Origin of the sequence: Paenibacillus sp. FSL H8-0260, from assembly GCF_045040625.1 — a bacterium.
Classification (GTDB): domain Bacteria; phylum Bacillota; class Bacilli; order Paenibacillales; family Paenibacillaceae; genus Paenibacillus_AQ; species Paenibacillus_AQ odorifer.
Genome location: NZ_CP150298.1, coordinates 4,843,645 through 4,958,987, shown reverse-complemented (window position 1 = coordinate 4,958,987; position 115,343 = coordinate 4,843,645). Strand labels below are relative to the sequence as shown.

The 115,343-nt window shown below is 44.3% G+C and carries 110 protein-coding genes and 1 other annotated feature (2 of these 111 only partly in view); of the genes, 89 read left to right on the top strand and 21 right to left on the bottom strand.

The features are described from left to right. The 6 genes from MHI51_RS22165 to MHI51_RS22140 all read left to right on the top strand — a co-directional run. Positions 1 to 908, top strand: partial view of a sensor histidine kinase gene (locus MHI51_RS22165; RefSeq protein ID WP_076278166.1) — the 3' portion only. 946 nt of this gene lie to the left of the window's left edge; 908 of the gene's 1,854 nt are visible here — the last part of the coding sequence; the start codon falls outside the window, past its left edge; the stop codon is at positions 906 to 908. Continuing rightward, positions 886 to 1,677, top strand: coding sequence for a response regulator (locus MHI51_RS22160; protein ID WP_076278167.1), 792 nt, complete (start codon positions 886 to 888; stop codon positions 1,675 to 1,677). The genes MHI51_RS22165 and MHI51_RS22160 overlap by 23 nt, the downstream gene beginning before the upstream one ends. Before the next feature lie 406 nt (positions 1,678 to 2,083). Next, a complete protein-coding gene (locus MHI51_RS22155; RefSeq protein ID WP_341003404.1) occupies positions 2,084 to 2,341 on the top strand; it encodes a hypothetical protein in 258 nt (85 codons plus the stop codon). Between the two features lie 253 nt (positions 2,342 to 2,594). Continuing rightward, on the top strand, positions 2,595 to 3,572 hold the full coding sequence (locus MHI51_RS22150) for a sugar ABC transporter permease (protein ID WP_235219484.1): 978 nt from the start codon (positions 2,595 to 2,597) through the stop codon (positions 3,570 to 3,572). A 15-nt stretch (positions 3,573 to 3,587) separates the two neighbouring features. Continuing rightward, positions 3,588 to 4,550, top strand: coding sequence for a carbohydrate ABC transporter permease (locus MHI51_RS22145; protein WP_235219483.1), 963 nt, complete (start codon positions 3,588 to 3,590; stop codon positions 4,548 to 4,550). 94 nt (positions 4,551 to 4,644) lie between these two features. Further along, a complete protein-coding gene (locus MHI51_RS22140) occupies positions 4,645 to 6,243 on the top strand; it encodes an ABC transporter substrate-binding protein (protein WP_076278168.1) in 1,599 nt (532 codons plus the stop codon). A gap of 73 nt (positions 6,244 to 6,316) precedes the next feature. Here MHI51_RS22140 and MHI51_RS22135 read toward each other — a convergent pair whose 3' ends face one another. The 3 genes from MHI51_RS22135 to MHI51_RS22125 are packed head-to-tail and all read right to left on the bottom strand — an operon-like array spanning position 6,317 to position 10,645. Further along, positions 6,317 to 7,600, bottom strand: a complete 1,284-nt coding sequence (locus MHI51_RS22135) for an ABC transporter substrate-binding protein (RefSeq protein ID WP_076220841.1) — start codon at positions 7,598 to 7,600, stop codon at positions 6,317 to 6,319. Between the two features lie 18 nt (positions 7,601 to 7,618). Further along, entirely contained in the window at positions 7,619 to 8,863 is a 1,245-nt protein-coding gene (locus MHI51_RS22130; protein ID WP_076277683.1) for a response regulator, read from the bottom strand. Between the two features lie 12 nt (positions 8,864 to 8,875). Then, positions 8,876 to 10,645 (bottom strand): sensor histidine kinase, encoded by a 1,770-nt coding sequence (locus MHI51_RS22125; protein ID WP_076277682.1) that lies wholly within the window; start codon positions 10,643 to 10,645, stop codon positions 8,876 to 8,878. A gap of 346 nt (positions 10,646 to 10,991) precedes the next feature. On the opposite strand from MHI51_RS22125, the gene MHI51_RS22120 reads away from it, so the two are divergent. From MHI51_RS22120 to MHI51_RS22085, 8 genes are all read left to right on the top strand, one after another. Continuing rightward, entirely contained in the window at positions 10,992 to 13,241 is a 2,250-nt protein-coding gene (locus tag MHI51_RS22120; RefSeq protein WP_405173262.1) for a stalk domain-containing protein, read from the top strand. Between the two features lie 220 nt (positions 13,242 to 13,461). Then, on the top strand, positions 13,462 to 13,923 hold the full coding sequence (locus tag MHI51_RS22115) for a Fur family transcriptional regulator (RefSeq protein WP_036682896.1): 462 nt from the start codon (positions 13,462 to 13,464) through the stop codon (positions 13,921 to 13,923). A gap of 2 nt (positions 13,924 to 13,925) precedes the next feature. Beyond that, positions 13,926 to 14,189, top strand: coding sequence for a membrane protein insertion efficiency factor YidD (yidD, locus tag MHI51_RS22110; RefSeq protein ID WP_036682893.1), 264 nt, complete (start codon positions 13,926 to 13,928; stop codon positions 14,187 to 14,189). Between the two features lie 40 nt (positions 14,190 to 14,229). Then, positions 14,230 to 14,490 (top strand) — a binding site (T-box leader). A gap of 47 nt (positions 14,491 to 14,537) precedes the next feature. Further along, the gene (gene metG, locus MHI51_RS22105) at positions 14,538 to 16,550 is read left to right on the top strand and encodes a methionine--tRNA ligase (RefSeq protein ID WP_405173261.1); all 2,013 of its coding nucleotides are present in this window, start codon (positions 14,538 to 14,540) and stop codon (positions 16,548 to 16,550) included. A 203-nt stretch (positions 16,551 to 16,753) separates the two neighbouring features. Then, positions 16,754 to 17,752, top strand: a complete 999-nt coding sequence (locus MHI51_RS22100; RefSeq protein ID WP_076220976.1) for a metal ABC transporter solute-binding protein, Zn/Mn family — start codon at positions 16,754 to 16,756, stop codon at positions 17,750 to 17,752. A 34-nt stretch (positions 17,753 to 17,786) separates the two neighbouring features. Further along, positions 17,787 to 18,536 carry a metal ABC transporter ATP-binding protein gene (locus MHI51_RS22095; RefSeq protein ID WP_036682888.1) on the top strand — a complete coding sequence of 250 codons (750 nt, stop codon included), beginning with the start codon at positions 17,787 to 17,789 and terminating at the stop codon, positions 18,534 to 18,536. Positions 18,537 to 18,870: 334 nt separating this feature from the next. Then, the gene (locus MHI51_RS22090) at positions 18,871 to 19,674 is read left to right on the top strand and encodes a metal ABC transporter permease (RefSeq protein WP_036682884.1); all 804 of its coding nucleotides are present in this window, start codon (positions 18,871 to 18,873) and stop codon (positions 19,672 to 19,674) included. Positions 19,675 to 19,810: 136 nt separating this feature from the next. Next, positions 19,811 to 20,524, top strand: a complete 714-nt coding sequence (locus MHI51_RS22085) for a cytochrome c biogenesis CcdA family protein (protein ID WP_076220439.1) — start codon at positions 19,811 to 19,813, stop codon at positions 20,522 to 20,524. Here the strand turns inward: MHI51_RS22085 and splB are convergent. Further along, on the bottom strand, positions 20,521 to 21,597 hold the full coding sequence (splB, locus tag MHI51_RS22080) for a spore photoproduct lyase (protein ID WP_076220440.1): 1,077 nt from the start codon (positions 21,595 to 21,597) through the stop codon (positions 20,521 to 20,523). The genes MHI51_RS22085 and splB overlap by 4 nt on opposite strands. A 193-nt stretch (positions 21,598 to 21,790) precedes the next feature. On the opposite strand from splB, the gene mntR reads away from it, so the two are divergent. From mntR to MHI51_RS22065, 3 genes are all read left to right on the top strand, one after another. Next, the gene (mntR, locus tag MHI51_RS22075; protein ID WP_036682880.1) at positions 21,791 to 22,216 is read left to right on the top strand and encodes a transcriptional regulator MntR; all 426 of its coding nucleotides are present in this window, start codon (positions 21,791 to 21,793) and stop codon (positions 22,214 to 22,216) included. Positions 22,217 to 22,479: 263 nt separating this feature from the next. Further along, positions 22,480 to 24,168, top strand: coding sequence for a family 10 glycosylhydrolase (locus MHI51_RS22070; protein WP_405173260.1), 1,689 nt, complete (start codon positions 22,480 to 22,482; stop codon positions 24,166 to 24,168). A gap of 88 nt (positions 24,169 to 24,256) precedes the next feature. After that, positions 24,257 to 25,186: a patatin-like phospholipase family protein gene (locus MHI51_RS22065; RefSeq protein WP_076277677.1), complete on the top strand. Its 930-nt coding sequence runs from the start codon at positions 24,257 to 24,259 to the stop codon at positions 25,184 to 25,186. 87 nt (positions 25,187 to 25,273) lie between these two features. On the opposite strand, the gene MHI51_RS22060 is transcribed toward MHI51_RS22065, so the two are convergent. Both MHI51_RS22060 and MHI51_RS22055 read right to left on the bottom strand, forming a co-directional pair. Further along, positions 25,274 to 25,612 (bottom strand): hypothetical protein, encoded by a 339-nt coding sequence (locus MHI51_RS22060; RefSeq protein WP_076220017.1) that lies wholly within the window; start codon positions 25,610 to 25,612, stop codon positions 25,274 to 25,276. A 7-nt stretch (positions 25,613 to 25,619) separates the two neighbouring features. Continuing rightward, a complete protein-coding gene (locus tag MHI51_RS22055) occupies positions 25,620 to 26,567 on the bottom strand; it encodes a DUF1385 domain-containing protein (protein WP_094901946.1) in 948 nt (315 codons plus the stop codon). 207 nt (positions 26,568 to 26,774) lie between these two features. On the opposite strand from MHI51_RS22055, the gene MHI51_RS22050 reads away from it, so the two are divergent. The 5 genes from MHI51_RS22050 to MHI51_RS22030 all read left to right on the top strand — a co-directional run bounded on the left by MHI51_RS22050 (position 26,775) and on the right by MHI51_RS22030 (position 31,158). Further along, positions 26,775 to 27,266: a YqhR family membrane protein gene (locus MHI51_RS22050; RefSeq protein WP_036682865.1), complete on the top strand. Its 492-nt coding sequence runs from the start codon at positions 26,775 to 26,777 to the stop codon at positions 27,264 to 27,266. 74 nt (positions 27,267 to 27,340) lie between these two features. Continuing rightward, complete coding sequence (locus tag MHI51_RS22045; RefSeq protein WP_036682862.1) at positions 27,341 to 28,411, top strand: Xaa-Pro peptidase family protein; 1,071 nt, start codon at positions 27,341 to 27,343, stop codon at positions 28,409 to 28,411. A 46-nt stretch (positions 28,412 to 28,457) separates the two neighbouring features. Further along, positions 28,458 to 29,015: an elongation factor P gene (efp, locus tag MHI51_RS22040; RefSeq protein ID WP_038572538.1), complete on the top strand. Its 558-nt coding sequence runs from the start codon at positions 28,458 to 28,460 to the stop codon at positions 29,013 to 29,015. 147 nt (positions 29,016 to 29,162) lie between these two features. Continuing rightward, entirely contained in the window at positions 29,163 to 29,711 is a 549-nt protein-coding gene (locus tag MHI51_RS22035) for a dihydrofolate reductase family protein (RefSeq protein WP_076220016.1), read from the top strand. Positions 29,712 to 29,904: 193 nt separating this feature from the next. Further along, positions 29,905 to 31,158: an aspartate kinase gene (locus MHI51_RS22030; RefSeq protein ID WP_036682855.1), complete on the top strand. Its 1,254-nt coding sequence runs from the start codon at positions 29,905 to 29,907 to the stop codon at positions 31,156 to 31,158. Positions 31,159 to 31,292: 134 nt separating this feature from the next. Here MHI51_RS22030 and MHI51_RS22025 read toward each other — a convergent pair whose 3' ends face one another. Then, positions 31,293 to 32,159: a YitT family protein gene (locus tag MHI51_RS22025; RefSeq protein ID WP_081382367.1), complete on the bottom strand. Its 867-nt coding sequence runs from the start codon at positions 32,157 to 32,159 to the stop codon at positions 31,293 to 31,295. Positions 32,160 to 32,461: 302 nt separating this feature from the next. On the opposite strand from MHI51_RS22025, the gene MHI51_RS22020 reads away from it, so the two are divergent. From MHI51_RS22020 to MHI51_RS21885, 28 genes are all read left to right on the top strand, one after another. Continuing rightward, a complete protein-coding gene (locus MHI51_RS22020; protein ID WP_371915730.1) occupies positions 32,462 to 32,725 on the top strand; it encodes a YqhV family protein in 264 nt (87 codons plus the stop codon). A gap of 82 nt (positions 32,726 to 32,807) precedes the next feature. Next, a complete protein-coding gene (spoIIIAA, locus tag MHI51_RS22015; RefSeq protein WP_076220015.1) occupies positions 32,808 to 33,809 on the top strand; it encodes a stage III sporulation protein AA in 1,002 nt (333 codons plus the stop codon). Next, entirely contained in the window at positions 33,802 to 34,320 is a 519-nt protein-coding gene (gene spoIIIAB / locus MHI51_RS22010; RefSeq protein WP_076104383.1) for a stage III sporulation protein SpoIIIAB, read from the top strand. The genes spoIIIAA and spoIIIAB overlap by 8 nt, the downstream gene beginning before the upstream one ends. A gap of 13 nt (positions 34,321 to 34,333) precedes the next feature. Continuing rightward, a complete protein-coding gene (spoIIIAC, locus tag MHI51_RS22005) occupies positions 34,334 to 34,537 on the top strand; it encodes a stage III sporulation protein AC (protein WP_036682849.1) in 204 nt (67 codons plus the stop codon). A 7-nt stretch (positions 34,538 to 34,544) separates the two neighbouring features. Next, the gene (gene spoIIIAD / locus MHI51_RS22000) at positions 34,545 to 34,934 is read left to right on the top strand and encodes a stage III sporulation protein AD (RefSeq protein ID WP_036682847.1); all 390 of its coding nucleotides are present in this window, start codon (positions 34,545 to 34,547) and stop codon (positions 34,932 to 34,934) included. A 44-nt stretch (positions 34,935 to 34,978) separates the two neighbouring features. Beyond that, positions 34,979 to 36,211 (top strand): stage III sporulation protein AE, encoded by a 1,233-nt coding sequence (spoIIIAE, locus tag MHI51_RS21995; RefSeq protein WP_076218779.1) that lies wholly within the window; start codon positions 34,979 to 34,981, stop codon positions 36,209 to 36,211. A 27-nt stretch (positions 36,212 to 36,238) separates the two neighbouring features. After that, positions 36,239 to 37,015, top strand: a complete 777-nt coding sequence (gene spoIIIAF, locus MHI51_RS21990) for a stage III sporulation protein AF (protein ID WP_405173259.1) — start codon at positions 36,239 to 36,241, stop codon at positions 37,013 to 37,015. 42 nt (positions 37,016 to 37,057) lie between these two features. Continuing rightward, positions 37,058 to 37,702: a stage III sporulation protein AG gene (gene spoIIIAG / locus MHI51_RS21985; protein ID WP_175617305.1), complete on the top strand. Its 645-nt coding sequence runs from the start codon at positions 37,058 to 37,060 to the stop codon at positions 37,700 to 37,702. A gap of 67 nt (positions 37,703 to 37,769) precedes the next feature. Further along, a complete protein-coding gene (locus tag MHI51_RS21980) occupies positions 37,770 to 38,687 on the top strand; it encodes a SpoIIIAH-like family protein (protein ID WP_076277675.1) in 918 nt (305 codons plus the stop codon). A gap of 147 nt (positions 38,688 to 38,834) precedes the next feature. Then, positions 38,835 to 39,344 carry an acetyl-CoA carboxylase biotin carboxyl carrier protein gene (gene accB / locus MHI51_RS21975; RefSeq protein ID WP_076098642.1) on the top strand — a complete coding sequence of 170 codons (510 nt, stop codon included), beginning with the start codon at positions 38,835 to 38,837 and terminating at the stop codon, positions 39,342 to 39,344. Between the two features lie 54 nt (positions 39,345 to 39,398). Beyond that, on the top strand, positions 39,399 to 40,742 hold the full coding sequence (gene accC, locus MHI51_RS21970; RefSeq protein ID WP_076129648.1) for an acetyl-CoA carboxylase biotin carboxylase subunit: 1,344 nt from the start codon (positions 39,399 to 39,401) through the stop codon (positions 40,740 to 40,742). A 115-nt stretch (positions 40,743 to 40,857) separates the two neighbouring features. Further along, positions 40,858 to 41,274, top strand: coding sequence for an Asp23/Gls24 family envelope stress response protein (locus MHI51_RS21965; protein ID WP_076129649.1), 417 nt, complete (start codon positions 40,858 to 40,860; stop codon positions 41,272 to 41,274). A 74-nt stretch (positions 41,275 to 41,348) separates the two neighbouring features. Further along, positions 41,349 to 41,888, top strand: coding sequence for an alkaline shock response membrane anchor protein AmaP (amaP, locus tag MHI51_RS21960; protein WP_036682827.1), 540 nt, complete (start codon positions 41,349 to 41,351; stop codon positions 41,886 to 41,888). Between the two features lie 15 nt (positions 41,889 to 41,903). Continuing rightward, positions 41,904 to 42,137: a DUF2273 domain-containing protein gene (locus MHI51_RS21955; protein WP_036682825.1), complete on the top strand. Its 234-nt coding sequence runs from the start codon at positions 41,904 to 41,906 to the stop codon at positions 42,135 to 42,137. A 257-nt stretch (positions 42,138 to 42,394) separates the two neighbouring features. Continuing rightward, positions 42,395 to 42,847 carry a transcription antitermination factor NusB gene (gene nusB, locus MHI51_RS21950; protein ID WP_036682824.1) on the top strand — a complete coding sequence of 151 codons (453 nt, stop codon included), beginning with the start codon at positions 42,395 to 42,397 and terminating at the stop codon, positions 42,845 to 42,847. A 42-nt stretch (positions 42,848 to 42,889) separates the two neighbouring features. Next, on the top strand, positions 42,890 to 43,747 hold the full coding sequence (folD, locus tag MHI51_RS21945) for a bifunctional methylenetetrahydrofolate dehydrogenase/methenyltetrahydrofolate cyclohydrolase FolD (protein WP_036682821.1): 858 nt from the start codon (positions 42,890 to 42,892) through the stop codon (positions 43,745 to 43,747). Positions 43,748 to 43,758: 11 nt separating this feature from the next. Beyond that, complete coding sequence (gene xseA, locus MHI51_RS21940) at positions 43,759 to 45,138, top strand: exodeoxyribonuclease VII large subunit (RefSeq protein WP_036682820.1); 1,380 nt, start codon at positions 43,759 to 43,761, stop codon at positions 45,136 to 45,138. Beyond that, complete coding sequence (xseB, locus tag MHI51_RS21935; protein ID WP_036682818.1) at positions 45,116 to 45,373, top strand: exodeoxyribonuclease VII small subunit; 258 nt, start codon at positions 45,116 to 45,118, stop codon at positions 45,371 to 45,373. The genes xseA and xseB overlap by 23 nt, the downstream gene beginning before the upstream one ends. Continuing rightward, the gene (locus MHI51_RS21930) at positions 45,360 to 46,307 is read left to right on the top strand and encodes a polyprenyl synthetase family protein (protein WP_051491261.1); all 948 of its coding nucleotides are present in this window, start codon (positions 45,360 to 45,362) and stop codon (positions 46,305 to 46,307) included. Before xseB ends, MHI51_RS21930 begins: the two co-directional genes overlap by 14 nt. A gap of 99 nt (positions 46,308 to 46,406) precedes the next feature. Further along, positions 46,407 to 48,311 carry a 1-deoxy-D-xylulose-5-phosphate synthase gene (dxs, locus tag MHI51_RS21925; protein ID WP_036682816.1) on the top strand — a complete coding sequence of 635 codons (1,905 nt, stop codon included), beginning with the start codon at positions 46,407 to 46,409 and terminating at the stop codon, positions 48,309 to 48,311. Between the two features lie 45 nt (positions 48,312 to 48,356). Then, a complete protein-coding gene (locus tag MHI51_RS21920; RefSeq protein WP_076277672.1) occupies positions 48,357 to 49,259 on the top strand; it encodes a TlyA family RNA methyltransferase in 903 nt (300 codons plus the stop codon). 331 nt (positions 49,260 to 49,590) lie between these two features. Continuing rightward, entirely contained in the window at positions 49,591 to 50,064 is a 474-nt protein-coding gene (locus tag MHI51_RS21915; RefSeq protein ID WP_256719078.1) for a hypothetical protein, read from the top strand. A 31-nt stretch (positions 50,065 to 50,095) separates the two neighbouring features. Further along, positions 50,096 to 50,545 (top strand): transcriptional regulator AhrC/ArgR, encoded by a 450-nt coding sequence (gene ahrC / locus MHI51_RS21910; protein ID WP_036682813.1) that lies wholly within the window; start codon positions 50,096 to 50,098, stop codon positions 50,543 to 50,545. Between the two features lie 43 nt (positions 50,546 to 50,588). Beyond that, the gene (gene recN / locus MHI51_RS21905; RefSeq protein WP_076129654.1) at positions 50,589 to 52,316 is read left to right on the top strand and encodes a DNA repair protein RecN; all 1,728 of its coding nucleotides are present in this window, start codon (positions 50,589 to 50,591) and stop codon (positions 52,314 to 52,316) included. 138 nt (positions 52,317 to 52,454) lie between these two features. Next, a complete protein-coding gene (gene spoIVB, locus MHI51_RS21900; RefSeq protein ID WP_081383394.1) occupies positions 52,455 to 53,567 on the top strand; it encodes a SpoIVB peptidase in 1,113 nt (370 codons plus the stop codon). Positions 53,568 to 53,764: 197 nt separating this feature from the next. After that, entirely contained in the window at positions 53,765 to 54,580 is an 816-nt protein-coding gene (gene spo0A, locus MHI51_RS21895) for a sporulation transcription factor Spo0A (protein ID WP_036682806.1), read from the top strand. Positions 54,581 to 55,299: 719 nt separating this feature from the next. Further along, complete coding sequence (locus MHI51_RS21890; protein ID WP_076141570.1) at positions 55,300 to 56,460, top strand: YrpD family protein; 1,161 nt, start codon at positions 55,300 to 55,302, stop codon at positions 56,458 to 56,460. A 60-nt stretch (positions 56,461 to 56,520) separates the two neighbouring features. Beyond that, complete coding sequence (locus MHI51_RS21885; RefSeq protein WP_076141569.1) at positions 56,521 to 56,964, top strand: stalk domain-containing protein; 444 nt, start codon at positions 56,521 to 56,523, stop codon at positions 56,962 to 56,964. 365 nt (positions 56,965 to 57,329) lie between these two features. Here the strand turns inward: MHI51_RS21885 and MHI51_RS21880 are convergent, their stop codons facing one another. From MHI51_RS21880 to MHI51_RS21870, 3 genes are all read right to left on the bottom strand, one after another. Beyond that, complete coding sequence (locus tag MHI51_RS21880; protein WP_405173258.1) at positions 57,330 to 58,184, bottom strand: IS3 family transposase; 855 nt, start codon at positions 58,182 to 58,184, stop codon at positions 57,330 to 57,332. 20 nt (positions 58,185 to 58,204) lie between these two features. After that, positions 58,205 to 58,894 carry a helix-turn-helix domain-containing protein gene (locus MHI51_RS21875; RefSeq protein ID WP_405173257.1) on the bottom strand — a complete coding sequence of 230 codons (690 nt, stop codon included), beginning with the start codon at positions 58,892 to 58,894 and terminating at the stop codon, positions 58,205 to 58,207. A 123-nt stretch (positions 58,895 to 59,017) separates the two neighbouring features. Then, complete coding sequence (locus MHI51_RS21870; RefSeq protein WP_076277669.1) at positions 59,018 to 60,760, bottom strand: ABC-F family ATP-binding cassette domain-containing protein; 1,743 nt, start codon at positions 60,758 to 60,760, stop codon at positions 59,018 to 59,020. A 382-nt stretch (positions 60,761 to 61,142) separates the two neighbouring features. Here MHI51_RS21870 and MHI51_RS21865 point away from each other — a divergent pair, with 382 nt between their 5' ends. The 8 genes from MHI51_RS21865 (at position 61,143) to MHI51_RS21830 (ending at position 68,590) form a co-directional block, all read left to right on the top strand. Next, positions 61,143 to 61,616, top strand: coding sequence for a hypothetical protein (locus MHI51_RS21865; protein WP_076277668.1), 474 nt, complete (start codon positions 61,143 to 61,145; stop codon positions 61,614 to 61,616). Positions 61,617 to 61,938: 322 nt separating this feature from the next. Next, positions 61,939 to 62,715 carry an RNA ligase family protein gene (locus tag MHI51_RS21860; RefSeq protein WP_342410003.1) on the top strand — a complete coding sequence of 259 codons (777 nt, stop codon included), beginning with the start codon at positions 61,939 to 61,941 and terminating at the stop codon, positions 62,713 to 62,715. A 407-nt stretch (positions 62,716 to 63,122) separates the two neighbouring features. Beyond that, positions 63,123 to 63,899: an ABC transporter ATP-binding protein gene (locus MHI51_RS21855; protein ID WP_405173256.1), complete on the top strand. Its 777-nt coding sequence runs from the start codon at positions 63,123 to 63,125 to the stop codon at positions 63,897 to 63,899. Positions 63,900 to 63,942: 43 nt separating this feature from the next. Continuing rightward, positions 63,943 to 64,953: an aliphatic sulfonate ABC transporter substrate-binding protein gene (locus MHI51_RS21850; protein WP_405173255.1), complete on the top strand. Its 1,011-nt coding sequence runs from the start codon at positions 63,943 to 63,945 to the stop codon at positions 64,951 to 64,953. A gap of 37 nt (positions 64,954 to 64,990) precedes the next feature. After that, positions 64,991 to 65,842, top strand: a complete 852-nt coding sequence (locus MHI51_RS21845; protein ID WP_076129473.1) for an ABC transporter permease — start codon at positions 64,991 to 64,993, stop codon at positions 65,840 to 65,842. Next, positions 65,839 to 66,651 carry an ABC transporter permease gene (locus MHI51_RS21840; RefSeq protein WP_076129474.1) on the top strand — a complete coding sequence of 271 codons (813 nt, stop codon included), beginning with the start codon at positions 65,839 to 65,841 and terminating at the stop codon, positions 66,649 to 66,651. The genes MHI51_RS21845 and MHI51_RS21840 overlap by 4 nt, the downstream gene beginning before the upstream one ends. Positions 66,652 to 66,682: 31 nt before the next feature. Beyond that, on the top strand, positions 66,683 to 68,041 hold the full coding sequence (locus tag MHI51_RS21835; protein ID WP_076277666.1) for an LLM class flavin-dependent oxidoreductase: 1,359 nt from the start codon (positions 66,683 to 66,685) through the stop codon (positions 68,039 to 68,041). A gap of 258 nt (positions 68,042 to 68,299) precedes the next feature. Further along, positions 68,300 to 68,590: a MazG nucleotide pyrophosphohydrolase domain-containing protein gene (locus MHI51_RS21830; protein WP_076220766.1), complete on the top strand. Its 291-nt coding sequence runs from the start codon at positions 68,300 to 68,302 to the stop codon at positions 68,588 to 68,590. 77 nt (positions 68,591 to 68,667) lie between these two features. On the opposite strand, the gene MHI51_RS21825 is transcribed toward MHI51_RS21830, so the two are convergent. Continuing rightward, complete coding sequence (locus MHI51_RS21825) at positions 68,668 to 69,417, bottom strand: SDR family NAD(P)-dependent oxidoreductase (RefSeq protein ID WP_076129478.1); 750 nt, start codon at positions 69,415 to 69,417, stop codon at positions 68,668 to 68,670. Positions 69,418 to 69,581: 164 nt separating this feature from the next. Here MHI51_RS21825 and MHI51_RS21820 point away from each other — a divergent pair, with 164 nt between their 5' ends. The 4 genes from MHI51_RS21820 to MHI51_RS21805 all read left to right on the top strand — a co-directional run bounded on the left by MHI51_RS21820 (position 69,582) and on the right by MHI51_RS21805 (position 79,185). Continuing rightward, the gene (locus tag MHI51_RS21820; RefSeq protein ID WP_076220765.1) at positions 69,582 to 70,499 is read left to right on the top strand and encodes a LysR family transcriptional regulator; all 918 of its coding nucleotides are present in this window, start codon (positions 69,582 to 69,584) and stop codon (positions 70,497 to 70,499) included. A gap of 117 nt (positions 70,500 to 70,616) precedes the next feature. Then, the gene (locus MHI51_RS21815; protein WP_405173254.1) at positions 70,617 to 77,084 is read left to right on the top strand and encodes an S-layer homology domain-containing protein; all 6,468 of its coding nucleotides are present in this window, start codon (positions 70,617 to 70,619) and stop codon (positions 77,082 to 77,084) included. A 1,010-nt stretch (positions 77,085 to 78,094) separates the two neighbouring features. After that, complete coding sequence (locus MHI51_RS21810; RefSeq protein WP_036676012.1) at positions 78,095 to 78,754, top strand: helix-turn-helix domain-containing protein; 660 nt, start codon at positions 78,095 to 78,097, stop codon at positions 78,752 to 78,754. A 122-nt stretch (positions 78,755 to 78,876) separates the two neighbouring features. Then, positions 78,877 to 79,185 (top strand): hypothetical protein, encoded by a 309-nt coding sequence (locus MHI51_RS21805; RefSeq protein ID WP_036676014.1) that lies wholly within the window; start codon positions 78,877 to 78,879, stop codon positions 79,183 to 79,185. A 181-nt stretch (positions 79,186 to 79,366) separates the two neighbouring features. Here the strand turns inward: MHI51_RS21805 and sda are convergent, their stop codons facing one another. From sda to MHI51_RS21780, 5 genes are all read right to left on the bottom strand, one after another. Then, entirely contained in the window at positions 79,367 to 79,540 is a 174-nt protein-coding gene (sda, locus tag MHI51_RS21800; RefSeq protein ID WP_081383395.1) for a sporulation histidine kinase inhibitor Sda, read from the bottom strand. A 220-nt stretch (positions 79,541 to 79,760) separates the two neighbouring features. Beyond that, complete coding sequence (locus MHI51_RS21795; protein ID WP_036676016.1) at positions 79,761 to 80,096, bottom strand: LytTR family DNA-binding domain-containing protein; 336 nt, start codon at positions 80,094 to 80,096, stop codon at positions 79,761 to 79,763. A 21-nt stretch (positions 80,097 to 80,117) separates the two neighbouring features. Continuing rightward, complete coding sequence (locus tag MHI51_RS21790) at positions 80,118 to 80,237, bottom strand: cyclic lactone autoinducer peptide (protein WP_139329854.1); 120 nt, start codon at positions 80,235 to 80,237, stop codon at positions 80,118 to 80,120. Then, on the bottom strand, positions 80,234 to 80,761 hold the full coding sequence (locus tag MHI51_RS21785; RefSeq protein ID WP_179087046.1) for an accessory gene regulator B family protein: 528 nt from the start codon (positions 80,759 to 80,761) through the stop codon (positions 80,234 to 80,236). Before MHI51_RS21785 ends, MHI51_RS21790 begins: the two co-directional genes overlap by 4 nt. Then, positions 80,742 to 81,407: a hypothetical protein gene (locus MHI51_RS21780; protein ID WP_179087045.1), complete on the bottom strand. Its 666-nt coding sequence runs from the start codon at positions 81,405 to 81,407 to the stop codon at positions 80,742 to 80,744. Before MHI51_RS21780 ends, MHI51_RS21785 begins: the two co-directional genes overlap by 20 nt. Before the next feature lie 137 nt (positions 81,408 to 81,544). Between MHI51_RS21780 and MHI51_RS21775 the strand changes: the two genes are divergently transcribed. Continuing rightward, positions 81,545 to 82,063 carry a DinB family protein gene (locus tag MHI51_RS21775; protein ID WP_076277663.1) on the top strand — a complete coding sequence of 173 codons (519 nt, stop codon included), beginning with the start codon at positions 81,545 to 81,547 and terminating at the stop codon, positions 82,061 to 82,063. Positions 82,064 to 82,127: 64 nt separating this feature from the next. Here the strand turns inward: MHI51_RS21775 and MHI51_RS21770 are convergent, their stop codons facing one another. Further along, the gene (locus tag MHI51_RS21770) at positions 82,128 to 82,697 is read right to left on the bottom strand and encodes a thymidine kinase (protein WP_036676019.1); all 570 of its coding nucleotides are present in this window, start codon (positions 82,695 to 82,697) and stop codon (positions 82,128 to 82,130) included. 135 nt (positions 82,698 to 82,832) lie between these two features. On the opposite strand from MHI51_RS21770, the gene MHI51_RS21765 reads away from it, so the two are divergent. The 3 genes from MHI51_RS21765 to MHI51_RS21755 are packed head-to-tail and all read left to right on the top strand — an operon-like array spanning position 82,833 to position 86,648. Then, positions 82,833 to 83,063 carry a hypothetical protein gene (locus tag MHI51_RS21765; protein ID WP_036676022.1) on the top strand — a complete coding sequence of 77 codons (231 nt, stop codon included), beginning with the start codon at positions 82,833 to 82,835 and terminating at the stop codon, positions 83,061 to 83,063. Between the two features lie 17 nt (positions 83,064 to 83,080). Then, positions 83,081 to 84,814 carry an ABC transporter ATP-binding protein gene (locus tag MHI51_RS21760; protein ID WP_076184143.1) on the top strand — a complete coding sequence of 578 codons (1,734 nt, stop codon included), beginning with the start codon at positions 83,081 to 83,083 and terminating at the stop codon, positions 84,812 to 84,814. Next, a complete protein-coding gene (locus MHI51_RS21755; RefSeq protein ID WP_405173253.1) occupies positions 84,795 to 86,648 on the top strand; it encodes an ABC transporter ATP-binding protein in 1,854 nt (617 codons plus the stop codon). Before MHI51_RS21760 ends, MHI51_RS21755 begins: the two co-directional genes overlap by 20 nt. 242 nt (positions 86,649 to 86,890) lie before the next feature. Here MHI51_RS21755 and MHI51_RS21750 read toward each other — a convergent pair whose 3' ends face one another. Beyond that, the gene (locus tag MHI51_RS21750; protein ID WP_076129486.1) at positions 86,891 to 87,196 is read right to left on the bottom strand and encodes a DUF2627 domain-containing protein; all 306 of its coding nucleotides are present in this window, start codon (positions 87,194 to 87,196) and stop codon (positions 86,891 to 86,893) included. Positions 87,197 to 87,363: 167 nt separating this feature from the next. Between MHI51_RS21750 and lpdA the strand changes: the two genes are divergently transcribed. From lpdA to lipB, 5 genes are all read left to right on the top strand, one after another. After that, a complete protein-coding gene (lpdA, locus tag MHI51_RS21745) occupies positions 87,364 to 88,785 on the top strand; it encodes a dihydrolipoyl dehydrogenase (RefSeq protein ID WP_076219293.1) in 1,422 nt (473 codons plus the stop codon). Positions 88,786 to 88,926: 141 nt separating this feature from the next. Next, positions 88,927 to 89,958 carry a thiamine pyrophosphate-dependent dehydrogenase E1 component subunit alpha gene (locus MHI51_RS21740; protein ID WP_076184133.1) on the top strand — a complete coding sequence of 344 codons (1,032 nt, stop codon included), beginning with the start codon at positions 88,927 to 88,929 and terminating at the stop codon, positions 89,956 to 89,958. Between the two features lie 3 nt (positions 89,959 to 89,961). Continuing rightward, positions 89,962 to 90,948, top strand: coding sequence for an alpha-ketoacid dehydrogenase subunit beta (locus MHI51_RS21735; protein ID WP_036676034.1), 987 nt, complete (start codon positions 89,962 to 89,964; stop codon positions 90,946 to 90,948). A 145-nt stretch (positions 90,949 to 91,093) separates the two neighbouring features. Beyond that, positions 91,094 to 92,464, top strand: a complete 1,371-nt coding sequence (locus tag MHI51_RS21730) for a dihydrolipoamide acetyltransferase family protein (RefSeq protein WP_076184130.1) — start codon at positions 91,094 to 91,096, stop codon at positions 92,462 to 92,464. A 55-nt stretch (positions 92,465 to 92,519) separates the two neighbouring features. Beyond that, complete coding sequence (gene lipB, locus MHI51_RS21725; RefSeq protein WP_076129489.1) at positions 92,520 to 93,239, top strand: lipoyl(octanoyl) transferase LipB; 720 nt, start codon at positions 92,520 to 92,522, stop codon at positions 93,237 to 93,239. A gap of 70 nt (positions 93,240 to 93,309) precedes the next feature. On the opposite strand, the gene prli42 is transcribed toward lipB, so the two are convergent. Next, positions 93,310 to 93,411 (bottom strand): stressosome-associated protein Prli42, encoded by a 102-nt coding sequence (gene prli42, locus MHI51_RS21720; protein ID WP_094872112.1) that lies wholly within the window; start codon positions 93,409 to 93,411, stop codon positions 93,310 to 93,312. Between the two features lie 94 nt (positions 93,412 to 93,505). On the opposite strand from prli42, the gene MHI51_RS21715 reads away from it, so the two are divergent. Then, positions 93,506 to 94,633: a tripeptidase T gene (locus tag MHI51_RS21715; protein WP_076129490.1), complete on the top strand. Its 1,128-nt coding sequence runs from the start codon at positions 93,506 to 93,508 to the stop codon at positions 94,631 to 94,633. A 1,139-nt stretch (positions 94,634 to 95,772) separates the two neighbouring features. Here the strand turns inward: MHI51_RS21715 and MHI51_RS21710 are convergent. Continuing rightward, positions 95,773 to 95,946: a hypothetical protein gene (locus tag MHI51_RS21710; RefSeq protein ID WP_162636775.1), complete on the bottom strand. Its 174-nt coding sequence runs from the start codon at positions 95,944 to 95,946 to the stop codon at positions 95,773 to 95,775. A gap of 77 nt (positions 95,947 to 96,023) precedes the next feature. Here MHI51_RS21710 and MHI51_RS21705 point away from each other — a divergent pair, with 77 nt between their 5' ends. From MHI51_RS21705 to MHI51_RS21665, 9 genes are all read left to right on the top strand, one after another. Continuing rightward, positions 96,024 to 96,596 carry an NUDIX hydrolase gene (locus tag MHI51_RS21705; RefSeq protein ID WP_076276680.1) on the top strand — a complete coding sequence of 191 codons (573 nt, stop codon included), beginning with the start codon at positions 96,024 to 96,026 and terminating at the stop codon, positions 96,594 to 96,596. After that, positions 96,587 to 97,786 carry an endonuclease Q family protein gene (locus tag MHI51_RS21700; protein WP_312150532.1) on the top strand — a complete coding sequence of 400 codons (1,200 nt, stop codon included), beginning with the start codon at positions 96,587 to 96,589 and terminating at the stop codon, positions 97,784 to 97,786. The genes MHI51_RS21705 and MHI51_RS21700 overlap by 10 nt, the downstream gene beginning before the upstream one ends. Before the next feature lie 82 nt (positions 97,787 to 97,868). Continuing rightward, on the top strand, positions 97,869 to 98,519 hold the full coding sequence (spoIIM, locus tag MHI51_RS21695; RefSeq protein ID WP_036676050.1) for a stage II sporulation protein M: 651 nt from the start codon (positions 97,869 to 97,871) through the stop codon (positions 98,517 to 98,519). Between the two features lie 90 nt (positions 98,520 to 98,609). Continuing rightward, positions 98,610 to 99,074, top strand: a complete 465-nt coding sequence (locus tag MHI51_RS21690) for a Fur family transcriptional regulator (protein WP_036676051.1) — start codon at positions 98,610 to 98,612, stop codon at positions 99,072 to 99,074. Between the two features lie 163 nt (positions 99,075 to 99,237). Continuing rightward, complete coding sequence (locus MHI51_RS21685) at positions 99,238 to 99,471, top strand: DUF4227 family protein (protein ID WP_036676052.1); 234 nt, start codon at positions 99,238 to 99,240, stop codon at positions 99,469 to 99,471. A gap of 159 nt (positions 99,472 to 99,630) precedes the next feature. Continuing rightward, positions 99,631 to 100,524 (top strand): site-specific tyrosine recombinase XerD, encoded by an 894-nt coding sequence (gene xerD / locus MHI51_RS21680; RefSeq protein ID WP_076219664.1) that lies wholly within the window; start codon positions 99,631 to 99,633, stop codon positions 100,522 to 100,524. A 242-nt stretch (positions 100,525 to 100,766) separates the two neighbouring features. Continuing rightward, positions 100,767 to 101,945, top strand: coding sequence for a phosphopentomutase (gene deoB, locus MHI51_RS21675; protein WP_076129494.1), 1,179 nt, complete (start codon positions 100,767 to 100,769; stop codon positions 101,943 to 101,945). Between the two features lie 49 nt (positions 101,946 to 101,994). Beyond that, entirely contained in the window at positions 101,995 to 102,813 is an 819-nt protein-coding gene (locus MHI51_RS21670) for a purine-nucleoside phosphorylase (protein ID WP_036676055.1), read from the top strand. A gap of 161 nt (positions 102,814 to 102,974) precedes the next feature. Further along, positions 102,975 to 104,306, top strand: coding sequence for a pyrimidine-nucleoside phosphorylase (locus tag MHI51_RS21665; protein WP_036676056.1), 1,332 nt, complete (start codon positions 102,975 to 102,977; stop codon positions 104,304 to 104,306). Between the two features lie 110 nt (positions 104,307 to 104,416). Here MHI51_RS21665 and MHI51_RS21660 read toward each other — a convergent pair whose 3' ends face one another. Continuing rightward, entirely contained in the window at positions 104,417 to 105,430 is a 1,014-nt protein-coding gene (locus MHI51_RS21660; protein WP_076276684.1) for a serine hydrolase, read from the bottom strand. A 374-nt stretch (positions 105,431 to 105,804) separates the two neighbouring features. Here MHI51_RS21660 and MHI51_RS21655 point away from each other — a divergent pair, with 374 nt between their 5' ends. From MHI51_RS21655 to cheB, 8 genes are all read left to right on the top strand, one after another. After that, on the top strand, positions 105,805 to 106,941 hold the full coding sequence (locus MHI51_RS21655) for a D-alanyl-D-alanine carboxypeptidase family protein (RefSeq protein ID WP_235219379.1): 1,137 nt from the start codon (positions 105,805 to 105,807) through the stop codon (positions 106,939 to 106,941). A gap of 175 nt (positions 106,942 to 107,116) precedes the next feature. Then, the gene (gene spoIIAA, locus MHI51_RS21650) at positions 107,117 to 107,470 is read left to right on the top strand and encodes an anti-sigma F factor antagonist (RefSeq protein WP_036676057.1); all 354 of its coding nucleotides are present in this window, start codon (positions 107,117 to 107,119) and stop codon (positions 107,468 to 107,470) included. Beyond that, a complete protein-coding gene (gene spoIIAB / locus MHI51_RS21645; RefSeq protein WP_036676058.1) occupies positions 107,467 to 107,922 on the top strand; it encodes an anti-sigma F factor in 456 nt (151 codons plus the stop codon). Before spoIIAA ends, spoIIAB begins: the two co-directional genes overlap by 4 nt. 11 nt (positions 107,923 to 107,933) lie before the next feature. Further along, a complete protein-coding gene (gene sigF / locus MHI51_RS21640) occupies positions 107,934 to 108,689 on the top strand; it encodes an RNA polymerase sporulation sigma factor SigF (protein WP_036676059.1) in 756 nt (251 codons plus the stop codon). 96 nt (positions 108,690 to 108,785) lie between these two features. Beyond that, the gene (locus MHI51_RS21635) at positions 108,786 to 111,716 is read left to right on the top strand and encodes a PAS domain S-box protein (RefSeq protein WP_405173252.1); all 2,931 of its coding nucleotides are present in this window, start codon (positions 108,786 to 108,788) and stop codon (positions 111,714 to 111,716) included. 37 nt (positions 111,717 to 111,753) lie between these two features. After that, positions 111,754 to 112,416, top strand: a complete 663-nt coding sequence (locus MHI51_RS21630) for a response regulator transcription factor (RefSeq protein ID WP_076219667.1) — start codon at positions 111,754 to 111,756, stop codon at positions 112,414 to 112,416. 208 nt (positions 112,417 to 112,624) lie between these two features. Then, complete coding sequence (locus tag MHI51_RS21625; RefSeq protein ID WP_405173251.1) at positions 112,625 to 114,223, top strand: methyl-accepting chemotaxis protein; 1,599 nt, start codon at positions 112,625 to 112,627, stop codon at positions 114,221 to 114,223. 41 nt (positions 114,224 to 114,264) lie between these two features. Beyond that, a protein-coding gene (cheB, locus tag MHI51_RS21620; RefSeq protein WP_076220075.1) for a chemotaxis-specific protein-glutamate methyltransferase CheB crosses the window boundary here: on the top strand, positions 114,265 to 115,343 show its 5' portion. It continues 25 nt past the right edge of the window; the window shows 1,079 of its 1,104 coding nt (coding positions 1–1,079); it begins with the start codon at positions 114,265 to 114,267; its stop codon lies off the right edge, out of view.

The window sequence follows — 115,343 nt, the reverse complement described above, 5'->3', positions numbered from 1 at the left end:
CAGCTGTGATCTTCAATTTATTTTTTATGAACCGGATTACCGGCGGTATCGCTGTCATAGTTCGTTTTATGCGCCGGGTTGAAGACGGAGATCTGACCACTAGGGTAGAAGTTAAAGGAAATGATGAGTTAACGCTGCTTGCTAAGGGTTTTAATGATCTTATGGATAAAATCAATGGGTTGTTTAACAGAATTCATGTGGAGCAGCGTCGCAAGAATCAAGCTGAGATGCGTGTTCTGCAGGCACAGATTAAACCACATTTTTTATTCAATACATTAGAATCAATCAATGTTCTCGCTATACAGAATGAAGGCAAAAAAGTTAGTGAGATGGTCTACAGGCTGGCCAGTATTTTGCGAATTAGCATTCAGGATCGGGAAGAGATTACGCTGGATGAAGAAGTTAAACATTTGCGCAATTATTTGGATATACAAAAATTCCGCTTTGAAGATTTGTTTGAATATGAGATCGATATTCCGAGTGAATTGATGAGTTGCGGTATTCTTAAACTCACTTTACAACCGCTTGTAGAGAACAGCATTCAACATGGATTTGAGGGCATTGATTACAAAGGTCATGTTTCTGTGAAGGTTTGGGAGAAGCAGGGGGATTTGATTTTACGTATTGAAGATAATGGTATTGGTATTACACCGTCTCAGTTAGCTATTTTTCAATATATTGTGAATGATCCTGTGGAGCAAGAAGTTAAGGCTGAACGGGATAACCGGATGAATCTTGAACGCAGAGGTCTTGGTATTCGCAGTGTAGCAGATCGCATCCGCATTGAATACGGTGACAGGTACGGAATATTTATCTGTTCTAGTCCAGGTCATGGTACTATTATCCAATGTGTCATACCTAAATACGAGCAGGGGGAAGATCATTATGCTAAAAGTATTATTGGTTGATGACGAAGCCCCAATTCTGAATAATCTGAACAGGGTGTTGCCTTGGCAGGAGATGGGGATGGAGGTTGTCGGTATGGCGCGAAGCGGGATGGATGCTTTGCGTATTGCCGAGGAGAAACAGCCTGATCTTGTGTTATGTGACATCCGTATGCCAGTGATGGACGGGTTAACTTTTATCGGTAAGTTGCGGGAGATGGGATTGGATAGTGAGGTGCTGCTTCTTACCGGGTATCAGGAGTTTGATTATGCGCGGGAAGCGATTCGGCTAGGTGTTAAAGAGTATATTTGTAAGCCGATACATTATGAAGAGCTTGGGAATAAGGTACGGGAGATTGGGGCTAAGATCCGTAGTAAGCAGTTTAAGAATAAACTGTATAATAGCATTCCAATTTTTCAGGAAATCCCTGAAGGTGATGATGATTCTGGCAAAAAAACACCGGATCAGCTGATGAACCAAGCAGCTAAGTACATCACAGAACATCTCCATTCAGATATTGGGATTGAGGAAGTGGCGAATAAGATCGGGATTAGTGGCAGTTATTTCTGTCTCTTGTTTAAGAATCGTTTTGCTATGACTTTCGTGGAATACGTGACCCTACAACGAATTGAAGCTGCGAAGTTTATGCTAACTAACAGTGATAAGAGTATTACGATGATTGGCTCGGGAGTTGGCTATCAGGAGCGGCGTTATTTTACCAAGGTATTTCAGAAGCAGACAGGTATGTCGCCTAAGGAGTATCGCGACCGATGCCGGACCGAAGTGCAGTAAGGTCGGCTGCTGAGTGGTGAGGTTAGCGTCGCTGCAAGGAATGTTTGTTGCTGAGTGGTGAGGTTAGCGTCGCTCCAAGGAATGTTTGGACTTCCGGTCGCTGTTATCCTCAGATTTCTTGATTAGAAACCGCTATTAGCGGTTGAAATCCGAGGATAAAGGCGAACGCTACGCTCCTACAGTTCCAAACTTCCTTTCCGTTCCTTCTCCCTCACCCCTCTTCGTAGTAGTATAGGGGCCGTCCCACACCTGCGGATGTGGGCCTCTCTGGGAACACAAGGACTGATTGCCTAGTTAATCTAAGGCAGAAATTATCAACCAGCCCTTGGCTGTGATGAAGAGAAAAAGATTATCAACCAGCCCTTAGCTGTGATGAAGAGAATAGATTATCAACCAGCCCTTGGCTGTGATGAAGAGAAAAGATTATCAACCAGCCCTTGGCTGTGATGAAGAGAAAAAGATTATCAACCAGCCCTTGGCTGTGATGAAGAGAAAAGATTATCAACCAGCCCTTGGCTGTGATGAAGAGAAAAAGATTATCAACCAGCCCTTAGCTGTGATGAAGAGAATAGATTATCAACCAGCCCTTGGCTGTGATGAAGAGAAAAGATTATCAACCAGCCTTGGCTGTGATGAAGAGAAAAGATTATCAACCAGCCTTTAGCTGTGATAAATGCGATTAAGGTACATAAGCTATGATTAATTAAATTTTTTGCCTCTATTAGAGGCTGAAGAGATGGTTTTCCTCGATTTTCGAGGATAATCGTCTCTTTTTTTATAGAAATATAATATGTTCCCTATACTCCCATAAATTATCATATGTTTTAATTAAAGTGTAAGGAGGATACACAAAACGTTAGGCAAGCAAGAGTAATTGGGGCTTAAGAATGGGATGATGGAGAATGGGGGAACCAAAAATGAGTGTGACGAATCCTTCCGTCAGCTTGTCAGAAGTAAAGAAACCAGGCAGGGGAAGAACGCCGAATTTTCTTAGAGTAATGAAGAAATATTGGGTGTTCTATTTGATGATGTTACCTGCGATAGTGATTCTAATCATCAATAATTACATACCGATGTTAGGGACGGTAATTGCATTTAAGGATATCAATTACCAAAAAGGGATTCTGGGTAGTGATTGGGTCGGGTTAGCGAACTTCAAATATTTAATCTCGACGGAGACGGCCTGGATCATTACGAGGAATACGTTATTGTATAATACAGCGTTTATTATACTGACGCTATTTTTTTCGCTGGCTTTCGCAATTATGTTTAACGAAATGCGCAGCAGATGGCTATCGAAATTCCATCAAAGCGCTATGTTTCTCCCTTATTTTCTCTCTTGGGTCGTCGTAAGTTACTTAGTATACGGCTTTCTGAGTGCAGAGCATGGGTTCATGAACAAGACATTACTCCCGTTCTTTGGGGTAGATCCTATCGAATGGTATTCACAGTCCAAATATTGGCCTGGGATTCTAGTAATCGTGAAGATATGGAAAGAGATTGGGTATACAACGGTTATTTATATGGCCGCTATTATTGGAATAGATAATGAATATTATGAGGCTGCACTAATTGATGGAGCTTCTAAATGGAAGCAGATTCGAAAAATCACACTGCCGCTAATCAGCCCAGTTATTATAGTAATGACGCTGCTGCAGATAGGCAGGATTTTTAACGCAGACTTCGGATTATTCTTTCAGGTTACAAGAAATGCAGGAGCGTTATACTCAACGACGCAGGTTATCGACACATATGTATATCAAACCTTCCTCGCAATCGGTGATATAGGAATGTCTTCAGCCGCGGGTCTCGTTCAATCTGTTGTAGGATTTCTATTGATTTTCTTAGCGAATCTAGCAGTGCGGCGAATCAGTAAAGATGATGCTTTATTCTAAAGGGAGGTGGGAGTGTTGAGCCAGACAGAAACAGCAATAGGGTCGTCACGTCGTACAGGAAAGCGCACAAAACGGCAAAGACAACCCAATGAAATATCTAATATATCTAATTTGCTAATTAATATATTCTTTTGGATATACACAGCGATTTGTGTGGTGCCGCTGATCCTCGTAGTTATTGTATCGTTTTCGGACGAGAATTCCGTTATCCAGAACGGCTACAGCTTTTTTCCTAACAAGTGGGATATTTCTTCTTATGAATTTCTGTTAAAAGATTATTGGCAAATTATCGATGCAGCTTCCGTTTCGTTATTTGTGACTGTGGTGGGCACGATTCTGAGTCTTATCATTATGGCTATGTACGCTTACCCTATCTCACGTGGAGATTTTCCACATCGTAATTTCTTCTCATTTTTTATGTTTTTTACAATGTTGTTTAATGGGGGCCTTGTGCCTTGGTATCTGGTCTACACGCGAATGATGCATATGAAGGATACGTTATGGATTCTAATTATGCCGCTGCTGGTTTCTGCTTTCTTTGTTATCATCTTACGGACCTTTTTTGCCAATACCATACCGCCAGCTTTAATCGAATCTGCTAAGATCGATGGGGCACCAGAATTCCGGATCTTCGTTCAAATTATTTTGCCTTTGTCTATGCCAGTGTTAGCTACAGTAGGTTTGTTTCAGACCTTGGCCTATTGGAATGATTGGTACCTTAGTTTGATCTTTATCTCACCCGAAGGTCATGTCAATTTACAATACCTAATGTATAAGACGATGCTGAATGTTCAATTCCTGACAGCAAGTCCTCAGGCGATGGCTGCCTTGGCTGCACAGGGTGTAGAAATCAATATTCCAACAGAAACGGTAAGAATGGCGATGGCTGTTATTGGTATCGGACCTATCGTGTTTGTATATTCCTTCTTCCAGAAGTATTTTATTAAAGGGCTTACCGTGGGTGCTGTCAAAGGTTAAGGACGATTGTAATGGCTTAATTCGGCCGCTTTATGCTAAGGTGTGAACGGCCGATTCAGCATATATAAATATTTTGAGGGAGGTTATGGTGTATATGAAAGCTGTTAGAAAAAGCGCACTAATGACACTATTGCTAACGATGGTACTGAGTCTTAGTTTAGCAGGCTGCGGTGGGAATAACGGGAATAATGAAGCAGCTTCACCTGCTCCAAGTGAAAATGCAACCGCTACCAATGCTGCTGCTACGGATGAGCCAGCCGCGGATCCTACTGCCGAACCGGCAAAAGAATTGGAGCCTTATACCGTCAAGTTAATTTATGTCGGTGCCGTGCAAAAGGATGAAAAAGCTGTAGAAGATGAAATCAATAAGTTATTGGAACCAAAAATCAACGCCAAATTGGATATCGCACCGATCGATTGGGGTCCATGGGACAATGATGTCAATCTGAAAATTGCGAGTCAGGAAAAATTCGATATCATCTTTACAGCTCAATGGAAGAACTACGTAACGAATGCAGCTAAAGGCGCTTATCTCCCGATTAATGACGATAACGGCAAATATGGTAATCTCCTAAATGAATACGGCCAAGGGATTCTAAAAAATCTGGATCCACAATTCTTAAAGGGTTCCGCGATCAATGGTGTGAATTATGCTGTTCCTACAAATAAGGAGCTGGCTGCACAAGGTGGGGTTGTCTATCGCTCCGATATTGCGGATGAACTGGGCATCGATATGTCGAATGTGAAATCCATCCAAGATCTGGATGCAGTTCTCAAAGTAGTGAAGGAGAAAAGACCTGACCTGACTCCATTGTATTTCAAACAAGGTGAGACCTTTAACTCACAGTACATGGCACAATACGATACCCTTGGTGATGCTGCCATTCCTGGTGTTCTGCTTAAAGATTCCTCAGATACTAAGATTCAATCGATGATTGAGATGGATCGTTATAAAGAGATCATTAAACTTACTCGTGAGTATATGAAAAAAGGTTATATTAACAAAGACGCCGCAGTTGCTACGAATTCGACTCAGGATGCAATGAAGGCTGGCAATGTCTTTATGACAGTGCAATCGCTTAAACCAGGTAAAGATAGTGAGTTGGCTAATGCTACCGGCTTGGTTGGCAAGCTGAAGCAAATTGCATTCAATGATCCAACGATTTCTACAAGTGATGCTGCTGGATCTATGCTTGCAATCTCCGCTTCCTCTGGTGATCCGGCTCGGGCCATGATGGTGCTAGATATTCTGCACACAGATAAAGATATCAACAATCTGCTTGTTTTCGGTATAAAAGGTGTTCACTATGAAGTCGTAAGTGGTGATACGATCAAAGCTACAGATAAAACAGCTGATTATAATACGGCTGCAGCTTGGATGCTTGGAAGTCAATTCCTGAACCCAGTGTGGGAAAGTGAAGCTCCAGACAAATGGGAACAATTCAAAGCCTTTAACTCTAAAGGTAAAGCCTCTGTAGCGCTTGGTTTCAACTTCGATGCCTCCTCAATGAAGACTGAAATGGCTGCTTGTAAAGCTGTAATGGATGAATACGACATTAGTTTGGATACGGGTTCTGTTGATCCTGATACCGTACTGACTAAGTATGCTGATAAGCTGAAAAAGGCAGGGCTCGATAAGATTATTGCAGAGAAACAAAAACAGCTGGATGCTTTCCTGGCTGCGCAAAAATAAAGCGAAAATGAATTCAAAAAAGGCTCTCCCCGGCAGGTTAATTTAGCCGGGGAGAGCCTTTTTATGATAGTACTTAGCGGAAGGAGCTGTCTATTTGCTTTGCGGCTTGAACAGCAAGGGTCCAAGCCAGTTCAGGAGTTAGCTCGCCTTTTTCAGCTTTGGTCAAGTATTCGAGCATGCTTGTCTCCACGTCAGCGTGATGAGGGCCGTAGTAGGTCGGAATTACTGCTTTTGCTGCTGACGAAAGGGTCAGACCAAGCTCTGAATTAGGAAAATAGGGATCGTGCAGATCGTGGATCTCTGGGTCATCATAGATTTCGGGGGTGGAAGGGAAAGCCCCTTGTACCTTGAAAGAAACCAATTGCTGCGCTGGTTCGGTCAGCCATTTAATAAGAGCAAAGGATTCATCAGGATGATTACCTGTCTTTGGTAAGGTCAGAACGGAGCCTCCGCGATTAGCACTGTTTTCTGGGATTTGTGTTACATTCCATAAACCGCTGGCAGTTGGAGCACTGCTCTTGATATGACCAATCATCCAAGCCGGACAGAGCATGACTGCAAAATCTCCGTTGAGCAGGCCTGCACCCCAGCGTTGGGTATCCACTGCAATACTGGCGGACAGATTTAGCTTAAGGGCTTGAATTGAGAAGTCCCAGGCTCGTTTGACCGCTGGATTGTTGTCGAGGATCAATTCTTGTGTTGTGGGACTGTAATATTGAAGCTTGGACTGACGTAGAAGGGTGAGATAGAGGTTCTCCAAGTCATTTACAAAAGCTTTTCCTGTTCTCTCCTGTACTTTGGTGCCCGCTTCAAGGAATTGATCCCAAGTTTGGATTTCTTTAGCCACTTCTTCTGGTTTAGTAGGGAGGCCTGATAATGCGAATATATCCGTTCGATATAACATGGCATAGGGACCAATTTCCGTTGGTAATCCAAAAATAAAATCATTACCCAGCACCTCCTGCCACTTCCAATTCAGAAATTGGTCCTTCAGATTGTCAGCATCAAAAGTGTTTAGATTATAAAAATAATCAGGAAACTGTTTGAAGCGATCCAAATAGCTAATATCAATGGCAGCCACATCCGGCGAACTGTATCCAGCTGCGAATGAGGTCTGTAGCTTGGCTGGAAGCTGCGTGGAGGTGGAGGTCTGAATATGAATCTCTAGCTCGGGATGCTGGGATTGATATTGGTCAATGAGCGACTCAAGACCTGATCCAGCAGTGAGCCAGATGTTCAGCTGTATCGGGTCTTGTAAAGCGGTATCTTCCTTGGAAGGGGAGAGCTGACAACCACTTGTATTAAGTAACAAGCCAAATGTTAATAGGACAGTAATCAACTTACCATTTACATTCAAGAGAAACACACCTCTGCTTTATTTGTTGTGCTTCTGAAATTCCTGAGGAGTCATCCCCATGTATTTCTTGAAAATGAGACTGAAATACGCAGGATCCTTAAAGCCTACTAATTCGCTAACCTCATATACCTTGAGAGTAACATTTTCTAATAATTCAGTAGCTTTTTGAATACGAAGTTTGGTAAGAAAGCTAGAGAAAGGTTCCCCTACATCATCTTTAAACAATCGGCCGAGATAGGTAGGATTCATATACAGTTCGTCTGCGATCATCTTGAGGGAGAGATTTTCTTGGAGCCGGGAATTCATAACCTCAATCATCATAGAGATTACCCTGCGTGTTGCCTTTACTTGTAGTTGTTCAGCTAGCTGTGGAGAAGCCGAATGCACGGAGAGGTCTCTGAAAAAGATAACGGATGGCGTACTCTCTTTTTTGACCTGCTGACAAGCTTCCAGACTCTCATGATAGGCGGTCGCGAGTGCCCCCAATTGATAGTGAGGGTTGGAGACCCCTGCACAGAATGGCGATTTCAGAATACCCGACAGCTTATGCAGCAGCTCTTGTGTCAATACCTCATCAACGCCGTTAGGCTGCTCAAGGGGATAGAATAATAGCATGATGGCTTCCTGCTCCTCTTGAATGCCAACAACGTTGGCGTACAGCGCAAAACATTCTTCTAATATATTAACGACCGCTGCATACATGGCTTGTTCCGACCAGTTCTGGGGCATGCCCACTCCAAGATGGTTTACGGTTACGACTACAAAGGAATGAAAAGGAGGAATAAGTTGTTCTTCAAAATAGGGTAACGGGATGCCGTAAAGAAGATCAGATAAGCGTTTCTCCCGAAGGTTTTTTTCTCTCAGATGCGTTAATTGCCTTTGCTGTTTCTTCAATTGAAGACGTTCATATACGCCTGTTGCGACCTCAAGAATATGTTCTACTGAATTTGGTTTAACCAAATATTCCTTTACACCATAACGGATGGCTTGACTGGCATAGGTGAAATCCTGATAACCTGTGAGCAGCACGGTTTCAGTGTCTGGATAACATTCATGGATATGCTTTGCAAGTTCCAGCCCATCCATACCGGGCATTCGTATATCGGATATCACCAGATCAACCATATGCTCTTTTAACAGTTGCACAGCCTCTAAACCGTTCTCTGCCGAGCCAATAATGCTAAAGTTGTGATTCGCACTTCCCAGCATTTCTGACAGAGAACGGCGAACAAAACTTTCGTCGTCCACGATTAACACATTCATCGTTGTGCCCCCTTAACTTTGATCATACTGTAATGGAACAGTGACCTTCACAAATAAGCCACCCAGTTCGCTTGTTGATAGCTGTAGACCAAATTCCTGTCCGTAGATTAGCTCTATGCGATGATTTAGATTGGATAGTCCAATTCCGGTATGAAGCAGCTTCTCCGGATTAACCTCACCGCCGACTAATGCATCTGCCATACTTTCCTCGCTCATGCCGTCCCCGTTGTCTTCTACAGTTAACACCAAAGATGTTCCTTCACTATAGGCGCGTATGCGAATTAGCCATACTTCCCGAAGTGTGGGTTCAAGTCCATGAGTAATGGCATTTTCGACAAGTGGCTGAAGGGTTAATTTCATAAGCTGGCCATTCATAACCTCAGGATTTACAAAAAGATCAATCTGCAATTTGTCCTCGTAGCGCAGCTTCTGGAGAAAAATGAATCGTTCTAATTGCTTTAAATCCTCCTCAACTGTAACGAATTCGGATCCGCGGTCAATACTATAGCGAAGCAGGTCACTTAGAGCGAGTACCATTTGGGACTCATCCTGCATGCGTTTGTTGGCGAGCGACCAATAGATTGTATTCAAAGTGTTATAAAGGAAATGCGGGCGGAATTGTGCTTTGAGTGCTACGATCTGAGCTTGCTTTTCACTGATTTGTTTGCTGGATAGGTCAGCGATAGTATGATCCAGGTTTTGGAGCATCGAATTATAGCTTGAATATAGGATAGCCATTTCTTTGTTCATGGTTGTTTTTACAAAAGGTAAAGTAGTTCCCCGTTCGACATTGCTCAGTTTGGTTGCCAGATTACGAAGTGGCTTGGATAGGGTCCAAGAAAAAAAGAAAGTAAATAGTAGGGCAGCACCCATCCCCAGCAGGCCAATTAAAATAATATTCCGGCGAATCGTATTTAAATCTTTAACAGCGTCTTTAGAATCAATGTAAGCAAAAACGCTCCACTCGCTATAGTCGGAATAGGCATAGGATACGAACAGATTGCGTGAGTTTATTTTTTGTGGAATGATTCTGGCTTTATGATTGCTGAATTGTTTTAGAAGCCCGTCGTTCATATAGAGTCCAATTTCTTTTGGATCTGTGGAATAGACAATGGTGTTAAATGAATCAACAACTTGGATTTTCTCATTTTTTCCAAGGTGAAATTGGCTGACAGCGTTATGGATGACCTCGACAGGGAGAACAAGAAACAGGGTTCCTAACCGGTTTAGATCATTCCAATCATTAATTTGTCTGGCTCCCATCACCACAGGAATATTACCGTTCTGCCATACATCTACACCGAACCAGACCATTCGGCCTTTATTCTGTGCTATAGCCGGAAACCAATAGGCATCGCGGATTTCCTTTTCGCTGTCCCAGATGACCTTTAAGGAACTGCTGTTGGTATACACCTGATCATCGGACAGCCCGAGCAGCTTGAACTGGATGTCAGAGTTTATGGAACGTGTCTGTTGATCTATGTACCGAGTGATTTCCATGGCGTCTGTACGAGGTGAACGTGACAACGCTAAGTCTCCCAAGGTTTCTTGAATCAAGGGACTGAACATGATCGTAGAAGAAAGCTTATCGTTATCCTGAAGAATTGCGTCCATTTTACCTTGAAGTTGCTTTACGGATTCCAGGATATATTGGTTGGAGCGGTTTAGAACAGCTTGAGAGGAAGAACGGTAGGACAAAAAAATGGTAAATCCTACGATGGTGAAGATGATTAGAGAGAAGCCCATGATTAATTGAACGAGGATGGAGATTTTTTTGGACATGTTATCCCTCGCATGTAAAAGATATTCTTCCATACATTGTAACAAAAGCAAATGAAAGCGAATATAGGCAGACGAAAAATAAACATATTTATAGAAAAAATCTCATTTTTTTCAGGGGAAACAGCGTGGTTGTCCAACGTTATTTAATACAGCGTTAATCTTTCTTTACTTAATAATGAAACTTTTTATGGTGGTATGCGTCTAATACTATGTTTGTTATGACGATCGTGGCAAAAGCTTTTTGCCGCCCTACCGTGGGTGGCAGCATTTTGCGGGGAATATAAGAGGAGTATGAAAAAGACAGAGACCTACTTATATTTACAAATAGGAGCAGAGGAGTTATATCATGGATTTGAAAAAGTTAACGTTAGTTGCTGTTTTGGCCGTATCTCAGGCCGCCGCGGCAGTACCGGCTTTTGCTGAAGCTGTCAATAATACCCCAAGTAATACTACTGTAGTAGGAACAGTTGTTTCAGCTGCGCCGGAGGTAATGCCAGAATCTACTGATCCATTGCCGCCATTGCAGACGGAGACACCAGGAGGAGTAGTGTCACCGACACCAACTCCAATTCCTGCAGAGACAGTTGAACCTACAGCAACAATTGCACCTACAGCAACAATTGCACCTACAGCAACAATTGCACCTACAGCAACTCCGCTTCCAACTGCAACACCTGGTGTTACTACAGATACTACTACAACAACAGATGGTGCTCGTGCTGCGGTTAGCAATCAGCTTATCCTTATGATGAACAGCAACAAAATGTATCAGAACGGCCAGGAATATTTGGCTAATCAGCCTATGGCAGTGAAAAACGGCGTATCCTACGTTTCGATCCGGGCTATGGTAGAACGTGTAGGCGTGAAATACGTTTATGATTATAAAACGAAAGAAACCATTGTTACCAAGGGAAGCGACGTTATGCGCTTTAAGACCGACAGCAAGGTCTATACAGTTAATGGTGTAAAGAAGACAATGAAAGGTCCATCTTACCAATACAAGGGTACTTTCATGGTTCCATTGACATCCATAACTGGGGCACTGGGCATTCCTTATACTGTTGATAATGTACAAAAGCGAGTAATCCTTACATTAAACAACAAACCTAAAGCTTCTTTCACAGTGCCAACTGAAATTTACGCCGGCGAACCTGTGAATTTCGTAACCTCCAGTTCTTCACCAAATGGTATAGCTATTGTGAATGAAAGCTGGGGAGGTAACAAGCAGGATATCTATGATCAACCAGGATATTATGTAGTAACCTATTCCGTAATGGATGCGAATCAACAGTGGAGTGATCCTTACTCCATGACCATCACAGTGCTTAAACCTAATACACCTCCTGTTGCTAATTTCACTACAGACAAGGATTCATATAAGATGGGTGAAATGATTACTTATACCGATCTAAGTAACGATCCTGATGGTGATGAAATTACCGTAACTTGGACGAACAAGGCAGAGGCTTTCTTTACTCCGGGACCAGCGACAATTGCGGTCCAAGTAAAAGATTCACACGGCGCGATCAGAACCTTTGAGAAAACCGTTAATATTTCGGATGAAATCTTGTACAGTAAAGAAGATTTCAACAGATTATTTGCATCTCCGGGCAGTGTGTTTAGCATCGATGGATCAATGGTTCCGACTTGGCAGCAAGTAGCTTATAATCTTTCTTCCGAGCCTTATAAACTAATTCGCAGCAACAGTCCAGAAACGGTGTATACAGAAGGTGTTACTTATCGTGAGACTTCATTAGGTAAAACACGATTCTTAGTCCACCATAAGAACAACCTGAACATTAATGCGAAGGTTTATGTAATTGCTACGAATAACAATCTGTACCCAACGACGCTTACAACAGAGTATGTTGGATTTGCAGGGCCAAACACATTCCCAGAAGCAACCGGTAAAATGTCTGTAGAACGTTACTGGAAGTCAATGCTTACAAATGAACATTATAAAACGATTGTTCTGCAACCAGGGGAAAGCGTCTCAATTCTGACCGATCTTAACAAAATTGCGATGAAACCAAGTGAAATTGTTTCACTTCAAGCGGACTTATTTAGTGATTATCCAATCGATTATAACGTCATGTTGATTGATGCGAAAAAAGATCCACTGACTACACTTCCAACACTTCCAATTCTGGATCGAGACGGAGTGCATAATCGGGGAACTTACGAAGATTCTACTCGTATTATCACGGTTAGCGATGAGGTAGGGAAAGCTCCTGCAAAACTTCTGCTAGGCGATAATTACAGTGATAAGAACCTGGCTGGCGTAGACCCAATGGCAGGTACGGAAGCATCCAATGCCGGTAATTTCGGGGTATTATACAAGATCAGATTCGAAAATGTTGCACCAAACTCATTGATTACGTTTAATCCACGTGGCGGTAACTATATGGGGCCGGTTATGGTTAATAACCAAATCGTGCATATGCCAAGCGTGGGAAGTCTCTCGAATGCTGATATGAACAGTGTGGTTTATCGTAGTGGTGAGTATGGAGGTTCTGTGGAGATTTTATTCACAGCAGCTTCAGGCAGTAACTTGCCGGTCAATTTCCTCATCACTCCACTTCCAGCAAAGAAATAACAGAATAGGAATATCCCTATAAGCTCTATTGGGGAATTATCTACATTAAAAGCCCGGCTGAATATTCCGTCAAGGAATACGCAGCCGGGCTTTTGTGTAAACATAATAATTCAGAGGTTGCGTAGGGGTGCTTCATGGTGCTTCATTGACGGGGCATTTATTTTGGGGCATTATTAAGAGAGTGAAATATAAATGAACTGATCTTATGGGAGATGAGCGTATGCTGTCGACAGAACAAATATTAGAAGTCATGTCGGGGCAAGGACTGCGAATCACCGACCAACGCAAAACGCTTGCCCAGTTATTCGGCGAGAATAAGGGATATTTGTCAGCGAAGGATGTATATGAGCATATGGGCCGTAAGTATAGCGGACTTAGCTTTGATACGGTGTACCGCAATCTTCGTGTAATGGAAGAGCTTGGTGTGCTTGAACAGATTGTCTTTGAAGACGGAGTGAAGTTCAAGGGAAGCTGCAATCATCAGGATCATCACCATCATATGATCTGCCTTCAATGCCAAAAGACCTACCCGATTAATTTCTGCCCGATGAATTTAACGGATACACCCGATCAATTCCGGGTAGTCAAGCATAAATTTGAGGTGTTCGGTTATTGCAAAGAATGTGAAGAGAACCGGGAAGAAGAATTAGTTGCAGCATCAGATAAACAAAAGGGACTTTAGAAATGGTGACCCTACGCAGAACGATTCAGGCGCCTATTCGGGTGTATCGCAGGTACATTTCCCCTATTAAACCTGCAACCTGCCGCTTCTATCCAACCTGCTCTGCCTATGCCCTGGAAGCCATTGAAGTCCATGGTCCATTGAAAGGCTCATGGCTTGCAGCTAAACGGATTGCCAGATGTCATCCCTTTCATCCTGGAGGACTTGATCCTGTGCCGCCTCTACAAGATGAATCTGCTGAGAAGGATTCTGCCCCTGCGACTTGACATGGGGCCTTACCATTGGGTATATTCACAAGTAATAGTATGAATTCCGAAGAACGGATAAGTAAATCGTTACGTCCATTACAGAGAGCCGGAATATGCTGAAATCCGGTATGGAGCGTTAGATTGAATATGGTCCGGGAGGAACTGTGTTCGAGCGGGAACTGCAATTGTGGTTCACGTAAAATAACAGCGTGATCCAGCGTTAATGGACAGTTCCCGCGAGGGAACTGGCGAAGCCTGCGCTCTGTGAAGAGACAGGAAATTTGGGTGGTATCGCGTGAGTTATACTCTCGCCCCATTATGGGGGCGGGAGTTTTTTGTTTTTTAATAAGAAAGGATGATTACTGAATGAGTGAGAAAAAAACGTTTTACCTAACGACACCAATTTATTATCCAAGTGACAAGCTACATATCGGACATGCTTATTCAACCGTGGCAGGAGACGCAATGGCCCGTTACAAACGTCTGCGCGGCTACGAAGTGCGTTATCTAACCGGTACAGACGAACATGGACAAAAGATCGAGCGGAAGGCAGAGGAAGCAGGAAAGACCCCTCAGCAGTTCGTAGACGACATTGTTGTTGGTATTAAGGAGCTATGGCGTAAGCTGGACATTTCGAACGATGACTTCATCCGTACTACGGAAGAGCGTCATAAAAAAGTGGTACAGGATATTTTTGATCGGTTGCTGCAGCAAGGAGACATCTATAAAGGTGAATATGAAGGCTGGTATAGTATCCCAGATGAAACCTTTTACACAGAAACGCAATTAGTTGATATAGTGCGTGATGACAACGGTGTGATTACTGGTGCAAAAAGCCCAGATAGCGGCCACCCGGTTGAGCTGGTGAAGGAAGCAAGTTATTTCTTCCGGATGAGTAAATATGCGGATCGTTTGCTGCAATTTTACGAGGAGAATCCAGAGTTTATTTTGCCGGAATCCCGTAAGAACGAAATGATTAACAATTTCATCAAACCCGGACTGGAAGACCTTGCAGTTTCCCGTACAACCTTTGATTGGGGCGTAAAAGTTAAGGGCGACGAGAAGCATGTCGTGTACGTGTGGATTGATGCGTTGACTAACTATATTACAGCTCTGGGGTACGGTTCCGAGGATCGCAGCTTGTATGACAAGTTCTGGCCTGCGGATGTACACATCGTTGGTAAAGAAATCGTTCGTTTCCATACGATTTACTGGCCGATCATTCTGATGGCGCTTGGTGAACCCCTTCCGAAAAAGGTATTTGCCCATGGCTGGTTGCTCATGAAAGATGGAAAAATGTCGAAATCTAAAGGTAACGTAGTTGATCCTGTGACACTGATTGATCGTTATGGCTTGGATGCATTGCGTTATTACCTGCTGCGTGAGGTACCGTTTGGTTCGGATGGCACGTTCACACCGGAAAGCTTTGTAGACCGGGTTAACTATGACCTTGCCAACGACCTTGGTAACCTGTTGAACCGTACAGGGGCTATGGTTGAAAAGTATTTTGCAGGCGAGATTCCGGCATATGAAGGAAATGTAACAGCATTTGATGGTGAGCTTCAAGCTGCGGCTGAGAGTACTTATGCCAAAGTAGAAGAAGCAATGGAAAAAATGGAGTTTTCCGTGGCGCTGACAGCTATCGGAATATTCATTAGCCGCACCAACAAATATATCGATGAGACACAACCTTGGGTGCTTGCCAAAGATGAGAATAGAACCGCCGAGCTGGCTTCTGTGATGCGACATCTGGTGGAAGGTCTGCGTACCGCTTCAATCCTGCTGCAGCCGTTCTTGACACAAACACCAGCGAAGATCTGGGAACAGCTGGGTATTGAGCCTGGTGAGTTAACGACTTGGGATAGCGGTAAGACCTTTGGCCTGATTCCGGCAGGAACAAAGCTGGTGAAAGGCAATCCAATCTTTCCACGTCTGGATGTGGAGCAAGAGGTAGCTTATATTGCCGAGGCTATGGGCGCTGGTAAAGCTGCGGCTGAAGTGGCGGAAGCGGCTGCTCCTGCTGCTGCAGACTCCGAGCCAGTGGAAGAGCATAAAGAGGAAATCGGCATTGACGATTTCGCTAAAGCAGAGCTGCGGGTAGCTCAGGTTATTGCTGCAGAGCCAGTGAAAAAAGCTGACAAGCTGCTGAAGCTGCAACTGGATCTGGGTTATGAACAACGTCAAGTGGTTTCTGGTATCGCGAAATTCTATACACCGGAAGAGCTGGTGGGATGTAAAGTGATCTGTATCGTAAACCTTAAGCCGGTGAAGCTGCGTGGGGAGTTGTCCCAAGGGATGATTTTGGCGGCTTCTAAAGGTGACCAGCTAACGATCGCTACCGTGCCGGACAGCATGCCAAACGGAGCAGTAGTGAAATAAGACAATCCTGTTGTGGAAATTTTTTAATGAGGTTGCTTGAACAAGGGAATGCTCCTTCAGCCGGGTTGGTTGTGGGAGCATTCCTTTTTTATAAAGGACGATACCGTCTTTCTTCTGAGTGAGGTTTCTTTGTTGACTTATCGTAACGATTACTATTATACTACTAATAGTAAAATTTACGATTTGAGGGGTAGATCAATATAATGGCGGCAATGAAATCACGTATAAGTTTGCTCGTCCTTGCACTGGTACTTGTATTTACACTAAGTGCATGCGGACCTAAGAGCAGTGGAAGTATAGTTGAAGGGAAAGTAAATGTAGTTACAACCTTTTATCCTATTTACGAGTTTGCTAAAGAGATTGGCGGGGAAGATATCAATGCTATTAACCTGCTTCCGGTGGGTGTGGAGCCACATGATTGGACACCGCGCAGTCAAGACATTATCAACACTTCTAAGGCACAGCTATTTCTATATAACGGTGCAGGCTTAGAAGGCTGGGTTCCTAACTTTTTAAAAGGCCTTGATAGCAGCAGTAAAGTTAAGGCGGTTGAAGTAAGTCAAGGTATTGATTATATCATGACCGATGAAGATGACGGGCATGATCATGGGGCAAGTGAGGAAGAGTCTCATCAAAATGAGGACACGGATCATAACAGTAATGCCTCTGGAGACAGCCTGCATACAGATCCGCATACTTGGGTAAGTCCAAAATCAGCCATTGTCATGGCTCAGAATATTAAAGAAAGCCTTCAGTCCGTGGATCCTGAGCATAAAGAAGGTTATGAAGAGCGTTACAATAAGCTTGCGGAACGTTTGCAGGCGTTAGACAGTAAATTCAAAGAGGAGCTTGCTAAGCTGCCCAACCATAAGATCGTAGTATCGCATCAGGCTTTTTCTTACCTTGCCCGTGACTATGGATTGGATCAGCATGCGATTATGGGACTTTCGCCAGACGCTGAGCCGCGCGGACAGGATTTAGTGAAGCTTGCGAAAATGGTAAAAGATGAAGGGATTAAGTATATCTTTTTTGAAGAGCTTGTCTCCGATAAACTGGCTAAGACTCTGGCCGCCGAAGCGGGCGTTTCCACTATGGTGCTTAATCCGGTAGAGGGACTTACTGCGGAGCAAGAGAAGAAAGGCGATAATTACTTCACTCTGATGGAGAAAAATTTGCAAAATCTGATTATGGCCTTACAATAATAAGGAAAGTATAAGGGAAAGGCGGTACTTAAGCATGCAATCGGTATCCTTGGACTGCCATCAGCATATCATCGATATACAGGATCTTTCTTTTTCATATGGGGAACAGAAGGTGATATCGAATCTTAACTATAGTGTAAGAGAACGAGATTTCCTTGGTATCATTGGTTCTAATGGTGCTGGTAAAACAACATTGATGAAAATGATCGTCGGCTTGCTTCCAGCGAGCAGTGGTGAAATTAAATTATTCGGAACGCCTGTCCGCAAGTTTAAAGACTGGGAACGGATCGGGTATGTTCCGCAAAAGAATGCCTTCAACCCTTTGTTTCCAGCAACGGTGCGTGAAGTAGTTCTGTCAGGTCTATACAATAACAAGAATCTGATCCGCAGAGTATCCAAGGCTCAGCACCGTCAATGTGAGGATGCGCTTGAAGTCATGCGGATACAAGATATTGCGGAGAAAAGAGTAGGCCAGTTGTCAGGCGGTCAGCAGCAGCGTGTTTTTCTGGCTCGGGCGCTGATTAACCATCCTGACCTGCTGATTTTGGACGAACCTACGGTGGGTATTGATGCCGAATCGCAAGCGGGATTCTTTGAATTAATCACGCATATGCATGCTCATCATCATATGACCTTCCTGATGGTGTCGCATGATATCGACATGATTAAAAATTATTTAGGTCATGAGCCCGTGCAGACAAATGGTAAAATCAACTTTTACTCCCGCCACTCACATGATCTCCAGAATTGCACAGAAGAGAACCTGCAGCACACGCTCTCTTAAGTCATAATTAAACTCTGAATCGCAGCTTTCTCTGCGATTAGAGCTATACATAGTGTGTGAGTGTGGAAGTCGGGGACTCAATTCTAGTTGATCTTAATCTTTCTCGTATCTAAGCACCGCCCAGTCTGCAAGCGTGTCCCTTTAGGGACGAAAGCGATCTTTCCCCGACCTAACTATGTTCAGTAACACTAACTCCTACGCTAGTTGCACTTAACGGGTGTCCAGAGGGCAGAGCCCTTGGGGCCTCCCTTGGAAGGGAGGGTTTGGGAGGGATCGAAAAAGGTTTGAAAAAGGCTTTAAAATGGTTTGAGTTTTGTATGAAGGAGAGTTTAAGTTGGAAATACTATTTAGCGATTTTTTTCAGCGGGCGCTTGCGGGCGGACTGCTGATTGGTATAACAGCGCCGCTTATAGGCGTTTTTCTTGTGCTTAGACGATTATCCATGATCGGAGATACGCTGGCTCATGTTACTATAGCGGGGGTGGCACTCGGATTTCTAACAGGATTTTATCCGCTGGGCGCAGGTCTTATCTTTGCAGTGGTAGCGTCCTTCGCAATTGAAAAGCTTCGCAAGGCTTATAAGAGTTATGCGGAGCTGTCGATTGCCATTATAATGTCGGGCGGAGTGGCGTTAGCTTCACTCTTTTTCACCTTAGGAAAAGGGTATAATGCGGATGTAATGAGTTATTTGTTCGGCAGTATTTATACGCTCGATAACACCGATTTGATCGTTGTAGGCATAGTGACTATAGCTGTTGTAGTGGTAGTTTCGATGTTCTTTAAAGAGTTCTTTTTGCTTAGCTTTGAAGAGGATGCAGCAAGTGTAAGCGGGCTTCCGGTGAAGTTGCTTAACATGCTGATCACCATTCTGACAGCACTTGTGATTAGCACAGCCATCAAGATCGTAGGCTCGCTGTTGGTATCTGCTTTGTTGACTATTCCGGTTGCAATCAGCTTATTGCTATCCCGTAGCTTTAAATCCTCGGTCATCCTGGCGGTTATTATTTCGGAGATTGCCGTTGTAGGTGGACTAGTGGTAGCTGGAGTCTGGAATTTGGCTCCCGGTGCAACTATTGTGCTTTTGCTCATATCATTATTGGTATTAACCTTGATCGGTAAAAAGGGATTGCCAGCATAAACAGCGAATTAAGTAATCGGTATCACATTAGGCAAGCATAAACGCCTTCGGTGTCCTTGTAAGGACGATAAGCGAAAAAAAGGAGCCATAAGCAGCTCCATGAAGTGACTCGAATGCCGGAAGGAGAGCCGCTATTTTGTCTAATATCAATGCAGGAATTGCTTTAGCCGCAGGGGTGGCATCGTTTATATCGCCATGCTGTTTACCGCTGTACCCCTCTTATTTATCGTACATTACCGGGTTATCCGTTCAACAATTAAAATCAGGCAGCAACTCTAAAGAGGTTCGTATACGCACCCTGACTCATACATTGGCATTTATATTAGGTTTTTCTGCAGTTTTTTACACACTTGGTTTTGGGGCTGGATTATTCGGGCAATTCTTTAATGGCCAGCGTGATCTGATCCGGCAATTGTCGGCGATTCTAATTATTGTAATGGGTTTGTTTTTGCTTGGGATTTTTCAGCCGCAGTTTTTACTTCGTGAACGTAAGCTTGATTTAAAATGGAAACCGGCGGGTTATGTGGGCTCCTTTATTTTTGGAATTGGTTTTTCTGCGGGTTGGTCACCCTGTATCGGGCCGATTTTGACGGCAATTATTGCTCTTTCGGCAAGCGACCCGGGCACTTGGTTTACATTGATTACCGCGTATAGCATCGGATTTGCTTTGCCATTTTTTCTTTTAGCCTTTTTCCTAGGCGGAGTGAAGCGTATCCTCAAGTACTCGAATCTGCTGATGAAGATTGGCGGCATACTTATGGTATTTATGGGTGTTTTGCTGTTCACGGATCAAATGTTCAGGATCACAGTGTGGCTACAAGGAGTAACGCCGGATTGGCTGATTTTTTAGGTGAAGTAATCAATACCTGCTTCCGGAAAATGCTCGAAAATCCGCTCTGTGATAAATTCTCGCAGGGCGGTTTGCTGTTCATCCGGATAGACATATTTGTTCTGTCCCCAGCGGCCCCATTTCTTTTTGCGTTTCTCCATGTCCATTTCTAGTTTAGATTTCGGGTAACGTTTCTCAATTACAGTCTTGGCTGTTTTGGTGAATCGGTGCTGAATCATTTCAAAGGTTAGACCTTTTCCGATTTCCGGAGGAAGGGTCTTGGCTAATTTGGCCAGCAGCTCCGCATAGCCTTCCTGCCAGCCGTCATACCAAATAATTGGGGCAATGATGAAGCCCAGTGGATAGCCGGCGCGGGCAACCTTTCCAGCCGCTTCAATTCGCTCTTCAAACCGCGAGGTAGCAGGCTCGAAATTTTTGATCACATAGTCAGCATTCACGCTAAAACGAATTCTGGTATGTCCGTTATGCTGCAAATCGAGCAGAGGTTCAACATGTTGGTATTTGGTCACAAAGCGCAGGCGGCCAAGGGGCTCCGCTGCCATGAATGTGATGAGTTCTGACAGAGACCCGGTAATATGCTCCAGTCCTAACGGATCTGAGGTACAGGCTGCTTCAAAAGTCGTGATTTCAGGGCTGCGCTCCTCGATATATTTTTTGGCGGCGTCAATGATGTCTTCGGTGTTTACATATACACGAATGTAAGGCTTTGCCCCTAAAGTAGTCTGCAAATAACAATAATGGCAGTGGCCCATGCAGCCAGTTGCGATCGGAATTGCATAATCTGCGGAGGGTTTGGATTGGTCAAACTTTAAGGTTTTGCGCAGGCCGACTACAAGTGTTCTTTTGGCAATTTTATATTGCTCGACCTCTGTGTCACCCGGGAAATTCATTATACGGTTATGCGATGTAGTCATGCGATAGGGAATATTGTTAGCCTTCACCCATTCCATGATTCGTTCACCTTTCGGGTAATTTAAAGCATTCGGCTCGAAGAAAACAAGCTCCGGGACAAAAAGGGCTGTAGCTTTTCTGGTTCTCTTTACGGGAGGGGTCTCAGGTGTCACTATAGTCATGAATTCACGCTCCTTCTGAAAGATGAGTACGTTTATTATGCCTAACTGAGTCTCATTAGAAGCATGGCAATCATGGGTAACTCCTCAGCATGTTCTCTTGAAGGACTTGCCAAGGGGCGTTAGAAACATGTATCATTGTTAGAGCAAGGTTTGGCTCGGCGCCAGGTTCATTATAGAAAAGAGGTAAATTTTAATGCCAACACCCAGCATGGAGGATTATTTGGAGCGCATATATAAGCTCATTGATGAGAAAGGTTATGCGCGGGTCTCGGATATTGCCGAGGGACTGGAAGTACACCCCTCCTCTGTGACCAAGATGATCCAAAAACTGGATAAGGACGAATATCTCATCTATGAGAAATATCGTGGGCTTGTCCTAACCAACAAAGGGAAAAAAGTAGGGAAACGTCTTGTTGATCGTCATCAACTATTGGAAGAATTCCTCGGTTTGATCGGAGTACAGCAGGAATTTATCTATAATGATGTTGAAGGGATCGAGCACCACCTGAGTTGGGATTCGATTACACGTATCGAAACGTTGGTGGAGTATTTCCGCCGCGATGAAGAACGTCTGCAGACTTTATATGCTATTCACAATGAACTGGCAAGCGATTCTTGAAATGGTTTTTCCCGAAACGGATATCGTCCTTAAAGTTATGCCCAGCAAGGCTTTGGTGAGCATAAACTACTAGATGGTATAGCCGTTTCTATTTTGTTTAGTGCAACCTTTCCCAGTTTTTAGCGTCAAAACGGATAAGTCCTTTTTCTGGCTGAGACTGATACCATTCTTTTGAAGGGTGGAATCGGTACATCAACTTGGAGGATTGATCCGTTTTTTCTTTTTTTATAGGATACATATTATTTTAGATTTGGGGAGGAATTATGAATTATCGTAAATGGATGTTGGGATTGCTAGTATTAGTATTGTTTCTGCCTTTATGGTCTCCTGGGGCACGTGCGGCAGCTGTGCAGATTACCATTGAACTGGATGGCGAGGCGCTGGCAAGTGATGTGCCGCCGTATATCACAGCTTCGAATGTAACGATGGTGCCAATTAGCGTCATTAGTAAAGGGTTGAGTGCTGGAGTAGTTTGGAATCAAAGCAGTAAGACAGTTACAATCACGCAAGGAGATACAGAGATCAAGCTGACCAGTGGCCAGAAAAGTGCATTAGTTAATAATGCTTCTGTAGCCCTCGACACCTCAGTACAGATTAAGCAGGGACGGGTTATGGTGCCGCTTCGTTTTGTAAGTGAGCAATTGGGGTTACAGGTTATCTGGGATCAGGCAACCAAACATATTTCTTTGTACTCTAATACAGAGCCGCCGCAGGCTGCTGATCCGGAAACACCAGCAGTACCTACAGCGACTCCAGTCGTTACGCCAACACCTACCCCAGCCCCTACAGCGACTCCAAAACCGACCTCGCCAACAGTTCCAAGTATCCCTGGTGCGTCGGCTAACAAGGAGATGAAGGGAGCCTGGATCTCTACGGTATTTAATCTGGACTGGCCTTCAGTAGCTTCTGCAGGTAACGAAGCGAAACAAAAACAAGAATTTGATAATCTGCTGGACAAGCTAAAAGCTGTTGGTTTTAATGCTGTTTTTGTACAGGTTAGAACCTCAGCAGACAGCCTGTACCCTTCTGTTCTAGTTCCTTGGTCTAAGGTGCTGACCGGCACACAAGGAAAAAATCCGGGTTATGACCCGTTGAGCTATATGGTCAGCGCTGCACATTCACGCGGTATGCAGTTCCATGCATGGTTCAACCCATTCCGCGCGACAACGGATGCTTCTACATCTGCATTAGCTAGTAATCATGTGGCTAAGTCAAATCCGGAATGGATTGTAGACGCAGGAGGTAAAAAATACATCAATCCAGGGATCCCAGCAGCCCGCCAGCACATTATCGATACAGTGTTGGAGGTCGTCAAAGGCTATGATGTAGATGGTGTCCATTTGGATGATTATTTCTATCCTTCAGGTGTATCTTTTGCCGATGATACTGCTTATAAGACTTATAACACGAAGAACTTGTCCTCTAAGGCAGATTGGCGCCGCGATAATATTAATGAATTCGTCCGTCAATTGGGAGAACAGATTCATAAGGTGAAACCGAAGGTTTCTTATGGAATTAGTCCGTTTGGTGTATGGCGTAATATCAAAAAAGACAGCACAGGTTCGGATACCACAGCTGGAGTTACCGCTTATGACGATATGTACGCCGATGTTCGGACATGGATCAAGCAAGGCTGGATTGACTATGTCGCACCGCAAATTTATTGGAGTCTGTCCTTTAGCACTGCCCGCTACGATAAGCTAGTAGATTGGTGGGTTAAAGAGGTAGAGAATACGAATGTTAAGCTCTATATTGGGCAAGCTGCTTATAAGGTTGGAGCAAGTGACCAGAAAGCAGAATGGCAAAGTGGCGACCAAATCATCAACCAGCTTAAATATAATGAGAAATATAAAGAGGTTGCAGGCAGTATCATGTTCAGAGCAAATGACATTGTATTCCGCAATCCGTTTGGATTATCAAATTTGCTGACCTTTTATTTTCAGTCCAATTAAGATAACTGTTCTAGATAAGGAGTCATGAATGCTCCCCCGTGCTCATAGATAAGCAATAGAATCTATGGGAAACGGGGGATTTTTGTGTATGGAGATTAACGCTGTGTTTGAAGGAGGGGGAGTAAAAGGGATTTCTCTCGCTGGAGCAGTTGAAGCCACGGAAAGGGCGGGGCGAACCTTTAAAAAGGTCGCTGGAACCTCCTCAGGCGCGATTGTAGCGACTTTACTGGCTGCGGGTTATGAAGGTGAGGAAATGAGTCGGATGATCCAAGGAACTTCTTTTTCATCGTTTATGAAGCGAGCTCCCATCTATAATACGGCTTGGGTAGGTCCTGCACTGCGAGTGTTATTGAAGAAGGGATTGTATTCGGGTGAAGCCTTGGAAGCGTGGATGAGATCGCTTTTGCTTAAAAAGGGAATTATCACTTTTCGTGATCTGCCACCAGGCAAACTATCTATAATTGCTTCTGACATTACCAATGGCCGGATATTGGTCTTACCAGATGGGTTGGAGCAGTATGGAATCTCTCCTGAACATTTTGAAGTGGCTAAGGCTGTGCGTATGAGCTGCAGCATTCCTTATTTTTTTGATCCAGTGATGCTCAGGTTAAATGGACAGTCCGCTAGAGGAAAGTCTTTTATTGAGCAATTTGTATACGTCGTGGACGGAGGGTTATTAAGCAATTTTCCTTTATGGCTATTTGACGGGATGAATGAGGATAGTAAAGTGCCGGGGAAAAGAATCCCTACGGTAGGGTATCAAACAGTAGGTAAAACCGACCCGCAGCCCCACAGGATTAGGGGACCGTTCAGTATGCTGCAAGCTATGGTAAGCACCATGCTGTCTGCTCATGATGAGAAATATATTGAAGATGATAAATATGTCCGCACGGTCACCATCCCAACGCTGGGTATCGGCACGACCCAATTTAATATTACGAAGATGCAAAGCGACGAATTGTATGCCGCCGGACTGAAGGCAGGGGAAGACTTCTTTAAGGAGTGGCGCCCCAGATAACAAGCAAGCTTTAAAATATCAGAAAAAAAGCATCCCGCACGTTATTTTGAAACGTGGAGATGCTTTTTGGTGTTTGTCTTAATTTAGTTAATGGTACTTTGGAAGCTGATCATCGTTTTTCCCTTTATTTCCTTCGATGACTTGGAAGGGATAACTTTTACGTTTGCCTGGTACTGCTTGAGTCTTGCGAATCCCAGCAACCTTGGTCATGGTTTTCTGCGAAGGTTTGACTTTGATTCTAGATCCATTGCTGCTGCGAGCGTATTTCCCTGGTCCCATTTTGTAAGCATAATAGATAATCGCTAACAGTACTAAGGGGAGAATCAGCTTTGAGAGCGTATAGAAAGGCTCAGTCAAGACTCCAATCACAAAACTGAATATTGCAAGAATTACAGAAATCCAAAAAATTAAAGCATGCCTGATCATAGGACACTCATCCTTTCGCAGGATCCAATATGCCGCCTGACACACTTGCCTCCGTATATCCTCTGGCTTCAATCTCTGCATCAAGCTCACGCATACGATTGAAAGAGGCGATGGATACTTCTACCTGATCATCCTTTGGTTCTTTGGTAGTGAGCAGCTGCAGCCATAGTCCAGGGTATCCCAAGTATTTGAGACCTGGAATTTCTCTTACTGCGTTGGTACCCTTCAGAACCTCAAACGAAACACCGATTACGACAGGCAGCAGAATAATCCGTTGGATCACACGTTCCCAAAGATTATCCCAGGGTACTACGGAGTAAATAATAACGCCGAGGATAATCGTCAGCATCATAAAACTGCTTCCGCAGCGGTAATGCAGACGGCTGTATTTCTGAACGTTCTGGACAGTCAGCTCTTCGCCTGCTTCAAAGGCGCTGATGACTTTGTGTTCCGCACCGTGATACTGGAATAGCCGCTTGATCACAGGTGTTTGCGAAATCGCCCATAAATAGACCAGCAAGAGAACCATTTTAATGCCGCCTTCTATGAGGTTGTGCAGTACATAGTTATCAAATGCATTCTTGAATAAAAAATCTTCGACAAATACTGGTACAAGCGTAAAAATGAGCTTTCCGAATAAGAAGGAGAGAATACCCATTACAGCAACGCCAAAAATCATTCCGAGGCTCCAGCCTTCGTCCTTTTTCTTCGGCTTAGCTTTCTCTTTCGCCAGTTCTTCGGGTTCCAATTCATCTTCGGCATAGGATTCAGCCGAATAGTTCAAGTGCTTAGAGCCTTTGGCGCTGGCATCTATAATACTGACAAGGCCGCGAAGCAGCGGAATCTTGCGCAGTTTAGTGACCCAGCTCTTATCGCTTCTTGGCACCTCCAAAAATGTAATCTCCTGATTCTTTCGTCGCACGGCTGTTACATTAATATGCTTGCCGCCGAACATGACGCCTTCAATGACGGCTTGGCCGCCATAGCTGGGAGTTTCCTGGGACAACCAATTCACCTTCCCGTAATTAATATGATTTATATAATACATTGTAACTAATTTTTGAAGACATTACTAGTTGGATCGCCTTTTGCTGCACATACTACCTTATATGGACAAGGAGAGACAAATCGGTATTAAAAATACGGAAAGAGAGGCAATTCTATGAGCAAATCACATCAACAACAATCAGATCATACTAATATTTGGTTTTTTGCGCTCGAATTAGGTTTTTTCGCAGGTTTGATTTGGGGAGGGCTGCACTGGTTAATCTACTGGTTCAGCTTTACCAAGGTTAGTCCTGGTTATTTAGCAGAGCCGTTTTTTAAACATACTTTTCTGACGACAATGTATGGACATCTCGTGGGTTATTTGTTTTTCATCTTATTTTCAGTGATAGCCTCACTGCTATATGTGCTTATTCTGCGCAAGCTGAAGGGACCTTGGCCAGGATTGGTTTATGGTGTTTTGTGGTGGGTAGTTATATTTATTCCCGGCTCGCAAATGTTTCTTATGCAGCCGCCTTTTAAGCTGCCGTGGAACACTGTGATTAGTGAGTTCTGCCTTTTTTTACTTTGGGGGATGTTCATTGGATACACAGCGGCGATTGAGTATACCGACGAACGAAAGCGTGAGCAAGCGACTGCACTTGCCTAACGGCTCGAAAAAACTTCTCAAGGGGATATCCCTATGTTAAAATACAATGTGGCTATTTCGAGAGGAGAATGAAAATGGGTAACGAGCGCGTCTCCAAGCTGCGTAAGGTTTTGCAGGATAAAGGATTGGAAGCAATGTTGATAACCAGCGGTTATAACCGCCGCTATTTAAGTGGATTTACCGGATCGTCCGGTTATGTATTGGTGACAAGCGATGATTGTTATCTGCTAACTGACTTCAGGTACATGACACAGGCTGCGGATCAAGCGGTAGGAGTTAAGGTTGTAGAGCATGGTCCTAAATTTATTGATACAGTACGCGAGTTGCTGCCAACAGGCAGTGAGGTACGTGTTGGTTTCGAACAGGATGATGTCTCTTTCAGCGCTTATACCTCATATGCGGAAGCCCTTAAGCCGGCAGTGTTAGTTCCAGTTTCCAAAGCCGTGGAAGACCTCCGTATGTTCAAGGATGCTGAAGAGCTTGCTGTTATGCAACGTGCAGCTGATCTGGCTGATGCTACATTCAATCATATTCTGAATGTGATCAAACCAGGCATGACTGAAAGAGACGTCGATTTGGAAATGGAATTCTATATGCGTACCCACGGGGCAACTGCGTCATCGTTTGATACGATTGTTGCTTCAGGTGAACGTTCGTCCATGCCGCATGGCGTAGCAAGCAGCCGTGTAATTCAAGGTAATGAATTTATTACGCTTGATTTCGGTGCATTACTCGATGGATACTGCTCAGATGTGACTCGTACCATTGCACTCGGAGCTCCAGATCCGAAGCTGAAAGAAATCTATGATATTGTGCTGGAAGCTCAGCTACATACGTTGGCACATATCAAACCGGGTATGACTGGACGGGAATGTGATGCACTGGCACGTGATATCATCGCTAGCTACGGATATGGTGATCAATTTGGACATAGCACGGGTCATGGACTTGGAATGGAAGTTCATGAATGGCCGCGTTTGTCCAAGCTGAGTGACGATATCATGCAGCCGGGAATGGTCGTTACTGTAGAACCAGGTATCTATTTGCCGGGGATTGGCGGAGTACGTATTGAAGACGATATTGTGATCACCGAGAGCGGAATATCGCTGCTGACCCATTCGTCCAAAGAATATACAGTACTGTAAGTAAGAAAAGTAGTAGTTTAATTATCGAATTCAGGAGGGATTTTTAGTGATTTCAGTAAACGATTTTAAGACAGGCTTGACCGTAGAGGTGGACGGTGATATTTTTACCGTTCTTGATTTTCAGCACGTTAAACCAGGTAAAGGTGCAGCGTTCGTTCGCTCTAAGCTGAAAAACCTGCGCAATGGTAACACTGTTGAGCGTACTTTCCGTGCTGGTGAAACTATTGGCCGTGCTATTATTGAGAACCGTGGCGTGCAATATTTGTATGCAAGCGGATCGGAGCATGCTTTCATGGACAACGAAACTTATGACCAATTCGAATTGTCCAGCAAGCAGCTTGAATGGGAATTGAACTTCCTTAAAGAGAACATGACTGTAAACATCATCAGTTACCAAGGTGAAATCCTTGGGATTAACCTGCCTACCAGCGTAGAGCTGAAGGTTGTTGAAACTGAGCCAGGTGTGAAGGGTAATACTGCTCAAGGCGCTACTAAATCGGCCAAGCTTGAAACAGGTCATTCTGTACAAGTTCCTCTGTTCATCAATGAAGGAGATGTGCTGCTTATTGATACTCGCGAAGGTAAATATATCTCCCGCGCGTAGGAAGCATCATACTTGCCGAACTTATAACCAATCAGCCTCCCCCGTTATTACGGTGGGGGGTTTTTGGTATATAAACGAGGATGCATGAGGAACAGTATGGGTGTGGAATGTTATACTTACGAATTAAAGGATTAGAAGGAGACGCATATGAGAAAATTAATTATATCTGAGTTCATATCCCTTGATGGTGTTATGGAAAATCCACAATGGACCTTCTCATTCGGAAGTGAAGAACAGGAGCATTTCAAATTTGCTGAACTGAAAGCTGCTGACGCTCTAATGTTAGGACGGACAACCTACGAAGGTTTTGCAGAGGCTTGGCCAAATATGGTTGAGCAGACAGGTGAGTACGGTGAAATGATGAATGGATACGCCAAGTACGTAGTCTCCACAACTCTCGAAGAAACAACATGGAGCAATTCAAGCTTGATCAAGGGCGATCTTGTTCAAGAGGTGTCCAAGCTGAAGGAGCAGCCGGGGAGAGATATTCTCGTTTTTGGCAGTTGTACGCTTGCGCAGAGCCTGATGCAGCTTGGCCTTGTCGATGAATATCAGCTTCTGGTCTTCCCGATTCTGCTGGGTAGCGGTCAGCGCCTGTTCGATAACGTTGGTGAAGAGAAGACGTTGGAGCTAGTGGACTCCAAAAGATTCAGTTCTGGAGTGATGGCCCTGACTTATCGACCAGCTTCTCAATAAAAAACTGGAAGACGAGTGAAATGAGGTCAGCTAGTGTCTTGAAGCTGACCTTATCTTTTTGTTAGCTTCTGGAAAATCAATAATTTTTTAATGAAATCATTAACGCATTACGCTATTTTCGTATTATACTGGTTTAAAGCGGGAAACCGATTAGAAGCAACTACATAGACCGATATGGGGAGTGAGTGGGACTTTGTCACTTTATGTTATGAAATTCGGAGGCAGCTCCGTCGGCGACACAGAACGCATGCAACGTGTTGCCAAGCGCATCGCAGACAAGCAGGATGAGGGACATCGCTGCGTTGTAGTTGTATCTGCTATGGGGGATACAACAGATGATTTGATCGATACGGCGAAGCAATTAAACGGGCAGCCGCCTGCACGTGAAATGGATATGCTGATGACAACAGGAGAGCAGATTTCCGTTGCTCTTTTGTCCATAGCTCTTCATGGGATCGGGCGGAATGCAGTATCTTATACAGGATGGCAGGCCGGGTTCCGTACAGACGAAACCCACGGTAGAGCTCGTATCAATGATATTGATCCACACCGTGTAGTAGCTTCTTTGGAACGCGAACAGATCGTTATCGTTGCCGGTTTCCAAGGGATGACTTTGGATGGTGAGATCACTACCCTGGGCCGCGGAGGATCGGACACGACAGCTGTAGCCCTTGCGGCTGCTATTCAAGCAGATGTATGTGAGATTTATACTGACGTTGATGGTATCTATTCTACAGATCCACGCATTGTGAAAACAGCCCGCAAGCTGAACGAAATCTCATACGATGAGATGCTAGAGCTTGCCAATCTGGGAGCGGCGGTACTACATCCGCGTGCAGTGGAGTATGCTAAGCGTCATCAAGTTAAGCTGGTCGTTAGATCGAGCTTTAATCATAATGAAGGTACTGTTGTGAAGGAGGAAGCAAGCATGGAGCAAGGAGTCGTAGTTAGTGGGATTGCTTATGATAAGAATGTAGCACGTGTCAGTATTCTAGGAGTACCTGATGTACCGGGTGTACTCGCTCAAGTCTTCGGCAAGCTGGCTGAAGAAGGCGTAAACGTTGATATCATAGTACAAAGTGGTGTGCAGAATGAGCAGGCTGACTTCTCATTTACAGTTTCACTTGATGAACTGGACCGTGCGAAGGAAGTAATTAAAGAAATCCATAAAACTTTACCTTACCGTGAAGTAACGTCCGAGGATAACCTCGTTAAGGTTTCTATTGTTGGCGCGGGTATGGTTAGCCATCCTGGTGTTGCGGCTCAAATGTTTGATGTGCTCTCCCAAGAGGGCGTAAGCATTAAGATGGTCAGCACGTCTGAGATTAAGGTTTCTTGTGTAATCGAATCCGGCAATTTGCCATCGATCATTCAGGCGCTTCACACCGCTTATAATCTGGATACAACTGAGCAGGCCTTTGTTGGTGGTCCTAAGGATCGTCGTTAAGAGCCGTTCAATCAATAAAAAGGGAGATCCTACAGCTATTTAGCTACGGGGTCTCCTTTTTGGGCATCAGCAATAAATGAAAAGGAACGCTGCAGGTTTGAATGCAGCGTTCCTTTTTACATCTATATGGGTATTTATCCTAAACGTCTAAACCGGCCTAGAATTTCAACAGTCTCAAGTACATTGACGAAAGAGCTTGGATCCGTCTCAAGGATAGTCTTACGCAGCTCTGACAGCTCATAGCGGGTCGTTACGGTCATCAGCATTGTATTGCCCTCGTGACTGTAACCGCCCTCTGCGTTGACTACTGTGATGCCATGAGGCAGCTCTCTAAGACGATTCAGCATTTTATCCCGTTCCTTGGTAACAATGAAGCAGGTTAGCTTAACATGACGAATATGAATCATATCAACCACTCTGCTTTTCACAAAAATACAGAGCATAGCGTATAAGGCTGAGTCCCAGCTTTTAAAGAAGCCTAAACTCAGAATAACGATCCCATCCATTACGAAGAGTACATTCCCAATAGGAATATCCCGCTTACGTGTAATAATCGAGCCTAATATATCAAATCCTCCAGATGAACCCCCGGCACGGAGAGAAAATCCAACCCCGCCAGCAATAATTACGCCGCCAAAAATACTAGCCAAAATCGGGTCTTTGGTCACTTTTACCGCAGGAATAATTGTCATGAACCAGGTGGTAGCTAAAACGGAAAGCATGCTTAGTAAGATGTACTTTTTCCCCACTGCAATAAATCCCCAGATCAGAACAGGAAGGTTTATCGCAAAATAAATGATTGAGATGTACTTCGGATTAGTTACATACCCGATGACTGAAGCCACCCCTGCTACCCCGCCGCTTAGCAGTTGATGAGGAATTAGAAATAATCTCATCCCTGCGGCGACTAAAAAAGCTGAAAAAATAATGATTGCCGCTTCTCTTACTGGTCTGACTACGGACCGCATGCTGAGCGGTAGCCCGTAATTTCGTACGTGCATGACACAAATCCCCTCTTTTTCTTATGTCTTTTTAGTTTGCCTTTTTTTGAAAATATAAACTCACTATATTTCCAATTAAAAAGGATACCACAGATGAAGGCGTTCGTAAAAATTATTTTATCGTACTGATTATATTTATTTATGAACCCACTCACTATGAATTCTTTCACAGTCTGATCTGCAAATCTGTCATTTCTCATTGTCTAAAGTGAAAAAGCCACGCATATCCATGAGTAATAGAAAGCTAAACAAGCCTCAGATCTCTTTTGGTATGAATGAATTAGTAAAAGGAGTGGAGTAGATTGGACAAGTATGTAAGCTGGATGGCAACTCTGCGGTTGTTCTCGGGCAGTGCAGAGATTATAGCTGCGCTGATAATGCTCAGATTAAATCAGGTCGATAAGGCGCTGGCTGTCAATTCTGGACTGGCTTTGGTAGGCCCGACCATATTGATATTGACGACAGCTATTGGCCTGACTGGGATGGCACAGCAGCTGTCGTGGAGCAAATTAGGCTGGGTGGGCTGCGGTGTAGCCTTTCTCTTAATCGGGATTTTGAAAAAATGATAGATGATAGGCATATTAGGCGCGTACAAGCATAAATATGGAATAAAGCAATTAAGTAGAGGACAGCTTGGGGGTACTTTGTATGGCAGATGATTGGCTGCAATTGTTTCCTGAAAAAGTAAGAGCGCTGTTAAAGTGCCTTCCCCTTCCGCTGCTAGGAATGGTGGAGGAGATTCGTGTCCGTGAAGGTCGTCCGCTGGAAATTAACTACTCTGGTAAATATCACTTTCTAAGAGTGAATGGCAGTTTGACGCAGAGGCCTGAAGAAGCTTACAAGCCGGATCGGGAAGACACTCATCGACTGCTAGACCTGATCAGCAACCATTCGCTATATACGATGGAAGAAGAGCTGAGAAAAGGATTTATTACGATTCCCGGCGGTCATCGGATAGGACTTGCTGGCCGGACAGTACTGAGTGGCGGAGGTGTAGAGCATCTTCGTGATATCACTGGCTTTAATGTCCGTATTGCTCGTGAGGTACCTGGAATCGCAGATGGAGTGCTGCCTTATTTACTGGACAAGGGGCGGCAGCGAATGATGCACACCTTGATTCTCTCCCCTCCACAACATGGCAAGACTACCCTACTCCGCGATCTTGCAAGACAAATCTCCTTAGGGGAATTGGGCAAGCGCGAAGGGATTAGACCGGGGCTGAAGGTGGGAATTGTTGACGAACGGTCTGAAATTGCTGGCAGCCGGCGTGGTGTTCCCGCCTTTGACGTGGGTCCTCGGACAGACGTTCTTGATGGGTGTCCCAAGGCAGAAGGCATGATGATGATGATCCGGTCGCTATCGCCAGAGGTATTAATCGCGGATGAGATTGGGCGTCCTGAAGATGCCGAAGCAGTTACCGAGGCACTGCATGCCGGAATATCTGTCATTGCTTCCGCTCACGGAAAAGATGTAACAGAGTTGGCTCGTAGGCCGGGTCTTGGAGGACTGCTGGAACAAAAGATGTTCGAGAGATATGTCATACTCCATCGTTCAGAAGCAGGCCTCACGTTTCGTATTCTGGATGGCCAGAAAAGAGGAATGCTGCTTATCTCTCCCGGGGATCGACTAGGCGGTGATTTGCATGCTTAAGCTGTTCGGTGCTGTGCTCATTGTGGTGGCTGGTACGCTTGCAGGTCTCCAGTTTGCTCGTCAATATGCAGACAGGCCCAGACATATCAGAGGTTTAATAGCAGCACTACAGCGGTTGGAAACAGAGATCATGTACGGCTTCACCCCACTGCCGGAAGCCATGCGGCGGATTGGGAATCAGTCGAAGGACCCGCTGAAATCGTTGTTTGTCAAAACAGCGGAGGAGATGAGTCCTCCCTATGACAGAAGCGCCCAGGATGCCATCCAGCGGGCGATGGAAGCATATTGGAAGTCTACCGCTATGAAGGGGACAGAAAGAGAGATTCTTCGTCAGCTCAGCTGTACTCTCGGCACAAGCGATAGGTCGAATCAGAGCACTCATATCGCGTTAGCATTGCAGCAATTGAAGCAGGAGGAGTCGGTGGCCAGAGAGGATCAAGGCAAATATGAAAAGTTAAGTAAAAGCCTGGGTCTGCTGCTTGGAGTACTGATCGTCATTTTGATCTTTTAGCGAGGTGCCAGGAATGAATATTGAAGTCAATGCGATTTTTCAAATTGCCGGCATTGGCATAATTATCGCCATGATCCACACGGTGCTCAAACAGATGGGAAAAGAGGATTTCGCACATTGGGTCACCGTGATCGGGTTCGTAGTCGTGCTGTTCATGGTGATTCGGATGCTGGACGGGTTGCTGCAGGAAATAAAAACGATCTTTCTTTTTCAATAGGCGTGCTATGGAGATTATTCAAGTTGTTGGGATTGGGCTGATATCGACCATATTGATTCTCGTACTGAAGGAACAAAAACCGATGTTCGCCTTCCTTCTTGCTACTACAACAGGAATTCTAATTTTTATGTTTCTGATCGGCAAGATCGGAATGATCCTCTCTACACTGGAGCGGGTGGCTGAGTCATCGGGGATGGAAATGATTTATTTGAAGACTGTTTTCAAAATCATCGGCATTTCCTATATCGCGGAGTTCGGTGCACAGATTGTACGAGATGCCGGTCAGGAATCGATTGCTTCCAAAATAGAACTCGCCGGAAAAGTGCTAATTATGGTACTAGCTGTACCCATTATCAGCATCATTATCGAAACCGTCATGAAACTACTGCCTGCTTAAAGCAATCGTGAAGAGAGCTGAGCAACGGATCGGGAGGAGAAATTATGCAAGAGCACAGTGTTTTCCGTCCTCCAAAATTAAAAATAATACTGCTGCTGCTTCCATTCTTTTTCATTCTATGGTTTGCAGGTACAGCTCAGAGTGTGCAAGCTTCCTCAACACCAGAATCCGGCAGTTCCTCCCCGGTAGACCAGTGGGTCAAAAGCCAGGTGAATAATTTACCCAAAGATAAAGTCGAGTCGTACTGGGATCAGCTGATGAAGGATTATGGTGGTTTTTTCCCGGACGGGGCCACACCAACGCTAATGGACATGCTGCTTCCGGGAGATAAGGGGCTCAGCTTAAAGGGTGTGTTATCTGGGCTTCTAGGCTTTATGTGGCATGAGGTACTGTACAACGGAAAGCTGCTCGTGACGATTGTGATGATCAGTGTGCTCAGCATGATTCTGGAGACGCTGCAAACCGCTTTTGAGCGAAAAACGGTCAGTAAGGTCGCTTATACGCTCTGTTATATGGTGGTGCTGGTAATTGCCGTGAACAGCTTCAATATCGCTATTGGTTATGCAAAGGATGCTATCGATCGGATGATCGATTTCATGATGGCGATGATTCCACTGCTGTTCGCGCTGCTGGCTTCGATGGGGAATATCGTTACGGTCTCCGTCACCCATCCGTTAATTGTTTTTATGATTCATACGGTTGGCACCATGATCCACACCCTTGTTTTTCCGCTTCTGTTCTTCTCGGCTGTGCTGCATCTGGTCAGCGCATTGTCGGAGAAATATAAACTAACCCAGCTGGCTAATCTGCTGCGAAACATCGGTGCTGGACTGTTAGGTGTACTGCTAACTGTGTTCCTAGGTGTAATTTCCGTTCGAGGGATAACAAGCTCAGTAACGGATGGGGTCACCATTCGGGCCGCTAAATATATTACAGGGAATTTTGTTCCGGTCATCGGCAAAATGTTCGCGGATGCCACAGACACAGTAATCTCAGCTTCACTGCTGGTGAAAAATGCGATCGGGTTATCGGGTGTCATTATCATATTGTTCCTGTGTGCTTTTCCGGCAATCAAAATCCTGGTGCTTGCCCTTATCTACAATATAGCCGCCGCTGTGATGCAGCCGCTGGGAGAGACGCCGATTGTGGTCTGTCTCCAGACGATTGGAAAAAGCATGGTATACGTGTTCGCTGCTTTGGCTGCTGTTTCCTTAATGTTTTTTATGGCGGTTACGATCATGCTGACTGCGGGCAATTTGACTGTAATGATGAGGTGAAGCAACCAAACTTTTAGGAGGGAAACCATGAGCTGGTTGGGCGGTTGGCTGCGGGAGATCATCCTGGTTGTGCTGTTGGCGTCATTTGTTGAATTGCTGCTCCCAAGCAAATCCATGGAGCGTTATGCAAGATTGGTGCTAAGTCTCCTAATCCTGCTCACGATGCTCAGCCCTATCGTCTCTCTCCTGAAAGGTAATGCAATCTCCGAACTGAGTGTCGCTATGGGACAGCAAGAGAAAGAGGGCAGTTTGTTCACTGGCGGAGGGAAGGGAGACCCATCCTTGGAACAGATTTTGGCAGATGGGCAAAAGCTTGCACAAGGCCGTCAGGAACAGAGTCTGCAGCTCGCTGCCGAAGAGGTGGCGGGTCAGATGAAAGAGCAGATTATCAGTGAGACCGGCAAACGCGGGGTTAATGTCACCGTAACGCTGGGCATGGGGAAGTCTGGCGGCACTGGTAACGAAGACGTTCCTGTCATTTCCAATGTAAGGGTCTCTATGCCTCAGACAACGGCTAACTCCCCGGGTACTTCCGGAGCTTCCAGCACAGCGACTACAGCACCCATTACAATCTCTCCTGTAGCACCTGTAGAAGTTAAAATTGGCGCTAATCCGGCAGATAACGTAGAGAGTGAAGCAACATCATCAGCTGAACCTAATAAAGCAGTGAACGGAACTGTAGCTGAAGACAGCGCGTCCTCGAGTGAAATGGAGTCCATTGTAAAGCTGCTGGAACTGAAGTGGGATTTGGATCCCAAAGTCATTCAGGTGGATGGCAGCGTGGCTAGTAACGTCAAATCATGAGCTTGATGTTTCTAAGAACTATAATTTTTAGGAGGGATGGGAGTGAGCAATTGGCTGAAAAAGCTTGAGCAGTGGGCTGGGGGTGGGGCCGGAAGTCCGAAGAGAAGCCATACCTTTCGCTGGCTGATCATTCTGGGTCTGCTGGGCGCAGCGATCATGCTATTCAATTCCTTCGTCAATGTGAAGAGGATTGATAACGAGAATACAGGGCGTGAGCCGCCGGTGAATCAGTCCTCTCAAACGGCGCTGGTGCAGAGTGATCCAACCACAACGACCAATTCGTTCGACAGCATCGAACTAGCGATGGAGAACCGGATGAAGGAAATTTTGGAGAAAATCGTTGGCGTCGGTACAGTCGATATCATGGTTACAGTGGAGTCTACAGAAGAAATTGTCGTGGTGCGTAATATGAATGACTCCCAACAGCTTAGTGAAGAGACAGATGCCAGTGGGGGGAAACGTCATACGACACAATATACGAGGGATGGCGAAATCGTAACCTACTCGCAATCAGGGGACGAGACACCCATCGTGACGAAGCGAATCAAACCTCAGGTACGCGGCGTACTGGTAGTTGCCAAAGGGGCAGAGAACAAGGTTGTTCGTGGACTTGTCGAGCAGGCTATAGAAAAAGGCTTGAACGTCCCAATCCAGCGCATTTCAGTAGTACCACGCAAACAAGAGTAGCAGGAGAAAGTCAATAAGTGAGTGCTTCCGAAGCAGCCACTAGATTAAATTTTAGGAGGAATTAGGAATGAACGGCAAAAGACAAACGATATGGTTGGTTTCTATGCTTAGCTTGATGGTGGTCCTCTCTGCATACTATTTATTCACTGAAGACTCAGGTGCTTCGATTCCAAAAGACACGGCTGGCACAATGCAGGTTGATTCCCTGAAAGACACAGCAGGTGCAGCGTTGCCAACGGTTGGTGACAAAGGTGTTGTTGTGAACGAAGTTGTTAGTCAAGGCGATGTTGTTGCCGATGAAGGCGTTGTAGATAGCACTACTGGCGCCGCTACTACGGACGACAGCGCTACTGCCGCCAAAACGGATGACAGTGCTGCTACCGCTAAAACGGATGATATCACTACTACTGCTAAAACGGACGAAAGTACAACTACAGCTGCTAAGGACGATAGCAGTAAAGCTGCCGCAAATAGCAGTGACTCAGAGAAGGCAACAACCGACACTGCTGCTAAAGATGCCGCGAAAACAGATACATCTGCTAAAGATACAGCCGCAAATACAACAACCAAGACTCCAGCTAAAAATGACAAAGAAATTCTCGATGAAGTAGCTTCTCAAAGTGTATCGGCGAGCAGCATGTTCACTAACTACCTTTATGAACGTGAGCAAAAGAATCTTAAGAACCAACAAGACTTGCTTGCTTTGATTAATGACATGGACAAAACACCTGCCGATAACGCAGTCGCTCAAGAACAACTTCTTAATCTTGAAGAAAAAGAATCCAAAATTACCGGTATCGAAGAACAGCTTCAACAAAAATATGGCGAAGCGATTGTAAAGGAAGAAGCTGGAGACAGCTATAAAGTAGTCGTTCTCAGCGACAAACTGGATGTAAAGCAAGCGGTCAGCATCGTGGATCTCGTAATGAAGGAACTGAGTGTATCTCAAGATAAAATTAGTGTACAATACGTTTCTGAGCAATAATAAGCTGTACAATTAAAAGAAAAATGACGAAAGAGCTCGGGTTGCCCCGGGCTCTTTCCATTTTTACCGATTGTGATATAATACATAAAGTTATCTTGTCCGCTTAAGAAGTGGCTTCGAGAGAAAGCTGAAGGAGTGAACTGATATATGTTCAAGTTGAGCGAAATTAAGGAATTGATTAAATTGCTGGACCAGACCTCCTCTGTACATGAGTTGGAGATCGAAAGCGAAGGAATGAAGCTTGCAATTCGCAAACCGGATCGCCCTGAAGCTGATGGAACAGCAGTACAGGCGACTCCTTATGCTGCCTATCCCTTTACGCCTGCCCCGCAGCCGCAGAGCGTACCGCAAGTATCCTATCCGGTAGTAGGTGAAGTTCCTCCAGCGCAGCAGCCACAAGCAGCTGCAGAAGGCAAACTACATAAAATTGTGTCTCCAATGGTGGGGACCTTTTATAGTGCCGCTTCTCCGGAAACGCCTTCGTTTGTTAATGTTGGAGACCGTGTAAGTGAAAAATCAACGGTTTGCATTATTGAGGCGATGAAACTGATGAATGAGCTGGAAGCGGAGATTAAAGGTGAAATCGTGTCTGTACTTGCTGAGAACGGTCAGCTTGTAGAATACGGTCAACCACTATTCTTGGTTAAACCGGAATAAATACCGCAGACTACTTAAGGAGCGGAAGCTTCGCAAAACTTTGGGAGGAAACGCATGAACATTCAAAAAGTGTTGATTGCCAACCGCGGCGAAATCGCGGTCCGCATTATTAGGGCCTGCCGTGAACTGGGCATTTCCACCGTCGCGGTCTATTCAGAACCCGACCGGGATTCACTGCATGTCCGGTTGGCTGATGAAGCTTACTGCATCGGTCCGATGCCGGCCAAGGACAGCTATCTGAACTTTACAAATATTATGAGTGTAGCCACCTTAACGGAATGTGATGCCATCCATCCTGGCTATGGATTTTTAGCTGAAAATGCGGATTTTGCAGAGATTTGTGAATCTTGCAATATTATCTTCATAGGACCTTCTCCAGATGCCATAAACCGTATGGGTGACAAGGCTGTGGCGAAGGAAACCATGAAACTGGCTGGAGTTCCGATTATCCCGGGCTCAGATGGTCTTGTAGGCGATGTAGAGGAAGCTGTCATGCTGGGCCGCGATATTGGTTACCCGATCATCGTTAAGGCTACTGCAGGTGGCGGAGGTAAGGGAATACGGATTGCTGAGGACGAGGAATCTTTGGTGAAGCAGATTACTGCTGCACAACAGGAAGCACAAAAGGCGTTTGGTAACGCTGGTGTATATCTGGAGAAATTCCTAACAGGCATGAAGCATGTAGAGATTCAGATTATTGCAGATAAACATGGCAATGTAGTGCATTTAGGTGAACGGGACTGCTCCGTGCAGCGTCGTCGCCAAAAGCTGATTGAAGAGGCACCTTGTTCAGTGCTCACACCGGAAATTCGGGAAGCAATGGGTAATGCAGCAGTTCGAGCAGCACTTGCCGTGAATTATTCGGGAGCCGGAACACTTGAATTCCTGCTTGGACCGGATGGACAGTTCTACTTCATGGAGATGAATACCCGTATTCAGGTTGAACATCCAGTAACAGAAATGGTTACAGGTGTGGATTTGATTAAGGAAATGATCTCTGTAGCAGAAGGCAATCCGCTGTCATTCACTCAGGAAGATATCGTGATTAATGGCTGGTCCATTGAATGCCGTATAAATGCTGAAGATCCTGAGCGTAATTTCATGCCTTCACCAGGAAAAATCGGCTTTTATTTGCCACCAGGAGGCCTTGGCGTTCGTGTAGATAGTGCGGCGTACCCAGGATATACGATTTCCCCTTTCTATGATTCTATGATTGCAAAACTGATTGTCTGGGCTCCTACACGTCAGGAAGCGGTTGCGAAGATGAAGCGCGCCTTGGCTGAATTCGCCGTGGAAGGCATTCATACCACCATCCCTTTCCATCAGAAACTGTTGGAGCATCCTGTATTTTTGGATGGTAACTTTGACATTAAGTTTCTTGAAGAGTATGAAATTTAGGACGACTTCGGTTTGTTTGTCATAAAGTTCGTCAAATGATATAGTATGTTTAATAAGAGACGTGCTTTACGCTTGAAATCATGAACAATCTTTCTTGAAAGGTGTGAAGTCTAAAATGAGTACATTGCCGACAGAATACGAACGGACGGAAATCGGTGAAATCCAGATTGCTCCTGAAGTAATCGAGGTTATTGCAGGTCTGGCGACCGTTGAGGTTAAAGGTGTAGCAGGTATGAGCGGCGGATTCGCCGGTGGTATTGTTGAACTTCTTGGACGTAAGAATCTGTCCAAAGGAGTTAAAGTAGAGGTTGGACAACGTGAAGCTGCGGTGGATGTTTCTGTAATTATTGAATATGGCAATCGCCTTCCTGAAGTGGCTGCTGAAATTCAACGTAATGTTAAGCGCTCCATCGAGACTATGACTGGTCTGACTGTTGTGGAAGTGAATGTGCATATTCATGATGTGCAATTCAAGAACAACAACACTGTAGACAAGAACGAAGAAACAGAAACGATTCTTCGTGTGAAATAGCAGTCATCGTTCTTCCATAAACCCCCGACAGCAAAGTCGAGGGTTTACTCTAATTTAAGGAGGTTATGAGACTCGTGGCAAAAATTTTGGACAGACTTTTGCTGTTTGTCTACAGCTTAAGTATCGGAATACTATCTGTTATTGCCATCCTCCTCTTAAGCGGTGCGATTCCTAGAACTTTGGAGATTGAGAATGGACCAGCAGCTTATATTACAGCAATAATAGTAGCAGTTGTCTTGTTCCTTCTGAGCATCCGATTTTTCTACATCTCTCTGCGCCGTGATCGCGCTTCATTGCCTTCGGTCGATCAGCGTACAGAGTATGGGGATATCCAGATTTCAATGGAAACTATTGAGAATCTGAGTCTTAAGGCTGCCGGTAAAGTGAAGGGAATCAGAGATCTCAAGTCACGTATTCGTGTCTCGCAGGCTGGCCTTGAAATTACAATTCGTGCAGTAGTGGACGGTGAGCATTCATTACCGCTGCTTACGACAGAAGTACAACGTCAGGTGCATGATTTTGTGCAGGAGACAACCGGCATTCCGGTTGCTGATGTGTCTGTATATATTGCTAACCTCACGCAGTCTCCAAGCTTCAAAAGTCGAGTGGAATAGAGGTGAGTTTCCCTTATGTCTTGGAAAGAAGTATGGGAAAGTCACGGGGGTAGAATCGCCGGAGTGACTTTCGGCATTGGTCTGGGTTTGATTTATTTAATTTGCGGTTTTTGGGATATGCTGTTCTTTGCACTGGTAGTGTTCATCGGATATACGCTCGGCAAAAGAAAGGATACCGCGCAAGCGCCCCTGTTTCAATGGCAGGAGTTGGTTTCGCGATTATCCGGACGCTGGCGTCCCTTTAAGTGAACCGCGATAGTCTTTTTCCCGGAGCAGGAAACCGTAAGTTTGTGTTGTCCGTTGCCCCCGGAAGAAAGGCTTTGCGGTTTTTTTGCGACAAGGGATAGGTATATTTGCGAGCTTCCTCTGAAGGTATCTTCGCTTTGTGCAATAATCCTCACAGGATTAGGGAAAGAATGAATAAGTGTGAAGCGATATTTGGGTTGTAGACGTTGTTGCAGTACAAGTGAATATTTTAATGCGATATAAGATTTTAGGAGGAACACATGAAAAGACGTATAGCTAGAGAGATTATTGTCCAAAGCCTGTATCAGATGGAAATGAACGATGTGGAAAGCGCGGAAGCCGTAGAAATGCTGCTCGAGGAAGCTTCAGAAGAGAATGAAACCGAACGTGTAATCACGGACGAGATTCAGCTTAAACACTATGTGGTAGAGCATGTGAATGGGGTATGGGAGCACAAGGTAGCGATCGACGATATACTTGAACATTACCTGAAGGGCTGGCAAATGAGCCGTCTGTCACGTGTGGATCGTCAGATTCTACGTTTAGCAGCGTATGAAATGGTGTTCGCCAATGATGTGCCTGCGAAGGTTGCGGTGAATGAAGCGATCGATTTGGCCAAGCATTTTGGAACGGATGATTCCGGGAAGTTTGTTAACGGAGTACTCGGCAAGATGATCCAAGAGATAGATACTATTAAAGCTGACCATTCTTAATTTATAAACCATAGTAAAGTATATAAAAGGGGAGAGACTAACATGACAGCAGCAATCATCAGTGGTAAACAAGTATCCGAGGAAATTCGTATTAGCATTGCCCAAGAGGTTGCTGAACTGGCGAAACGCGGCGTAAAGCCCGGTTTGGCTGTTATTCTAGTAGGTGAAGACCCGGGATCTCAGGTTTATGTTCGCAATAAGGAGAAATCTTGTATCAGCTTAGGATTCCATTCGGAAGTGCATAAATTGGATGAATCCACTTCTCAAGAAGAACTTCTGGCACTGGTAGCAGAGCTAAACGGACGCGATGATATCGACGGAATTCTGGTTCAACTCCCATTGCCTAAGCATATCGAGGAGAAGGCTGTTATTGATGCAATCTCCGTGGAAAAGGATGTAGACGGCTTTCACCCTGTCAATGTAGGCAACCTGGTCATCGGTGCCGACAGTCTTCTTCCATGTACTCCTGCAGGAGTAATCGAACTGATCAAACGTACAGGAACAGGTATGGCAGGTAAACATGCCGTTGTAATTGGTCGTAGCAATATTGTAGGAAAGCCAGTTTCCCTCTTGTTGCAACGCGAAAATGCTACCGTAACTATGTGCCATTCCCGTACCGCTAATATGCAAGAGATTAGCCGTCAAGCGGATATTTTGGTTGTAGCGATCGGACGAGCTAATTTCATTGATGCTTCCTATGTGAAGCCGGGTGCTGTTGTCATCGATGTGGGCATGAACCGTCTGGATAACGGTAAACTCGCAGGTGATGTTGATTATGAAAGTGCAAAAGAAGTTGCCGGATACATCACGCCTGTTCCAGGCGGGGTTGGTCCGATGACTATTACAATGCTGATGAGCAACACGCTGATTGCGGCTAAACGCCGTCACGGCCTGGAATAGGGGTAAGATTCATGGCGGCAGAGCGGCAGGTTTATTCGATCAAAGAACTCAACCGTTATATCCGCATGAAGCTAGACTCGGATAATTTACTTTCGGATGTGTGGATTCGCGGAGAGATATCCAACTTTACACATCATGGCAGCGGGCATATGTATTTTACACTTAAGGACGAGAGCAGCCGCATTAAAGCGATTATGTTTGCTTCTCATAACCAGCGGCTGCCTTTTATTCCGAAGGAAGGCGCTCGGGTAATTGCCAGAGGTAATGTGACCGTCTATGAACGGGATGGGCAATATCAGTTCTACGCCACACATATGCAGCCTGATGGGATTGGCAGTTTATATCTGGCCTATGAGCAGCTGAAGAGCAAGCTTGAAAAAGAAGGCCTTTTTGCAGAAGCTCGCAAGCGTTCGTTGCCGCGGTTCCCGAAGTGTATTGGTGTGATTACTTCCCCAACAGGAGCAGCTGTACGAGATATTGTGATTACGCTTCAGCGGCGGTTTCCGCAGGTAGCTATTGTAATCTATCCTGTACTGGTGCAAGGCAAAGGCGCTGCGCCTTCGATAGTGAAGGCGATTGGTGCGCTGAACGCCATGGGTGAAGCCGACGTGCTTATCGTCGGCCGCGGCGGCGGTTCGCTGGAGGAGCTGTGGGCATTCAACGAGGAGGAAGTCGCGCGAGCGATATCGGCATCAAGGATTCCGGTCATCTCGGCCGTCGGCCACGAGACCGATTTCACGATTGCCGATTTCGCCGCCGACCTCCGCGCGGCTACGCCCACAGCGGCCGCTGAGCTGGCCGTGCCTCACGCCGGCGAGCTAGCTGCGCAGCTTCGCCAACTGCAGCAGCGGCTGCGCCAGGCGCTGCAACAACGCGCCCAGCGTGGACGCGAGCGCCACTCGGTGCTGCAGCGCTCGCTGGCGCTGGCAGGCCCGCGCCGCACGCTGATTCAGCACACGCAGCGGCTGGACATGCTGCGTGTGCGGCTCCAGCGCTCAGCGGATGCACGGCTCAGCCGTTCCCGCGAGCGCAAGGCGGTGCTGCATCACAGTCTGCAGCGGTTCCATCCGCGCGATAGTGTTGCCGCAGCACGTCAGCTCACAGACAGTCTGCGCCGTGAGTTAATGGGCGCTATGCAGGCTCGTTTGCAGGAGAAGCGATCTCGCTATGTGGCGGAGATCCGCCATTTGGATGCGCTTAGCCCGCTTAAAGTAATGTCACGAGGCTACAGCTTAGTGTATGACGAGGCGGAAGAACATTTAATCAAATCGCTGACTGAAGTACAGCTTGGCGATCTTGTGGTGATAAAGATGAATGACGGACAGCTGAACTGCCAAGTATGGGGGATGAAGGAGGATGGCAAAGACGATGACGAAGGAAGCGGAACTTGATTTTGAAGGCGCTATGGACCGACTGGAAGAAATCGTTCGTGAGCTTGAACACGGCGACGTTCCTCTGGAGAAGGCCATCGATTTATTTCAGCAGGGCATGAAGCTATCGCAGCTTTGCGGCAGCAAGCTGGAACAAGTAGAGCGTAAGATCGAAATGATTACCCAAGAGGACGGAGAACTGCGCAAAAAGCCGTTTGGTGCACGTCTGGAAGGGGACGCCGATGAATCGCTTTGAGAATGATCTGGAGGGAAGCTCCGCAAGTGAAAGCATGCGGCAGCCGCTGGAGGATTACATCGCGTCGATAAGTGATTTGCTCTCACATGAGCTTGAGACTATTCTTCCCGCAACTTGGACGGTTCCAGAAAATTTACAGCAAGCGATGAAGTATTCGCTAATGGCAGGAGGCAAACGCCTCCGGCCGCTGCTTGTGATCGCTGCTTGTGAATCACTGGGAGGCAGCCGTGAAGCAGCCTTGCCTGTTGCTGCTGCGATTGAGATGGTACATACCTACTCGTTGATTCATGATGATCTGCCTGCCATGGATAATGATGATTATCGGCGCGGCAAGCTGACGAATCATAAAGTCTTTGGTGAAGCATCGGCTATTCTTGCGGGTGATGCGCTTTTGACCCATGCTTTTTACAGTGTGGTACAAGCCTCACGTAAATTTGGCATTCCTGCTGAAAATGTTTTATCCATAGTAGAGGATCTGGCGGAAATGGCAGGTCCACGCGGCATGGTCGGCGGTCAGATTGCAGATATGGAAGGCGAGCAAGGACTAACAGATCTAGCGCAGCTGAAATATATTCATCTGCATAAAACCGGAGATTTAATTATTTTTTCGCTGTTAGCCGGCGGACGTATTGCAGGGGCAACAGAGAAGCAGCTTGAGGCTCTGCGTGATTTTGGCACTAGCATCGGACTCGCTTTTCAAATTCAGGATGATATTCTTGATTTGGTTGGTGATGAAGGCAAGCTTGGTAAAAAAACAGGCAGCGATATCAAGCAGCAGAAGGTAACCTACCCTTATTTTATTGGGTTGGAGGAATCTCGTGCTGAGGTGAAGCAGCTTACAGAAGCAGCCCGAAATGCTGTGCTGAATGGCGGTTTTTACGACAACCAGCGCCTGCTGGAAATTGCAGATTATTTAATGGCACGTGATCACTAAGTATGAACTTTCGAAGCGGCTGTATTTCGACAGCCGTTTCGTTTGTGTTATAATGGTTTTTATATATTTTACAACATCTAGGAAAGCGGGGAACTATTCGTGCTGCTTCCACAAATAAATGATCCACAACAACTGAAATCACTGTCAGTCGAAGAATTAACTACTCTTGCAGAGGAAATTCGACGATTTCTGATTGAGAAGCTTACAGCAACCGGCGGGCACCTCGGTTCTAATCTGGGGGTGGTGGAGCTCACGCTGGCCTTACATTATTGCTACAACAGTCCTCGTGACAAAATGATCTACGACGTTGGCCACCAAGCCTATGTCCACAAAATACTGACCGGCCGTCAAGATCGCTTTGATACCCTGCGCAAATATCAGGGATTGTGCGGCTTTGTTAAGCGCTCTGAAAGCGAACATGATGTATGGGAGGCTGGACATAGCAGCACCTCTTTGTCGGCAGCTATGGGGATGGCTATGGCTCGTGATCTAAAAGGCGAAGACAACAAGGTGATTGCCGTGATTGGTGACGGTGCGCTTACCGGCGGGATGGCTTTTGAAGCGCTTAACCACATCGGCCATGAGAAGCGTAAGTTGATGGTTATTTTGAACGATAATGAAATGTCGATTGCTCCGAATGTAGGGGCGATGCACAATTATTTAAGCAAAATTCGTTCGGACCGTCATTATTTGCGTGCCAAAGACGAGGTTGAAGGGCTGCTTAAGAAGATTCCGGCCATCGGTGGACGATTAGCGAAAACCGCTGAACAATTAAAAAACAGTCTTAAATATATGATGGTTCCTGGAGTATTGTTTGAAGAGCTTGGCTTTACGTATCTTGGGCCAGTGGATGGACATGATCTGGAGAAAATGATTGACACCTTCCATCAAGCAGATAACGTGGCGGGTCCTGTGCTTGTGCATGTGCTGACGACCAAAGGCAAGGGCTACAAACCGGCTGAGACTGATTTTTATAAATCGCATGCCATTTCGCCTTACAAAATTGAGTCAGGTCAGGCACTTAAAGCTGTAGGTCCTCCAATGTACACCGAAGTATTTGGCAGTACGCTGATTGAGCTGGGACGTGAAGATTCGCGTCTGATTGCAGTTACTCCTGCGATGCCAGGCGGTTCAGGTTTGTTTCCTTTTGCAAAGGAATTCCCGGATCGCATGATTGACGTGGGGATTGCAGAGCAGCATGCAGCAACCTTGTGTGCAGCTTTGGCTATGGAAGGGATGAAGCCGGTATACGCCGTGTATTCTACCTTCATGCAGCGTGCCTATGATCAGATCGTCCATGATATTTGCCGCCATAATGCCAATGTTATGTTCGCCATTGACCGTGCTGGATTTGTGGGTGCGGATGGTGAGACTCATCAGGGTGTGTACGATGTTGCTTTTATGCGCCATATCCCTAATATGGTTATGATGATGCCAAAAGACGAAAATGAGCTGCGTCATATGATGAAGACGGCACTTGAATATAATGACGGTCCAATTGCTTACCGCTATCCGCGTATTAATGGAACAGGTGTGGCAATGGACGCTGAACTGCATACCCTTCCTATAGGATCATGGGAACGACTGCGTACAGGAGAAGGATATGCTGTAGTGGCATGTGGTCCTATGGTTCAAGTGGCTGAAGAAGCCGCTGATTTGCTGAAGCGGGAAGGAATTCAGGTGGGCGTTGTGAATGCGCGTTTCCTGAAGCCGCTTGATAATTCCATGCTTCTGGATTTGGCTCATGCTGGAACCAATATGGTTGTTATTGAAGAGGCTTGCCAAGCGGGAAGTCTCGGCAGTGCGGTATTGGAGTTCTACGCGGAGCATGAAATTTATGACGCCCGTGTACATCTGATGGGTGTGCCCGACATCTTCGTGGAGCATGGCTCCATTAAAGAACAACGTCAGCAAACAGGCCTTACCGTAGAAGCGTTATGTGCACGTATCAAGTCCATGATGGCTCTAAGTGCTTATAATTACAAAACGACTTCGTCTTCCTAAGTGGAAGCCGGAAATTAGTAACCCTTGAACGATCAGGAGATGACCATGGAACACCGTAAAGAACGGATTGATGTACTGCTTGTGGAGCAAGGTTTTTATGAAAGCCGGGAGAAAGCTAAAGCTGCTATTATGGCAGGGTTGGTGCTCGCGGATGAGGAACGTATTGAAAAAGCTGGCATGAAGGTCTCGCGGGAGTCTACCCTTAAGGTTAAAGGTTCTGTGCATCCGTATGTCAGTCGTGGGGGCCTAAAGCTGGAGAAGGCTCTTCGCCAATTTAATATTGATCTTACCGGGCGGAACATGCTGGACATTGGTGCTTCCACTGGCGGCTTCACAGATTGTGCGCTTCAGAATGGTGTAAGCCATGTATACGCCATTGATGTTGGCTATAACCAGCTGGATTGGTCACTGCGGAATGATGAGCGAGTGAGCGTTATGGAGCGTACGAACTTCCGGTATATGACACCTGCAGATTTGCAGGGTCCTGTTCCGGACTTTGCCAGTATTGATGTATCTTTTATATCCTTAAAAATAATTCTCCCACCCCTCAAAGCCTTGCTGCAACGTCCAGCAGATATCGCTGCACTCATCAAGCCTCAATTTGAGGCTGGACGTGAGAAGGTTGGAAAATCAGGTGTGATTCGTGATTCCGCTGTCCATAAAGAGGTTTTGATTAATGTACTGACTATGGCTGCAGAGTTAGGATTCGGTCTCCATGGATTGACTTTTTCGCCAATTACAGGCGGGGAAGGCAATATTGAGTTTCTTGCTCATTGGAGACTGATGCCAGAAGTGGCGGAAGGCGAAGAATCATCCGTACAGCCGGCAGCTGCTGTTGCAGCAGTCATTCCAGTGGAGGACTTTCCATCCCTTGCTGATGAAGTGATTAAGCAGGCTACGGGTACTTTTAATGTGAGTTCTACTCATGGAAACTCCGCGCGCCGTTAGAGCTTTATGAACACCCCGTCAACCTCAAATGGTCAGCGGGGTGTTTTTTTTGAGCGGGAAGTCTGAAGAGTTCAACCTTGAAAATTCCTCTTCATCTGTTAAGATTGAGGGAGCAGATTTGCTCAAAGGGATTGAATTTATTAAAATAAAGACCCGGTATAAAATCCGGGTCTTTATATTTTGAATCTTTTTTTGGATTTACTGTGCTCGTTGTAATTGTAAATTGCTGAATTAGCGAATAATATCAATTATGCGGAAAGCTTATAAAAAGACAGCTTAGAAGCAGGATTTACCAGGGCTTCACGCGAATAAATCACCGAGGTGATTGATAGTGGCGGGTAGCTCTGACAAGGTCGTTATGGCGTTTATTGGGGTAGCATTATCGATTTTTATAATATATCGGATATATGTATGGCTGCAGAATTCTCCGCGTTCTTTTATGAAGGATCAAATTCCGTTCAATAAAGTGATTATTCCACATCCCTCTATTGATATACTTGAGGATGAAGGATATGAGGTCGTTGGAGGGAAATTAAAAATCCCCTTGTCTTTCAACGTAAATGGGGCGCAGATGTATAGCCGGTTATTTATAGATTATGTGGCGACAAAAGAGGAAGGATCTTTATATTTAGTTATCCTTTCCAGACCACGCAAGCCTTTGGATTTCACTGGCAGTGGCTTACGTGATACCTTGCTTCCCTACCTGCTGATCTATCCGGAATGCAGCGGCGTTCTATATGTTAATGTAGCAACAGCATCGATCCATGTCATTAAGCTTGGCAAAGACGACGGAGAATCAAACTGAGTCCATATTTTTTATATACCAGGAGGCAACAATGAAGGGACAACGACATATTAAGATTCGTGAAATTATTACACAAAAGGATATCGAGACACAGGACGAGCTTGTGGAAGCCTTGCGGGAATCAGGTTTTCAAGTTACTCAAGCCACAGTATCTCGAGATATAAAAGAGCTGTTGCTCATCAAGGTACCCATGGATGATGGAAGATATAAATATTCACTTCCAACGGATCAACGGTACAATCCCATTCAGAAGCTTAAGCGCGTTCTTGTGGATAATTTTGTGCAGATCGATTCCTCGGCTAATCTTGTGGTGATGAAATGTTTACCAGGCACGGCTAACTCTGTCGCTGCTTTAATTGATAATATTGACTGGCCGCAAATTATGGGAACCCTTTCTGGTGATGATACAATCCTTATCATTTGCCGTTTACCTGAGGACAGCAAGACCGTAATTTCACAAATCATGGGTTATATTTCTTAATTATAATTAATCAGATGCCTGTCATCTTCTCGGAGGTGCTCTAGTGTTAGAAACCTTGTCTATACGCAATCTTGCCGTCGTTGAGGCGGTAGATGTGCATTTTTATCCTGGCTTCCACGTGCTTACGGGGGAGACCGGGGCAGGTAAATCCATTATTATTGATGCGCTTGGATTGATTGTTGGAGGCCGCGGTTCTGCGGATTCCATTCGTTATGGTTGTGAAAAAGCGGAGATGGAGGCGCTCTTCAGTCTTCCCAGCGGTCATCCCGTTTGGGAGACTTTGGAGCGTCTTGGCATTGAGGCCCAGCGCGAGGAGCATCTTATTATACGACGCGAGCTTACCTCTCAAGGTAAAAGTACATCACGTGTAAATGGGCAGATGGTCAATCTTACCATGCTTCGCGAGATCGGCGAGCAGCTGGTTAATATACACGGCCAGCATGAGCACCAGAACTTGCTGAAGGCGGAACGGCATCTGGGACTGCTGGATACATACGGAGAACCGATTATTGGTCCGCTAAAGGCAGTTTTTCAGGAAAGGTATTCTGCCTTCGCGAAGGTGGAGAAAGAGCTGCGAGAGCTGCAGGAATCCAGCCAGAAGGCATACCAAATGCTTGACTTATATCGTTTTCAGCTTGAAGAAATTTCATCCGCCGGATTAAAACCGGGAGAAGATGAATTACTTACCGAAGAACGGGTCAAACTATCCCACAGTGAGAAAATGATGGATTCCGTATCGGGTGCATATGAGCTACTTTACGACAGACAAGGCTTGGAATCGATCGGTAATGTTATTTCCAGACTTGAGGATGCAGTTCGTTACGATGAGAAGGGTCTGCGAACAGTGCTCGAACAGCTGCAGTCCTCATATTACCAGCTAGAGGATGCTGCTTTTCAGCTTCGTGATTACCGGGAAAATATCGAGTTCAATCCGATGCGACTTGAAGAAATCGAGAATCGTTTGGATTTGATCACTGGACTCCGACGTAAATATGGAGAAAGTGTAGAACAGATTTTGGCTTATTATGAACAAATTCACCGGGAAACTGATTTGCTTGAGAATAAAGATGAATATCTGGAGAAACTGACGGCGAAGCGCGATTCGTTGCTGTCTGTATTAATGGAAGCAGCTACGGAATTAAGTGAAGCACGAAAGCTTTGTGCTGCTGATCTGGCCACCCAAGTGGAGGGTGAGCTCAAAGACCTTCAAATGGAAAGAACCTCGTTGCAGGTCAAATTGGACAGGCTGGAGGACCCGCGTGGAGTCGAATACAATGGTCGGCGTATTCGCCTCACAAGACAAGGGATAGACAGCGCAGAATTTATGATATCCCCTAACCCGGGCGAACCCCTGAGACCTCTTGGCAAAATTGCCTCTGGTGGTGAGCTGTCGCGTATTATGCTGGCAATGAAAAGTATTTTTGCGCGCCATGATGCAATTCCAGTTTTAATTTTTGACGAAGTGGATACTGGTGTCAGCGGCAGAGCTGCTCAGTCCATCGCAGATAAGCTGTTTAAGCTGTCCTCTACCTGTCAGGTGTTCTCCATTACTCACTTGCCGCAGGTGGCTTGTATGGCTGACCATCAGTACTTAATCCGCAAAAAGGTTGAGGATGGAAGAACCATGACTGAAGTGGAATCCCTAACGAACGATGGACGTGTAATGGAGCTGGCCCGGATGCTGGGTGGCGTAGAAATTACCGAAAAAACATTGCATCACTCGCAGGAAATGCTTAATCTGGCCGAGGCAAGTAAGGCTGCAACAAGCTAAGCGGAGCAATGATTGACAGTAATAAAAGCCTGGGGGCAAGGTTATCTTATAGGTACGCAATTGGCGACCACCTTTTTCGTCAAGCGAAAGAAGCAAAAGGGAGCGTGACAGCCATTGAAGCCTAACCTCAGGAAGTTAATGCCAGGCCTTTTATTTGCCTTCTTTCTTAGTTTATCGGGCATAACGGGAACAAATCTAAGTTCTGCTGCACCACTGCAAGGTGAACCAGCCAAGGTGACTGCACAAGGAATTCATTCCGAGCTTAAGGTGATCCCGGGAGGTCAAACGATCGGTGTGAAAGTGAAATCAGCAGGTGTTTTGGTTGTTGGTCATCATCTGATTGAAGTATCCGAGAAAACTAAGCTTTCCCCAGGAGAGGTCAGCGGTTTAGTGCCGGGTGATCTGATGATCTCCATGAATGGTGAGAAATTGGACGAGTTGTCCAAGGTGGCCAAGCTGGTGGATCGTGCTGGTAAAGCGAATAACCCCTTGACCATTGTCTTCAAACGCGGAGGTAAAGAGCATACAGCTAAGTTAAAGCCCGCGTATGACATTCATGACAAAGTGTGGCGGTTAGGCCTGTACATTCGTGATTCAGCAGCGGGTGTCGGCACATTAACTTTTTATGCTCCCGAGCAAGGTGTATATGGAGCTTTGGGACATGTGATTACAGACATGAATACCGGTACTCCAATTGTTGTAGGCAGTGGTCATATTGTTCAGTCCAGTGTCACCTCCATATCCAAAAGCCAGGATGGCGATCCGGGCGAGAAACGAGCGCATTTTTTGAAAGAAAGCCAAGTGCTTGGAAATGTGGAGAGCAATACTGACTTCGGCATCTTCGGTAAAATGAGCTCCAATCCCGAGCACAGTCTTTACAAAGAACCTATCCCCGTGGCGATGAGCGATCAAGTCAAGGAAGGTCCTGCTGAGATCCTAACTGTAGTTGATGGTCAGCAGGTGGAGCGGTTTAAGGTTGAGATCATTCATGTAGCACATCAGCAAACGCCAGCCACTAAAGGAATGGTGCTGCGGATCACCGATCCACGCCTTATTGATAAGACAGGCGGTATCGTTCAAGGTATGAGCGGAAGTCCTATCGTACAGGATGGCCGCCTCATCGGAGCCGTAACTCATGTATTTGTAAATGATCCTAAGTCCGGTTATGGGTGCTTCATCGAATGGATGCTTCAAGATTCAGGTGTGACCAAACAGGAGAATAGGTATTCATTAAATCTTAAGGCGGTTTAGCCTTAAGATTTTTTGTCGAACGATTACGAAGAACCTCGAACATTGAGATAAAATATTTAATTATAATCCAACGCAGAAAAAAAATAAAGAAAAATAATTTTCGACAGAAGGGAATTCGATCTCCATGTCGAAAACGTAAGAGACAAGAAAAAAATGTTATTTTCGAATAGCAGATATAATTAAGGAGGAAGCAGCCAGTGCAGAATATTGAAGTGTTGTTGGCCGATGATAACAGGGAATTTACGAATTTGCTTTCCGAGTACATTTCTGAGCAAGAAGATATGACCGTAACGGGTATCGCCTACAATGGTGAAGAAGTGCTTCAAATGCTTAGCGAAGCGCGTAAAATTCCCGATGTTCTTATTCTTGATATCATCATGCCGCATTTAGACGGCCTAGGTGTATTGGAACGTCTACGTGATATGGATCTGAATCCTCAACCGAAGATCATCATGCTGACTGCTTTTGGTCAGGAGAACATCACTCAAAGAGCTGTACAGCTTGGTGCATCCTATTATATTTTGAAACCGTTCGATATGGAGGTCCTGGCAAATCGTGTACGTCAGCTTGTCGGCTCTCAAGGCAGCATGAGCTCCTCCTCCAACATGTACAATTATTCGTCGACGTCCAGATCGAATGTAGTGCCGCTCTCTAAGGGCAAGAACCTCGACGCTAACATTACCTCGATCATCCATGAAATCGGTGTCCCAGCGCATATCAAGGGCTATCAGTACCTGCGTGAAGCGATCACCATGGTATATAACAATATCGAGATCCTTGGTGCGATTACGAAGACACTCTACCCAGCAATCGCTGAGAAGTTCAAAACCACGCCTTCACGCGTAGAACGCGCGATCCGCCATGCGATTGAAGTCGCTTGGACACGTGGCAACATCGACTCCATCAGCCATTTATTCGGCTACACCATTAATATCTCCAAATCTAAGCCTACTAACTCGGAATTTATTGCCATGGTAGCAGATAAGCTGCGGATTGAGCATAAGGTTAGTTGAAAGGGTTAGGGGCAGTGTGTGGTAAGGGATTGTGGGTTGCTGGAAGGTGTTTACAGACAGTATATAAAAACCGATAGACTTGTTTTGAATCCGATAAACTTTTTCCATCTCACCCGATAAACCTTTTTGGTTTATTGGGTTTTGTTTTTGTAGGAAAAGAGATGGAGGATTTGTATGGAGTTATCGGATTTGGAGTTTTTTTTAGAAGACTTTTTAGATTGTCAAAACAAGAATTTATCACGTAAGACCGTTAACTCTTATGAACAATTTTTAAAGTTAATTCTTAAAGAATCAGCATGATGTGAATAAGGAGAATTATTTAAAAATCCTGTTGAGAATATCTCACAAATAAAAACTGTAAGAGGATAGAAAAGGGGATATGTTAAGAAGAGTTTAATTGATTATTTAAGCACTGTTTCTTATAGAGGAAGCGAGATTGCGATAAAACCACTTAATGATTCAAAATATCTGCTGAGTTTTCACCCGAAGCAATCTGCAAAGTAGCTCTGATTTCACTGATTTCTTTACGATGAAATTGGGCTTTTATTATATAGCGAATTAAGAAAAAAATTTAGGATTTAATATATTGACTATTAGATAATAATATAGCGAAAATCGCATTATTATAGTCAAAAATACAAAATATTACAAGGAAATATATTCTATTTTATTTATCTGATATGACATACAATTATCTCATTCCAAAAGGAGGTAATTATATGAATTATAGTAAAAAAATATTAACTAGTCTTCTTATTTCAAGTTTTGCGGTTTTCCCTGTTTCAGCTTTTGCTGACGACACATTACCAACTTCAAGTCTGGAGTTGGCAGAGATTAATGTGGTGCATCAAGAGACTCAAAAGGTTGCCGATTATCAACTTGCTGCCGTACTACAAATTGCTAAAAATGCTGTTGAAGAAGAAAGAGATAGTAAAGTAGCTTTTGCAAAAAGTGCTGACCAAACTACTTATGATTACATTACTTTCGATGAACAATATACTTATTTTTATGAAGAGTCGGCTAATGCTGCCCCAGAATTATGGGTAGTAGATAAGACAGATACTAATGTGGAAAGTCTTCTAGCGGGAAATGTTAATGAATTTAATGAGGCTAACAGTATTAACGTCGCTCCTAGAGCTGGATTTATTGGGGATGGTGTAGGCGGTAGAATGAATGTTAATACTACTGGTAGCTATCTTATGGCACTAATGCAACTACCATTAGCGGACAGTAATATAGTGAGTCTGGATAGACCGAATCATATTGCTTTTAACTATGGTGGATTTGAATATACTACGACTGTTACCGATGGTATTGGTTCTTGGGCAGCTGACATGGGTGTGGAACTTTATAATAATTTAGGGCCAAGTGCTACGTCTTATGGATGGAAACCAGTAATAATTCTCAAGAAAAAAAATCGTCCATATGTAAGTGAGACAAATACAGGTTGGGATCAATATCAAAGCGCTACTTTCGATCCTAGCTATAATCAAGTACAAACAAAAAATGGTTATAAACCTGGCACAGCTCCATTAATGTATTTTTGGTACAATTATAATGGAAAAGTAAGAATCAAAATTGATGGAACATCTATTTGTCCAACACTCGGGGGCTATTCTCTTCAAGACACACCAAATATAACAATAATGGAATCAAATGCAAGCTGGAATATTGCCTCAATAAGCAGATGGAAACTGTTATCAACTGTTTGGTCTAAAACTGATACAGGAAAAAATAGAACGACTTTTTCTAATATCAAAGTTGACGGAACACCTATTTCTAGCAGTGCATTATCAGGCCCACTGAACGATCATTCGAATGTCACTGTCAGTGGAAATAATGTAATTACAATTGTTGTAAATAGTGACATTTACAATTAAAATAATGGACAGTAGATACTTTTGTGTCTATTGTCCATTATTATTTAAAGGAGGAATCGTATGAAGGTAGTTTTTAAAGCAATCTTACTTACATCTGTTATTACGTTAATGCTAGGAGGGACTGGCGTAAACGCTTCACGCAGCAAGCCAGTCATTTACATTAATGATGAAAAGTTAGACATTTATGCAAATGTCACTTATCTTGGAACAACTCTTGTCCCTATGCGACCCATTTTTGAAAAGTATGGAATGTCGATTGAATGGGATAATAACACAAAAACTGTGACAGCATCAAAAGATAATAAAGTTATAGTGTTAACAAATAATTCTTATGATGCATTATTAAATGGAGAAAAAGTTGTATTAAATCAAGCACCATCACTTGAACCTACGAGTAATATCTTTTATGTAAATCTGAGATTTATTTCTGAAGCATTGGGGGCAAAAGTGAATTGGGAAAAAACAGAGAATGATGCTAAGATTCACATTGATTTTGCAAAGTAGTTTTTATTTATTATCATAAATATCAAATAATAAATGCCTACCGTTGATATGGAATGGCGTTTATTATTTGCGTTATATTATAAATTTGGTAGTAATTTAAAATGATTAGTTAGAAAATATCTCCTGCTTAAAGAACGTATGCTCGGTATATAATGCATATACAAAAAAAATATTCTATAAGGGGGATGTTGGCATAGATTTCTAATGATAAGTGAACCACTGTCCGCGGCAAGAGCTATCAACAAATCAATGCAGCAAAAAGACACTGAGAATCTGAAGTGCTCCCTGTCAAGTGGACAGTGTAAAAAACAAAAATAGTTAGTTTAGATACCTCAGCTCGTAATACAAGAGCTGAGGTATCTTCGTTATGCAGCACGTCGGTATTCGTTAGGTGACAAGCCATCCAAACATTCTACGTAGCGATAATTATTGTAGTAGTGAATATATCGGCTAACCTCTGTGAGGACATCTTCATAGGTGTCATACTTTGTAAGATAATAGCTTTCTGACTTGTAGGTACCCCAAAAACGCTCAATAGGTTGGTTGTCCAAACATCGGCTCACACGAGACATGCTTTTCTTAAATCCGTACTTTACATGAAGTCGGTTATACTCATGAGACGTGTACTGGAAGCCTCTGTCGCTTTGTAGAAGAGGAGATACGCCAGGATTCTTCGCGTAAGCCCTTTTCAACGTATCCATCACGAGTTTATTGTTGTTGGAATGGCTTAATACCCATGAAACAATGGAATTATCATATACATCAATAATGGCACTCAAATAGGCTTTGCGCCCATTCTCGTACTTCAGTTCTGTCACATCTGTACACCATTTTGAATTAGGGGAATTGGCATCAAAGTTACGGTTCATTACATTTTCAGCTACATGGATCTCCGTAGCTTTCACATAACTCGCTCGTTTTCTGCGAATGACTGCTTTAAGCCCAAGAGCACACATAATTCGGTAATAACGCTTTTTGTTGTACTGCTTTTTGAGCTTTCGGTTTAATTGCGTGCGCATTTGACGGTAGCCAAGAATCCCTTTTCGCTTGTCATATCGTAGATTTACTTCTTTCGCTAACGCGCGAGTTTCAAGTTCTATGCAAGAGGTTTTCCATTTTAACCACTTGTAATAGGCAGATCGAGCAACCCCAGCTAACGCACACAACTTCGTAATTGCGTGACCTTTTTCTTTGTTCAGTTCTTGAATCGCTTGATACAAGTTTACTTGTCGAACGAGGGTTAGCGTGTATTTCGTCGCTTGATCTCTGCCAACTTTTTTGCGAAGTCATTCTCCATCTCTAGGTATTCATTTCGCGCTTCTAGCTCTTTAATCCGTAGCTTAAGACGTTCATGTTCCTCTAGTTCTTCTACAGGCTTTTTACGACCTCGATTGTCCTGAAGAGCTTCCTCACGGCCAGCTTGATATTTCCGAACCCATGCGTAAACTTGCTGATAAGATACACCGTATTTTTCAATCGCTTTCTGATAATCCAATTCATTAGCGATGGTATATTGTGCAATTTCAATACGTTCTTCGAAAGTTGTTTTACGTCCTTTGTTCATATGAGATAGTCCTTTTCCTTTATGTGTAGGTTTTAATTCTATCTCATTAGTATACTTGGTAATCCATTTGATCAAAACACTTCTACTTGAAATATGATGCTTGTTTGTCGCCTCTTCAACGGAGAAACGACCAGACAACACTTCGTTAACAGCAGCCAGTTTGAATTCCTTTGAGTATGTTTTCCATGTTCTCGATTCCTTTAACTCGTCCAAACCATCTGCTTTATATTTCCTAATCCATTCTCTAACCGTGTGCGAACTAAGACCTCGCTGTTTTGCCTCATAGTTTGGATTCGACTTGTGCTCAAGGCACAGCCGTACGACATGTAATTTTACTTCTAAAGATGCTGGACTTCTTTTAGACATTAGAAAAACTCCCGTCATTGTAGCAGTAGAAGTTTTTGTTTTTTCTACTGTCTACTATGACGGGAGCATATCAATCATCAGTGTCTTTTTTATAGACATTTTTCCACCAGAGGATTGTAATTTTTAAAGTAACTTAATCAGCTCTTCTAGCTCGTCAACCATACCTTTCGCAAGTTCAAAATTATTGTCTTTTAAAGCTAATTCTATTTTCATTTCAACTGCTTTTTTATTTTGTTCATTTTCTAAATAATCTTTATCAAAATGACTGGCATAAATCATCTTTCTGAATTTTCGCATACTCATTTTTCTAATCGTCTTCTCGTCAATGATTAGTACATAATCCATCCCATTTACTACAGAATAGAAATCATGAGAAATCATGAGAATCGCACCTTTATAGTCTTCAATGGCTTTCTCCAGTGCGATTTGTGTATAGGTGTCTAAATGGCTTGTCGGTTCATCAAGAAGCAATAAGTTTGCTTTGCTAGCAGAAACTTTTGCCAATTGCAGTATATTTTTTTCGCCACCAGATAAAGATTCTATCTTTTGAGTAAGAATTTCTCCTTCAAAGCCATAGTTTGAAAGATGTGCTCTAATCTCGTCATAAGTTGCAAACCCGGCATCGATGAAGTCTTCTAGTATGGTATTAGAATCCTTTAGCACTTCGTCTTGAAGCTGAGAAAGATAAGCCACTTTAATGTCAGCATTTATTTCAATTGAATCATGATTATTTTTAAAGATATCTCGGAGTAAAGTCGTTTTCCCGGTACCGTTTGGACCGATAAGGGCTACTTTATCTGTAGGTTTCATCTCAAAGTTAACATTTTCTAAAATCAACTCATCAAAGGAAACACTATAATTATTCACATTTAAAACAGTGATGTCATCTCCAATTTCATTGTCCACACCAAAACTGATTTTTGGTTGCTTAATATCAACGAATGGCGCTTTAATTTTTCGCGCTTCCAATCTTTCTTGAAACTTAACCCTAGCTTTTAACGCTCTCCCTCTAGATGCTTCTGAATTATAGGTTGCGATCGCTCTAAGATTATCAATAATGTTATCGTATCTCTCTATTTCTTCTTGTTCAGCGACTGCGATTTCTTGTAACTCAATTTTCGTCTGAAGTAATGAGAAGTTATACTCAATATATCGCCCATCGAACTCTTGGATCTCCATGTTTTCAAGGTGTATAATTTTGTTAAAACAATGATTTAATAGATAACGGTTATGCGTAACAACTAGCAATATTCCTTTGTGAGCATTAATCAGATTTTTAAGTGCATTTAGGTTTTCAAAATCTAAAAATACATCGGGCTCATCCATAATCATTAAGTCTGGACTAGTCAGCATTTCCTTCATCACTTGAATAAGTTTGAATTCCCCACCACTTAGGTCGGATACCCTAACATCTTTTAGCTTCAAGAGGTTGGCTAAATTTAGTTTCTTATTAATATTGCTTTCAAAATCATTTCCATCCATTAAATCAAAGGCATCTAGAGCTAATTGATACTTTTCGAGTAATGAATCAATATCTGACGATGTTTCCATTTCAGTTAGAATCGCTGTTATTTCATTTTGTATCTTAATAAATTCTTCTCCTATATATTCAAAAACGGTTGTTTCTTTAGATTTGTCTAGTTGCGAAAACTGACTTACATACCCGATTTTGCAGGTGGGGTCCATCTCTAGCTTGCCTTCGAACAAATATTTTTCTGGATCCATCAGGATATCGATCAGTGTACTTTTACCACTGCCGCTTGTTCCTATAAAAGCGCAATGTTGTGCCTCTTCAAGCGTAAATGAAATGTTTTTATATAGGTCTTTTTGCGGGAATGCGAAGGATAAGTTATCAACTTTTATCATAGTGTTACCTTTCTTAACTAAAAATAGTGACTATTATAAGATGTATTGAAGAGTACAGATTTTGAGTTTACCGTTGATAGAGTAACACTGTTTACAAGCAACTTCAATCATTTCGCATTAAAGGTATCAAAATCATCTGATAATACAATCTTACAGACTAATAAATTATGGTCATAAAACCTATAAATACCTAATGGCTACAACTCGGAATTTATTGCCTTGGTAGAAGATAAGCTGCGGAAAATATTCCATTTAATGTTACAGTGGAGTTAGTAGGATAAATCCTTTGTTTTTTTAGATACGTACATGCTTGAATTTATTAAGGAGAATCATAGCTAAGGATGTAAATAATCTAAGTGTGATATTTAATTATGGAGGGAATATGAAATTTCATTTGAGATATGTAATACTATCTTTTTGTGTATTCTTCTTTTTGTCAGGGTGTAGCTGGAATGCAATCACTGAAAAAGAATTAGATCAATTTATCGAAAGTGAAAATTTGGATTATGTATCTATACAAAAGCTAAACGACGAGGAATATTACATTTTTAGCTTGCCCTATATTTATATTTATCGTAGTGCTTCTGACTATACTAAATCTACGGCTATGATACGAGATGAGATAGCTATTGGTGGTTTAGAGAAAGGTTCAATTGGCCTTGTAATTAATAATACGCCAGTTTTAAAAGATGCTAAAACATTTTCAGTGGTGATTGACAGTAAGACTCGTGAGTATGAATATACAGGTGGAAAATATCTAATTATAAAAGATAGTAGGATTTGGAATCCGACTGCTCAATTAAAAATTATTTTCTCAAATGATAAAAACGAAACAATATTTGAATCAGATTATTAAAGAAGATTTATTGGTGTTTACTACTATTTACATATTCTTATTTTGCTGATTTTCTATTACATGAGTATCACTTGAAAATACATATAAGAACCTTCTTTGCGTATAACCTTCATGCGTAATCAACAAAGTAATTACGTAGATTATGATGATACTTATCTTCAAAGTTAAATTGGTAAACAAATAAGGAGAACTCTTTATGACAATCCCATCAGGAATAACACGTGAACACGTAATCAGTGGTAAAATATTCCTTGGCTATCTTTGTTTATGTTTATAAGAACAAGAGTCATATAAAGTGAATTTGAAAGTGGGAGAATAGTTTATGGATTTAAAGAAAATTAATTCTTTAACAAAGTACCCAAGCATTCTTACATATCATCAATTAGGTGAACGAGGTCGGTTAAATGATGTTTTAACGGAGTCAAGAGGCTTCGCAGAATTAGACGATGTTTTTGTTTGCGAAAAAGTAGATGGTGAAAATTCAAGGATCATTTTATTAAAAAATGATGATAACGAAGTTGATTATCTAATTGGTTCCAGAGAAGAATTGTTATATGCAAAAGGAGATAGAATCGGTAATCCTTATGGGAACATTGCGGAATTTCTTAAGCCGTTAGCAGAAAAAGTAATTGCAGATATCCTTCTTGAGGGTGACTGGGCATTAACCGTAATTTATCAGGAATCTTATGGAGGTAAAACTAAAGCATCCAAGAACTATTCTGACAGAAAAACTCAAGGGTATCGTGTATTTGATGTGTTCTCCTTGAATAAGGATGAATTATATAGACTTCTTGAGTTATCGCAGGAGAAAATTGCGGTGTGGCGTGATCACGGAAATCAACCATTTTATGATGAAATTGAGAAGAAGAGATTTATTGAAAGTATTGATTTGCAGTCTGCACCACTTCTTGAAACCATAAAGGGTTCCGAGTTTCCAACTTCTCTTGAGAGTACATATTCTTATTTAAAAAGATTCGAAAACACGCAAGTAGGCATCGACGCATCAGGCAAATCAGAAGGAATCATTGTTAGAACAACGGATCGTAAACAAATTAGAAAAATACGGTTTGAAGATTATGAAAGAACGTTTAGAAAGTAATAGCTGGAATTATTATCAATGCTGATACTTTCAGAATTTAGCATGAGGTTCCCTAAGCAATAGGGTTTGTGAACAGCCCCCAAAATACTGCTTATTCATTGGTCCAAAACCAATAAATATGCGGTATTTTTTTGTGCAGTTTTGAACTCCAATTAGATAAATCCCTATCGACTATAACTAATGCTATGTCCTTGCCATTCGCAAAACCTCCCCACTTCACAAAACATACACCCATTTGGCAAATAATGTTTGACATGTGAGGAATGTCACTGATAAGATGATGTAAATTAAACCTAGTTGAATAATCGGATAAGGTTCTTTAGAAGTTCTCATTATTTTTTTGCTCTTAATACCTATTAAATACATAAGTATAGTTTAGTTTAAATTTATCGGAAAGGGTGAATGGAGTGTCGGAGGAAACACTGGTTATCGAACATTTGAATAAAGTATTCGCCGCGCCTGCCGGTGATGTTATCGCATTAAGCAATATTCAGCTGAAGGTGAAAAAAGGCGAGTTGATTACGATTATAGGTCCCAGCGGCTGCGGAAAAAGTACCTTGCTAAAAATTGTGGCAGGACTGGATACGGGCTATAGCGGCACGGTTCTACTGAATGGCAAACAGATCGACGGTCCGAGTATTGAGAAGGGATTTATTTTTCAAGAACCAAGACTTTTTCCGTGGTTGACGGTGGAGCATAATATTGCAGCAAATTTATCGCTTAAAAATCCAGAGGTTCGCAAAAAAGTAGATGAATTGATTGAACTTGTACGATTAAAGGGTTTTGAGAAATCCTATCCACGTGAGCTGTCAGGCGGGATGGCCCAACGAGTATCTATTGCTAGGGCGTTGCTCCGTAATCCGGATGTATTACTGCTCGATGAACCTTTTGGCGCACTAGACGCTTTTACTAGATCACATCTGCAAGAGGTACTTCTTGATATTTGGCAGAGTAATAAGACGACTATGTTATTTGTAACTCATGATCTGGATGAAGCTGTATTCCTGGGTAAGCGGGTAGTCATTATGAATCCCCGACCTGGGCATATTCGCAATATTCTTCCCATTGATTTACCGTTTCCGCGAAAAAGATCCAGTACTTCATTCCAAGAGCTACGTCGACTGGTGCTGAGTGAGTTTGAGAAGGTTGAAGAACCGGCAATCGATGTTGGAGCTGGTATCTAGATAAAGAGAGTCCATTTTTTTATAAAAAGGGGAGAAATGATCCATGAAATTATTTCGTAATTCACTACTTGTTATGCTTGTTTTGACTGTATTTGCAACGGGTTGTGCATCGAATGAAAAGAGTGCGGGAAAGAACGAGGCCAATAAATATGAAGGTGTGACCATTAAGATTGGCGTGCAGGGCAGCGGTGGGATGTTTGGTAAGGCCCGTGAGGAAAAATGGTATGAGCAAGAATTTGATAAGCTGGGCGTAAAAGTAGAATGGACGGAATTTCAAAGTGGGCCCCCAATGACAGAGGCGATCGCTTCTAATAAGTTGGACATAGCGACTCTTGGCAACATGCCGGTGATCGCAGCCCAAGCTGCGGGCATTCCTATTAAGATTATCTCACAAGTATTAGAAGGTACGAATAACGTTGCTCTTCTTGTACCTGGTAGTAGTACTGCTCAGAAACTGGAGGATCTGAAAGGCAAGAAGATAGCTGTTACAAAAGGCAGCAATGCTTACAACTTTCTATATCGCGGTATTGAGGAATCAGGTCTTAAAGAAGCAGATTTTGAGATTATCCAGTTGCAGCCTGATGAAGCACAACCTGCATTTGAAACCGGTGGCGTTGATGCATGGGCTACATGGGATCCATATATTACTCTAAATGCATTGGCCGGTAAAGGGAAGGTTTTGACGGATGGTGAGCAATTGGGTGTCTTATCTCCTTCTTTTGTGATCTCCCGTTCAGCGTTCGCAGAGAAATATCCAGAACTAGTTACGCTTTATTTAAAAGTAACCAACAAAGCTATAGCTTGGGAGACAGATAATCGCGCTGAAGCGACTGAAAGATATGCAGCTGAGCGGAACATTCCGGCAGCGGTAATCGAAGGTACGTTTGAACGTTCCCAGATGATCAACATTCCAATTAGTGATGCTGTTGTTGAAGAATTGCAGAAGACAGCCGATTTTCAATTTAATATTAAGAACATCCGTAAAGAGATTGAAGTTTCTAAAATAACAGACAATCAATATATTGAAGCAGCACTGAAGGAACCTTTGAAGTAACGGATGAAACCACAGATGTAGAAAAGAGGTTGTTTACATGCAATTCAGTGCTGAAAAAGCTGTGATTTCGCCACTAATTCATAAGAAGAATCCAGTAAAGAAGCGCGGACTTTCCATCCAAACGACGAATGTATTGCTTGGACTTATCTTACCAATTGCTTTACTCCTGATTTGGGAGATAGCCGGAGCGATGGGAAAGTTAAATCCTATATTGCTGCCAAGGCCAAGTGAAATATGGCGGGAACTGGTTAGCTTGACCGCGTCCGGTGAGTTGGCGAAACATTTAGGCATATCCGCTTGGCGGGCACTGCTTGGTTTCTTAATTGGGGGAGGGCTTGGCTTAGCGGCTGGTTTGTGGGTAGGCTTCTCATACAAAACAGAACGTTTGCTGGATCCGTCGCTGCAAATGCTGCGCACGCTGCCCCATTTAGCAATCGCTCCACTATTTATTTTGTGGTTCGGATTCGGTGAAACCTCAAAAATATTGTTGATTGCCAAAGGTTCATTTTTCCCATTATACGTGAACACATTTCTAGGAATCCGTTCGGTGGACAACAAGTTGTTTGATGTTGGGAGAGTACTGCAATTCAGTAAATGGCAGATGGTGAGTAAGTTAATAATTCCAGCCTCACTGCCCAACATCTTTTTAGGTATCCGTTTGTCTGTGGGCATAGCTTGGCTTGGACTTGTCGTAGCGGAGATGATGGGCTCTAGCTCAGGTGTTGGCTATCTAATCAATGACGCGCGATCGTTTTCTTTGACCACAGTGGTATTTGTTGGGATCATCGTGTTTGCTGTAGTAGGTAAACTGTCAGATTCATTAGTGAAGCTGTTGGAATCGAGATTGCTAAGATGGCAGGACAGTTATAGAGGAGATAAAGGATCATGAGCAATCACCTATCCAGTAATAAAATAGAGCGTCATGATGATGGTTTAAGCTGGATTCCAAAAAAACTGCATGGTTGGATTGTACCTCTAGCTCTAGTGGTGATTTGGGAAGTGGCAGCTGCGCTCCATCTAGTCTCTGCGACGACATTGCCTGCTCCATCTACCATTATTGCGCAGTTCTTTTCTTTAATAGCTAGCGGTGAGCTGTTTCGACATCTGGGGATTAGCGCCTATCGGGCAGGGCTTGGCTTTTTATTGGGATCTGCTACTGGACTGCTGCTTGGCTTATCTACAGGACTTGGGAAGTTGGTAGAGCGTACACTGGATCCATCTTTACAGATGCTTCGAACGATTCCATTACTTGCCCTTATTCCGTTATTCATTTTGTGGTTTGGTGTAGGTGAATTTTCTAAAATACTAATGATTTCATTAGGTGCTTTTTTTCCAGTTTATCTGAACACTTTCCTAGGAATTCGTAATGTTGATATCAAGCTTGTTGAAGTATCGCGTATTTTCCAATATACAAGATGGCAGCTGCTTAGCAAAATGATTATTCCGGCTGCAATGCCTAATATTCTACTTGGTATTCGCTTATCACTTGGTGCATCGTGGCTTGTACTCGTCGTAGCGGAGATGATGGGAACAAGTGCGGGGATAGGCTATATGATTCAGGATGCCAGAGCTTATTCGCAAACAGATATAGTATTCGTTGGAATTTCAATCTTTGCAGTGATAGGAAAACTTTCGGATTCCGCAATTCGATTGCTGGAGAGAAGATGGCTGCATTGGCGTGATACATTCAAAGGTTAACGAACTCTAGAATTCGAAAGGCAGGGTCATTATGGGAACCAGAAAAGATCAGCTACATTTAGGTGCATTTATTTATTATTCAGGACATCATCATTATGGCTGGCGTCATCCGGAATCGGGAGCGGATAAGATCTTCAATTATAAATTTTATCGCGAATTGGCAAAAACCGCCGAGCGTGGGAAGTTCGATATGATGTTTTTGGCGGATTTGTTGTATGTGATGGGTGCGGATCAAGCAGCTTCGGGTATGCTGGACCCATTGACGCTGTTGTCAGCCCTTTCGACAGAAACAGAAAAACTCGGATTAACGGCTACCGTATCGACCACGTATAACGAACCTTATAATGTGGCTCGCAAATTTGCTTCTTTAGATCATATTAGTGAAGGCCGAGCGGGTTGGAATATTGTCACCTCTCAGCTTGATGTGGAAGCTTATAACTATGGGAAGCCGGAGCATCCAGAGCACGGACTTCGGTATAAAATGGCACGTGAATTTGTTGAGGTGGCAACGCTTCTCTGGGACAGCTGGGAGGATGACTCTTTAATCGTCAACCGCGAAGAGGGACAATTTGCTGACGCGAAGAAGATCAAAGAAGTGGAATACAAAGGGGAGTGGTATTCTACAAAAGGAACCCTCAATGTTCCTCGCTCACCTCAAGGGTATCCTGTACTTATTCAAGCCGGATCTTCTGGTCCAGGACAAGATTTTGCAGCTAGTTTTGGAGAGGTGATCTTTACGGCACAGCAGTCGCTTGAAGCGGCTAAGGCCTTCTATGAAAGCGTCAATTCCAAATTAGCAGATTATGGCCGTGAACGTGGTAGCTTAAAAATTATGCCGGGCTTATCTCCGATCATTGGAGCGACCGAAGAGGAAGCCCAAAGTAAATATAAAGAACTGCAGGAGTTGATTCCTCCTGCCGCTGTTGTTGGTATGTTGTCTGGCATGTTGAGGTTTGACCTGTCCGAATACCCAGTAGATGGACAGCTGCCTGAGATTCCTGATCCAGTAGAAGCATCAAATGGAATGAAAAGCCGGGTTCAGCTGATTATGGATATGGCTCGTAAGGACAAATTATCGATATTAGAATTAGGCCGCCGTTTGCTTGGTGCACGAGGACATATGCAGTTTGTTGGAACCTATGAACAATTGGCAGATTTAATGCAATTGTGGTTCGAAGAGTACGGCTGCGATGGATTTAATATTATGCCACCAGTACTGCCGGGCAACTTGGATGAATTCGTGGATCATGTTGTGCCCATCTTGCAAGCACGCGGCTTGTTCCGTACTGAGTATACGGGGAGTACCCTTCGTGAACATCTAGGATTGGAGCGTCCGGATATCCGTCATTTCCAGAATCGTAGAGTGGCTGAAGTAGGGGCTGGTAAATAAGGTGATCATCGGAGTGGATCTATTCAGATTGTACCGAGTTGGCTATTGAGGTATCACTATAGTGAGCAAAATGCAAAGAAGCGATTCTTCGATAAATGAGGAATCGCTTCTTTTTTATGGCATTGTGAGAGCGTTCTTGTCTAATAAACAGCAAAGTCTTGGAGAGTTTGTATTCTTAGATCAAAAGGATGATAATTGGTAAATACGCAGGAATAATTACTTTACATAACTTTATACCAAAAAGCGAGGCGTAAGGAAATGAATGCAGCAGAGTTTCAACAGTATGTTAAGGAGTTCAGTGAAATCAAAGGGTTTGATACCAGCACCATTGAGCAGAGAATGCTGTACTTAATGACTGAGGTTGGGGAGTTATCCAAAGAGGTTTTGTCGGTATCTTTTCATCCAGATGCGGAGCGGAAAGAAAACTTGGGATACGAGATGTACGATGTGGTGTGGAATATTTTTGATCTGGCCAATAAACTTGGTATTGATCTGGAGCAGGCGTTTAAACGTAAGCTGAAGATTAATGAACAGAGGACTTGGGAGTAGGGTGTATCTATTGAATACTTTAAAAAAATCCAAGGACCTCCCTCGAGGGAAGCCTTGGATTTTTTTCACCCTAAACTTTATTTAAATGAAGCATAACCTTCATCAGCCATTACAACACTACCGTTAATTGCACTAGCTTCTGGTAAGGAGAGCAAGTATACAGTGTCTGCAACTTGTTCAGGTAATGTTAGTTTGTTACCCATTACTTTGCTCTTCATTTGGTCAACCATTCCTTGATCTTTATATCCTTGGATAATTGGCGTATCTACAGCGCCTGGAGCAACGGCAAGCACGCGGATGCCATGAACCGAAAGTTCAAGTGCTGCGGATTTAGTCATCATAATGACCGCACCTTTGGAAGCGTGATATGCGAATGTACCTGGGGAAGCTAGGAATCCAAATACAGAAGCTGTATTGATGATCACACCTTTGATGCCGAGCTCACGCATTTTTTTACCAGCAGCGATAATCCCATGGGCTACACCATGCTGATTGACATTAATGACACTGTGATAATCCTTAAGGTCTTGGTCTAGTACAGGAGTGACGCGGCCGATCCCGGCATTGTTGAACATAACGTCAATTCTTCCATAAGTATCTACAGTTTTTTGAACCAGCGCTTCGACATCTTCATATTTGGAAACATCTGTTTTGACGAAAATTGCTTCGCCACCCTCTTTAATAATTTGTGCTACCGTTTCTTCACCTAATTGTTGATTGAAATCGGCAACGACAACTTGATCACCTTTACTTGCAAATTTAATGGCGGTTTGTTTCCCGATTCCACTGGCTCCACCTGTTATTACGGCTACTCTTTTGTCTGTCATTTGAGTTTCCTCCTCAAGAAATATAGTTATACTAGAAATGAAAGTTGATATAGTAAAAATGGTTACTTACTAACTTATTTACATTGTAACACTTGTCTAAATTAATTAAAATTTAAGTAAATTTAATAGTTATTAAGTAAAGATTAACTTAAGGGGTGATTCAAATGAATTTGGAGCAATGCGAGAATATTGTAGAAGTCGCAAAGATTGGTTCTTTAACCAAAGCAGCTCAGAATCGTCATATCACTCTATCCGCAATGAGTCAGTCCATTACCATGCTGGAGGCTGAGCTGGGAGTTACTTTGTTCATCCGTTCGCGCGGGCAAAAGGCGGTTCCCACAGCAGAAGGAAATGCCATTATTAGCAAAGCAAATGAAGTCCTGATGAAAGTAAATGAATTAAAAGAAGAAGCACAGATTTACAGCGATACGTTAAGTGGTCATTTGAAAATTGCTACGATACCTGGACCCATGCATCTGATGGTGAAGGTAATCTCTAGTTTTAAGGCAGATTTTCCAAATGTGAAAATAGAGATTTTTGAAAAAGGACCCAAAGAAATTCTGGATAATGTACTTCAGGATGAAATGGACATTGGACTTATGGTCTCACCGGAGGGAATGCCTGACACATATAAGGGGGTTAAGTTTGAACGGTTAATGGAAGGAAAAATTGTAGTTGGTGTACATCCACAGTCACCGCTAGCCCTGAATTCAATCCTTACACCGGATCAGTTAGTGGGGCAGACGTTAGTTTTATACGATGATCCTTACATTAAGGACTATGTAGAGCGATATTTATCTGGCTATGGGCCGATCAATTTGCTTTTTGTAAGTAACAACACACGGGCGATTGAGAATGCAGTTGCAGAAGGACTGGCCATCACAATTGGTCTGGATTATTCGTTTCTTAAAATATCAGAGATGACTTCTGCCTTCATGAAAACCATCGAGTTACGATCACCAGATACCCGTGCGAAATATTCAGGAGCTATTGTCTCTGCTTCAAAACAGACCTCCCAGACCGCCCGAAGATTTATCAACAGGCTAAAGCATGAATTTGATGAAATGATTAGACGAAGTTAACAGTATGCCTTGGTAAATTTTATCTAACCTTTACGCTACCTAGTTAATATTAACCCTATGATGTTGTCCAAGCTCAGATCGATATTAGGACAGCCAAGTGGGGAGGATGTCAACACAGTGAGAAGGTATCTAAGGCAAATTAATGTTGTTGTTATCTTTGTTTTGTTGATTTCGTTGTTACAACCGGGGGCAATTGTTCACGCTTCCATCACTGATTTACCAGCAACAGACTACGGAACCGTTATTGATGTTCGCCAAACAGAGCTTGCAACTGGGGCGATGTATACCTGGATGGATCTCCAGAATGAACGTGGTTTACAAAAGATACATGCAGTGGAGTTCAACCCGCAACAAGGAAATTTGGAGCTGCGGGCAGGAACGAAGGATGGAAAGGTATACGGTATGAAGGGCGTTACAGAAATGGCCACGTATGCGGATTCACCTAGAAACCGAGTGATCGCAGGAATCAATGGTGATTTCTATGAAATCTCCGGTTTTGCTACGGGTGTTCCTAATGGGTTATTTATGGATGAGGGTGTAATCCTGAACAGTTCGATTTCAGCTTTTACTTTCGGTTTAAAAGAAGATGGCAGCTCGATTTATGGGGTGCCGAAGCTGACCAAAAACGTGACGATAAATGGAAAAACAACCAATCTGACTAGCATCAACCGATACCGAAATACAAATGAGCTGGTTCTTTATACGGAAGATTATAATACAACTACAAAGTCAACCAATGAGGGTGACGAGGTTGTTCTAGATATTGTCGAGGGAGAAGTGAAAAGCGGCCAGACCTTGAAGCTGAAGGTATCTGAAATCCGCAACAATCAAGGCAATACGCCGCTTTCCCAAGGAAAAGTGGTTTTATCTGCCCAGGGTACGTCCAGTGCTGTTCTGCAAGGGTTATCGGTTGGCGATAACGTTACTGCCAGCTTTGCGCTCAGCGGAGAATGGAATGATGTGAAGGTAGCCATTGGCGGCGAAGGGCCGCTGGTAAAAGACGGAGTAGTTCAACAAGGTGTAGGGCCTTTAGGAATTCATCCGCGGACAGCCATTGGGACAAAAGCGGACGGAAGTCTCGTTCTATTCGAAGTGGATGGAAGATCTCCAGGTTTTAGTGAGGGCGTAGATACCGATGAGCTTGGCAACATTCTGAAGGGTATGGGCGTAGTGAACGCCATGAATCTGGATGGTGGCGGTTCTTCTACTTTTGTGGCCAGAATGCCGGGTACATCTGGTGTCCGAATGATGAATCAGGGCTCAGATGGTTACGAGCGTAAAACTGGTAACGGTTTATTGCTTGTCAATACAGCCCCTGAGCAACCTTCGGCTTCTAAGCTGGTTGTGCAGCCGAATACGGAACGTATTTTGCAAGGCTCCAGCTTTATATTCAAAGCGGCAGGAGTGGACGAGAACGGTCATCCGGCGCCTTATTCGGGTACGCTGAATTGGCAGGTGGACGCTAACCTTGGTACTGTCGATGCGAACGGAGTCTTCACCGGAGGAATCACTGCCGGCACAGGAACTGTAATTGTAGAGGCTGGCGCAGTCAAAGGCAGTGCTGAAATTGAGGTTGTAGATAAGCTTACAGAGCTTAGGTTTCCTGATGAGATCAAAACTTATTCTTCAGGTGCTGCTGCACAATTAACTGTGAAGGCGCTACGTAATGGACAAGTGATTCAAGCTGACAACCCTAGCTTCGAATGGCGGGTTGAGGGCGAGATCGGAACCGTGGACGAGAAGGGTCTGTTTCAGGCGACGAGTGAGAACGGGAAAAACGGAAAGATTTATGCTAAATACAGGGACGTTGAGACCTCTTTTGAAGTAAATGTGGGGTTACCGCCTGTAATGCTGGAGGATTTTGAGAATGGCATTGATAAATATATAGCCTCTAGTGCAGCAGCTAACAGCGTGGCGATTCAGGAAGTGTCGGATCTGGATTTTGTCCGCAACGGGGACAAAGCCTTGAAGCTGGAATATGATTTTGTTAATAAAACAGGCACATCCGGTGCTTATTTAGCCGCAAGCTCAACCGCCAATCGGATTCAGATTCCGGGGTATCCTGAAAAGATCAGTATGTGGATCTACGGAGATGGCAAAAAGCACTGGCTGCGGGGACAGATTCGGGATGGCAATAATGCGGCAGTGCCTGTGGATTTTACTGATCAGGTAAATGGTGTGAACTGGACGGGGTGGAAATACGTCGAAGTATCCGTTCCTAAGGGGAAAACCACCCCGTTAACGATGGATATGCCTGTCCGCTATATGGAGACAAGCAATCTTAATAAGAGTGCGGGAGCTATTTACGTTGATGATATTCGTGCCATTTATGGCCCGCTAGAGGAGGACAGAATACCTCCTATTCTTAAAGATGCATATCCTGGCGTGAACGAAATTGTCAAAACAGCTACACCGACCCTTTCCGTCAATGGTGAGGATGATGGTTATGATCCAGTGGTGCATCCGGGAACGACCTTAATCGATCCTGACAAAATACGAGTATATGTGGACGATCAATTAGTGGAGCATGGCTTTTATCCTCCAAAAGGTCAGATTACTTATAAACCAAAGGTTCCACTGACAGAAGGCCGTCATAAAGTAAAAGTTGCCATTCGCGATTTAAGCGGTAACCAGACGATAAAAGAATGGTATTTTACAGTAAATTTGGGCTCTCCGTTCTATGTGTACAAAACACCAGAAGTAGTATATGCCGGCAACACTTACACTTTGGACGTAACGGCAGAGAAAGCGAGCAAGCTGAAGGAAGGACATCTTACGTTTGCTTTTAATCCGGCTGCAGTTAAAGATTTGCAGGTAATTCGGGGGAATAAGGTATCAGAAACGCAAGTGGAGTCCATCATTGATCCGGCATTGGGCACTGTGCGTCTTAACTTAACGAATATCAATTCTTCCAATCTGGGAGATACGGATCTCATCGGGCAAATTCAATATACAGTTCGAAATGATTTTGTGGGTCCCTACACTCAGGAGCAGTTGGCTGGAGATATTAGCAAAGCTTTTGTAATTGAAAATACATCCGGATCGGTAACTTCTACAGAGGGTACTGGGGTTCCTATTTCTTTTATTGGAGCGGCTGTTGAATCTGTTGTGAAGACACAGTTGATGCTCACTTGGAACCATTATGATCTTGCGAAGGGCTTTGATGCATCTTTTGCGGTAAAAGATTTGAATGGAAGTGTCGTTGAAGGAGCAAAGCTGCTGTTCGATGGAGTGGAGGTACAAGGTGTTGCTTCAGGGGCAAGTGGAACACTAACTACTGACTTTGTCACTTCAGCAGAAGGAACTTTTAAATTGCAGGCGGTAAAAGGAAATACCTATAGTCCTGTAATGACGTTCAAGGTTGCTCTAAATGACGCTACTGCAGCTCCGCGTAATGTTAATGTTACGATGGGCCAAGATGCAGCAACTTCTCGCCAGTTTACTTGGCAGACAGAACCGTTGACCATGGATACTGTAGTAGAACTTGTGAAAAAAGCGGAGTTTACAAGCTTTCAAGCTGCGAATGTAATAAAAATTACCGGCAGCAGTTCAATTTACAACACCAACAATGACGGAACGATGCGAGTTCATAAAGCGGAGGCCACTGCGCTTACCCCCGGAACGGAATATGTATATCGTGCGGGTGATGGCGAGTCAAATGTAAGTGAGCAAGGAGCTTTTGTTACAAGTGGTGGTGAGGACACTTCTACAAAATTCCTGTTTATCGGAGATTCCCAAGCAGATTCTAAGGCTGGTTTTGGTCTTTGGGGAGATACGATTGAAGCGGCTTACGCGTATATGCCGGATGCGGAAATGCTGGTTCATGCTGGAGATATGGTGGATAAGGGCTTTGAACAAGAGCAGTGGAACTGGTGGTTTGATGCAGCTCAAAAGCAGCTGATGAATACCACACTTGTTCCGATTATCGGGAACCATGAAGTGATGGGAACCAATGGAGATGGGGATTATCTGGCGCAATTCAATAACCCGCAAAACGGTGCGGCGAGCGTAAAAGGTACGAATTATTCTTTTGATATTAAGGATACGCACTTTGTGGTTATGAATACAGAGCATTCAGGTAGTCCGTTCACTGAACAGGCCGAGTGGTTGGATCAGGATCTTTCCGCTACAGATAAAAAGTGGAAGGTGATTTTTTTCCATCAAGGACCGTACGGCAGCATCTATTCGAATGAGCAGGTACAAGCGAAGTGGGTTCCGGTCTTTGATAAGCACAACGTAGATTTGGTCATGAACGGTCATGATCATATCTATTTGCGGACTTTTCCGATGAAGGAGGGTAAACAGGTTGCAGAAGGCGAAGGCACTCGGTATGTTATCGGCGGTTCCTCGGGTCCTAAGTTCTATGCGCTGACACCACGTTTTTGGCAGGAAAAAATATATGACGAAGATGAGCAAATCTATACGGCTGTTGAGATTGAGAAGAACGAGATTACGGTTACCGCAAGAACAGTAGACGGGGTTGAGATTGACCGTTTAGTAATCGGCAAATTGGTTCCGGAATCCATTACGCTGGATCAAAATGCTGTAGAGCTTGAGCCTGGGGCTAGCCTGCAATTGCAAGCTAAGGTGGGGCCGGAAGAGGCTAATCATCTGACAAAGCTTTGGTCCATCGTTCCTGATCCGGCAGAATCAGTTGTTACTGTAAATGAAAATGGCTTGGTTACTGCATTGAAGCCAGGGACAGCTAAGATAAGAGTCACAGTGGCAGGTTACCCGAATATTTTTGCCGAAAGTACGATAACTGTAGATAGGCTGCAAGCAATTAAGCTTCAGGGAAAGAGACAGCTTAAACCGGAAGAAGTCGACCAATCTGTAACAGAAGCTGTCTACGCATCTGGAAAACGTACCGCAATATTAGATGGACTTCATTATTCCAGCTCGAATGAGCATATTGCTACGATCAATGATCAGGGTTTAGTTGAGGCTCATCAGGAAGGCTCCACTGTGATCTCAGTAACCTATAGGGAGTTCGCCTCGGAGTATAACCTTGTCGTAACAAATGATGAAGCACCTATTCTTACAGAAATAACGATGGAAGGGCCGGATTCGCTGGAACAAGGAAGTAAAGGCTCCGTTGTTGTTCAGGCGGTATATAGTGACGGCAGTAAGCAAGAAGTGTTCGAGGGAGTAATCTTTGATACATCCGATCATTCCATTGCAATGATTAGTGAAGCTGGAGAACTTCATGCATTGAGTGCTGGTACAACAAAAGTCAGCGCTGTTTATAACGGTTTGAGCACTGAATATATTCTGATAGTGACTGAGGGCTCGCCGGGTACGACACCAAGCCCAGAGCCGACACCAACACCGACACCAACACCAACACCAACACCGACACCAACACCAAGTCCAGAGCCAACATCAACGCCAGATGTTTGGGAGCCGGGACCTGCGGTGACACCAACGCCAACCGCTACACCAACTCCGTCGGCATCAGCACAAACGGGCGTAGTCACCATAACGGCTTCTCAACTGTCAGAGAGCAAGAATGCTCAAGGTGAAGTTGTGGTTTCTGTTAATGGGGCGATTACGGAATTACTTCTGCCAGGCAATGCAGCAGAGCTGCTTGGACGCGCACCGCTTAGAGTGGTTATGCAGGATTTATCCGTTACGATTCCTGTTACAGTACTGGCAGAACTAAGTAAGCTAATCTCAGCTGAGGCTCTTGCCAAGAGTACGATTTCGCTACGGCTGAAACCTGTAGCTGATAATACAGCAGTGGACCTGTTGACTCGTGCAAGTACACTTGCGGGTGCACAATTGCGGGCGAAAAGTGATCTGCGGGAATGGTCGCTTAGCATATTCACACAAAATGATCAGTCCTTCTCGTTAAGACAGTTTGCAGAGCCGATTATGATTTCATATAAGGTCGGTGCAGATGTAGATCGAAGCTTATTCGGTATTTATTTTATCGAAGACGTGGGTAAATTAGAGTATATGAGCAGTACATGGACGAATGGTTATCTATCTGCTGCCGTCAGTCATTTTAGTAAATACGTTGTTTTAGAAGTTGATAAAACATTTAAAGATTTGAAGTCCGATCACTGGGCTTACCTTGCTGTGAAGCAGCTTGCGGCAAAACAACTTGTACAAGGTGTTGCTACGGACCGATTTGATCCGAACCGTGCGGTTACACGGGCGGAGTTCACAGCGATGTTAGTTCGTGCGCTTGGCTTGAAAGGTCAAGCGGAACCTGCTTTCGCTGATGTACCTGCAGATAAATGGTATGCAGAAGCAGTAGGGTTAGCCAAACAAGCTGGAGTGATTAACGGCCAGACTGCTTCACAGTTTGAACCGGAGGCGAAAATCTCCCGCCAGGAGATGGCTGTAATGCTGGCTCGTGCATATGCTTACGCGAAGAGTAACGTATCTGTAGCTAGCCGTAACATTTCGGCATTCAACGATATTGGTTACGCTCCACAGTGGGCTCAAGAGGCAATCAGCGAAGTGTACAGACTTGGTTTGATGCAAGGACGGGCTGAAGGACAATTTGCACCGAACCAAAACGGAACACGTGCTGAAAGTGCACAGATGATCCTCAACCTGCTGAGTGTTATGGAGTAATGATTGTGGCCAGTCTCAGGTTGATGGGGACTGGCTGTTTTTTTGATAATTCGATTAGTTGGATATGTGCAGGGTACGCACGCATGAACACACAGAGGGGGAAAGCGGAGTAAAAGTAAAAACAGGTGGTGAGACACAAAAGGTTGGAGAACGGAAAATGGAGAGCGGAAAGTTAAGGCACGCTCGCTGAGGCAGGCTAAAGTACGCTCGCTGAGGAACGGCTAAAGCTAAGGCACGCTCGCTGAGGCAGGCTAAAGCTAAAGTACGCCAACGGCGATGCACACTTGGTAAGTTCGGCTCGGACGCCTCGATGGTTTGGGATCGTAACGGACTGTATTGCCGCTATTTTAACTTTTTGGTCCATTTTTCCAAATTTTCGGACTCCATAGCTCTTATTGTCATACTTTTGCCCGGAATCGTAATATATTTTAATGAATAGCTGCATCTGAGTCCGATAGATGAGCAGAATGGCTGAAATCAGCTTAATAAGGTCTCCTCGGTCCTATGAGGTAGAATTGAGTGAGCTAGGTGAGTAAAGTGATTAAGGTGATTAAGGTGAGTCAGGTGAGTCAGGTGAGTCAAGTGATTAAGGTGAGCCAAGTGAGTTAGGTGAGTTAGTTGCGTCAGGTGAGCCAAGTGGAGCAAGGTGAGTAAGGTGAGCTAGGTGAGCTAGTTGAACTAGTTGAACTAGTTGAACTAGTTGAGTTAGGTGAGTAAGGTGAGCTAGTTGAGCCAAGTGTGCCAAGTGTGTAAAGTGAGCAGAAAGCGGAAGGTAAGACCAAGAAGATGGATGGGGCTTAAGCAGAAAGTAAAACTGAGGTGAGTAACGAGCATATTCCAAATCCTTACAGACGAGCGCTGAGTCTTTTTCCTGTATTTTGTAAAGATAGGGTTATATTGGGCGTGGAATACTGGGAATTACTCTTCAGAGGCAAGTAAAAACAAGGAATAATTGTTATTAGCCAACACAAATTGTTATGTTGTGTTATGATAGTAGGGAGGTGACTCCCATGAATGATTTTGAGAACTATCCCGATGAGCTGGGTAATTTCATTCGGCACATCAGAAAGACGAGAGGGTTAACCTTAAGAGGACTGGAAGAAAAGAGCGGTATAAGTTACTCACAGCTTAGCAAAATCGAACGTGGAGAGAGCATTCCGCTTAAAGACAATCTGGACAAGATCATTGAAGCGCTTGGAACGGATCTGAAGAATCGGATGTACCATTTGGCAGATTATATGCCAGATATTGAATATATCAAGACCTTGAAGCAAGGATATGAGCTGCCACAGCTCAAACAGTCTCAAGATTACATCTACGAGACAGCCTTTAACAAGCTTAAGGAATTCAGAGCGAAGGAAGGGAAAGAAACATCGTACGTTTCCTTTGATTCGAATGAAGTTATAGTTTACGAAACGGAATATGGGGCAGGAATGGTAATAGAGAAGATTGAGAAATACAATCTGACCGATGTCCTGAACGATAAGTTTGAGGGTAACCTCGACTCCTTAAGAAAGAGCCCCCGTAAAGGGCGTCAAGCCTTTCTATTTGGCGAGTGGCTACGGGAGTGCGTTTATGAACTGAAGGAAGAGGAACAGGATCAGGTCATACAAGCACTTAAAGAATTTACTCAGTTTAAAGTACAACAAATAAAGGGTGCTTATAAATAATGTATGCCTTTTGCTAATGATCTCAAAAATGAATGAATGTTGCCCTTTCTTGCAGCCATCTATTCATCTTGATCCATAAACTAACAACTAAAAATGGTTTGACAGAAAAGGGGATATTAATAATGAAAATTAACATGAAGTTTACCAGCAAGGGCAAAGTCGCTATAGAGAATTTTAATAACGAGGAATTGCTGGAGATCTTCGCACGTTACATCAAGACATTATCCAAAAAGTATGACATCGAAGTTGATGTTCCTCTTGAAGCGAATCAAAACATTGTTGGTGATGGTGCGGTAATCGCAACTGCAAAAAATGTGAAATGTGATGTTGAAACTTTCTTTAAAGAATTGGGCAGAGATATCAAAGTTCCCTTGAAGAAAAGACTCGGCGGCAAATTGGAAAATGTTTTCAAAACAGAAATTACAGAATAGAGCATTATTTTTATCTCAGATTAACCATCATATGTGCATATAAAAAAGGTAGGGCCGCGGAGGCTCTACCTTTTTTATGTTAATGTAGTTGACTTAAGGCGACCTAAGGAGCTTATTGTTGGTTGAAGCTGAAGAAAAATGTGTACCATGCGTCAGTGTGAATTTAATGGGGAAGGGGATGTTATATATTTTCAGAATCTATGAGATTTCTACTTCTCATGATCTCTTTAATAATTTCAATGAAATCCGGTAACGCATGGGCATCAATCGCTAGCTCATAGATTCTTAGTAAATCCTCGTCAGATATAGATTCCAGAGATGAGGGCCGTGGAGAGGGATGAAAATAGTAATTCATTATGATCCTCCATCATTAATTGTTTTTATTATAGGTTTATCTATATGGTATCATTTGGAATAGAATCCGTCTCCTGTCATTCATCCTACGAATTTATCTTTACATTTGAGGATTATTATGGCATAATGTGCGAATTTGAGGAAAATGCTAAAAAGTTTCAATTTTTAATAAAATAATCCCGGCATGCGTGAACATGCCGGGATTATTAAAAAACTCAATTTTATTCTGACGGTTTTTTCTTTTGTGAAGCAAGATACTTCTTAAGGCGAGGTTCATTGGATTCCGAAACAGTAGTGAACTGCGTACCTTGATTAAAGCATACAATCTTCCGCCCGGGATCATAGCCTTCTATGTTGTTGATATTGACGACATTGCTGCGGTCAAGGCGTTCGAATCCCTTACCCTCATACGCTACGGAAAGATCGGAAAGCGTGGTGGGGAGAATAAATTCGCCTTCTTTCGTATGGACGAATATTGTATTTTTATAATTCGAGAAATACAATATATCTTCCTCTAGAATATCACTAGAGGAACCGTCTTTCTGTAAGACACGCATCTTTTCCCCATCCTTGTTTAATTACTTGCGCAGTTCTTTTGGAATTTCAGGGCTGTAAGCTGCTGGTTTTAGAATTTTTGTAAAAACTTGAGCAGAAGTACCCAGTAGGTTAGAAGCATAACGAGCTAAGGTTTTTTTCATCTGATTGACCTCCTTTGTAATGGGATTATAACTGTAAAGGATTGAACTAAAAATGCCAATCCAATGACAGACGAATGGATCCAAAAATTCAAAGAAACCAGAATTATGGAAATGATCTTTAAACCCAAATACCATTCTTTGGGGATTTGAGCATTAGCATCAGGATTCGGAGCACATAAGATCATTACAAGTAAAGAAAAAAGATTAATCCAAATCAAATAGTTATGTATTAGATAGGTAATATGAGGGATAAGTGAACAGATAAAGATAGATACAATATTGCAGGCTCTTGCGGATTTTAAATGCACACCACCAGATGACATTCTTAGGAGTATGAAGCTGAATAAGGCTAAGAATGTTTCCTTTAGCTGTCCAGTGAGCCCGCCAATGCATAACGAAGTCATAATAATTAATAAAGTATTCATAATAATGCTAAGGGCATAATGCATGATTTCAATAGAATGCGTTTGCTCTGGATTACTTTTCTTAATGAACTCAACAATTTTAAGAGATAAATGATTCATAATTATTTCTGTCCTTTTTGTATGAGAAATATAGATATCCCCATAATAGTATTCCATAGAGAAATGGGATTATGAAAAAGAAACGAGATTCAAAAAAGTAGTTGAGTGAAGTAACGACAATTATTGTAGGAAGATTAAGAGCGAATAATATTTTTTCATTAGTCGTTGGTTTAATTTTTACATCGGGTTTATCAGGTACAAAGTCATATCCAATACGTTTATGACCTACATACTTACCAATGAGAATCGCGGTTAATGCTGATAAAACCTGCATTGTAATCATGTTTTTGGTAATCGGATTCAAGATATTTAGAGGCATGATGATTACAGAGTTTAATAGATACATAAGACTGGTCTGAATCACCAAGTATGCTTGATAGGTCATCCCGGTTAATATAGAAGCGTAGAAGGGATGAATCCGGAATAACATCCACATAAAACAAAACATTAGTGCATATTGTGAGAAAATATCTAATGGAAACATCCCATAGTTGATCCTAATTGTATAAGAACAAAAGCCCATAATAAAACTAGCAAACACCATCTCTTTATGATATAAATCAATTTTGAAGATTTTGAAAGCCAGAAAAAACATTGCATAAGTCTCTAGTATTGAAAATATCATAAAAAGAATAAAATCTAGCATGCCGACACTCCCGATGACTTCTAGTTTAACTAACCCTATTATTGCAAGTATCGTATAAAATGAGCTAAAATACAACAACTACAGTATAATTTTCCTCCTATTTTTTCAAAAAAATTCAAAATGAGAGGGGTTTAGACATGGATCGACGTCCAGAAAGCAGTGAGTATCTCAAAGAATTATCAAAATATGTCTATTTAGTGCCAGCTGAAGGAGACATCATTACTATTTTTAGAGAGCAGACGGATGAGATTTGCACTTTTATTTCGAATCTTACGGAAGAACAAGGGGACTATCGTTACGCTCCGGAGAAATGGAGTATCAAGGAAATGGTCGGACATCTGGCTGATACCGGAAGAATCATGTCCTACCGTTTATTGTGCATCGCCAGAGGGGATACGACTCCACTGCCGGGTTTTGAAGAGAAAGACTATGTACTTACCGCCAATTTCGAAGCGCACACTTTAAAAGCATTGCTGGCCCACTACAAGCTTGTTCGAGAATCGACATTACTCCTAATGGAAACTCTGCCGGAGGAAGCATGGATCAGGAAGGGAATAGTTAACGAGGCTACTCTTTCTGCGAGAGCTCAGGCCTGCATTATGATTGGACATGACCATCATCATTTGAATATTCTTAAAGAAAGATATTTAGGGTAATATCTTCTTAATCAAAAAAGCATTCCAATAGCCTTTATGGCTTTGGGATGCTTTTTATACACGGCTATAGCGGTGGATTCTTGTGACATTTACGGCATACCGGATAGTAAGCTTCATTGCCACCAATCTGGATTTGCTTGCCGCTATATACGGGCTTGCCGTTTTCTACTCGTAGAGCCATAGTAGCTTTGCGCTCGCAGAACCAGCAGATCGTCTTCATTTCCTCAATTTTATCAGCGTAGATCAGCATATATTTGCTGCCTTCAAATAACTGATTCTGAAAATCATTTTTAAGTCCGAAGGCCATTACCGGAATGCCCAGCTCATCAACGATACGCACTAGCTGGAGAATACATTCCTTGCTTAGAAATTGACATTCATCAATAAGTACACAGTGTGGTTTAGGTTGGTTACTGCTGACGATATTATAAATATCTGTGTTCTCATCGATGGGGATTGCTTGTTTCCGAAGCCCAATACGAGAAGAAATAAAACCAACCTCGTCCCGGTCGTCTATGGATGGAGTGAAAATGAGCACCGATTTCCCCTGCTCTTCATAATTATGTGCAACCTTGAGTATCTCAATAGATTTACCACTGTTCATTGCTCCGTATTTGAAAAACAATTGTGCCACTTCCATCTATCCTTTCGTAAAAACAATGATCATATCTTAAAAATGCGACCATATTAGAGTATCATATTCGGATCGGATGTATCCAGTGAAAACATTGCGATTGATTGGATGTGGTATGATAAGAGGTAATAAGAGATGGGAAAGGAAGTAATAAGTGTGACTGAAAGATTAGACGAATATAAGGAACGGTTAGCTCTTTTGCAGCAGAATGGAGATTTATCCAGTGACACTGAAAGCTTGCTGGAAGAAATGATGGCGGATTTGGTGGAATTGAATCGGAGTAATAAAGCACTGCGTCGAGCAATACTGAAAACTGGACAGGCTTCCACGATGTCAACTCGGTTAAGGGATGCACTGTACGAATAGAAAAAGAGGGTATGCGAATGGCTTTGATTTTCTCTTTTCTCAAAAAATATAAGGTAGCTGCAATAGCTGCCCTTGTAATGATGCTCATTGAATTGACGGTAGAATTATCACAGCCTTTGATCATTTCCAAAATCATTGACTTGGGGATCCGAGAAAAAGATACCTCTGTAGTATGGCTGTGGGGCAGTGTATTGATCGGCAGCGCGGTAGTTGCGTTTACAGCCGGGGTACTCAGTTCTTTTTTTGCTGCCCATGCAAGTCAGAGCTTTGCGTTCGATCTTAGGGACAAATTGTACGAAAAGGTACAGTCTTTTACGTATGAAGTATTTAATCGTTTTGCTACTTCGTCACTGATTACCCGTCTGACTGGCGATGTATCACAGCTGCAGGATACTATTTTTATGAGCTTGCGCTTTATGACACGGGTGCCACTTGTTGTGGTAGGCAGTGTGATTATGGCGTTAGTTGTTCATGTGAAGCTGGGATTACTGCTGACGGTGGCGTTACCTTTGTTGATTTTTTTCCTCTACTGGATTATGAGAAAAGCTTCCTTGTTATTTCGTACGGTCCAGCAGCGTTTAGACGGAGTTAATGGCGTGATTCAGGAGAACCTTACGGGTATTCGCTTGATCCGCGTATTTGTGCGTATGGGGTATGAGATTGAACGTTTCACGGTATTTAGCGGGAATTTGATGAGATCAACAGTGTCTGCCTTGCGTTTGACTGAGACGACGATGCCTTTTGTTATGCTTATTGTGAATGCGGCGATTTTGGCGATTTTATGGTTTGGACGGATAGCCATTTCCAGCGGGGATGCTACTTTGGGTCAGACTGTTGCTGTTATTAATTACTCCTTGCGAACAATTGGAGCGTTATCAGCTATCTCTGGTCTTGTTGTAACGTTTTCCCGCGCTCGTGCCTCCTCTCAACGTGTTTCAGAAGTTATGGAAGCGGGAGCTGGAGTTCGTGAAGGCGGGACTTTGCAAGGTGAGCCGATTCAGGGCCACGTTAAATTTGAAGGCGTTTGCTTTAAGTATCCTAATAGTGATATCTCTGTCCTGGAGGACATTCATTTTGAAGTAGCTGCTGGTGAGCGAGTAGCGATTATGGGGGCGACCGGATCAGGAAAATCCTCACTCGTGAGTTTGATTCCGCGCTTGTATGAAGAGACAGACGGCACCATTTGGATTGACGGTGAAAAAAGTGCCGATATCGATATTTCCAGACTGCGGAAATCGATAGGTTATGTGCCTCAGGAATTGCAGCTTTTCAGCGGATCAATTCGCGATAATATTGCATGGGGCAATGAACACGCCACACTGGAACAAATCCAACAAGCAGCGGGAGCTGCACAAATTCACGAGACGGTAAAAGGGTTGCCAGATGGTTATGACACGATGCTTGGTCAACGAGGGGTTAATCTCTCCGGCGGACAAAAGCAGCGGTTAACGATTGCCCGTGCACTTGTTAGAAAACCGGCTATGTTGATCCTTGATGACAGCACCAGTGCTCTTGATGCGGTTACGGAAGGGCTTTTGCTGGAGGCGTTAAAGGATATCTCCTGTACAACCTTTTTGATTACTCAGAAAATCAGTTCAACGGCATCAGCCGATTTGATCCTGTTGCTGGATGAGGGACGATTAATTGGCAAAGGCTCGCATAAGGAGCTTATGGCAAGCTCCGAGCTGTACCGCAAGATTTATGAATCACAGGTAGAGGAGGCGAAGCAGCATGTTCAAAGCATTAATTGAACCTTTTCGTCATCCTAAACCGAATTTTGAACTTGGCGTGGGACGAAGTCTAGGGACAGCATCTGGCGGCAAAGCAAAGGCGAAGGATTGGTCAGGGACGCTGATCCGGATCTGGAGTTATCTAGCTGAGCGTAAAGCCAAGCTTATTCTTGTACTGATCATGGTTGTCTTCAGCTCAGCGCTAGCGCTGCTGGGGCCATACATGATTGGCAGAGCGGTGGATAATTATCTGGAAGGTACCGGCGGGCGATCATGGGTTGTTTTTCTGACAAGCCTTGCTTGTGTGTACATTTTTTATTCTCTGACTTCTTGGCTGCAAAACATATGGATGATCGAAATTGCTCAAGAAACTGTATTACGGATGCGTACGGAGCTATTCTCCCATTTACACCGTCTGCCTATTTCCTTTTTTAATCGGAGACAGCAGGGGGAAATTATGAGCCGTCTTACCAATGATATCGAGAACGTCAGCTCTACGTTGAATAGCTCGGCTATTCAGATATTTTCAAGTGTTTTAACCTTGCTAGGAACCGTAGGGGTTATGCTGTGGCTTAGTCCCTTGTTGACGCTGCTCACATTCCTCGTAGTGCCTTTGATGTTGTTAGGCATGCGCTGGATTACACGCCGTACAGGCCCACTATTTAAAGAACGTCAGCGCAATGTAGGGGAGCTTAACGGTTATATTGAGGAAACCTTATCCGGACAACGGATTATCAAGGCTTTTTCACAAGAGGAACGCGTCATCTCTGGTTTTCATGAACGCAACAAGCGAATTATGCTGTCAGGCTACTGGGCGCAGTCCATTTCTGGTTTCATCCCCAAGCTTATGAATGGTCTTAATAATCTCAGCTTCGCCATAGTTGCAGGAATTGGTGGTCTGCTTGCGATCCGTGGGTCGATTACAGTGGGTGTGATCATCGTATTCGTGGAATATACCCGCCAGTTTACTCGTCCGCTTAATGATTTAGCGAATCAGTGGAATACCTTGCTCTCAGCGGTGGCAGGGGCCGAGCGGGTGTTTGAAGTGCTGGACGAAGAGACCGAGGCTAAAGATGAAGGTGCAGCCAAATCACTTGAAACTGTACAGGGTGCGGTGAAGTTTGAAAATGTAGCTTTTTCTTATGATGGAGGTTCTAACACGCTGCAGGATATCAGCTTTGAAGCGAAGCCTGGCGAGATGATCGCTTTAGTTGGACCTACCGGTGCAGGCAAAACAACGCTAATTGGGCTGTTATCCCGTTTCTATGATCCTAATCAGGGGAAAATCACGCTGGATGGCTTAGATATCACTTCGATTCGGCGGGAAAGCTTGAGAAGTCATATGGCCTTTGTATTGCAGGATTCCTTTTTGTTCAAAGGGAGTATCCGCGATAACATCCGATACGGGAGGCTGGATGCGTCCGATGAAGAGGTTGAAGAGGCGGCTAAGCTGGCCAATGCCCATTCTTTTATTATGCGAATGCCCGAAGGTTATGAACGGATGCTCTCGGCGGATGGCAGCGGTATAAGCCAAGGGCAGAAGCAACTGCTCTCCATTGCGAGAGCGATTCTTGCTAACCCCTCTATGCTTGTGCTTGATGAAGCAACCAGCAGTATTGATACAGTGACCGAGATCAAGATTCAGGAAGGGCTGCAGGCGCTGATGAAAGGGCGAACGAGCTTCGTCATTGCTCATAGACTTGGCACGATACGTGCAGCTGATCGAATTCTTGTGCTTCAGGGCGGCAGATTATTGCAGCAAGGCTCTCATGAAGAGCTGCTGAAGCAAGGCGGACTGTACAGCGAGTTGGTACAGGGGCGGCGGAAAGAGGCGCTTGATAAGGCGGGTATTTAAGAAAAAGGCGAGAATTTTCAGGTAGCGCAGATTGCGTCCATGAAGTTCTCGCCTTTATGTTATTTATGATAGATAACGAGCACCAGATCGGGTGAGCTGGGAGGGTTTGAATGTGGGGAAATCTATTGTACAAATTACAATCAGCAGGGTAATAAGGCTTGATTGTGTGCGATTCGAGATTCAGATGATCAGGTGAATAAATGATGAGATGAAAAAGCTGATCCTAAGTTTAGCATAGCCTCTTAAGAGATCGTTTCCTGCGTTCCGGCTTGTTTCGCCTTTTGCTTCTCCTTGAACCTTGGACCTACGTAATTCTTCTTACGGTCCCTAGCCAGAATCCAGCCACCAAGGAAAGTCATGCCAGCTGCGAAGAGCAGCAATCCACCACCGAAATGCAGCCAAGCAAAGTGGGGCACAACAGAATCATCACCATGCATGGATATGTAATCAAAAATATCATCCTTCATCATGAGGAAGCCCTTCATTGCTATTAAGCCCGGAAACACAAGAATAAGGATGGCAATGAAGCGTGAAATTAACAGTTTCATAAGTGTCTCCTACCCCTCTTAGCCCTTTAGATTCACCCATATGATAACGCTTTAGCAAGAAAAAGTCCATTTGCATATGACGTTTATAAGTTTTGTAATAGAGCAAAAAGAGAGTACAATATACTAAGTAAAATGAACTTACGTGTAATGACTGGAGGATACATATCATGACAATTTCATGTGACGTGGCCATACTTGGCGGAGGTACTGGAGGGTATGTGGCGGCTATTCGCGCTGCACAGCTTGGAAAGTCCGTTGTCGTCATCGAAATGGACAAACTGGGAGGAACCTGTCTGCATCGGGGCTGCATTCCTAGTAAATCGCTGCTCCGTAGTGCAGAGGTATATGCTGAAATCAATGAGAGTGAGAGCTATGGCATTGAGACAAGCGGTGTACAGCTGGTATTCCCAAAGGTACAGAAACGCAAAGAAGCTGTAGTTGAGCAACTTCATCAAGGCGTACAATATTTGATGCGCAAAAATAAAATACAAGTTGTCAAAGGTAAAGGGCGCGTAACGGGTCCTTCTATTTTTTCTCCGCGCAGCGGTGCTGTAGCTGTGGAACTGGAAGATGGGGAGATGGAAACAGTAGTTTCCAGCCATCTTATTATCGCTACGGGCTCACGCCCCCGAGTATTGCCTGGTCTCGAACCAGACGGGAAAGTGATTCTTAGCAGTGATGAAGCGCTCATGCTCGAAGAGCTGCCATCCTCTATCATCATTGTGGGCGGTGGTGTAATTGGGGTCGAATGGGCTTCAATGCTGGCTGATTTTGGAGTGCAGGTGACTGTGGTTGAAGCGGCAGGTCAGTTACTGCCTCAAGAGGATGAAGAGATAGCTAAGGAACTGCAACGGTTGTTGAAAAAGCGTGGGGTTAAGGTACTGACTGAAACTACAGTGGATGCTGCAACCTGCCAGGTAACGGAGGATGGAATTTCGATCGAAGCCCGTAAGGGAGAGCAAAGTCAAAGCCTAACGGCAGAAAAATTGCTTGTATCCGTAGGCAGAGTCGCCAACATCGAGAATATTGGTCTGGAAAACACAGACATTCGCTTTGACAAAGGGATTATTGCTGTAAACGCTAGTATGCAGACGGCAGAGCCGCATATTTATGCCATTGGCGACTGCATCGGTGGGCTTCAATTGGCTCATGCAGCCAGTCATGAAGGGATAATGGCGGTTAACCATCTATCTGGTGAGAAGCTACATCCTTATCATACACATTTAGTACCACGTTGTGTCTATACTCGGCCTGAGGTAGCAAGTGTGGGCTACACCGAGAAGGAAGCTAAAGAGCTTGGACATGATGTAGTGATTGGCAAGTTCCCATTCTCGGCCATTGGTAAGGCAATTGTATATGGCCAGAAGGATGGATTTGTGAAAGTTGTAGCGGATCGTAGCAGTGGAGATATTCTTGGTGTGCAGATGATTGGTCCTCATGTGACGGATCTAATTGGAGAAGCGGCCTTGGCACAGCTTCTGGATGCAACACCTTGGGAGATTGGTGAAGCTATACATGCTCACCCTACCCTTTCGGAGATTATCGGAGAAGCAATGTTAGCTGTGGATGGAAGATCTATTGGATTTTAGTTTTTCTTAGCTTTTCTTTTTGGGTAGAAAGGGATTATAATATACTCAAGTCAAGTCTTAGTACCAGGTTTTAAGATCAGGGCACAATTGGTCTTAATTCCTGTAAGACTTCAGGCTTTATGAATAAGGAGGTATCTCTTTATGGAACCCCAAGGTACTGTAGAAACGATTAACAGACATAAGCAGCTTGGACTTAGTGACGGCCAGGTCATCGATATGTACAGATATATGTCGCTCGCTCGTAAATACGATGAGCGCAGTCTGCTGCTTCAGCGCGCTGGCAAGATCAACTTTCATGTCTCCGGTATAGGCCAGGAGGCGGGTCAGGTGGCGGCGGCGTTCGCGCTGGACCGGCAAAATGATTATTTTTTACCTTATTACCGCGATTATGCTTTCGTGCTTTCAGTGGGTATGACTACACGCGAACTTATGTTGTCCGTATTCGCTAAGGCAGAAGATCCAAACAGTGGTGGGCGGCAAATGCCGGGTCACTTTGGCAGCAAACGTCTGCGTATTGTGACAGGGTCAAGCCCTGTAACCACGCAGGTCCCTCATGCGGTTGGCTTTGCTCTGGCGGCCAAAATGCAGAAGAAGAAATTCGTCTCCTTTGTAACCTTCGGTGAAGGTTCCAGCAATCAGGGGGATTTTCATGAAGCTTGTAACTTTGCCGGAGTGAATAAGCTGCCGGTTATTATCATGTGCCAGAACAATCAGTACGCAATCTCTGTTCCTGTTCATAAACAGTTAGGCGGCAAGGTTAGCGACCGTGCACTGGGTTATGGATTTCCTGGTGTGCGTGTAGACGGAAACGATCCGCTTGAGGTTTATCGTGTCGTTAAGGAAGCGCGGGAAAGAGCCCTCGCGGGTGAAGGTCCTACGCTGATTGAAGCGATGATGTACCGTTTATCTCCACACTCCACCTCAGATAATGATCTGGCTTACCGGACCAAAGAAGAGGTTGATGAGAACTGGAAGAAGGACGGCGTAGCAGGATTCCGTAATTACTTGATCGGTCTGGGATTGTGGAGTGACGAGCAAGAACAAGATCTTGCTGCTGAATGCAATCTTGAGCTTAAAGCGGCTATCGAGTATGCCGATAATGCTCCGTTCCCGAAACCGGAAGACACACTGCTGCATGTATACAGTGATTCCGACCTCAAAGGAGGGGCATAAACCATGGCTATAATGGAATATATCGATGCCATCAGGCTCGCGATGAAGGAAGAAATGGAGCGCGATGATTCCGTGTTCGTGCTTGGTGAGGACGTTGGTCTCAAAGGCGGCGTATTTACCACAACTAAAGGTCTACAGGAACAGTTTGGCGAAGAGCGGGTTATGGATACACCCCTCGCTGAATCAGCGATTGCTGGTGTAGCCATCGGAGCAGCTATGTACGGAATGAAACCAATAGCTGAAATGCAATACTCCGACTTTATGCTTCCGGCGACGAATCAAATTATCAGTGAAGCGGCTAAAATCCGCTATCGTTCAAATAACGATTGGAGTTGCCCGGTTGTCATTCGTGCTCCTATTGGCGGCGGGGTGTTCGGCGGTTTGTATCATTCACAGTGTCCAGAATCGATTTTCTTTGGTACACCTGGATTGAAGATTGTAGCGCCTTACTCCGCTTATGATGCTAAAGGATTGCTGAAGGCAGCCGTACGTGATCCTGATCCGGTGCTTTTCTTTGAGAACAAAAAGTGTTACAAGCTGATCAAGGAAGAAGTGCCGGAAGGAGATTACACCGTTCCAATTGGCGAAGCTAATCTGCTGCGTGAGGGAACGGATATTACGGTGATTGGCTACAGTCTCCCGCTGCATTTTGCTATGCAGGCTGCGGAAGAATTGGAACGCGAGGAAGGAATTACAGCACATATTCTTGATCTGCGTACCTTGCAACCGCTGGATCGTGATGCGATCATAGCTGCTGCCCGTCAGACCGGTAAGGTATTGATTGTGCATGAAGATAATAAAACAGGCGGAATTGGCGGCGAAGTGGCGGCCATTATCGCTGAGCATTGTCTGTTCGAGCTGGATGCACCAATCTTCCGTCTTTGTGGTCCCGATGTTCCGGCGATGCCAATCAGCCCGCCAATGGAGAAGTTTTTCATGCTAAGTAAAGAAAAAGTGAAGGCGGAAATGCTCCGGCTGGCACAATATTAATTTGTTGAGTAGATGCGAAGCTTCCTAAAACTCAGGTGATGCTGACGAAGCTTCGTAAAACTTTAAGAATATGCTTACGAAGCAAGTTTTACTATGTAGTCTTTCTAAGAGTCAATGCTTCGTAAAACTTTTAAGGAGTGAAAAGATGTCTGACAACCAAAAGTTGACTGACGTGATCATGCCGCAGCTGGCGGAATCGCTAGTATCGGCGACGATCGGAAAATGGCTGAAGAAACCGGGCGATCCGGTAGAGCAATACGAACCAATATGTGAGCTTATTACAGATAAAGTAAATGCTGAATTACCTTCAACGATAGATGGAGTTATGGGTGAACTATTGGCGGAAGAAGGCCAGGTTGTCAATGTCGGCGAAGTCATTTGTCGTATAGCCGTGCCTGTGACTGCATCTGCTGCTGCAAACGTGACTAACACTAACACAGTTGCAGCTAATTCCTCTAATAATGCTGCAGGACAAAGTGCGACTTCAACTGCTGGCGATATGATGCGTGCACGCTATTCTCCTGCGGTACAGACTTTGGCTGCTGAACATAACATCGATCTGACTTTAGTTGCTGGTACTGGTATGGGTGGTCGGATTACCCGTAAGGATGTGCTGACTTTCCTCGAAAGCGGCGGAGCTAGATCTGCAGCTTCGATTTCTGCTAGCCAGCCTGCCCCAATGGCGTCACAACCGCCTGCTCCACAGTTCGTTCAAGCCCAAGAGAAGAAGGCAGAAGAGCCACTTCGCCATTCGGGTCTACATTTGAGCGAATCTCCTCGTATTCCAACAATTGAAGTTGAGGGTGGCAGAGGCAGCAGTTCTGAATACCTGATTGATGTAACGCCAATCCGAAATACAATTGCTACAAGAATGCGTCAAAGTGTCTCTGAGATTCCGCATGCTTGGACAATGATTGAGGTAGACGTGACTAATCTGGTCGCACTGCGCAATAAACATAAGGATGAGTTCAAGCGTAAAGAAGGTATCAATCTAACCTATCTGGCTTTCATGATGAAGGCTGTTGTGAGTGCGATTAAGGATTACCCGATTATGAACTCTGTCTGGGCTGTAGACAAAATTATTGTCAAACGTGATATCAATATCTCGTTAGCGGTAGGTACAGAAGATTCGGTTATCACTCCTGTGATTAAGAAGGCTGATCAGAAAAATGTCGCTGGGTTGGCTCGTGAGATTGATGAATTGGCACAAAAAACACGCGAAGGCAAACTGAGCCTGGAAGATTTGCAGGGAGGGACTTTCACTGTAAATAATACAGGCTCGTTTGGCTCCATTCTTTCTTATCCAATCATTAACTATCCACAGGCAGCGATTTTAACATTTGAATCGATTGTAAAAAGACCTGTGGTCATTAACGATATGATAGGTGTGCGATCAATGGCTAATATTTGTCTGTCGCTCGATCATCGGATTCTGGACGGAGTCATTTGTGGTCGTTTCTTGCAACGCGTCAAGGATAACATTGAAGGATATACCCCGGATACGAAACTTTACTAAAATAATAACGAGCCAAACTGTGCAGGCATGAGACTGAAAAAGGGGACCTGACGGTATGAATAATTCGGATATTCGTAAGCTGCAGATTTCATATGACCCTATTATGGAGTATGGGACGGCCTGGGAGCTGCAAAAAGAAAGTGTGCATGCCATTGATTCTGGCGAGCAGCCGGAGAGACTTATTCTTTTGCAGCATCCGCCTACCTATACTATTGGTTCACAAAATCATCCTGAACATCTTCTCTTGGATCAAAAGCAGCTCGAAGAAAAAGGAATCGCGCTGTTTGAAATCGATCGCGGAGGAGATATTACATATCACGGACCCGGTCAGCTTGTAGGTTATCCGATCCTTAAGCTCGGAGAAGATGGCAAAGTGGATTTGCATGGGTACTTGCGCAGTCTGGAGGCTGTTATTATTGATTATTTGGCATCCTACGGTATTGTCGGAGATCGTAAACCGGAGTACACCGGAGTATGGGTTGGCGATGAGAAGATCTGTGCTATTGGTGTGAAGTTTAATAAGAGTAAATTTAGAAGAGGTTTTATTACCAGTCATGGTTTTGCTTTTAACATTTCTGAGGGGATTGCGGCGCGCGGGTTTCAAGGGATTATTCCATGCGGGATCACCGATTTTGGGATAACTTCTCTAGAGGAATGTGCAGGTCGTCGATTTGAGCTTCAAGAGGTGGCTAGAGAGCTGGTTCCATATTTCTTGAAACATTTTCCATATAAAGAATTGATGGATACTTTCTGTGATATGGCAAAGGCTGATTAAGCACAAACGTGCAGGCCAAATAGCGGCAAGGTGTTCCTAGCCGCTATTATTAATGCTTCCTGAGCAATGTTTAACCTGCAAGGAACGGCTCGATAACCATAAATAGCGTAGAGGCAATCATGGCAAACAACATGACGTAGATGAAGATCTTGAACCATTTATTACGTTGCATGGGTAACTCCTTTAGATTTAGTTTAAGTTATTAACATGAAGATGGTAATGCCGTACAACCATTGTACCGTATTCACGAAAGAGAGGGAAGTCCAGTGATTTCACAAGACCGATTGATTCAGGAGTTTATGGAACTTGTCCAAGTTGATAGTGAAACAAGAAATGAACGGCAGATTGCCGATGTTCTTAAGAGTAAGTTTAACGAACTGGGTTTAGAAGTGCTCGAAGACGATTCCCAGGAAAGAACCGGACATGGAGCAGGTAATCTATTCATAACCTGGCCAGCTGAGAATGGAGGAGCTGCTCCAAAGCTTCTGTTCACTTGCCATATGGATACGGTTGTTCCCGGACAAAATATCAAGCCTACACTTGGTTCAGATGGATGGATTACAAGTGATGGCACTACGATTCTTGGAGCTGATGACAAAGCAGGGCTTGCGGCATTGTTCGAAGCCATTCGTGTGATCCAAGAGCAAAAGCTTCCGCATGGTCAGATTCAATTCGTGATTACAGCGGGTGAAGAATCTGGATTGCTGGGCGCACGTTCGATGGATCCAAGTAACTTGGATGCTGACTTCGGCTTTGCACTAGATTCCAATGGTGAAGTTGGAGCGATTGCGGTGGCAGCACCGACACAGGCTAAAATCACGATGCAAATCTTTGGAAAATCGGCTCATGCTGGCGTGAACCCAGAGGACGGCATCAGCGCAATTCAAGTCGCTAGCAAAGCGATTGCAGCCATGAAGCTGGGTCGTATTGATAACGAAACCACAGCGAATATTGGAAAGTTCGCTGGCGGCGGCCCAACGAATGTAGTGTGCGATCACGTCCAGCTGGATGCAGAAGCACGCAGTATTGTGCAGGAGAAGGTTGGCGATCAAATCGCTTCGATGCGCGAAGCACTCGAGACAACTGTGCGGGAATACGGCGCAGAATGCGAATTCCGCAGTGAAATCATCTACCCTGCTTTTAGCTTTAATGAACATGATCCGGTAGTGCAGCTTGCACAGCGGGCCATTACTTCTATGGGGCTTACTCCACGTCTATTCCACTCTGGCGGAGGTAGTGACGCTAACGTGTTCAACGGTCTAGATGTTCCGACTGTTAACCTTGCAGTGGGTTATGAACATATCCATACTACCAAGGAACGGATTAAAGCCGAAGATATCGTTAAAGTGGCTGAACTCGTTGTGAATATTGTAAAAGAGAGCGTAAAGGGCTAACCACCTTATAAAACAGCAGAGCAGCGATTCTACCGTAACGGAGGATTGCTGCTCTGTATTTTTTTTATGGGGAGTTTAGTGCAGCTATATTTAGGGTAATCCCAAAAAAAGTCATGCGACCTCTAATGCCGCTTTTGGCGAGTCTCGAAGTAGAAATTTCCGGAATGCCCGGATGCCACCCCTCTCTTGAGGCTAAAGGAACCAGATGACGCTATAAGCCAAATTATCGCCATTTGAGCAGAGTAACGGACACCAGCGCAGCTATTCCATAAGAAGAGTAGCATATAGTGTGTTTTTCGTGCTGATAGCGTCACTGGGGTCCGATAGCATAGCAAAAGTGCGGAAAAGGTGTGTTTAAGGTCAACTGAGTCCGAAAGCGCGAGTCACTTCCGATGTCAGAAAGCGATAATGCCAAGTCCGCCCCCTCTTTTTGAGGCGAAAGGACCCAGATGACGTTATAAGCCAAATTATCGCCATTTGAGCAGAGTTCCGGACACGAGCGCAGCTATTCCTTAAGGAGAGGAGCATATAGTGTGTTTTTCGTGCTGATAGCGTCACTGGGGTCCGATAGCATCGTAAAAGTGGGGAAAAGGTGTGTTTAAGGGCAACTGAGTCCGATAGCGCGAGTCACTTCCGATGTCAGAGAGCGATAATGCTAAGTCCGTCCCCTCTCTTGAGGCGAAAGGACCCATATGACGCTAAAAGCAAATTAATCGCCATTTGAGCAGAGTAACGGACACCAGCGCAGCTATTCCATAAGAAGAGTAGCATATAGTGTGTTTTTCGTGCTGATAGCGTCACTGGGGTCCGATAGCATAGCAAAAGTGCGGAAAAGGTGTGTTTAAGGTCAACTGAGTCCGAAAGCGTACAAAGGTAGGCGCAATAGTAACCTAATCAAACAACTTGTGCTAGATGCCAGCATCGTGAGCGATCAACAAGTTGTGTCTGACGCCAGCATCGTAAGCCCATTAGTTGCTTAATCAATCAACCTTTGCCCAATACCAGCGGCCTAAGCGCAATTCCCCCTAATCGGGGCGACGCAAAAAGACTGGGGTGCCCCAGTAGCCATTTCATGGCTTTTGAGACACCCCTATAGTTGTGTGAACATGTATGGCTAAGTCCCAAAGGAGAGGATGAATTCATCCTGCCTTGGACGGAAGAATTGCGGATTGATCGTGCAGGGAAAGAATGTATGCCAAGGGCATATCGCGCCCATACTGCTGGATCCATCCAGCCAAGATGGCCTTTATTTCCTCCGGCTTACCTACCATCATCACTGCGGATGAGCTTGTACGGCTGAAGATTTCATTCATCTGAAATTCCTTCTTTCCCTTTAAGTTTGCTATAATACACCGTATGCACAATAGAGAAAAAGGAGACCAGAAACTTTATGGGAGAACAACATTTGAACAGCAAACCCGAGCTTGATGAAGTGACATTGTCTACACAGCCTGTTTTTGATGGGAAGATTATATCTTTGCAGGTGGACACAGTGAGACTGCCTGATGGAAATACTGCGACACGTGAAGTTGTGAAGCATCCCGGCGCCGTAGCGGTGCTTGCTTTAAACAACAACAAAATGCTTGTTGTAGAGCAATACCGTCAGCCCATGCAACGCACTGAGGTAGAAATTCCGGCTGGGAAGCTGGATAAAGGTGAAGATCCATTAGTTGCGGCTGGTCGTGAACTTCAGGAAGAGACTGGATTTCACAGTGGAGATCTGAAATTGCTTAAATCTTTCTATACTTCTCCCGGCTTCGCCGATGAGATTATTCATTTGTATGTGACTACTAACGCTCAACCAGGGGACATGTCACTGGACGAGGATGAATTTCTAGAGGTTTCGGAGCTTACCCTGGAGGAAGCGTATCAATATATGGCTGACGGGCGCATCGCGGATGCAAAAACGATGATGGCAGTGTACGCTTGGCATCTATACACGCTGACAGGCCAATGGAATTAACAACTGAACTGAAGAGTTTCTATTGCGATTTGCATGTTCATATTGGGCGAACGTCGGAAGGTCAGGCTGTCAAAATTAGCGGCAGCCGCGAGCTTACCTTTGCGGGAATTGCCAAAGAAGCTGCAGAGCGCAAAGGACTAGAAATGATCGGTATTATAGATAGTCATTCACCTGGCGTCCTGCGGGATATTCAGCGGTCTTTGGAATCTGGAGAGATGACATTAGCTGAAGGTGGAGGCATTGCTTACCGAGGGACTACGATCATTCTGGGAACAGAGATTGAAATCCGCGAGCCTGGGCGAAAAGAGTGCCATGTGCTCGCTTACATGCCGGACGTGGAACGCATGACTGACTTTAGTGCGTGGATGAGCCGCTATATGCGGAACGTGAATCTAAGTTCCCAACGCCTGTATGCTCCGGCTAGGGAGCTTCAGGATGAGATTTACGGCCGGGGAGGCATTCTTATCCCTGCACATATTTTCACGCCTCACAAGGGCTTGTACGGCTGTGCTGCCGAGCGTATGGCGGACATCTTTGATCTGGACCGCATAGCTGCGGTTGAACTTGGGCTGAGTGCAGATTCCGAAATGGCTGGATATCTCTCTGAGCTGGATAATTTCACGTTTCTAACCAACTCAGATGCGCATTCACTGGGTAAGTTAGGGCGTGAGTATAATGTGATGGAGCTGGCACAGCCTTCGTTCGCTGAACTGCGGCTTGCACTGGAACGTAAAGATGGGCGGAAGGTAAGTGCTAATTTCGGACTTAATCCGCGGCTTGGCAAATACCACCGGAGCTATTGCGGGGGCTGTGGCAGTATTATTGATGAGGCTTATGTCAACTCGGATCGTTGCCAATATTGCGGCAGTCTTAAGCTGGTTAGAGGTGTCTTCGACCGGATCCTAGATATTGCGGACCGCAAGACGCCGTTAGTGCCTGCTGACCGTCCACCCTATCATTATCAGGTTCCGCTTGAATTTATCCCGGGGTTAGGGAAGGCGAAGATGAACGCGTTACTGCAAGCGTTTGGAACTGAGATGAACATTTTACATGGTTGTGGTGAAGCGGAAATTGCCAGCGTTGTAGGTGCGGATCTGGCGTCGATGATCGTCCAGGCCCGCTCTGGAATTTTGGAGCTATCAGCAGGCGGTGGCGGGACGTACGGTAAAGTGGTTCAGCCCAGAAAGTAGAGTCATTACCTGAAGGACAAGTCATATCGCGGGACGTTTTCTCATATGGTGTAACATGTAACCGGAAAGGGGAACGTCCCAAATGCGTAATTTACGGCTGATGATGAAGGAACAGACGCCTCTGTATATTTTTGTCGGCGTATTATTTCTGGTAGGTGTTGTATTTGGAGCTCTTATCGTTAGTGCGCTTACGATGGATCAGCAGCAGGAGCTGGGGGATTATCTGGGGAATTTCTTTGTTACGGTTGATCAGCAAGGTCTGCCCGCCGCACCTGATTCGTACTGGAGTATAGCGGCCTTGAATCTGAAATGGATCGGACTGATCTGGATTCTTGGGTTGTCGGTCATTGGGCTGCCGGGAATTTTGATTCTTGATTTTTTAAAAGGGGTACTGATTGGTTTTACGGTTGGCTGTCTGGTCAGTCAATATTCTTGGCATGGGATGTTGTTCGCGTTAGTCTCTGTGGCTCCACATAATCTGGTGCTGATCCCTGTGTTGCTGGTTAGCAGTGCAGCTGCGATAGCTTTTTCCTTGCAGATGATCCGCAGCCGGGTGATGGGACAGCGCCGGACGCCAGTGACTCGTCCTTTTACCATGTACACTATATTGTCATTTGTGATGGCGCTTTTGATCCTGGGTATTTCATGTTTTGAGACCTGGGTTACACCAACCATGATGCGTTGGGTCACGCCTTCACTTGTACAAGCGGTGACGACCTTGACTGTGCAGTAAAAGCGTTTGACTTCTGAAAGCGACACCCCCTATAATGGAAGAAGTGGTTTGAAGACCGGTGCGGTAATTATCCAAGGGGGAGGGAGACAGGTGGAAGCACGGATAGACAAGATTAAGCAACAGTTACAATCCCAAGGATACAAGCTTACACCCCAACGGGAAGCGACCTTAAGAGTGCTGCTGGAGAATGAGGAAGATCATCTTAGCGCGGAAGACGTATTTATGCTCGTGAAGGAGAAAGCTCCCGAGATCGGTCTTGCGACTGTGTATCGTACCCTCGAACTTCTCAGTGAGCTTCATGTCGTAGAAAAGATCAATTTCGGCGACGGTGTAGCCCGGTATGATTTGCGAACAGATACTGCGAAGCATCATCATCATCACTTAATTTGTGTGCAATGCGGCAGTATGGATGAGATTCGCGAGGATTGGCTCGGTCCGCTGGAAGAGCGACTGGAGAAAGAGTTTAATTTCACAGTGCTTGATCATAGACTTGATTTCCATGGAATTTGCTACCGCTGTACTGATAAGAACAATACAGACGGAAATCCATCCTAAAGTTATCTTATATTAAGAATTAACTTCACAAGTCCTCCCCGGTTCCTATACCGGAGGGGGCTTTTTAAATGATTAGTCTATTAGAGCCATACATATCAGCCTTTTTTGGAGCATAAAATGAAGGACGAGCAGAATTCATTTATATGTAATAGGAGGCGTCCTTATGATTGTTTCTGTGCCCAAAACAGTGCGTAAGCTGTATTTTATGATCATGTTTGTGGCTCTAAGCTATTTACTCTACTATGCTATGAGCTGGCTAGGGGAATGGCTCAGTCCGATAGAGAACTATGGAATTCCTGAAGGTACCGCTGTTCGGGCATTTGATCACGCCGAGGTTGGTGATGATGGTCTGGATGCGCGGCAGCGCTTGCGTTTCTATTACTGGTTCGGAGAATGAAAGCTCCGCAGGAAGCAGGAACAAGCGAGAAGAATGTCGAAGAAAGCTAGGGTGGATTTATGCAGAGTAAGCGTTGTGTACACATCTGCTAAAGCCTCATGCTGAATGTGCTGCAGGAAGACACTAAGAGTAGCTGCGCCAGGACAGGAGCGTGAAATAATGAAGTCACACTTGCAGCCTTTTTTACATTATTTGTCCGGAGATAAAGGCTTGTCCCCGAATACACTGGAATCTTACGGTAGGGATGTATCGCAGTTTCTAGAGTTTGCTGAAGAGCGGGGGGTTAAACAGCCTGAAGAAATCAGAAGATCTCATGTGATGTTATATCTTGGCTCCTTACGCGGAGCGGGAAGAGCCACTGCAACGCTCAACAGAAACGCGGTGTCCCTGCGGGCCTTTTTTCATTATTTGCTGAAGGAACGTTTAATTGAGCAGGATCCAACACTGGACATGGAAACCATGAAGCCCGATAAGAAGCCACCTATGGTGCTTGCGGTTTCGGAGGTTGAGCGGCTGCTAGCTGCTCCAGATGTGAGTACAGCACAAGGGATGCGCGATAAGGCTATGCTGGAATTGCTCTACGCAACGGGGATAAAGGTTTCTGAATTAATTTCTCTTAACGTAGACGATGTGCATACAGACATGAAGTTTGCGCGCTGTACAGGGACTTCGGGCAAGGAACGAGTGGTTCCCATTGGAACCATTGCTGCAGAGAGTGTAGCAGCTTACATTTCTCTTATGCGGGACAAGCTGCTTCGTGATCATCAGGAGGAGCCGGCCATGTTCCTGAATAGCCTAGGTGGGCGTTTAACCCGCCAGGGGTTCTGGAAAATCATAAAAAAATACGCTCGGGAAGCAAACATTGAGCAGGATATTACACCGCATACGCTTAGGCATTCCTTTGCCGCCCATTTACTGGAAGGTGGAGCGGATTTGCGTTCCGTACAACAAATGCTGGGTCATGCTGATATTTCGACGACTCAGATTTATAACGGTATCGCGCGTAAGAATATGAAGGAAGTATATGAGAGCCATCATCCCAGAGCTCGCTGATCATGCTTCAAAGATGCTTTTTGTGAGTAAGATAGTTATGATGGAATCATACTTATAGGATAGAATGGGGAATGGGTAATTTTCCACAGGTTATCCTTTGGCAGAAACGGATACCTGACAGGCGATACATTGTATCGCTAGCTACGGAAGCGTCTGACTTCCGGGAGAAGGTACAGCCGTTTCTTCTTGTTGGTGCAAACGAATGAACGAACGATCTATATTAAAAAAGGAGTGAAGACAATATGTCCTCATTTAAACGAATTGGTTTTATTGTTTTGGATAGTGTAGGTATCGGAGAAGCTCCAGATGCTGCGAATTTTGGTGATGCAGGGTCGCATACGCTTGGCCATATTTTGAACCGTGTTCCCGGATTAAAACTGCCTAACCTTCAGCAGTTAGGATTAGCTAATATTGCTCCGCTGCCGCCACTTGAACCTGTAGCTTCACCAACTGGATATTATGGCAAGATGCAGGAAGTATCTGTAGGTAAGGATACGATGACCGGGCACTGGGAGCTGATGGGGCTGAAAATTGAGGTTCCATTCAATACGTATCCGGATGGATTTCCGGCAGAATTGATTGAGAAATTCGAAGCAGCAACTGGCCGGAAAGTGATCGGTAATAAACCGGCTTCCGGTACGGAAATTTTAGTTGAATATGGCGAAGAGCAGATGAAGACCGGAGCTTGGATTGTGTACACCTCTGCGGACAGTGTATTCCAGCTTGCGGCACATGAAGATATCATTCCACTGGAAGAGCTATACAGCGCGTGTAAAATCGCCCGTGAGCTAACTATGGCTCCTGAATTCTCCGTAGGGCGCGTTATTGCTCGTCCATATGTTGGCGAACCAGGAAAGTTCGTACGGACCTCGAATCGCCATGATTATGCCGTGAAACCACCGGAACCAACGGTAATGAATTCGCTGGCTGATATCGGAAAAGATGTTATCGCGGTAGGAAAGATCAACGATATTTTCACAGGTGAAGGGGTTACAGCTTCTTACCCTACGAAGAGCAATGAACATGGTATCGAAGTTACCATTGAGCAGCTTCGCCAACCGTTCAACGGGTTGCTGTTCACGAATCTGGTGGATTTTGACTCTTTATATGGACACCGCCGCGATCCGGAAGGATACGGTCATGCACTGGAAGTATTCGATCAGGCGCTGCCTGAAATTCTATCCACGCTTGGTGAAGATGACCTGTTGATTATTTCAGCAGATCATGGGAATGATCCAATCCATAGTGGAACAGATCATACTCGTGAATATGTGCCGCTGCTTATTTACAGCCCACGCCTTAAGCATCCAGATAGCTTGGGTATTCGTGAGACCTTCTCGGATGTTGCTGCAACCATTGCTGATAATTTCGGTGCGAAGGCGCCGCAGTATGGGACAAGCTTTTTAGCGAAACTGCAATAAAAGAATGTGGGTTGCGCCACAACATTCATTAAGGAGGATCATCCATAGCATGTTAACTCAAAAAGAAATTCAAGAAGCAGCCATTTATATAAAAGACAAATGTCCGGTGGCTCCGGAAATTGGATTGATCCTTGGTTCAGGACTCGGTGTGCTTGCAGATCTGATCACCGATGGAATCAGCATTCCATATGATGAGATTCCTCACTTCCCTGTGTCCACTGTAGAAGGGCATGAGGGAGAACTGCTGATCGGTATGATTGAAGGACGCCGTGTCGTGATGATGAAGGGCCGCTTTCATATGTATGAGGGTTATGGACCGGAGGTTACGGCATTCCCTGTTCGGGTTATGAAAGAACTTGGTATAGCCAGCCTATTAGTAACTAATGCTGCTGGTGGAGTGAACACAGATTTCACGCCGGGCGATCTTATGCTCCTTACGGATCATCTGAATATGACGGGACGGAACCCGTTAATAGGACCTAATGATCCTGCACTGGGCGTGCGCTTCCCGGATATGTCAACCGCTTATAGCCGCCGCCTGATCAAGGTAGCGAAGGAAACGGCAGCGCAGCAGAATTTCGAATTCAAAGAAGGCGTATATGCAGGTCTGCTGGGACCTTGCTACGAAACACCTGCTGAAATCGTAATGCTTCGTCATCTAGGGGCTGACGCTGTGGGCATGTCTACTGTGTCGGAAACCATTGTTGCCCGGCATGCAGGTATCGAGGTATTGGGTATCTCCTGTATTACTAACATGGCTGCGGGAATTCTGGATCAACCGCTCAACCATGAAGAGGTTATGGAAACTGCAGATCGTGTGCGTGAGCGTTTCCTGAAGCTGGTGTTGGGCTTTATTCCGAAAATGTAATTTCGGGTACTGCATTATGAATTTTTGGGAGGTCCAATCTATGACACAAGTGAATGAGCTTGAGCCATTGACGTTTGAACAGATAATGAAGGTAACTAATTTGACTAGACCAAAATTTATCGGACTTGCTCGCGCAATTGTCCGTGAAGTGCAGGTGTAATATGAGAGCTGTCGATATTATTCAGAAAAAAAGAGATGGTGGAGAGCTGAGTCGTGAGGAAATTTCCTTTTTAATACAGGGCTACAGTAAAGGTGAAGTGCCTGATTATCAGCTCTCTGCATGGGCAATGGCTGTTTATTTTCAAGGCATGAACGCGCGGGAGACCGGCGATTTAACGATGGAAATGGCGATGTCCGGCGATCAAGTAGATCTTAGTCCAATCGCAGGTATTAAAGTCGATAAACACTCCACAGGCGGAGTGGGCGATAAAACAACTGTAGTACTGGCACCCTTGGTAGCTTCTGCTGGAGTACCGGTAGCGAAGATGTCCGGCCGTGGACTTGGGCACACTGGAGGCACGCTCGATAAGCTGGAGTCCATCAGTGGTTTCTCTATCGAGATGGCTCGTGAGCGTTTCTTTGACCAAGTAGGGGAGATCGGGGCTGCCGTGATCGGCCAGTCGGGTAACATTACACCCGCAGACAAAAAGCTGTACGCCCTTCGGGATGTAACTGCAACAGTTGAATCCATCCCCCTTATTGCAAGCTCTGTGATGAGCAAGAAGATTGCAGCAGGTGCGGATGCGATCGTGTTGGATGTCAAAACAGGCAGCGGTGCTTTTATGAAGACGCTGGATGATTCTATAGCACTCGCTCAGGCGATGGTTGACATTGGAACGCATCTGGGTCGCAATACCGTTGCGATTATCAGTGATATGGACCAGCCGCTTGGTTACGGGATCGGAAATGCGTTGGAAATTAAGGAAGGAATCGAGACCTTGAAGGGTCACGGTCCGAAGGATCTGCAGGAGGTCTGTCTTATTCTGGGTAGCCAGATGCTTGTTCTTGGCGGCAAAGCCAAGGATGAAGCGGAGGCACGTTCGATTCTTATGACGCATATTGAAGATGGCAGTGCGCTAGAGAAGTTCAAACAAATCGTGAAGGCACAAGGTGGAGATGTATCGCAAATTGATTCTCCGGAGAAGCTCCCTACGGCTAAGCGATTCATTGAAGTGAAAGCAAAAACCAAAGGGTTCATAGAAGGGATTCAGGCCGAGGAAATTGGCGTTGCGGCTATGCTGCTTGGAGCTGGACGTGAAACTAAGGAATCCGTAATCGATCTGGCTGTGGGAATTCAACTTTCTAAAAAGGTTGGAGATGCTGTAGAGATCGGTGAGACGCTTGCAGTCTTGCATATCAATGATGCCAGTGAGAAGAAAGTAGAGGAAGCTGAAGGTAAGGTGTTAGAAGCCTACCGTATCACTTCTGAACCTGTTCCTGCCCAACCTCTGGTATTTGCGCTTGTTACTAAAGATGGAGTAACACGGTACTAGCCTAGGCAATATAAATATTGTCATGGCTATGGCCTTAAACAAACAACAAAGCAGCGATCCTCCCATAACGGGAAGGTCGCTGCTTTGCGTTTTGCTCAATGGTGCAATATTTATAACTGATTATTAATCTTATTGAATATCTGCGAAGCCCCGCTGCTTGTATTACATAATACGACCACAGTCTCGCCACTAGCTGGATAGATAGCCGACCGGAAGGAAACACCGGGATCATAGCCCATAATGTGAAATTTGAACACTTTTTCTTCGCGGAGGGTAATCCATACACCATAACCATAATAGCCTTCGCCATCCACATGTACATGGGGAGTAAGCAATAATGAAGTGAGTACTGGACTCAATAATGTATGGTTCATTAACCCGCTCCAGAATAGCTGCATGTCGGGGGCAGTGACGAAAGCTCCACCGTCAGCGCCTCCTTTTACCGGGATTGAGTAGATGTTGGTTCTCCAGTTTCCGTTCTCTTCCTCTATGTATCCTAGTGCACAGTTGGCAGGTAAGGCATCTAACGTAAAGTAACCGGATTGCTCCATTCCGCAAGGCTTAAAGATGTGATGCTCTACATAATCGGAAAAAGTCATTCCACTCAATTCCTCCACCAGAAGGCCTAGCACGATATAGCCGGCATTGTTGTAGTGGAAACGTTCGCCAGGAGTCCACATCATGGGAAGGGTTCGGAACATCGGCACAAAATTCTCAAGCTGTCGCAAGGTGTACATAGGCCGTGCCTTCCACAGGTCCTCGAAATCATCCATAATTGTTTCATCAAAATAATCCGGAATACCAGAGCTATGCGTTAGCAGCTGATGAATGGTGATGTTGGGACTAAAGAGAGGAAAATCTACTTTTTTAAGATAATCTATTAGTCTACTTTCAAAAGAAATCAATCCCTGATCGACCAGCTGGCAGACAGCGATCGCGGTAAATATTTTACACCCGGAAGCAATGCCGAACCGAGTATGAATATTGTTTTCGCGCTTATCCGACTTATTGGCATAACCGTAACAACTGCTGATGACTTCTTTATCAGGTTGTTGTACCAGCACTACACCAGAGAAATTGTTCTGTTTAGCTTCTGCTTCAATACAATCTGCAAGGTGGTTCATCTGTATATTCACTCCTCTATAAGCAGTTAAGTTCTTAAATACCATTCGTTAAAATATTCCAATTTCCTTTAAAGGGAGGTTAAATGAGTACGGAAAAATTGGAAATACTTAAAAATTGAATTAACTTTTGATCTCCCCTATAATAAAAATGCTCTGCAACTGCTGCTGGGCTTTTTTTTATTGACAACATCATTACTTCTTGCGATAAATTATTATAGTTATTTACTTGGAAATGGAATAATTTCCACCCTTTCTGACGAAACTGGAACACAGTACCTGTGATATGAAGGTTAACGTTCAGGAGGGGAACCATTGTGAGAAAAATGCGTTTTGCTGTGCTTGTGCTCTGTATCGTTGTGTCGGTTCTAGGACCGATGTCAGGTGCTTATGCTGAGGAAAAAAGCAAGGATTCTGGCAGTAATGCTGCCGCTGTAGATCTTGCGCCTGGTGCGCGTTCTGCGATTTTGATGGATGCAGGCACTGGCACTATTATTTATGAAAAGAACAGCCATGATAAGCTGCCTCCCGCAAGTATTACGAAGATTATGACGATGCTGCTTACGGTGGAAGCACTGGATGAAGGAAGACTGCAACTGACGGATAAGGTGCGCACGAGTGAATATGCCGCATCGATGGGCGGATCGCAAATTTTCCTGGAGCCTGGTGAAGAAATGTCGGTGGATGAGATGCTCAAAGGCATCGCTATGGCCTCCGGTAATGATGCATCTGTGGCAATGGCAGAGAAAATAGCGGGTTCGGAGAGCGCTTTTGTCGATCTGATGAATAAAAGAGCGGAAGAGCTGGGTCTGAAAGATACCCACTTTGCCAATTGCAACGGTCTTCCAGCTGCTAATCACTATTCCTCAGCCTACGATATTGCGGTAATTAGCCGGGAGCTTTTAAAGCATGATAGAATTATCAAATATACCGGTTCCTATCAGGATTATCTGCGTAAGGATTCCACCAAACCATTCTGGTTGGTAAACACGAACAAGCTTGTACGTTTCTATACAGGCGCTGATGGACTGAAAACAGGATATACCGCTGAAGCAAAATTCTGCTTATCCGCTACGGCTGCAAGAGACGGTCTGCGTGCTGTTGCTGTTGTGCTGGGTGAGCCGAACACGAAGACACGTAACAGTGAAGTGTCGGGCATGTTTGACTATCTCTTTTCGCAATATAAGATCCACACTATTCACAAAGAAGGGGACGCTATCGGTACCCTTAAGATTGAGAAGGGTGTGAAGTCCGAGCTGCCGATTACGGCGAAAGAGACGTATAGTGTTCTTTTGAAAAAAGGTGTGACCCAAGAAGGCATTCGTCACGAACTAGTACTTCCAGAAAGCGTGAAGGCACCAGTGGCTGAAGGCCAGTCCATAGGCAAGCTGGTTGTCTACCAAGGAACCCAAGTGATTAAAGAGTATGAACTTAAAGCAGGGGAAGCTGTGGCAAAAGCAGGCTGGTGGAAGCTCTTTAAACGTACAACAGGCTCGATGTTCGGCATGGATTAAAAAGAGCTTTTTTGTAGATTGCGCCCATGTGCTTTGTAGATTCATAGGGGTTTTCTTCTAGTTTTGTCGTGAGGCAGGATTCCTGATTTGCCACGTAGAAACCTTGTCCTTGAAGAGAATAGGTACTGTCTCTTAAGGCCAAGTTTTCAAAGCAACGAAGAGGAGAGTGGCAAGCATGAATTCTAATGTGGAAATGGAGCATCACAGGGGTGTGCTGATTGTCCGTTTATCTGGGGAACTCGATCATCATGCCGCCGATTTTGTAAGAATGGATATGGATGAAGCGATTATGCGGGGTCAGGTATCGCATTTGATCCTTAGTCTTAAGCATCTGCAGTTTATGGACAGTTCGGGTCTCGGCGTAATTCTGGGAAGGTATAAACTGATCCATAGTAAAGGCGGCAAAATGGTGGTGTGTGATGCAACGGCACCTGTGAAGCGACTTCTGGAAATGTCAGGCCTGTTCAAGATCATGCCCCTATATGACGACGAGAGCACTGCACTCTCGGATTTGGAGGTTGCGTTATGACAAATGGTAAGGCTGGTAACTTCATGAACGTGCAGTTCGCTGCACTCTCGGAGAACGAATCATTCGCGCGTGTAGTTGTAGCGGCGTTCGTTTCTAGGCTTGATCCTACAATGGACGAACTGAATGATCTGAAGACAGTCGTGTCGGAGGCGGTCACCAATTGTATTATTCATGGGTATGATAGTGATCCGGAAGGTATTGTGACTATTTCAGCTTCGCTGGACAACGAAACGGTACATTTAACCATTGAGGATCAGGGACGGGGCATTGAGGATTTGGAGCTGGCACAACAGCCGCTATATACCTCAAAGCCAGAGCTGGAGCGGTCGGGCATGGGCTTTACCATTATGGAGAATTTCATGGATGAATTTGAAGTCACTAGTGAACCGGGACACGGCACTTCGATCTCAATGAAGAAAACCATCGTTTCGAAAAAAGCTTTATACAATTAGGGGTTGGAGCCATGGATGCAGAGTCAAAAAAAGCTCCGCCGACCTATTTGGACGATGCGGAGGTCAAACGTCTTATCGCGCTCAGTCAGGCCGGAGATAATCTTGCCCGAGACACACTAGTTAGCTGCAATATCCGGTTGGTCTGGTCGGTAGTGCAGCGGTTTATGAACCGCGGGTATGAACCTGACGATTTGTTCCAGATCGGTTGCATCGGGCTCTTGAAGTCCGTTGATAAGTTCGATCTCAGCTATGAGGTCAAATTCTCCACTTATGCCGTGCCGATGATCATCGGCGAGATTCAGCGTTTCCTTCGCGACGATGGAACCTTGAAAGTTAGCCGTTCTCTTAAGGAGATGGCTAATAAGGTCCGCAAGATGAAGGATGAAATGTCTAAGACGCTGGACCGTCTGCCTACCATCGGTGAAGTTGCTGAGGCACTGGGAGTTACCCCTGAAGAAGTGGTATTTGCTCAGGAAGCTAACAAGCCACCGACCTCGATTCATGAGACTGTGTTCGAGAATGATGGCGACCCGATCACACTGATTGATCAAATCGCTGACGAATCACAGGAACGCTGGTTTGATAAGCTGGCACTGAATGAGGCTATCGGAGGTCTCAGCGAGCGTGAACGGCTGATTGTTTATCTTCGGTATTACCGTGACCAAACGCAGTCAGAGGTTGCCAGTCGCCTTGGGATTTCTCAAGTGCAGGTATCCCGGCTGGAGAAGAAAATATTGCAGAATATCCGCGAGCAGATTGCTCAGTAGATAATGGCTAAAATGTAAAGACGCTTGCGAAATAGCGAATAGGAAGAAAAAGCCGCCCCGAAAAGGGGGGGCTTTTTATGTGGAGGGAATCTCAATATGCATTCACTTGGCGACAAGGATATGACCTCATGGTCTATTGACATGGAAGCGAATTTGCTGACAATGTCGAATGTTTTGGAGAAATGGGTGGACTGTTCAGATCATACTTTAACGCATAACCCCAATTTTTTACGTGAATATGTGTACGGTGAGGATCTTGAACGGTTTGATGCGTATATAGATAAATTATACTCTGGTCACCTATGTAATCTTGAGTATCGTATGCAGTTACCTGCAAAAGCGCTGAAGTGGGTTCAAAGTATAGGCACGCCCGTTTTTAATCAAGAGCATAAGGTTTGTCGAATAGATGGCGTCATCATAGATATCACGGAACAAAAAAATGCTCAAGCCCAGTTAGAGAGTAGCTTTTCTCTGTATCAGCAGATGTTTGCTGCGATCGATGTGGCGATTTGGTCATACGACTACGTATCACGGAAAATGTTATTCATATCGGATGCCATTCTCAATATCACGGGATATTCAGCAGAACAGGCGAAGGAAGATGACTTTTGGCTAAGAATTGCTCCTAAAGAAGAGCGGCCTTTAATTCAAGAGATTATAACTACAGTGGGGCAAGGAATAAGCAATCTCAGTGAATATCAGATCATCCATGCCAGCGGTGAACTCCGATGGGTCCAAGTCAGGATCATTCCCAGTATGGATGAGACAGGGGCAGTGGTACGGCTCAATGGGATCTTAATCGACCATACGGAAAAAAAGCAGATGCAAGAGGTTCTATTAAAAAGTGAGCAGCGCTACAAATCCCTGTTTGACCATAATCCAGATATCGTGTGTGAATTGGATCTGCAGGGCAGCATTGTGGCTATCAATCCAGCGGCAGAGCAAATTACTGGCGAAGCTTTTAATAGATTCGGAGAGAACTTATCCATTGTGAATTTATTTGGCGCAGAGAATTCGCATATGATGTCTGATTATTTTGATAAAACGGTTGGCGGAGTTCTGCAGCATTATACGGTTACTTCTGTCCGCGAGAATGGATTAGTTAACCATTGGTCGATGAAAAACATCCCTGCACATGAAAACAATCAAATTGTGGGTACCTTTGTTATCGCAAGAGATACCACTGCATCTGTGGAGGTAGAAAAGCGGCTGGCTCAGCGGGAGGCGGAGTACAGGCTTATTACAGAGAATATGGAGGATATGATTGGGGTTCTGGATCAGCAAGGGAACTTCATTATTGCTTCGTCCTCTTGTGAGAAAATTATTGGTCTTCCTGTAGGTTCAATAAAGAACACAACTATTTTGGAGTATATTCATCCTGATGAACAAGAAGTGTTGCGGGAACAGATCTTGGATATTTTTCGGACAAAAGTATGTAAGATGTTTTACAATCGGTTTATTCACATCAAAGGTCACATTATAGACCTGGAATGCTTGGGTACACCTGTTCTTGGTGAGGATGGAGAAGTAGTTAGTATTGTGATCGTAGCGAGAGACATTACAAAAAGGGTCCAGATGGAGAGTGAACTTAGAGAAAGCGAGGAACTCAATCGGCTGCTTATTGATATGTCACCTGAAGCGGTAGTACTCCATAGTGAATATAAATTCCTTTATGTGAATTTTTCCTGTTTAGGATTGTTTGGAGTTTGCAGTGAGGATCAATTGATTGGCACCTCTATTTTTAATTGGGCCCACCCGGACTATATAACGCTGGCTAGAGATCGGATGCGTGAAATCTATTATGGACCCAATCGGATATTAGCTCCTGTTGAACAAAAGGTCGTGCGGTCAGATGGATCTATTATCGATGTAGAAGTAACAGCTAGCTCAATTCTATACAAGGGTAAGGTTGCATGTATCTCTATCTTTAGGGATATCAGTGATCGGAAAAAAATTGAGGTGGAAAGACAGCTCACAGAGCAGATCATTCGGAACAGCGAGGAAAGGTATTTCAACTTACAGATGAGTCTTGATCAATTCTCACAAGATTTGTTTGGTGCGATGAAGATCAGTCACATGGAACAACGATTACTAAAAGAAGTTAGAGAGGTCTTACGGGTTACCAATATTTGTATGATTGAAGTTGAAGATAACCATGATAAAATATGCGAGATTATTGAGACCGAGCGGGGCTATTCACTGAAGATCGGAGAGTTCCGAAGAAAAAGCTATATTCTATCCATTAATGAGAAGTCTATTTTATTAGAAATAAGTTCTGTTCGAGTGTGGCTGAAGACGATTACCCGTTATGTTAGTGTGCTATTTGATAATTTTTTGCTCATAGAAGATCTAACTAAGGACCTTGAGTTAGCGGCTTCCGAGCAAGCTCCGACATGGTTGCTGCGCTTTATGTTTAATTTATCCGAGAATGAACGCAAACGGCTGGCTCAAGATTTACATGATTCAGCACTTCAAGAACAGATCATCTGGTATCGTAAGCTTGATAATTTTTTAAGTGATAAATCCGTTACGGGGGAACTAAAGGAACAGCTAGAACAGATCACAGAAGGTTTACTCGATGTTATCTACGAACTGCGGATGATCTGCAATGAGCTTAGGCCACCAGCATTAATCAATGAGGGGCTTGCTTCCTCACTTGAGACGTTGTTTGAATTTGCTCAGCTGCGGAACGACTATCAGATTTATTTTGAGTCAAACGCTTTCAGGCATAAGTTAAAAGACGAGATTTTAATAGGTCTGTACCGTATTGTGCAGGAACTTTTGGCTAATGCAGCTAAACATTCCTGTGCCACAGAAGTACGTATCTCCTTAGCTAGTGAAGGGCAACAGGTGCTTTTGGATTATGAAGATAACGGAATTGGAATGAGCCTTTTAGGAGAGGATTCTCTTAAGAGCATGGGGATTTATGGGATGAAAGAAAGGGTTCGCAGTATGGATGGGACCATACGATTTCTTTCGCCAGAGAATAAGGGATTAGCTGTCTTTATATCCATACCTGCAGATTAATCATGGGGCATAATAAGGGGATAGGGGTGTATTAGGCATGATTCGAATTTTGTTAGTGGACGACCATCCCTCTGTCATGGAAGGGACTAAGATGATACTGGAACAAGAGGGAGATATGGAGGTTACCCTAGCCAATTCAGCCCATGAGGCGCTTAACATGGTGGGTAGCCATACGTTTGACGTGATGTTGTTTGATCTTCATATCGCTGATGGGAATGGGATTGATTTGGCGAAGGAAGTCTTAAAAATAAACGCAGACGCGATTATCTTAATCTACACCGGATACGAAATTACAAACAAATTCAACTTGATGATCGAATCGGGTTTGTTTGGATTTATTTCAAAAACGACCAATAGAGAGCAGTTGGTTGCAGCAGTGCGTTGTGCTTTAAGGGGAGATGTCATTTTGCCTCATACCCTAGTTAAACAGTTAAGAAAAGTATCACCTAAAGGAATGGAGATTAATATTGACCAAGCAAACCCGAAGATAAGCAAAAAAGAGCATGAAATGCTGACAGAGATTGCAAAAGGAAAAAGCAACAAGGAAATAGCAGAGATTGTACTTATGAGTCAACGATCGCTGGAATACAGTTTAACGAGTCTGTTCCAAAAACTAAATGTGAAATCAAGAATTGAAGCGGCAATAAAAGCTAAACGACTGGGCATATTGAAGGAGTCCGATTTCAACAATTCACTATGAAAATTCGTAACAAACAAATAGATCAAAATCCCGTTCACGGTGCTGTGAGGCGGGATTTTTTGGTCTGCGCTTTTTTTGCGGGACGACGCAATATTTTTGCGTGGTCGCGCTATTTTTTTTCGGTTACCTTAATCTGCTTACCGTATATGATGAAATAGTTCCTAAGAATTACTAAAAAATGACTAACGCCAATGAGGGGCTGAGGAAAATGAAGTGGTTTTATAATTTAAGGACAGCAGTGAAGTTAATCTCCGCATTTCTGTTAGTATCCGCAATATTGTGCTTTGTAGGATTCTATGGAATTACGAATTTGAGTAAGATGGACCGCTCTATCGTGGACATGTACGAAAATCGCTTAACACCTATAGCTTATCTGGGAGAAGCGAATGAACTATTTTTAACAAATAGAATCAATATCCGTGATATAAACACGATGGCTAAAACAGCGGCAGAAAAGAAAGAATACGAAGATAAAATACATAAAAACGTTCAAAGTATTGAAGAGATCATGGGTAAATATAGCAAGACTGCGTTGAGGGAAGAAGAATTGGCGATAATGAAAGATTATCCTGAGATCTGGCAACGTTATATCACAAGTCTTGATGATACTATTGAAATTGATAAAACAAATATTAGTAATGAGAAATATACAAATTTTTTGCTTGTAAGTGATTTGCAAACAGCTACAACAGAGCTGACTGACTTTCTGCAAAATTTAATAGACATCAATATGAAGCAGGCTCAAGGTTCGATTGTTAATGCCAATGACCTTTATCAGTCCTCTCGTTTGATTACTTTTAGCGTTACTATTGTTGCGCTGCTCATCAGTATTGGTCTGGGTCTTTTAATATCGCAGATCATAGCACGGCCTCTAAATCAAGTAATGCGCCTGCTAGGTAAAGTGGCCAATGGTAATTTAAGCGAAACGTCGAACCTGGAATCTAAGGACGAGATTGGAATGCTAGCTTATTCTGTTAATGAAATGGTTCTGAACCTAAGACGCACTGTTAGCGGCATTTCCTCTTCTGCGGAAAGTGTCTCAGCTGCTGCACAGCAAATCTCAGCAAGTACAGAGGAAGTAGCTAGTGGAAGTATGAGTCAAGCTAGTGCAGCACAAACGATGAATGAGTTGTTCCGAGAATTATCTGCGGCGATTAATTCAGTAGCCCAGAGTGCTGAACAGGCCTCTGAGCTTTCAGATCAAACGATGCGTATCGCTCAAGATGGAGGGATCGTGGTTAAGAACTCCGTAGAAGGAATGGCAGTACTGGATACACAAATGTCTAGACTTGCGGAAGACTCCGATAAGATTGGTGAGATTATCGCGGTGATTGAAGATATTGCCCAACAGACAAATCTGCTTGCCCTAAACGCAGCGATTGAAGCGGCCCGCGCAGGTGAACAAGGTCGAGGTTTTGCCGTTGTTGCGAATGAAGTAAGAAAGTTAGCTGAGCGGAGCAGTGGGGCTACGAAACAGATCACGGGCATTATCAAAGAAATGCAGAAGAATACGCAGCACAGTGTAAATGCCGTAGTAGAAGGAGTAGCTTTTTCACAAAAAAATGGAGAAGCCTTTGAACATATCCTTACGATGGTGAACGATACCGCTCATAAAGTAACAGAAATTGCAGCTGCCAGTGAAGAACAGGCCGCACAATCGTCTGAGGTGATGTTCTCAATTGAGAGCATATCCGCCGCAACTGAAGAAATGGCGGCAAGCAGCAGTGAAACGGCAACGACCGCCAATGCTTTGGCTCAGCTAGCAGAAGAGTTAAATAGTCTGGTATCTATTTTTAAAGTTAAATAAACAGTGTCAGGGGTATTATCATTGATAGGAGAGGAGAAGTAGTGCAAAAAATAAAGGTGCTCGTTGTAGCTGCTTCAGTAACCATGCGTAAACAGATCTCGAACCTAATTTCGGAGGATTCAAGCCTCGAGGTCATTGGAGTAGCTCGAAATGCATCCGAAGCGATCAGCATGGTTCAAAAACTCAGGCCCGATGTCGTGGCTATAGATATAGAAATGCCGGAATTGAACGGTTTGGTAGCACTCACAAGCATAATGTCTCAGCGGCCAACACCTATACTTATCTTGAGCTCCGCTACAAAGGATGGAATAACAGCAACCATTACTGCTCTACAAAATGGTGCAGTGGATTTCATATCCAAGCCGGCTCAATCTTATGGACCTGGTCTATACAGCATAAAAGATGAGTTATTATTCAAAATTAAGAAAGCCGCTGAAATTCCTTTAAGAACTCTTATTCTTAACAATATAAACATCTCCAAAGTGAAAGCTCGACAAGAGAAACAAAACAACGTTAAGAGTGGATGTACAGAAGTTATTGAGCAGATCGTGGGAATTGGATGCGGAGTAGGGGGGCCGAAGGCATTAGAAATCTTAATTTCCTCGCTCCCGGCGAGCTTCCCGTATCCCCTGCTGGTTGTTCAACATATGCCACCTAAGTACACAAAAGCATTGGCGGAACGACTGAATCGGTTCTCAAGTGTACGGGTGGTGGAAGCCAAGGACAAGCAATCTGTGCTCGGGGGAACCGTCTATATCGCTCCAGGTAATTCTCATATGACCATTATTCAGGAGGGGCAGGATCTCAGAATAAAACTTATGAAAAAGCCTGCAGTGAATGGGCACTGTCCTTCGGTCGATATCTTGTTTGAGTCTATATCTGCACTAACTGGTCTACAGCAGCATTTAATCCTAATGACCGGAATGGGAAATGATGGCGCTAAAGGGATGCTGGCTGCCAAACACGCTGGCGCCCAATCAACGCTAGTAGAATCGCAAGAAACTTCTATTGAAAGTGAAATGCCTGAAGCAGCCGCGAAGCTGGGTTGTGTGGATTACGAGCTGCCCTCGCATTTGTTAGCCTCGAAAATTATGGAGGTTACGGGGGAGCTGAGATACCG

Bases quoted from the DNA above. Each gene is read 5' to 3' on its own strand.
- MHI51_RS22160 (WP_076278167.1), top strand. From the start codon at position 886: ATGCTAAAAGTATTATTGGTTGATGACGAAGCCCCAATTCTGAATAAT.
- MHI51_RS22150 (WP_235219484.1), top strand. From the start codon at position 2,595: ATGAGTGTGACGAATCCTTCCGTCAGCTTGTCAGAAGTAAAGAAACCA.
- MHI51_RS22140 (WP_076278168.1), top strand. From the start codon at position 4,645: ATGAAAGCTGTTAGAAAAAGCGCACTAATGACACTATTGCTAACGATG.
- MHI51_RS22130 (WP_076277683.1), bottom strand. From the start codon at position 8,863: ATGAATGTGTTAATCGTGGACGACGAAAGTTTTGTTCGCCGTTCTCTG.
- MHI51_RS22125 (WP_076277682.1), bottom strand. From the start codon at position 10,645: ATGTCCAAAAAAATCTCCATCCTCGTTCAATTAATCATGGGCTTCTCT.
- MHI51_RS22120 (WP_405173262.1), top strand. From the start codon at position 10,992: ATGGATTTGAAAAAGTTAACGTTAGTTGCTGTTTTGGCCGTATCTCAG.
- MHI51_RS22115 (WP_036682896.1), top strand. From the start codon at position 13,462: ATGCTGTCGACAGAACAAATATTAGAAGTCATGTCGGGGCAAGGACTG.
- yidD (WP_036682893.1), top strand. From the start codon at position 13,926: ATGGTGACCCTACGCAGAACGATTCAGGCGCCTATTCGGGTGTATCGC.
- metG (WP_405173261.1), top strand. From the start codon at position 14,538: ATGAGTGAGAAAAAAACGTTTTACCTAACGACACCAATTTATTATCCA.
- MHI51_RS22100 (WP_076220976.1), top strand. From the start codon at position 16,754: ATGGCGGCAATGAAATCACGTATAAGTTTGCTCGTCCTTGCACTGGTA.
- MHI51_RS22095 (WP_036682888.1), top strand. From the start codon at position 17,787: ATGCAATCGGTATCCTTGGACTGCCATCAGCATATCATCGATATACAG.
- splB (WP_076220440.1), bottom strand. From the start codon at position 21,597: ATGACTATAGTGACACCTGAGACCCCTCCCGTAAAGAGAACCAGAAAA.
- mntR (WP_036682880.1), top strand. From the start codon at position 21,791: ATGCCAACACCCAGCATGGAGGATTATTTGGAGCGCATATATAAGCTC.
- MHI51_RS22070 (WP_405173260.1), top strand. From the start codon at position 22,480: ATGAATTATCGTAAATGGATGTTGGGATTGCTAGTATTAGTATTGTTT.
- MHI51_RS22065 (WP_076277677.1), top strand. From the start codon at position 24,257: ATGGAGATTAACGCTGTGTTTGAAGGAGGGGGAGTAAAAGGGATTTCT.
- MHI51_RS22060 (WP_076220017.1), bottom strand. From the start codon at position 25,612: ATGATCAGGCATGCTTTAATTTTTTGGATTTCTGTAATTCTTGCAATA.
- MHI51_RS22055 (WP_094901946.1), bottom strand. From the start codon at position 26,567: ATGTTCGGCGGCAAGCATATTAATGTAACAGCCGTGCGACGAAAGAAT.
- MHI51_RS22050 (WP_036682865.1), top strand. From the start codon at position 26,775: ATGAGCAAATCACATCAACAACAATCAGATCATACTAATATTTGGTTT.
- MHI51_RS22045 (WP_036682862.1), top strand. From the start codon at position 27,341: ATGGGTAACGAGCGCGTCTCCAAGCTGCGTAAGGTTTTGCAGGATAAA.
- MHI51_RS22035 (WP_076220016.1), top strand. From the start codon at position 29,163: ATGAGAAAATTAATTATATCTGAGTTCATATCCCTTGATGGTGTTATG.
- MHI51_RS22025 (WP_081382367.1), bottom strand. From the start codon at position 32,159: ATGCACGTACGAAATTACGGGCTACCGCTCAGCATGCGGTCCGTAGTC.
- spoIIIAA (WP_076220015.1), top strand. From the start codon at position 32,808: ATGGCAGATGATTGGCTGCAATTGTTTCCTGAAAAAGTAAGAGCGCTG.
- spoIIIAB (WP_076104383.1), top strand. From the start codon at position 33,802: ATGCTTAAGCTGTTCGGTGCTGTGCTCATTGTGGTGGCTGGTACGCTT.
- spoIIIAC (WP_036682849.1), top strand. From the start codon at position 34,334: ATGAATATTGAAGTCAATGCGATTTTTCAAATTGCCGGCATTGGCATA.
- spoIIIAD (WP_036682847.1), top strand. From the start codon at position 34,545: ATGGAGATTATTCAAGTTGTTGGGATTGGGCTGATATCGACCATATTG.
- spoIIIAE (WP_076218779.1), top strand. From the start codon at position 34,979: ATGCAAGAGCACAGTGTTTTCCGTCCTCCAAAATTAAAAATAATACTG.
- spoIIIAF (WP_405173259.1), top strand. From the start codon at position 36,239: ATGAGCTGGTTGGGCGGTTGGCTGCGGGAGATCATCCTGGTTGTGCTG.
- MHI51_RS21980 (WP_076277675.1), top strand. From the start codon at position 37,770: ATGAACGGCAAAAGACAAACGATATGGTTGGTTTCTATGCTTAGCTTG.
- accB (WP_076098642.1), top strand. From the start codon at position 38,835: ATGTTCAAGTTGAGCGAAATTAAGGAATTGATTAAATTGCTGGACCAG.
- accC (WP_076129648.1), top strand. From the start codon at position 39,399: ATGAACATTCAAAAAGTGTTGATTGCCAACCGCGGCGAAATCGCGGTC.
- MHI51_RS21965 (WP_076129649.1), top strand. From the start codon at position 40,858: ATGAGTACATTGCCGACAGAATACGAACGGACGGAAATCGGTGAAATC.
- MHI51_RS21955 (WP_036682825.1), top strand. From the start codon at position 41,904: ATGTCTTGGAAAGAAGTATGGGAAAGTCACGGGGGTAGAATCGCCGGA.
- nusB (WP_036682824.1), top strand. From the start codon at position 42,395: ATGAAAAGACGTATAGCTAGAGAGATTATTGTCCAAAGCCTGTATCAG.
- folD (WP_036682821.1), top strand. From the start codon at position 42,890: ATGACAGCAGCAATCATCAGTGGTAAACAAGTATCCGAGGAAATTCGT.
- xseA (WP_036682820.1), top strand. From the start codon at position 43,759: ATGGCGGCAGAGCGGCAGGTTTATTCGATCAAAGAACTCAACCGTTAT.
- xseB (WP_036682818.1), top strand. From the start codon at position 45,116: ATGACGAAGGAAGCGGAACTTGATTTTGAAGGCGCTATGGACCGACTG.
- MHI51_RS21930 (WP_051491261.1), top strand. From the start codon at position 45,360: ATGAATCGCTTTGAGAATGATCTGGAGGGAAGCTCCGCAAGTGAAAGC.
- MHI51_RS21920 (WP_076277672.1), top strand. From the start codon at position 48,357: ATGGAACACCGTAAAGAACGGATTGATGTACTGCTTGTGGAGCAAGGT.
- ahrC (WP_036682813.1), top strand. From the start codon at position 50,096: ATGAAGGGACAACGACATATTAAGATTCGTGAAATTATTACACAAAAG.
- spoIVB (WP_081383394.1), top strand. From the start codon at position 52,455: ATGCCAGGCCTTTTATTTGCCTTCTTTCTTAGTTTATCGGGCATAACG.
- MHI51_RS21890 (WP_076141570.1), top strand. From the start codon at position 55,300: ATGAATTATAGTAAAAAAATATTAACTAGTCTTCTTATTTCAAGTTTT.
- MHI51_RS21885 (WP_076141569.1), top strand. From the start codon at position 56,521: ATGAAGGTAGTTTTTAAAGCAATCTTACTTACATCTGTTATTACGTTA.
- MHI51_RS21875 (WP_405173257.1), bottom strand. From the start codon at position 58,894: ATGTCTAAAAGAAGTCCAGCATCTTTAGAAGTAAAATTACATGTCGTA.
- MHI51_RS21870 (WP_076277669.1), bottom strand. From the start codon at position 60,760: ATGATAAAAGTTGATAACTTATCCTTCGCATTCCCGCAAAAAGACCTA.
- MHI51_RS21865 (WP_076277668.1), top strand. From the start codon at position 61,143: ATGAAATTTCATTTGAGATATGTAATACTATCTTTTTGTGTATTCTTC.
- MHI51_RS21860 (WP_342410003.1), top strand. From the start codon at position 61,939: ATGGATTTAAAGAAAATTAATTCTTTAACAAAGTACCCAAGCATTCTT.
- MHI51_RS21850 (WP_405173255.1), top strand. From the start codon at position 63,943: ATGAAATTATTTCGTAATTCACTACTTGTTATGCTTGTTTTGACTGTA.
- MHI51_RS21845 (WP_076129473.1), top strand. From the start codon at position 64,991: ATGCAATTCAGTGCTGAAAAAGCTGTGATTTCGCCACTAATTCATAAG.
- MHI51_RS21840 (WP_076129474.1), top strand. From the start codon at position 65,839: ATGAGCAATCACCTATCCAGTAATAAAATAGAGCGTCATGATGATGGT.
- MHI51_RS21835 (WP_076277666.1), top strand. From the start codon at position 66,683: ATGGGAACCAGAAAAGATCAGCTACATTTAGGTGCATTTATTTATTAT.
- MHI51_RS21830 (WP_076220766.1), top strand. From the start codon at position 68,300: ATGAATGCAGCAGAGTTTCAACAGTATGTTAAGGAGTTCAGTGAAATC.
- MHI51_RS21825 (WP_076129478.1), bottom strand. From the start codon at position 69,417: ATGACAGACAAAAGAGTAGCCGTAATAACAGGTGGAGCCAGTGGAATC.
- MHI51_RS21820 (WP_076220765.1), top strand. From the start codon at position 69,582: ATGAATTTGGAGCAATGCGAGAATATTGTAGAAGTCGCAAAGATTGGT.
- MHI51_RS21810 (WP_036676012.1), top strand. From the start codon at position 78,095: ATGAATGATTTTGAGAACTATCCCGATGAGCTGGGTAATTTCATTCGG.
- MHI51_RS21805 (WP_036676014.1), top strand. From the start codon at position 78,877: ATGAAAATTAACATGAAGTTTACCAGCAAGGGCAAAGTCGCTATAGAG.
- sda (WP_081383395.1), bottom strand. From the start codon at position 79,540: ATGAATTACTATTTTCATCCCTCTCCACGGCCCTCATCTCTGGAATCT.
- MHI51_RS21795 (WP_036676016.1), bottom strand. From the start codon at position 80,096: ATGCGTGTCTTACAGAAAGACGGTTCCTCTAGTGATATTCTAGAGGAA.
- MHI51_RS21790 (WP_139329854.1), bottom strand. From the start codon at position 80,237: ATGAAAAAAACCTTAGCTCGTTATGCTTCTAACCTACTGGGTACTTCT.
- MHI51_RS21785 (WP_179087046.1), bottom strand. From the start codon at position 80,761: ATGAATCATTTATCTCTTAAAATTGTTGAGTTCATTAAGAAAAGTAAT.
- MHI51_RS21780 (WP_179087045.1), bottom strand. From the start codon at position 81,407: ATGCTAGATTTTATTCTTTTTATGATATTTTCAATACTAGAGACTTAT.
- MHI51_RS21775 (WP_076277663.1), top strand. From the start codon at position 81,545: ATGGATCGACGTCCAGAAAGCAGTGAGTATCTCAAAGAATTATCAAAA.
- MHI51_RS21765 (WP_036676022.1), top strand. From the start codon at position 82,833: ATGGGAAAGGAAGTAATAAGTGTGACTGAAAGATTAGACGAATATAAG.
- MHI51_RS21760 (WP_076184143.1), top strand. From the start codon at position 83,081: ATGGCTTTGATTTTCTCTTTTCTCAAAAAATATAAGGTAGCTGCAATA.
- MHI51_RS21755 (WP_405173253.1), top strand. From the start codon at position 84,795: ATGTTCAAAGCATTAATTGAACCTTTTCGTCATCCTAAACCGAATTTT.
- MHI51_RS21750 (WP_076129486.1), bottom strand. From the start codon at position 87,196: ATGAAACTGTTAATTTCACGCTTCATTGCCATCCTTATTCTTGTGTTT.
- lpdA (WP_076219293.1), top strand. From the start codon at position 87,364: ATGACAATTTCATGTGACGTGGCCATACTTGGCGGAGGTACTGGAGGG.
- MHI51_RS21740 (WP_076184133.1), top strand. From the start codon at position 88,927: ATGGAACCCCAAGGTACTGTAGAAACGATTAACAGACATAAGCAGCTT.
- MHI51_RS21735 (WP_036676034.1), top strand. From the start codon at position 89,962: ATGGCTATAATGGAATATATCGATGCCATCAGGCTCGCGATGAAGGAA.
- MHI51_RS21730 (WP_076184130.1), top strand. From the start codon at position 91,094: ATGTCTGACAACCAAAAGTTGACTGACGTGATCATGCCGCAGCTGGCG.
- lipB (WP_076129489.1), top strand. From the start codon at position 92,520: ATGAATAATTCGGATATTCGTAAGCTGCAGATTTCATATGACCCTATT.
- prli42 (WP_094872112.1), bottom strand. From the start codon at position 93,411: ATGCAACGTAATAAATGGTTCAAGATCTTCATCTACGTCATGTTGTTT.
- MHI51_RS21710 (WP_162636775.1), bottom strand. From the start codon at position 95,946: ATGAATGAAATCTTCAGCCGTACAAGCTCATCCGCAGTGATGATGGTA.
- MHI51_RS21705 (WP_076276680.1), top strand. From the start codon at position 96,024: ATGGGAGAACAACATTTGAACAGCAAACCCGAGCTTGATGAAGTGACA.
- MHI51_RS21700 (WP_312150532.1), top strand. From the start codon at position 96,587: ATGGAATTAACAACTGAACTGAAGAGTTTCTATTGCGATTTGCATGTT.
- spoIIM (WP_036676050.1), top strand. From the start codon at position 97,869: ATGCGTAATTTACGGCTGATGATGAAGGAACAGACGCCTCTGTATATT.
- MHI51_RS21685 (WP_036676052.1), top strand. From the start codon at position 99,238: ATGATTGTTTCTGTGCCCAAAACAGTGCGTAAGCTGTATTTTATGATC.
- xerD (WP_076219664.1), top strand. From the start codon at position 99,631: ATGAAGTCACACTTGCAGCCTTTTTTACATTATTTGTCCGGAGATAAA.
- deoB (WP_076129494.1), top strand. From the start codon at position 100,767: ATGTCCTCATTTAAACGAATTGGTTTTATTGTTTTGGATAGTGTAGGT.
- MHI51_RS21670 (WP_036676055.1), top strand. From the start codon at position 101,995: ATGTTAACTCAAAAAGAAATTCAAGAAGCAGCCATTTATATAAAAGAC.
- MHI51_RS21665 (WP_036676056.1), top strand. From the start codon at position 102,975: ATGAGAGCTGTCGATATTATTCAGAAAAAAAGAGATGGTGGAGAGCTG.
- MHI51_RS21660 (WP_076276684.1), bottom strand. From the start codon at position 105,430: ATGAACCACCTTGCAGATTGTATTGAAGCAGAAGCTAAACAGAACAAT.
- MHI51_RS21655 (WP_235219379.1), top strand. From the start codon at position 105,805: ATGTCAGGTGCTTATGCTGAGGAAAAAAGCAAGGATTCTGGCAGTAAT.
- spoIIAA (WP_036676057.1), top strand. From the start codon at position 107,117: ATGAATTCTAATGTGGAAATGGAGCATCACAGGGGTGTGCTGATTGTC.
- spoIIAB (WP_036676058.1), top strand. From the start codon at position 107,467: ATGACAAATGGTAAGGCTGGTAACTTCATGAACGTGCAGTTCGCTGCA.
- sigF (WP_036676059.1), top strand. From the start codon at position 107,934: ATGGATGCAGAGTCAAAAAAAGCTCCGCCGACCTATTTGGACGATGCG.
- MHI51_RS21635 (WP_405173252.1), top strand. From the start codon at position 108,786: ATGCATTCACTTGGCGACAAGGATATGACCTCATGGTCTATTGACATG.
- MHI51_RS21630 (WP_076219667.1), top strand. From the start codon at position 111,754: ATGATTCGAATTTTGTTAGTGGACGACCATCCCTCTGTCATGGAAGGG.
- MHI51_RS21625 (WP_405173251.1), top strand. From the start codon at position 112,625: ATGAAGTGGTTTTATAATTTAAGGACAGCAGTGAAGTTAATCTCCGCA.